General features: G+C 71.7%; 106 protein-coding genes and 7 tRNA genes (2 of these 113 only partly in view). 78 read left to right on the top strand and 35 right to left on the bottom strand.

Annotation, left to right across the window (positions count from 1 at the left end; genetic code table 11):
- A protein-coding gene (gene eat / locus ACIBL4_RS21195; RefSeq protein WP_399412239.1) for an ethanolamine permease crosses the window boundary here: on the bottom strand, window positions 1-1,260 show its 5' portion. It extends 186 nt beyond the left edge of the window; only the first 1,260 of its 1,446 coding nucleotides appear in the window; the start codon lies at window positions 1,258-1,260; its stop codon lies off the left edge, out of view.
- 147 nt (window positions 1,261-1,407) lie between these two features.
- Entirely contained in the window at window positions 1,408-2,142 is a 735-nt protein-coding gene (locus tag ACIBL4_RS21190) for a FadR/GntR family transcriptional regulator (RefSeq protein ID WP_399412237.1), read from the bottom strand.
- A gap of 82 nt (window positions 2,143-2,224) precedes the next feature.
- Between ACIBL4_RS21190 and ACIBL4_RS21185 the strand changes: the two genes are divergently transcribed.
- The 4 genes from ACIBL4_RS21185 to ACIBL4_RS21170 are packed head-to-tail and all read left to right on the top strand — an operon-like array spanning window position 2,225 to window position 6,701.
- Complete coding sequence (locus ACIBL4_RS21185) at window positions 2,225-3,589, top strand: glutamine synthetase family protein (RefSeq protein WP_399412235.1); 1,365 nt, start codon at window positions 2,225-2,227, stop codon at window positions 3,587-3,589.
- 8 nt (window positions 3,590-3,597) lie between these two features.
- On the top strand, window positions 3,598-4,971 hold the full coding sequence (locus ACIBL4_RS21180; protein ID WP_399412233.1) for an aldehyde dehydrogenase family protein: 1,374 nt from the start codon (window positions 3,598-3,600) through the stop codon (window positions 4,969-4,971).
- Complete coding sequence (locus ACIBL4_RS21175; RefSeq protein ID WP_399412231.1) at window positions 4,968-5,753, top strand: 3-oxoacyl-ACP reductase; 786 nt, start codon at window positions 4,968-4,970, stop codon at window positions 5,751-5,753. The genes ACIBL4_RS21180 and ACIBL4_RS21175 overlap by 4 nt, the downstream gene beginning before the upstream one ends.
- 48 nt (window positions 5,754-5,801) lie before the next feature.
- Entirely contained in the window at window positions 5,802-6,701 is a 900-nt protein-coding gene (locus ACIBL4_RS21170; RefSeq protein ID WP_399412600.1) for a DUF2510 domain-containing protein, read from the top strand.
- Between the two features lie 13 nt (window positions 6,702-6,714).
- Here ACIBL4_RS21170 and ACIBL4_RS21165 read toward each other — a convergent pair whose 3' ends face one another.
- Window positions 6,715-7,917: an amino acid deaminase/aldolase gene (locus ACIBL4_RS21165; RefSeq protein WP_399412228.1), complete on the bottom strand. Its 1,203-nt coding sequence runs from the start codon at window positions 7,915-7,917 to the stop codon at window positions 6,715-6,717.
- Window positions 7,918-9,029: 1,112 nt separating this feature from the next.
- Between ACIBL4_RS21165 and ACIBL4_RS21160 the strand changes: the two genes are divergently transcribed.
- The 3 genes from ACIBL4_RS21160 (at window position 9,030) to ACIBL4_RS21150 (ending at window position 11,859) form a co-directional block, all read left to right on the top strand.
- Window positions 9,030-9,842, top strand: coding sequence for a hypothetical protein (locus ACIBL4_RS21160; RefSeq protein ID WP_399412598.1), 813 nt, complete (start codon window positions 9,030-9,032; stop codon window positions 9,840-9,842).
- Complete coding sequence (gene mycP, locus ACIBL4_RS21155) at window positions 9,839-11,017, top strand: type VII secretion-associated serine protease mycosin (protein ID WP_399412226.1); 1,179 nt, start codon at window positions 9,839-9,841, stop codon at window positions 11,015-11,017. The genes ACIBL4_RS21160 and mycP overlap by 4 nt, the downstream gene beginning before the upstream one ends.
- 113 nt (window positions 11,018-11,130) lie before the next feature.
- Window positions 11,131-11,859 (top strand): SseB family protein, encoded by a 729-nt coding sequence (locus tag ACIBL4_RS21150; protein WP_399412224.1) that lies wholly within the window; start codon window positions 11,131-11,133, stop codon window positions 11,857-11,859.
- Between the two features lie 25 nt (window positions 11,860-11,884).
- On the opposite strand, the gene ACIBL4_RS21145 is transcribed toward ACIBL4_RS21150, so the two are convergent.
- Window positions 11,885-12,241, bottom strand: a complete 357-nt coding sequence (locus tag ACIBL4_RS21145) for a DUF1844 domain-containing protein (RefSeq protein WP_399412222.1) — start codon at window positions 12,239-12,241, stop codon at window positions 11,885-11,887.
- A 395-nt stretch (window positions 12,242-12,636) separates the two neighbouring features.
- Here ACIBL4_RS21145 and infC point away from each other — a divergent pair, with 395 nt between their 5' ends.
- The 10 genes from infC to ACIBL4_RS21095 all read left to right on the top strand — a co-directional run bounded on the left by infC (window position 12,637) and on the right by ACIBL4_RS21095 (window position 23,524).
- Window positions 12,637-13,296, top strand: coding sequence for a translation initiation factor IF-3 (gene infC / locus ACIBL4_RS21140; protein WP_356925647.1), 660 nt, complete (start codon window positions 12,637-12,639; stop codon window positions 13,294-13,296).
- Window positions 13,297-13,405: 109 nt separating this feature from the next.
- Window positions 13,406-13,600 (top strand): 50S ribosomal protein L35, encoded by a 195-nt coding sequence (gene rpmI, locus ACIBL4_RS21135; RefSeq protein ID WP_059419477.1) that lies wholly within the window; start codon window positions 13,406-13,408, stop codon window positions 13,598-13,600.
- Window positions 13,601-13,695: 95 nt separating this feature from the next.
- Window positions 13,696-14,079, top strand: a complete 384-nt coding sequence (gene rplT / locus ACIBL4_RS21130) for a 50S ribosomal protein L20 (protein WP_010045263.1) — start codon at window positions 13,696-13,698, stop codon at window positions 14,077-14,079.
- A 90-nt stretch (window positions 14,080-14,169) separates the two neighbouring features.
- The gene (locus ACIBL4_RS21125; protein ID WP_399412219.1) at window positions 14,170-15,030 is read left to right on the top strand and encodes a TrmH family RNA methyltransferase; all 861 of its coding nucleotides are present in this window, start codon (window positions 14,170-14,172) and stop codon (window positions 15,028-15,030) included.
- 53 nt (window positions 15,031-15,083) lie between these two features.
- Window positions 15,084-16,226: an ATP-binding protein gene (locus ACIBL4_RS21120; protein WP_399412217.1), complete on the top strand. Its 1,143-nt coding sequence runs from the start codon at window positions 15,084-15,086 to the stop codon at window positions 16,224-16,226.
- Window positions 16,227-16,398: 172 nt separating this feature from the next.
- Window positions 16,399-17,526: a phenylalanine--tRNA ligase subunit alpha gene (pheS, locus tag ACIBL4_RS21115; protein WP_399412215.1), complete on the top strand. Its 1,128-nt coding sequence runs from the start codon at window positions 16,399-16,401 to the stop codon at window positions 17,524-17,526.
- Entirely contained in the window at window positions 17,526-20,039 is a 2,514-nt protein-coding gene (gene pheT, locus ACIBL4_RS21110; RefSeq protein WP_399412213.1) for a phenylalanine--tRNA ligase subunit beta, read from the top strand. The genes pheS and pheT overlap by 1 nt, the downstream gene beginning before the upstream one ends.
- A gap of 210 nt (window positions 20,040-20,249) precedes the next feature.
- Entirely contained in the window at window positions 20,250-21,281 is a 1,032-nt protein-coding gene (locus tag ACIBL4_RS21105) for a PP2C family protein-serine/threonine phosphatase (protein ID WP_399412211.1), read from the top strand.
- Between the two features lie 249 nt (window positions 21,282-21,530).
- Window positions 21,531-22,871: a transcriptional regulator gene (locus ACIBL4_RS21100; RefSeq protein WP_399412209.1), complete on the top strand. Its 1,341-nt coding sequence runs from the start codon at window positions 21,531-21,533 to the stop codon at window positions 22,869-22,871.
- Window positions 22,872-22,978: 107 nt separating this feature from the next.
- Window positions 22,979-23,524 carry an NUDIX hydrolase gene (locus tag ACIBL4_RS21095; protein WP_399412207.1) on the top strand — a complete coding sequence of 182 codons (546 nt, stop codon included), beginning with the start codon at window positions 22,979-22,981 and terminating at the stop codon, window positions 23,522-23,524.
- 1 nt (window position 23,525) lies between these two features.
- Here ACIBL4_RS21095 and ACIBL4_RS21090 read toward each other — a convergent pair whose 3' ends face one another.
- Window positions 23,526-23,783 carry a hypothetical protein gene (locus tag ACIBL4_RS21090; RefSeq protein WP_010045250.1) on the bottom strand — a complete coding sequence of 86 codons (258 nt, stop codon included), beginning with the start codon at window positions 23,781-23,783 and terminating at the stop codon, window positions 23,526-23,528.
- A 217-nt stretch (window positions 23,784-24,000) separates the two neighbouring features.
- Here ACIBL4_RS21090 and ACIBL4_RS21085 point away from each other — a divergent pair, with 217 nt between their 5' ends.
- Entirely contained in the window at window positions 24,001-24,231 is a 231-nt protein-coding gene (locus tag ACIBL4_RS21085; protein WP_399412205.1) for a hypothetical protein, read from the top strand.
- A gap of 22 nt (window positions 24,232-24,253) precedes the next feature.
- Here ACIBL4_RS21085 and ACIBL4_RS21080 read toward each other — a convergent pair whose 3' ends face one another.
- On the bottom strand, window positions 24,254-25,129 hold the full coding sequence (locus tag ACIBL4_RS21080) for a 3-hydroxybutyryl-CoA dehydrogenase (RefSeq protein WP_399412203.1): 876 nt from the start codon (window positions 25,127-25,129) through the stop codon (window positions 24,254-24,256).
- Window positions 25,130-25,309: 180 nt separating this feature from the next.
- Here ACIBL4_RS21080 and ACIBL4_RS21075 point away from each other — a divergent pair, with 180 nt between their 5' ends.
- The gene (locus ACIBL4_RS21075; protein WP_399412201.1) at window positions 25,310-26,548 is read left to right on the top strand and encodes a glycoside hydrolase family 10 protein; all 1,239 of its coding nucleotides are present in this window, start codon (window positions 25,310-25,312) and stop codon (window positions 26,546-26,548) included.
- Between the two features lies 1 nt (window position 26,549).
- Here ACIBL4_RS21075 and ACIBL4_RS21070 read toward each other — a convergent pair whose 3' ends face one another.
- Together ACIBL4_RS21070 and ACIBL4_RS21065 are read right to left on the bottom strand one after the other, a co-directional pair.
- Window positions 26,550-26,750: a DUF1918 domain-containing protein gene (locus tag ACIBL4_RS21070; RefSeq protein WP_010045242.1), complete on the bottom strand. Its 201-nt coding sequence runs from the start codon at window positions 26,748-26,750 to the stop codon at window positions 26,550-26,552.
- Between the two features lie 92 nt (window positions 26,751-26,842).
- Complete coding sequence (locus ACIBL4_RS21065) at window positions 26,843-27,763, bottom strand: DMT family transporter (protein ID WP_399412199.1); 921 nt, start codon at window positions 27,761-27,763, stop codon at window positions 26,843-26,845.
- On the opposite strand from ACIBL4_RS21065, the gene ACIBL4_RS21060 reads away from it, so the two are divergent.
- The 3 genes from ACIBL4_RS21060 to ACIBL4_RS21050 all read left to right on the top strand — a co-directional run bounded on the left by ACIBL4_RS21060 (window position 27,762) and on the right by ACIBL4_RS21050 (window position 30,345).
- Window positions 27,762-29,198, top strand: a complete 1,437-nt coding sequence (locus tag ACIBL4_RS21060; protein ID WP_399412197.1) for a PLP-dependent aminotransferase family protein — start codon at window positions 27,762-27,764, stop codon at window positions 29,196-29,198. The genes ACIBL4_RS21065 and ACIBL4_RS21060 overlap by 2 nt on opposite strands.
- Window positions 29,199-29,237: 39 nt before the next feature.
- Window positions 29,238-29,678: a GNAT family N-acetyltransferase gene (locus tag ACIBL4_RS21055; protein WP_399412195.1), complete on the top strand. Its 441-nt coding sequence runs from the start codon at window positions 29,238-29,240 to the stop codon at window positions 29,676-29,678.
- Window positions 29,679-29,751: 73 nt separating this feature from the next.
- Window positions 29,752-30,345, top strand: coding sequence for a histidine phosphatase family protein (locus ACIBL4_RS21050; protein WP_399412193.1), 594 nt, complete (start codon window positions 29,752-29,754; stop codon window positions 30,343-30,345).
- Here the strand turns inward: ACIBL4_RS21050 and ACIBL4_RS21045 are convergent.
- Window positions 30,327-30,767, bottom strand: a complete 441-nt coding sequence (locus tag ACIBL4_RS21045) for a DUF6314 family protein (RefSeq protein WP_399412596.1) — start codon at window positions 30,765-30,767, stop codon at window positions 30,327-30,329. The two genes, ACIBL4_RS21050 and ACIBL4_RS21045, sit on opposite strands and share 19 nt — an antisense overlap.
- 137 nt (window positions 30,768-30,904) lie before the next feature.
- On the opposite strand from ACIBL4_RS21045, the gene ACIBL4_RS21040 reads away from it, so the two are divergent.
- On the top strand, window positions 30,905-33,388 hold the full coding sequence (locus ACIBL4_RS21040; protein ID WP_399412191.1) for an alpha-L-arabinofuranosidase C-terminal domain-containing protein: 2,484 nt from the start codon (window positions 30,905-30,907) through the stop codon (window positions 33,386-33,388).
- A gap of 75 nt (window positions 33,389-33,463) precedes the next feature.
- Here the strand turns inward: ACIBL4_RS21040 and ACIBL4_RS21035 are convergent, their stop codons facing one another.
- The gene (locus tag ACIBL4_RS21035) at window positions 33,464-34,207 is read right to left on the bottom strand and encodes a VOC family protein (protein ID WP_399412189.1); all 744 of its coding nucleotides are present in this window, start codon (window positions 34,205-34,207) and stop codon (window positions 33,464-33,466) included.
- A 111-nt stretch (window positions 34,208-34,318) separates the two neighbouring features.
- Here ACIBL4_RS21035 and ACIBL4_RS21030 point away from each other — a divergent pair, with 111 nt between their 5' ends.
- The 8 genes from ACIBL4_RS21030 to ACIBL4_RS20995 all read left to right on the top strand — a co-directional run bounded on the left by ACIBL4_RS21030 (window position 34,319) and on the right by ACIBL4_RS20995 (window position 41,712).
- On the top strand, window positions 34,319-35,005 hold the full coding sequence (locus tag ACIBL4_RS21030; RefSeq protein WP_399412187.1) for a VanZ family protein: 687 nt from the start codon (window positions 34,319-34,321) through the stop codon (window positions 35,003-35,005).
- A gap of 9 nt (window positions 35,006-35,014) precedes the next feature.
- On the top strand, window positions 35,015-35,692 hold the full coding sequence (locus ACIBL4_RS21025; RefSeq protein WP_399412185.1) for a response regulator transcription factor: 678 nt from the start codon (window positions 35,015-35,017) through the stop codon (window positions 35,690-35,692).
- The gene (locus tag ACIBL4_RS21020) at window positions 35,685-36,764 is read left to right on the top strand and encodes a sensor histidine kinase (protein ID WP_399412182.1); all 1,080 of its coding nucleotides are present in this window, start codon (window positions 35,685-35,687) and stop codon (window positions 36,762-36,764) included. The genes ACIBL4_RS21025 and ACIBL4_RS21020 overlap by 8 nt, the downstream gene beginning before the upstream one ends.
- Before the next feature lie 81 nt (window positions 36,765-36,845).
- On the top strand, window positions 36,846-37,874 hold the full coding sequence (gene argC / locus ACIBL4_RS21015) for an N-acetyl-gamma-glutamyl-phosphate reductase (RefSeq protein ID WP_399412180.1): 1,029 nt from the start codon (window positions 36,846-36,848) through the stop codon (window positions 37,872-37,874).
- The gene (gene argJ / locus ACIBL4_RS21010; RefSeq protein WP_399412178.1) at window positions 37,871-39,022 is read left to right on the top strand and encodes a bifunctional glutamate N-acetyltransferase/amino-acid acetyltransferase ArgJ; all 1,152 of its coding nucleotides are present in this window, start codon (window positions 37,871-37,873) and stop codon (window positions 39,020-39,022) included. Before argC ends, argJ begins: the two co-directional genes overlap by 4 nt.
- Window positions 39,019-39,948 carry an acetylglutamate kinase gene (argB, locus tag ACIBL4_RS21005; RefSeq protein WP_399412176.1) on the top strand — a complete coding sequence of 310 codons (930 nt, stop codon included), beginning with the start codon at window positions 39,019-39,021 and terminating at the stop codon, window positions 39,946-39,948. Before argJ ends, argB begins: the two co-directional genes overlap by 4 nt.
- A gap of 8 nt (window positions 39,949-39,956) precedes the next feature.
- Window positions 39,957-41,159, top strand: a complete 1,203-nt coding sequence (locus ACIBL4_RS21000) for an acetylornithine transaminase (RefSeq protein ID WP_399412594.1) — start codon at window positions 39,957-39,959, stop codon at window positions 41,157-41,159.
- A gap of 7 nt (window positions 41,160-41,166) precedes the next feature.
- Window positions 41,167-41,712, top strand: coding sequence for an arginine repressor (locus tag ACIBL4_RS20995; protein WP_399412174.1), 546 nt, complete (start codon window positions 41,167-41,169; stop codon window positions 41,710-41,712).
- Window positions 41,713-41,868: 156 nt separating this feature from the next.
- On the opposite strand, the gene ACIBL4_RS20990 is transcribed toward ACIBL4_RS20995, so the two are convergent.
- From ACIBL4_RS20990 to ACIBL4_RS20965, 6 genes are all read right to left on the bottom strand, one after another.
- Window positions 41,869-42,672 carry an FAD:protein FMN transferase gene (locus ACIBL4_RS20990; RefSeq protein WP_399412171.1) on the bottom strand — a complete coding sequence of 268 codons (804 nt, stop codon included), beginning with the start codon at window positions 42,670-42,672 and terminating at the stop codon, window positions 41,869-41,871.
- A complete protein-coding gene (locus ACIBL4_RS20985; protein WP_399412169.1) occupies window positions 42,665-43,753 on the bottom strand; it encodes an FMN-binding protein in 1,089 nt (362 codons plus the stop codon). Before ACIBL4_RS20985 ends, ACIBL4_RS20990 begins: the two co-directional genes overlap by 8 nt.
- Before the next feature lie 40 nt (window positions 43,754-43,793).
- A complete protein-coding gene (locus ACIBL4_RS20980; RefSeq protein WP_399412167.1) occupies window positions 43,794-45,176 on the bottom strand; it encodes a ferric reductase-like transmembrane domain-containing protein in 1,383 nt (460 codons plus the stop codon).
- Between the two features lie 136 nt (window positions 45,177-45,312).
- Complete coding sequence (locus ACIBL4_RS20975; protein WP_399412165.1) at window positions 45,313-46,011, bottom strand: L,D-transpeptidase; 699 nt, start codon at window positions 46,009-46,011, stop codon at window positions 45,313-45,315.
- 3 nt (window positions 46,012-46,014) lie between these two features.
- Window positions 46,015-46,602, bottom strand: a complete 588-nt coding sequence (locus tag ACIBL4_RS20970; RefSeq protein ID WP_020272320.1) for a pyridoxamine 5'-phosphate oxidase family protein — start codon at window positions 46,600-46,602, stop codon at window positions 46,015-46,017.
- A gap of 117 nt (window positions 46,603-46,719) precedes the next feature.
- Entirely contained in the window at window positions 46,720-47,661 is a 942-nt protein-coding gene (locus ACIBL4_RS20965) for a hypothetical protein (protein WP_399412163.1), read from the bottom strand.
- A gap of 232 nt (window positions 47,662-47,893) precedes the next feature.
- Here ACIBL4_RS20965 and ACIBL4_RS20960 point away from each other — a divergent pair, with 232 nt between their 5' ends.
- The 5 genes from ACIBL4_RS20960 (at window position 47,894) to ACIBL4_RS20940 (ending at window position 53,897) form a co-directional block, all read left to right on the top strand.
- Entirely contained in the window at window positions 47,894-49,090 is a 1,197-nt protein-coding gene (locus ACIBL4_RS20960; protein WP_399412161.1) for an argininosuccinate synthase, read from the top strand.
- A 69-nt stretch (window positions 49,091-49,159) separates the two neighbouring features.
- On the top strand, window positions 49,160-50,593 hold the full coding sequence (gene argH / locus ACIBL4_RS20955) for an argininosuccinate lyase (RefSeq protein WP_399412159.1): 1,434 nt from the start codon (window positions 49,160-49,162) through the stop codon (window positions 50,591-50,593).
- Between the two features lie 176 nt (window positions 50,594-50,769).
- Window positions 50,770-51,741: an aldo/keto reductase gene (locus ACIBL4_RS20950; protein WP_399412157.1), complete on the top strand. Its 972-nt coding sequence runs from the start codon at window positions 50,770-50,772 to the stop codon at window positions 51,739-51,741.
- Between the two features lie 84 nt (window positions 51,742-51,825).
- Window positions 51,826-52,377, top strand: coding sequence for a TetR/AcrR family transcriptional regulator (locus ACIBL4_RS20945; protein WP_399412155.1), 552 nt, complete (start codon window positions 51,826-51,828; stop codon window positions 52,375-52,377).
- Complete coding sequence (locus ACIBL4_RS20940; protein WP_399412153.1) at window positions 52,374-53,897, top strand: MFS transporter; 1,524 nt, start codon at window positions 52,374-52,376, stop codon at window positions 53,895-53,897. Before ACIBL4_RS20945 ends, ACIBL4_RS20940 begins: the two co-directional genes overlap by 4 nt.
- 35 nt (window positions 53,898-53,932) lie before the next feature.
- On the opposite strand, the gene ACIBL4_RS20935 is transcribed toward ACIBL4_RS20940, so the two are convergent.
- Complete coding sequence (locus ACIBL4_RS20935) at window positions 53,933-54,607, bottom strand: lysophospholipid acyltransferase family protein (RefSeq protein ID WP_399412151.1); 675 nt, start codon at window positions 54,605-54,607, stop codon at window positions 53,933-53,935.
- A 414-nt stretch (window positions 54,608-55,021) separates the two neighbouring features.
- Between ACIBL4_RS20935 and ACIBL4_RS20930 the strand changes: the two genes are divergently transcribed.
- The 3 genes from ACIBL4_RS20930 to ACIBL4_RS20920 all read left to right on the top strand — a co-directional run bounded on the left by ACIBL4_RS20930 (window position 55,022) and on the right by ACIBL4_RS20920 (window position 57,341).
- The gene (locus ACIBL4_RS20930; RefSeq protein ID WP_399412149.1) at window positions 55,022-56,203 is read left to right on the top strand and encodes a glycerophosphodiester phosphodiesterase; all 1,182 of its coding nucleotides are present in this window, start codon (window positions 55,022-55,024) and stop codon (window positions 56,201-56,203) included.
- 88 nt (window positions 56,204-56,291) lie between these two features.
- Window positions 56,292-56,786: an RNA polymerase sigma factor gene (locus ACIBL4_RS20925; RefSeq protein WP_399412147.1), complete on the top strand. Its 495-nt coding sequence runs from the start codon at window positions 56,292-56,294 to the stop codon at window positions 56,784-56,786.
- 57 nt (window positions 56,787-56,843) lie between these two features.
- On the top strand, window positions 56,844-57,341 hold the full coding sequence (locus ACIBL4_RS20920; protein ID WP_399412592.1) for a GNAT family N-acetyltransferase: 498 nt from the start codon (window positions 56,844-56,846) through the stop codon (window positions 57,339-57,341).
- Between the two features lie 61 nt (window positions 57,342-57,402).
- On the opposite strand, the gene ACIBL4_RS20915 is transcribed toward ACIBL4_RS20920, so the two are convergent.
- On the bottom strand, window positions 57,403-57,834 hold the full coding sequence (locus ACIBL4_RS20915) for a hypothetical protein (protein WP_399412144.1): 432 nt from the start codon (window positions 57,832-57,834) through the stop codon (window positions 57,403-57,405).
- Window positions 57,815-58,174, bottom strand: a complete 360-nt coding sequence (locus tag ACIBL4_RS20910) for a hypothetical protein (RefSeq protein ID WP_356925610.1) — start codon at window positions 58,172-58,174, stop codon at window positions 57,815-57,817. Before ACIBL4_RS20910 ends, ACIBL4_RS20915 begins: the two co-directional genes overlap by 20 nt.
- Before the next feature lie 69 nt (window positions 58,175-58,243).
- Here ACIBL4_RS20910 and ACIBL4_RS20905 point away from each other — a divergent pair, with 69 nt between their 5' ends.
- The 10 genes from ACIBL4_RS20905 (at window position 58,244) to ACIBL4_RS20860 (ending at window position 71,145) form a co-directional block, all read left to right on the top strand.
- Entirely contained in the window at window positions 58,244-58,894 is a 651-nt protein-coding gene (locus ACIBL4_RS20905; RefSeq protein WP_399412142.1) for an HAD family hydrolase, read from the top strand.
- A gap of 386 nt (window positions 58,895-59,280) precedes the next feature.
- The gene (locus ACIBL4_RS20900; RefSeq protein ID WP_399412140.1) at window positions 59,281-60,315 is read left to right on the top strand and encodes a methionine ABC transporter ATP-binding protein; all 1,035 of its coding nucleotides are present in this window, start codon (window positions 59,281-59,283) and stop codon (window positions 60,313-60,315) included.
- Window positions 60,312-61,019: a methionine ABC transporter permease gene (locus tag ACIBL4_RS20895; RefSeq protein ID WP_399412138.1), complete on the top strand. Its 708-nt coding sequence runs from the start codon at window positions 60,312-60,314 to the stop codon at window positions 61,017-61,019. The genes ACIBL4_RS20900 and ACIBL4_RS20895 overlap by 4 nt, the downstream gene beginning before the upstream one ends.
- Before the next feature lie 61 nt (window positions 61,020-61,080).
- Entirely contained in the window at window positions 61,081-61,908 is an 828-nt protein-coding gene (locus tag ACIBL4_RS20890) for a MetQ/NlpA family ABC transporter substrate-binding protein (RefSeq protein ID WP_399412136.1), read from the top strand.
- Between the two features lie 141 nt (window positions 61,909-62,049).
- Entirely contained in the window at window positions 62,050-62,682 is a 633-nt protein-coding gene (locus ACIBL4_RS20885; protein WP_399412134.1) for a GNAT family N-acetyltransferase, read from the top strand.
- A gap of 178 nt (window positions 62,683-62,860) precedes the next feature.
- Window positions 62,861-64,081 carry a precorrin-6y C5,15-methyltransferase (decarboxylating) subunit CbiE gene (gene cbiE, locus ACIBL4_RS20880; protein ID WP_399412132.1) on the top strand — a complete coding sequence of 407 codons (1,221 nt, stop codon included), beginning with the start codon at window positions 62,861-62,863 and terminating at the stop codon, window positions 64,079-64,081.
- A gap of 366 nt (window positions 64,082-64,447) precedes the next feature.
- Window positions 64,448-68,485, top strand: a complete 4,038-nt coding sequence (gene cobT, locus ACIBL4_RS20875) for a nicotinate-nucleotide--dimethylbenzimidazole phosphoribosyltransferase (RefSeq protein ID WP_399412130.1) — start codon at window positions 64,448-64,450, stop codon at window positions 68,483-68,485.
- Window positions 68,486-68,617: 132 nt separating this feature from the next.
- Window positions 68,618-69,859 carry a uroporphyrinogen-III C-methyltransferase gene (gene cobA, locus ACIBL4_RS20870; RefSeq protein ID WP_399412128.1) on the top strand — a complete coding sequence of 414 codons (1,242 nt, stop codon included), beginning with the start codon at window positions 68,618-68,620 and terminating at the stop codon, window positions 69,857-69,859.
- A gap of 64 nt (window positions 69,860-69,923) precedes the next feature.
- On the top strand, window positions 69,924-70,742 hold the full coding sequence (locus ACIBL4_RS20865) for a TrmH family RNA methyltransferase (protein WP_399412127.1): 819 nt from the start codon (window positions 69,924-69,926) through the stop codon (window positions 70,740-70,742).
- 10 nt (window positions 70,743-70,752) lie between these two features.
- Entirely contained in the window at window positions 70,753-71,145 is a 393-nt protein-coding gene (locus ACIBL4_RS20860) for an NUDIX domain-containing protein (protein ID WP_399412125.1), read from the top strand.
- A gap of 39 nt (window positions 71,146-71,184) precedes the next feature.
- Here ACIBL4_RS20860 and ACIBL4_RS20855 read toward each other — a convergent pair whose 3' ends face one another.
- On the bottom strand, window positions 71,185-72,648 hold the full coding sequence (locus ACIBL4_RS20855; protein WP_399412123.1) for a serine/threonine-protein kinase: 1,464 nt from the start codon (window positions 72,646-72,648) through the stop codon (window positions 71,185-71,187).
- Between the two features lie 195 nt (window positions 72,649-72,843).
- Here ACIBL4_RS20855 and ACIBL4_RS20850 point away from each other — a divergent pair, with 195 nt between their 5' ends.
- From ACIBL4_RS20850 to ACIBL4_RS20835, 4 genes are all read left to right on the top strand, one after another.
- Complete coding sequence (locus ACIBL4_RS20850) at window positions 72,844-73,083, top strand: hypothetical protein (RefSeq protein ID WP_184981801.1); 240 nt, start codon at window positions 72,844-72,846, stop codon at window positions 73,081-73,083.
- 234 nt (window positions 73,084-73,317) lie between these two features.
- Window positions 73,318-73,527, top strand: a complete 210-nt coding sequence (locus ACIBL4_RS20845; RefSeq protein WP_399412119.1) for a hypothetical protein — start codon at window positions 73,318-73,320, stop codon at window positions 73,525-73,527.
- Between the two features lie 349 nt (window positions 73,528-73,876).
- Window positions 73,877-74,824: a phosphotransferase family protein gene (locus ACIBL4_RS20840; protein ID WP_399412117.1), complete on the top strand. Its 948-nt coding sequence runs from the start codon at window positions 73,877-73,879 to the stop codon at window positions 74,822-74,824.
- Between the two features lie 79 nt (window positions 74,825-74,903).
- Window positions 74,904-75,194 (top strand): zf-TFIIB domain-containing protein, encoded by a 291-nt coding sequence (locus ACIBL4_RS20835; RefSeq protein ID WP_399412115.1) that lies wholly within the window; start codon window positions 74,904-74,906, stop codon window positions 75,192-75,194.
- A gap of 64 nt (window positions 75,195-75,258) precedes the next feature.
- Here the strand turns inward: ACIBL4_RS20835 and ACIBL4_RS20830 are convergent.
- The 5 genes from ACIBL4_RS20830 to ACIBL4_RS20810 all read right to left on the bottom strand — a co-directional run bounded on the left by ACIBL4_RS20830 (window position 75,259) and on the right by ACIBL4_RS20810 (window position 75,728).
- A tRNA-Val gene (locus tag ACIBL4_RS20830) sits at window positions 75,259-75,330 on the bottom strand.
- A gap of 44 nt (window positions 75,331-75,374) precedes the next feature.
- A tRNA-Val gene (locus ACIBL4_RS20825) sits at window positions 75,375-75,446 on the bottom strand.
- Between the two features lie 25 nt (window positions 75,447-75,471).
- A tRNA-Val gene (locus tag ACIBL4_RS20820) sits at window positions 75,472-75,543 on the bottom strand.
- A 1-nt stretch (window position 75,544) separates the two neighbouring features.
- Window positions 75,545-75,618: transfer RNA gene (locus tag ACIBL4_RS20815), tRNA-Cys, on the bottom strand.
- Window positions 75,619-75,655: 37 nt separating this feature from the next.
- Window positions 75,656-75,728 (bottom strand) — tRNA-Gly (locus tag ACIBL4_RS20810).
- Between the two features lie 177 nt (window positions 75,729-75,905).
- On the opposite strand from ACIBL4_RS20810, the gene ACIBL4_RS20805 reads away from it, so the two are divergent.
- Genes ACIBL4_RS20805 through ACIBL4_RS20795 form a run of 3 tightly spaced genes read left to right on the top strand, consistent with a single transcriptional unit; the run spans window position 75,906 to window position 78,646 of the window.
- Window positions 75,906-76,949, top strand: coding sequence for a chorismate-binding protein (locus tag ACIBL4_RS20805; protein ID WP_399412113.1), 1,044 nt, complete (start codon window positions 75,906-75,908; stop codon window positions 76,947-76,949).
- Complete coding sequence (locus ACIBL4_RS20800; protein WP_399412111.1) at window positions 76,946-77,767, top strand: aminotransferase class IV; 822 nt, start codon at window positions 76,946-76,948, stop codon at window positions 77,765-77,767. The genes ACIBL4_RS20805 and ACIBL4_RS20800 overlap by 4 nt, the downstream gene beginning before the upstream one ends.
- Before the next feature lie 54 nt (window positions 77,768-77,821).
- Window positions 77,822-78,646 carry a GNAT family N-acetyltransferase gene (locus tag ACIBL4_RS20795; RefSeq protein WP_399412109.1) on the top strand — a complete coding sequence of 275 codons (825 nt, stop codon included), beginning with the start codon at window positions 77,822-77,824 and terminating at the stop codon, window positions 78,644-78,646.
- A gap of 234 nt (window positions 78,647-78,880) precedes the next feature.
- Here the strand turns inward: ACIBL4_RS20795 and ACIBL4_RS20790 are convergent, their stop codons facing one another.
- Window positions 78,881-79,417 carry a DsbA family protein gene (locus ACIBL4_RS20790; protein WP_399412107.1) on the bottom strand — a complete coding sequence of 179 codons (537 nt, stop codon included), beginning with the start codon at window positions 79,415-79,417 and terminating at the stop codon, window positions 78,881-78,883.
- Window positions 79,418-79,580: 163 nt separating this feature from the next.
- Between ACIBL4_RS20790 and ACIBL4_RS20785 the strand changes: the two genes are divergently transcribed.
- Entirely contained in the window at window positions 79,581-80,018 is a 438-nt protein-coding gene (locus ACIBL4_RS20785) for a hypothetical protein (protein ID WP_399412105.1), read from the top strand.
- A gap of 152 nt (window positions 80,019-80,170) precedes the next feature.
- Entirely contained in the window at window positions 80,171-80,347 is a 177-nt protein-coding gene (locus tag ACIBL4_RS20780; RefSeq protein WP_399412103.1) for a hypothetical protein, read from the top strand.
- Between the two features lie 82 nt (window positions 80,348-80,429).
- Here the strand turns inward: ACIBL4_RS20780 and ACIBL4_RS20775 are convergent, their stop codons facing one another.
- On the bottom strand, window positions 80,430-80,990 hold the full coding sequence (locus tag ACIBL4_RS20775) for a CGNR zinc finger domain-containing protein (protein ID WP_399412100.1): 561 nt from the start codon (window positions 80,988-80,990) through the stop codon (window positions 80,430-80,432).
- Between the two features lie 310 nt (window positions 80,991-81,300).
- Window positions 81,301-81,714, bottom strand: coding sequence for an SsgA family sporulation/cell division regulator (locus ACIBL4_RS20770; RefSeq protein ID WP_004002642.1), 414 nt, complete (start codon window positions 81,712-81,714; stop codon window positions 81,301-81,303).
- A 191-nt stretch (window positions 81,715-81,905) separates the two neighbouring features.
- Here ACIBL4_RS20770 and ACIBL4_RS20765 point away from each other — a divergent pair, with 191 nt between their 5' ends.
- The 7 genes from ACIBL4_RS20765 (at window position 81,906) to ACIBL4_RS20735 (ending at window position 89,613) form a co-directional block, all read left to right on the top strand.
- Window positions 81,906-82,364 (top strand): TIGR02611 family protein, encoded by a 459-nt coding sequence (locus ACIBL4_RS20765; protein WP_399412098.1) that lies wholly within the window; start codon window positions 81,906-81,908, stop codon window positions 82,362-82,364.
- A gap of 79 nt (window positions 82,365-82,443) precedes the next feature.
- Window positions 82,444-82,515: transfer RNA gene (locus ACIBL4_RS20760), tRNA-Val, on the top strand.
- A gap of 469 nt (window positions 82,516-82,984) precedes the next feature.
- On the top strand, window positions 82,985-84,274 hold the full coding sequence (locus ACIBL4_RS20755; RefSeq protein WP_399412096.1) for an ABC transporter substrate-binding protein: 1,290 nt from the start codon (window positions 82,985-82,987) through the stop codon (window positions 84,272-84,274).
- Complete coding sequence (locus ACIBL4_RS20750) at window positions 84,274-85,275, top strand: carbohydrate ABC transporter permease (RefSeq protein WP_399412094.1); 1,002 nt, start codon at window positions 84,274-84,276, stop codon at window positions 85,273-85,275. The genes ACIBL4_RS20755 and ACIBL4_RS20750 overlap by 1 nt, the downstream gene beginning before the upstream one ends.
- Window positions 85,272-86,165, top strand: a complete 894-nt coding sequence (locus ACIBL4_RS20745) for a carbohydrate ABC transporter permease (RefSeq protein ID WP_399412092.1) — start codon at window positions 85,272-85,274, stop codon at window positions 86,163-86,165. Before ACIBL4_RS20750 ends, ACIBL4_RS20745 begins: the two co-directional genes overlap by 4 nt.
- Window positions 86,166-86,172: 7 nt before the next feature.
- On the top strand, window positions 86,173-86,763 hold the full coding sequence (locus ACIBL4_RS20740) for a hypothetical protein (RefSeq protein ID WP_399412089.1): 591 nt from the start codon (window positions 86,173-86,175) through the stop codon (window positions 86,761-86,763).
- Between the two features lie 114 nt (window positions 86,764-86,877).
- Entirely contained in the window at window positions 86,878-89,613 is a 2,736-nt protein-coding gene (locus ACIBL4_RS20735; protein ID WP_399412087.1) for a Tat pathway signal sequence domain protein, read from the top strand.
- Window positions 89,614-89,667: 54 nt separating this feature from the next.
- Here the strand turns inward: ACIBL4_RS20735 and ACIBL4_RS20730 are convergent, their stop codons facing one another.
- From ACIBL4_RS20730 to ACIBL4_RS20715, 4 genes are all read right to left on the bottom strand, one after another.
- Window positions 89,668-89,874, bottom strand: coding sequence for a hypothetical protein (locus ACIBL4_RS20730; RefSeq protein ID WP_399412085.1), 207 nt, complete (start codon window positions 89,872-89,874; stop codon window positions 89,668-89,670).
- Window positions 89,875-89,885: 11 nt separating this feature from the next.
- Window positions 89,886-91,253, bottom strand: a complete 1,368-nt coding sequence (locus tag ACIBL4_RS20725) for a diaminopimelate decarboxylase (RefSeq protein WP_399412083.1) — start codon at window positions 91,251-91,253, stop codon at window positions 89,886-89,888.
- 246 nt (window positions 91,254-91,499) lie between these two features.
- Window positions 91,500-93,161, bottom strand: a complete 1,662-nt coding sequence (locus tag ACIBL4_RS20720) for a helix-turn-helix domain-containing protein (protein WP_399412081.1) — start codon at window positions 93,159-93,161, stop codon at window positions 91,500-91,502.
- A 135-nt stretch (window positions 93,162-93,296) separates the two neighbouring features.
- Window positions 93,297-95,699: an SCO7613 C-terminal domain-containing membrane protein gene (locus ACIBL4_RS20715; RefSeq protein ID WP_399412079.1), complete on the bottom strand. Its 2,403-nt coding sequence runs from the start codon at window positions 95,697-95,699 to the stop codon at window positions 93,297-93,299.
- Window positions 95,700-95,797: 98 nt separating this feature from the next.
- Here ACIBL4_RS20715 and ACIBL4_RS20710 point away from each other — a divergent pair, with 98 nt between their 5' ends.
- Both ACIBL4_RS20710 and ACIBL4_RS20705 read left to right on the top strand, forming a co-directional pair.
- Window positions 95,798-96,244 (top strand): SRPBCC family protein, encoded by a 447-nt coding sequence (locus tag ACIBL4_RS20710; RefSeq protein WP_399412077.1) that lies wholly within the window; start codon window positions 95,798-95,800, stop codon window positions 96,242-96,244.
- A gap of 39 nt (window positions 96,245-96,283) precedes the next feature.
- Window positions 96,284-96,355: transfer RNA gene (locus tag ACIBL4_RS20705), tRNA-Val, on the top strand.
- Between the two features lie 70 nt (window positions 96,356-96,425).
- Here the strand turns inward: ACIBL4_RS20705 and ACIBL4_RS20700 are convergent.
- Window positions 96,426-97,154 (bottom strand): 3'-5' exonuclease, encoded by a 729-nt coding sequence (locus tag ACIBL4_RS20700; protein ID WP_307174106.1) that lies wholly within the window; start codon window positions 97,152-97,154, stop codon window positions 96,426-96,428.
- Between the two features lie 169 nt (window positions 97,155-97,323).
- Between ACIBL4_RS20700 and ACIBL4_RS20695 the strand changes: the two genes are divergently transcribed.
- From ACIBL4_RS20695 to ACIBL4_RS20680, 4 genes are all read left to right on the top strand, one after another.
- Window positions 97,324-97,890, top strand: coding sequence for a DUF4365 domain-containing protein (locus ACIBL4_RS20695; protein ID WP_086561752.1), 567 nt, complete (start codon window positions 97,324-97,326; stop codon window positions 97,888-97,890).
- The gene (locus ACIBL4_RS20690; protein WP_399412075.1) at window positions 97,887-99,122 is read left to right on the top strand and encodes a hypothetical protein; all 1,236 of its coding nucleotides are present in this window, start codon (window positions 97,887-97,889) and stop codon (window positions 99,120-99,122) included. Before ACIBL4_RS20695 ends, ACIBL4_RS20690 begins: the two co-directional genes overlap by 4 nt.
- Before the next feature lie 93 nt (window positions 99,123-99,215).
- A complete protein-coding gene (gene thrS / locus ACIBL4_RS20685) occupies window positions 99,216-101,192 on the top strand; it encodes a threonine--tRNA ligase (RefSeq protein ID WP_399412073.1) in 1,977 nt (658 codons plus the stop codon).
- An 89-nt stretch (window positions 101,193-101,281) separates the two neighbouring features.
- Window positions 101,282-101,839: an HIT family protein gene (locus ACIBL4_RS20680; protein WP_399412071.1), complete on the top strand. Its 558-nt coding sequence runs from the start codon at window positions 101,282-101,284 to the stop codon at window positions 101,837-101,839.
- A gap of 140 nt (window positions 101,840-101,979) precedes the next feature.
- Here the strand turns inward: ACIBL4_RS20680 and ACIBL4_RS20675 are convergent, their stop codons facing one another.
- Window positions 101,980-103,647 carry a hypothetical protein gene (locus ACIBL4_RS20675; RefSeq protein ID WP_399412069.1) on the bottom strand — a complete coding sequence of 556 codons (1,668 nt, stop codon included), beginning with the start codon at window positions 103,645-103,647 and terminating at the stop codon, window positions 101,980-101,982.
- Window positions 103,648-103,819: 172 nt separating this feature from the next.
- Window positions 103,820-106,018, bottom strand: a complete 2,199-nt coding sequence (locus ACIBL4_RS20670) for an elongation factor G-like protein EF-G2 (protein ID WP_399412067.1) — start codon at window positions 106,016-106,018, stop codon at window positions 103,820-103,822.
- A gap of 215 nt (window positions 106,019-106,233) precedes the next feature.
- On the opposite strand from ACIBL4_RS20670, the gene pgsA reads away from it, so the two are divergent.
- From pgsA to ACIBL4_RS20635, 7 genes are all read left to right on the top strand, one after another.
- Window positions 106,234-106,998, top strand: coding sequence for a phosphatidylinositol phosphate synthase (gene pgsA, locus ACIBL4_RS20665; RefSeq protein WP_399412589.1), 765 nt, complete (start codon window positions 106,234-106,236; stop codon window positions 106,996-106,998).
- Entirely contained in the window at window positions 106,995-107,903 is a 909-nt protein-coding gene (locus tag ACIBL4_RS20660) for a phosphatidylinositol mannoside acyltransferase (protein WP_399412065.1), read from the top strand. Before pgsA ends, ACIBL4_RS20660 begins: the two co-directional genes overlap by 4 nt.
- The gene (locus ACIBL4_RS20655; RefSeq protein ID WP_399412063.1) at window positions 107,900-109,063 is read left to right on the top strand and encodes a glycosyltransferase family 4 protein; all 1,164 of its coding nucleotides are present in this window, start codon (window positions 107,900-107,902) and stop codon (window positions 109,061-109,063) included. Before ACIBL4_RS20660 ends, ACIBL4_RS20655 begins: the two co-directional genes overlap by 4 nt.
- 44 nt (window positions 109,064-109,107) lie before the next feature.
- Window positions 109,108-109,650, top strand: a complete 543-nt coding sequence (locus ACIBL4_RS20650) for a hypothetical protein (RefSeq protein WP_306968626.1) — start codon at window positions 109,108-109,110, stop codon at window positions 109,648-109,650.
- 133 nt (window positions 109,651-109,783) lie between these two features.
- Window positions 109,784-110,695, top strand: a complete 912-nt coding sequence (gene pdxS, locus ACIBL4_RS20645; protein WP_399412061.1) for a pyridoxal 5'-phosphate synthase lyase subunit PdxS — start codon at window positions 109,784-109,786, stop codon at window positions 110,693-110,695.
- A 5-nt stretch (window positions 110,696-110,700) separates the two neighbouring features.
- Entirely contained in the window at window positions 110,701-111,306 is a 606-nt protein-coding gene (gene pdxT / locus ACIBL4_RS20640; RefSeq protein WP_399412059.1) for a pyridoxal 5'-phosphate synthase glutaminase subunit PdxT, read from the top strand.
- Between the two features lie 48 nt (window positions 111,307-111,354).
- Window positions 111,355-111,609, top strand: the 5' end (the start) of a protein-coding gene (locus ACIBL4_RS20635) for a YebC/PmpR family DNA-binding transcriptional regulator (protein ID WP_086600414.1). Its footprint extends 498 nt past the window's final position; the window shows 255 of its 753 coding nt (coding positions 1-255); its start codon is at window positions 111,355-111,357; the stop codon falls past the right edge of the window.

Raw genomic sequence — 111,609 nt, 5'->3', positions numbered from 1 at the left:
CACAAGGGCGACGGAGGAGGTCAGCACCCCGCCCGGCGTGCGGTACGGCCGCGGCAGCTCCGGCTCGCGGCGGCGCAGCACGATGTGCGACAGCGACATCAGCGCGTAGGAGATGGTCGCGCCGAAGACCGCGATGTTCAGCATCCGGGCGCCGTTCCCGGACACCGCCGCCAGCAGGAAGCCGATCGTGCCGGGCACCAGCAGGCCCAGGTACGGCGCCTTGCGGCGGCTGGTGAGGGACAGGAAGCGGGGCAGATAGCCCGCGCGGGACAGGGCGAACAGCTGGCGCGAGCCCGCGTAGATCAGGGAGAAGAACGACGCCACCAGGCCGGCCAGGCCCGCGTAGTTCACGATCCGGCTCAGGGTCGTCGCCTTGCCGTCCGGCTGGAGCGCCTCGACGAGCGGGTTGCCCGCCTCCTGGATCGCGGCCGAGCCGCGTGCTCCCGCCGCCGCGACGAAGGTCACCACCGCCAGGACCACCAGGATGCCCATCGACCAGCGGATCGCCTTCGGCAGCGTACGGGCCGGGTCCCTGGTCTCCTCGGCGGCCAGCGGCACGCCCTCGACGCCCAGGAAGAACCACATGCCGAACGGGAACGCCGCCCAGATGCCGAGCAGGCCGAACGGGAGCCAGGAGTTCGACCCCGCGGCGGAGGAGTCGACCGGGATGTCGTCCAGCGCGGCGACCGAGAAGTCGGGCAGGGCCGCCAGTGCGAACACGACCAGGGCGACCACCGCGATGCCCGTGACGACGAAGCTGAAGCGCAGCGCCTCGCCCACGCCCCACAGGTGGATGCCGAGGAAGATCGCGAAGCAGACCAGGTACACCGGCCAGCCGGACTCCAGGCCGAACAGGCCCAGCGACTCGACGTAGTCGCCGATGAAGATGACGATGGCGGCGGGCGCGAGGACGTACTCGATGAGGATCGCCGTACCGGTCAGGAAGCCGCCCCACGGGCCGAGCGCCCGCCGGGCGAAGCCGTAGCCGCCGCCGGCCGTCGGCAGGATCGAGGACAGCTCCGCGAGGGCGAAGACCATGCACGCGTACATGGCGCCCATGAGCACCATGGCGATCGCGAGGCCGCCGAAGCCGCCCTCGGCCAGGCCGAAGTTCCAGCCCGAATAGTCACCGGAGACGACATAGGCGACGCCGAGTCCGGTCAGCAGCACCCAGCCGGCGCTGCCGCGGCGCAGCGCCCTGCGTTCCAGATAGTCGTCCGCCTGCGCGGCGGCGGGTGGGCTGGTGGATTCCTGGGACATGGGCAGACTCCCCACGGGAGGCGGACACGGGGTCGAGAGGGTTCGACTCAATGGAATGGATCCATACCTTTGCCGTGCCGCCACAGGAAGGCAATACCCCTGCGTTAATCGCCGGTAAATCCTCGCAACGCCGGGACCCGTCCCGGCTCAGCCGAGGAAGCCGCGCAGCAGCGCCGCCGTCCCCGCGCAGTGCTCGCGCGTGATCTCCCGCGCCTGGTCGGCATCGCCCTCGATCACGGCCTCCACCAGGGCCGTGTGCTGCCGCTGCGAGTGTTCGAGGTTGCGCACGAGCAGAGGGATACAGTCGAGCAGGTCGTTCACCGTGGCCCGTACCGCCGCGTACTGCGCGGTCAGCGTCGGGGAGCCGCACAGCTCGGCCAGCGTGAGGTGCAGCAGCGTGTCCAGGCGGCGGTAGTCGGCGAGCGGGGCGTCGTGCGTGCGCGCCAGGGCCTCCCGCAGCCGCCGCGCCTGCTCGTCGTCCAGCCCGTGCACCGCGCACAGCCCGGCCGCGCCCACCTCCAGCACCTCCCGGAACCGCAGCACGTCCTCGATGTCGACCTCGGCGATCCGGCGCCGCAGCTCGTCCTCGCCGCCGGCGTCCGTACGGGGCAGCACGAACGTGCCGCCGTACCGGCCCCGCCGCGACTCCACCAGCCCCTGGTCCTGGAGCACCTTCAGCACCTCGCGCAGCGTCACCCGGCTGATCCCCAGCCGCTCCGCCAGCTCCCGCTCGGCCGGCAGCCGCTCGCCCCCCGGCACCAGGCCCAGCCGTACGACCTGGAGGATCTGCTCCAGCGCCTCCTCGAAGCCGTTGCCCGCGCGCACCGGCCGCAGCACCGGCGTCAGCCCGTCCCGCGTCTCGCCGCCAGCTTCGTCCGGCATGTGGCCGTACCCCCTTCCCAAGCAATGGTTCTCAGGAATACCTTATGGCTTCCGGCGGAACCAGAGCCAAGGAGGCCCTCCCGTGGCAGACCGCACACCCCCGCTGAGCGTCGAGGAACTGCACGCCCTCGTCGCGGGCGGTGAGATCGACACTGTCGTCCTGGCCTTCCCCGACATGCAAGGGCGGCTCCAGGGCAAGAGGTTCGCCGCGCGCTTCTTCCTCGACGAGGTCCTCCAGCACGGTACGGAGGGCTGCAACTACCTGCTCGCCGTCGACACCGAGATGAACACCGTCGACGGCTACGCGATGTCCTCCTGGGACCGCGGCTACGGCGACTTCGCCATGCACCCGGACCTGAGCACCCTGCGCCGCGTCCCCTGGAACGAGGGCACGGCCATGCTCCACGCCGACCTCGCCTGGAACGACGGCTCGCCCGTGGTCGCCGCACCCCGCCAGATCCTGCGCCGCCAGCTGGAGCGCCTCGCCGAACTCGGCTACACCGCCCAGGTCGGCACCGAGCTGGAGTTCATCGTCTTCAAGGACACCTACGAACAGGCCTGGGACGCGAACTACAGAGGCCTGACCCCGGCCAACCAGTACAACATCGACTACTCGGTCCTCGGCACCGGCCGCATCGAGCCCCTGCTGCGCCGCATCCGCAACGAGATGGCGGGCGCGGGCCTCACCGTCGAGTCCGCCAAAGGCGAGTGCAACCCCGGCCAGCACGAGATCGCCTTCCGCTACGACGAGGCCCTGGTCACCTGCGACCAGCACGCCGTCTACAAGACCGGCGCCAAGGAGATCGCCGCCCAGGAGGGCATGTCGATCACCTTCATGGCCAAGTACAACGAGCGCGAGGGCAACTCCTGCCACATCCACCTCTCGCTCGCGGACGCGGACGGCACCAACGCCATGGCAGGCGACGGCGAGGACGGCATGTCGGACGTCATGCGCCACTTCCTCGCCGGCCAGCTCGCCGCGCTGCGCGACTTCTCCCTCCTTTACGCGCCCAACATCAACTCCTACAAGCGGTTCCAGCCGGGCTCCTTCGCCCCGACCGCCGTCGCCTGGGGCTACGACAACCGCACCTGCGCGCTGCGCGTGGTCGGCCACGGCCGCTCGATGCGCTTCGAGAACCGGCTGCCCGGCGGCGACGTCAACCCCTACCTCGCGGTGGCCGGGCTGGTCGCGGCCGGACTGCACGGCGTCGAGCAGAAGCTGGAACTGCCCGAGCCCTGCCCCGGCAACGCCTACGCCGCCGACTTCGCCCACGTCCCCACCACTCTGCGCGAGGCCGCCGAGCTCTGGGAGAACAGCCCCATCGCCCGGGCCGCCTTCGGGGACGAGGTCGTCGCGCACTACCACAACATGGCGCGCGTCGAACTGGACGCCTTCGACGCCGCGGTGACCGACTGGGAGCTGCGCCGCTCCTTCGAACGTCTGTGAGGCCCCTCTTGTCCTCCGAGCACCTTCTTGAAGTACTGAACCCCGCGACCGAGGAGGTCGTCGCCGCCATCGCCGGGGCGAGTCCGGCGGACATCGACGCGGCCGTCACCCACGCCGCCAGGGCACAGCGGATCTGGGCCGCCCTCACCCCCGGCGACCGCGCCCGGCTGCTGCGCCGCTTCGCGGCCACCGTCGACGAGCACCTGGAGGAACTGGCCCGCCTGGAGGTCCGAGAGGCCGGCCACACCATCGGCAACGCCCGCTGGGAGGCGGGCAACGTCCGGGACCTGCTGGACTACGCGGCCGGGGGAGTGGAGCGGCTCACCGGCCGGCAGATCCCGGTGCCCGGCGGCCTGGACGTCACGATCCTCGAACCGCTCGGCGTCGTCGGCGTGATCGCGCCCTGGAACTTTCCCATGCCGATCGCCGCCTGGGGCACCGCCCCCGCCCTCGCGGCCGGGAACGCGGTCCTCCTCAAGCCCGCCGAGACCACCCCGCTCACCGCGCTGCGCCTCGCCGAACTCGCCCTGGAGGCCGGGCTCCCGGAGCACCTCTTCCAGGTCCTGCCCGGACACGGCGGCATCACCGGCGACGCGCTGGTACGCCACCCCGGCGTCGCCAAGATCGTCTTCACCGGCTCCACCAGGACCGGCCGGCGCGTCGCGGCGCTCGGCGCCGAGCAGGTCAAGCCGGTGACCCTCGAACTCGGCGGCAAGAGCCCGAACATCGTCTTCGCCGACTCCGACCTGAAGGCCGCCGTCGACCCCTTCTCCTTCCTGGACAACGCCGGCCAGGACTGCTGCGCCCGCACCCGCATCCTGGTCCAGGAGACGGTGTACGACGAGGTCCGCGAGCTGCTCGCCGAGGCGCTGGCCGCCGTGGTGGTGGGTGACCCGGCCGACGAGAAGACCCAGATGGGCCCGCTGATCTCCCGGCAGCAGCTCGACCGCGTCAAGGAGTTCGTGTCCGAGGACGCCCCGGCCCTGCGCGGCAGCGCACCCGAGGGGCCCGGCTTCTGGTTCCCGCCGACCGTGCTCACCGGGGAGCGGCCCGACTCGGCGGCTGCCTGCGAGGAGATCTTCGGCCCGGTCGCCGTCCTGCTGCCCTTCACCGACGAGGCCGACGCGATCCGCCTCGCCAACGACACCCCGTACGGCCTTTCCGGCTCCATCTGGACCCGGGACGTCGGCCGTGCCCTGCGCGTGTCCCAGGCCGTCCGCGCCGGCAATCTGTCCGTCAACTCCCATGCCAGCGTCCGCTACTGGACCCCGTTTGGCGGCTACAAGCAGTCGGGCGTCGGCCGCGAGCTCGGCCCCGAGGCCCTGGCCGCCTTCACCGAAACCAAGAACGTCTTCATCAGTACGGAGGGCCCCGCACAGTGACCGCTCAGGAAAGCATCTGCCGCCGGCTGGTCGGCCGCACCGCCGTCGTCACCGGAGCCGGCAGCGGCATCGGCCTCGCCGCCGCCCGCCGCCTCGCCTCCGAAGGCGCGCACGTCGTCTGCGGCGACGTCGACGAGATCCGCGGCAAGGCGGCCGCCGAGGAGACCGGCGGCATCTTCGTGAAGGTGGACGTCACCGACCCCGAGCAGGTCGAGGCCCTGTTCAAGACCGCCTACGACACCTACGGCAGCGTCGACATCGCCTTCAACAACGCCGGCATCTCCCCGCCCGACGACGACTCCATCCTGGAGACCGGCCTGGAGGCCTGGAAGCGCGTCCAGGAGGTCAACCTCACCTCCGTCTACCTCTGCTGCAAGGCCGCCATCCCGTACATGCGGCGCCAGGGCAAGGGCTCGATCATCAACACGGCGTCCTTCGTGGCCAGGATGGGCGCCGCCACCAGCCAGATCTCGTACACGGCCTCCAAGGGCGGCGTCCTCGCCATGTCCCGTGAGCTGGGCGTGCAGTTCGCCCGGGAGGGCATCCGGGTCAACGCCCTGTGCCCCGGCCCGGTCAACACCCCGCTCCTCCAGGAGCTGTTCGCCAAGGACCCGGAGCGCGCCGCGCGCCGCCTGGTGCACATCCCGCTGGGCCGGTTCGCCGAGGCCGAGGAGATCGCCGCCGCCGTGGCCTTCCTCGCCAGCGACGACTCCTCCTTCGTGAACGCCACCGACTTCCTGGTCGACGGCGGGATCGCCGGGGCGTACGTCACACCCCTGTAAGCCCGTGCCCGGCCGGCCCGGGCCGCGCCCTACAGTGCCGGGATGAGCATGACGCCACCGCCCGGCTGGTATCCCGACCCGCACGGCCCCCATCTGGAACGCTGGTGGGACGGCACGGCCTGGACCGAGCACCGCCGCGCGCCCGAGGCCCCCGCCGCCCCGCCGCCGGGTGGCGGCACCGGCCGCACCAAGGTGGTGGCCCTGACCGCCACGGGCGTCGTCCTGGTCGCGGCGATCGTCACCGGAGCCGTCGCCCTCGGCGGGGGCGACGGCGGCGGCACGGAGACCAGGACGGCCCCCACCGCCACCGTCGAGCCCACCTCCGACTCGCCGGAGCCGACCCCCGAGGCGTCCACCTCCGAGCCGTCAGCCGACGACCCCGCGATCGTCGAGGACCAGCTCAACGGCGTCACCTTCCCGCTCCTCGACGGCTGGGTCCGCCCCCAGTACGTCGCCCAGGACGACGTCGTCATGACGACCGACGGCACCTACGACTGCCCCGGCGGCGTGGGCCTGTGCCGCCACGGCATGGTCTTCTCCCGCACGGTGACCGAGAACGACGAGAAGTCCCCCGAGGCCCTCGCCAAGGCGGACATCAAGGACGCGGCCGACGAGGCCTACGACCGCGACGAGCTCGGCCGTGAGCTGTACGGGGGCATGACGTCCCACCAAGTCCTGAAATCCGGGCCGGTCGCGGTGGCGGGCCGCGCCGGGTACCTCGTGCGCTGGCGTGTCGAGACCGCCAAGGGGCCGGGCGGCTACGTCCAGTCGCTCGTCTTCCCGTCCAGCGTCGGCACCGAGTCGCCCGTCCTCGTCCGCTACGTCTTCGACGCGGGCGAGGACGGACCGCCGCTCGCCGACATGGACCGCATCACCAAGGGCATCCGGCCGTTCGGCGACGCGGACACGGGCGGTGGCGTCGGCAGCAGCATCGGCCCGGCGGGCTGACGACGCACAGGCCCTACAGAAACGTGTGGCCCTCGCCGCGGTAGGTCGGCACCGTCGCCGTCACCGCGTCCCCTTCGACCAGGTGCAGCGCGTCGAACCGCTCGCACAGCTCCCCGGCCTTCGCGTGCCGGAACCACACCTTGTCACCGATCAGCAGGTCGTCGGCGGGCGAGCCGAGCAGCGGCGTCTGCACCTCGCCGGCTCCCTCCTGAGGGTCGTAGCGCAGCCCTTCCGGCAGATACGGCACGGGCAGCCGGTCGGGCCCGGCCGCGCCGGAGGCGGGATACCCGCCACCGAGGACCGTCACCACTCCCACCCCCGGCCGTCGTACGACGGGCTGGGCGAAGAGGGCCGCCGGACGGCCGCTGAACGATGTGTAGTTGTCGAACAGCCGCGGCACGTACAGCCCCGACCCGGCGGCGATCTCGGTGACGGCGTCCTCGGCCGCCGTGTGCTGCACGGAGCCGGTGCCGCCGCCGTTGACGAACTCCAGTGCCGGCACCACGGCCCGCACCGCGCGCACCACCTCCGCGCGCCGCTCGGCGAGTTCACGCCTGGCGGCGGCCTGCATCAGCCGGACGGCACGGGACCGCAGCGGACGCCCGGCCACGGCGTCCCCGACGCCGGCGACATGCCCCTCGTACGCCATGATCCCCACGACCTCGAAGCCCGGCCGGCGGGCCACGGCCCGGGCCACGTCGGCGACCTCGGCGGGGGAGTGCAGCGGCGAACGCCGTGCCCCGATCCGCACCCGTCCGCCGAGCAGCTTCAGAGAGGTGTCCAACTCCAGGCAGACACGCACGACTTCACGCCCACCGCCCCGCGAGGCGTCGATCAGGTCGAGCTGGGCGACGTCGTCGACCATCACGGTCACGGCCGCTGCGAGCTTGGGATCACCGGCGAGTTCGGCGTACGCGGCCCGGTCGGCGGACGGGTAGGCGAGCAGTACGTCGTCGAACCCCGAGCGCACCAGCCACAGCGACTCGGCGAGGGTGAACGACATGAGCCCCGCGAAACCGTCCCGGGCCAGGACGCGTTCCAGCAGCGCCCGGCACCGCACGGACTTGCTCGCGACCCGGACGGGCTTGCCCCCGGCGCGACGGACCAGGTCGGCGGCGTTGGCGTCGAAGGCGTCCAGGTCCACGATCGCGAGGGGGGCGTCGAGATGGGCGGTGGCCCGGTCGTAACGGGCCCGGTCGGAGGCGCGCGCAGTCATGAACGCAGCCTGCCAGACAGGATTACCGCAGGGTAGGGGGACGTTCCGGGCAGATGCCCCGGGCTCGTGGACTGGTTCCCGTTCACGCAGGAACAAGCCGTAGAGTGACGCGCACGTACGGCGGAGCGACGCCGGCCGGACTTCCGCGCTGGGATGACGCTCCATCCGTACGGGTATGTGTGCCTGGGACGACTCAGTGCCGGGCCTCGGGCAGGACGACACGGCCCGCGCAGTACGCAGCGGCCCGGGTACGAGGAAACGGGGGGTGCATGAGCACGGAAGCGCAGCGTGCCTCTTTCCCTCCCCGCCCCAGCACCCCACCCCGCCCCTCGCACTCCCCGACCTCGCCCGAGGACGCCCGGACGGCACCTTCCGAGGCGACATCGGGTGACGCCCCGTCGGTTTCGGACGAGCGGGGGCGTTCCGGCGTGGGTGGGCCGAGTGCGGGTGCCCGGCGCCCGTCGCCGGAGCGGGACACGGACTCGTCAGGGTCTGCCGACGCCGGGCAGGAAAGGGCTGTTCGTGGCGGTGGTGCGGCTTCCGCTCGGGCCGACGGCTCGAACGACGGCCCCCGTTTTCCCAGTTTCGGCGCCACCACACCCCGGCGGGCCGAGCCCGCTTCCCCGCCCCCGCCCCGCGCCTCCGACCGCTTCCCGGACATGCAGCCCGGCGTCGGCCGTGTGACGCGACCCGAGTCGAGCAGGCCGTCCACCCCACCCGACGCCCCTCCGCGACCACGTCACCTCCCCACTCCGGGCTCGTCCGGACGTCCGGGGTACACCCCCACGTCACGCCGTACCGGCGCACCCTCCGGAAATTCCTCGGAGACGACCGCACGCCTGCGGCCGGTCCCAGCCGACCCGTCACCCTCCGAGCGTGCCGAGCGCCCGTCCTCCGAGCCTGCTGAACCCTTCGGCCACCCCCGTCCCGCGCGGCCCGGTGTTCCGCCGCGCCCCTCGCGGGCGCCTCAGATCGGCGCCGACACCGACACCGGTGCCACTGCCGGGCGTGGCATGCGCATGCCCCCCGCGCCCGCCCACCGGCCCACCGGCGTCTCTCCCGACCCGTCCCTCTCCTGGAACGCCCCCGCGACCTCCGGCGCACGCCCCGTCGTGTCCTTCGGGGAGCCCGAGGGGTACGACGGCGACGCGCGGCCCCGGCCGCTCGGGCGGCGCGGGGCGTCCCAGGCCGCCGCTGCCGCCGTCTGTCTCGTGCTCGGACTGGGGCTCATCTCGGGCGCCGTCACCGGGAGCTGGCTCGTGGGGGACTCAGGGGCGGAGGGCTCGCCCTCCACCTTCGCCGCGGCCGGCAGCCTCTGGCACAGCGTGCCCGTCGACCAGCTGTTCCCGCCCACCGTGCAGGGGCAGGGCGCCGGCCCCGGCGGAGCCGACCGCACCTGGACCCGGATCGCCGTCGCCCCGGACAGCGGCTGCAAGGACGCCTTCGACCCCCTGCTGCGCAAGGCCCTCGCCCCCGTCGGCTGCGAGCGGCTCCTGCGCGCCACCTACACCGACGCCACCGAGAGCTACGTGACCACCGTCGGCCTGCTCTTCACCACGGCCGACGCCCCGGGCATGACCTCCCTCGCGAACCGTTTCCGCAAGGAGCGCCTGGACCGCCGCAGCGACCTGATGCCCCTGCCGTACGCCGCGAAGGACACGCCCGCCGCCCGCTTCGGCCCGCAGCAGCGCGCCGCCTGGACCGTCTCCGTGCTGACCGAGGCCCCGGTCGTCGTCTACGCCGTCTCCGGCTGGGCCGACGGCCGTACCGTCGACGACCCCCAGCCCGCCGGGGACGCCATGGAGCCCGGCGCCACCACCGCCCCCGCGCAGGCCGGCCTCGGCAACGAGGCACAGGGCCTCGCCGACCGCGTCGAACGCGACCTGCGCAAGAACGTCCGCTCGGCCACGGAGCAGCCGTCGTGAAAGCCGTCGTGTCCCGCGCGGGCGGGTTCCTGAGTGTTCTCCTCGCCGCCGGCCTCGTCCTGGTCCCCGCCGCCACCGCCCACGCCGACGGCATCCGAGCCCAGCAGTGGGCCCTGGAAGCCATGCACACCCAGGAGGCCTGGCGGACCACCAAAGGGGAGGGCGTCACCGTCGCCGTCCTGGACACCGGTGTCGAGGCCGACCACCCCGACCTGATCGGCAACGTCCTCACCGGCAAGGACCTGATCCGCTTCGGAGCCGAACCCGGCGACCGCGCCTGGGCCCGGCACGGCACCGCCATGGCCGGCATCATCGCCGGGCACGGACACGGCCCCGGCGACGCCGACGGCGTCCTCGGCATCGCCCCCGAGGCGAAGATCCTCCCCGTCCGCGTGATCCTGGAGGACGGCGACCCCTCCCGCGCCAAGGCCCGCAGCACCCGCGGCAACGCCCTCGCCGAGGGCATCCGCTGGGCCGCCGACCACGGCGCCGACGTCATCAACCTCTCCCTCGGCGACGACTCCGCCTCCGCGCATCCGGAACCCGCCGAGGACCAGGCCATCCAGTACGCCCTGAAGAAGGGCGTGATCGTCGTCGCCTCCGCCGGCAACGGCGGCGAGAAGGGCGACCGCATCTCCTACCCCGCCGCCTACCCGGGCGTCATCGCCGCCACCGCCGTCGACCGCGCCGGCACCCGCGCCCCCTTCTCCACCCGCCGCTGGTACGCCACCGTCAGCGCCCCCGGCGTCGACGTCGTCATCGCCGACCCCGACCACAAGTACTACGAGGGCTGGGGCACCAGCGCCGCCGCCGCCTTCGTCTCCGGCGCCGCGGCCCTGGTCAAGGCCGCCCACCCCGATCTGACCCCGGCCCAGGTCAAGTCGCTCCTGGAGGACACCGCCCGCAACGCCCCGTCCGGAGGCCGCGACGACTCCCGCGGCTTCGGCTTCGTCGACCCGGCCGCCGCCATCAAGGCCGCCGACCGGCTGAAGCCGCAGGGCCTCCACTCGGCGGCGTACGGCGCGAAGTACTTCGGCAGCGGCCCGGACGCCACCGGCTCCGAGGACCACACCGCCGACTGGGCCGCCCCCCTCGCGGGCAGCGCCGGCGGCGTCCTGCTGGTCGCGGCCGTGGTCCTGTGGCGCGGCCGCCGTGCGAGCCGCGACGAGTTCTGACGGACGACGGCGGGCACCCCCGCGCTCACCGGCCAGCACCGCCGCGCTCACCGGCGCGGGCCGGCAGGACCGCCCGCCGAAGCGGCGGCACCCGGCCGATAGGCTCGACGACCGTGGCGAACAAGAACATCCCCGACCCCGGATTCTCTGACGACGACGGCTCCGCCGACCCCCGGCTGAGCGCGGCACTCGCCGCCTGGTCGGAGGACCGCGGTGCCGTGGCCCCGGTCCTCGACGCCCTCAAGGGCGCCCGGCTGCTCGTCCCCGTCGTGGCCGTGCTCGGCGAGGTCGAGGAGGACGAGCGGGGACTGCGCCGCGAGAAGACCAGCGACATGGCCGTACCGACCCTGAAGGCCGGGAACCGAACCGCGCTGCCCGCCTTCACCTCCACCGACTCCCTCGCCCGCTGGGACCCGGCGGCCCGCCCCGTCGCCGTACCCCTGCACCAGGCCCTGCAGGCCGCCGCGTACGAGAAGGCGGACACGGTGGTGCTCGACCTGGCCGGGCCGGTGCCCTTCGAACTGACCGGCCCCGCCCTGCTGGCCCTCGCGGAGGGCCGTACGACCACCGACCCGCTCGCCGACCCGGCCGTCGTCGGGGCCGTACGCGACGCCGTGGCCGCCGAGCCCGCCGTTCTGCGCGCCCACCTCGGGCCGGGCCGGGCCGACGGCACCCTCGCCCTGGTCCTCGACCCGGCCGCGGCCCCCGCCGAAACCGCCCAGGCGGTCGCCCGGCGGCTCGCCGCCGACGAGACACTGAGGGCCCGCCTGGTGCGCGGCCTCGACCTGGCACTGCTGCCGGCCGGGGCGACGCCACCGGGCGAGCCCTTGTACGAACGCTGAGGAAGCCTGCGCGGGCCCGGCCGTACTAGCCGTAGACCGGGCCCGTGTACTTCTCGCCCGGGCCCTTGCCCGGCTCGTCCGGGACGAGCGACGCCTCGCGGAACGCCAGCTGGAGCGACTTCAGGCCGTCGCGCAGGGGCGATGCGTGGAACGAGCTGATCTCGGTCGTGGACGCGTCCAGTAGGCCGGCCAGCGCGTGCACCAGCTTGCGGGCCTCGTCCAGGTCCTTGTGCGTGTCGCCCTCCTCGGTCAGACCGAGCTTCACCGCGGCGGCGCTCATCAGGTTGACGGCGACCGTCACGATCACCTCGACCGCCGGGACCTCGGCGATGTCGCGGGCCATGGCGTCGAAGTCGGGGGACTCAGGAGGGGTCTCACTCATGCCCCACACGATAGGCGCAGGCCGGGGGTGCGCCGTACCGGGCCCCGGGGCGCCACGATTAGCCGTTCCTGGCCAAGACTGGTAATCTCGTGTAACGACCGGTCGGACCCGTATGCCCCATGGCCCGCGAGCCCGACCCACAAGTGGAGGCTTTCGAACTCCCACCTGACCGCCCCCAGGGCGGCGGGTCACCGGTCAGGCGGTCCCGTCCCAGCGGCGGCGATCCGTCCGAAATCGCGCCCCGCGGCTCCCCGCGGCGGTGCTCCGGTAGTTCGAGGAGCCCCGCCTGGGAATCGTCCGGGGCATTTTTGTGCTTCGGCGCGGTTAGGTCTATCGAACAGAGACGTTACGCGGCCGTCCGCCAGACCGTCGCGTGGTGCTACCGAGGAGGATCCATCAGCGCCGAGCCCCGCATCAACGACCGGATTCGCGTTCCCGAGGTGCGACTTGTCGGTCCCAGTGGCGAGCAGGTGGGCATCGTCCCCCTGGCCAAGGCACTGGAGCTTGCGCAGGAGTACGACCTGGACCTGGTCGAGGTCGCGGCGAACGCCCGTCCGCCCGTGTGCAAGCTCATGGACTACGGGAAGTTCAAGTACGAGTCGGCCATGAAGGCCCGTGAGGCGCGCAAGAACCAGGCGCACACGGTCATCAAGGAGATGAAGCTCCGGCCGAAGATCGACCCGCACGACTATGACACCAAGAAGGGTCACGTCGTTCGGTTCCTCAAGCAGGGCGACAAGGTCAAGATCACGATCATGTTCCGTGGTCGCGAGCAGTCCCGGCCCGAGCTGGGCTACCGACTGCTCCAGCGGCTCGCGGAGGACGTCGCAGACCTCGGTTTCGTCGAGTCGAACCCGAAGCAGGACGGCCGAAACATGATCATGGTTCTCGGTCCGCACAAGAAGAAGACCGAGGCGATGGCCGAGGCTCGCCAGGCGCAGGAGGCCCGCAAGGCCGAGGCGAAGGCCAACCCCGGCAAGTCGCAGAACGCCGCCGAGGCCGAGCTCGCCGAGGACTCCGCCGAGGCTCCGGCCGAGGCTTCCGCCGACGCGTGATCCCGGGGGACGCGAGTCCCCAGGAAGCAACCGAAACAAGACGACGCTCCACCGTGCCCGGTTTCACGACCGGGCACCGGAGCGCCACCGACGAGGAGAGAACGGCGCTATGCCGAAGAACAAGTCGCACAGCGGGTCCAGCAAGCGCTTCAAGATCACCGGCTCCGGCAAGGTGCTCCGCGAGCGTGCCGGCAAGCGCCACCTGCTCGAGCACAAGTCGTCCCGTGTGACGCGTCGCCTCACCGGCAACGCCGAGATGGCCCCGGGCGACGCCAAGAAGATCAAGAAGCTTCTCGGCAAGTGACGCTCCGGCGCCTGAGCGCCGTACGTCAGGACCGGGACCCAATCGATTTCGGGCCGTGTGCGGACCACCGCGGCCCCGCTACAAGGAGTTAAAAAGTGGCACGCGTCAAGCGGGCAGTGAACGCCCACAAGAAGCGCCGGGCGATCCTCGAGCAGGCCTCCGGCTACCGCGGTCAGCGTTCGCGCCTGTACCGCAAGGCCAAGGAGCAGGTCACCCACTCGCTGGTCTACAACTACAACGACCGCAAGAAGCGCAAGGGTGACTTCCGTCAGCTGTGGATCCAGCGCATCAACGCCGCTGCCCGCGCCAACGGCATGACCTACAACCGCTTCATCCAGGGTCTGAAGGCCGCGAACATCGAGGTCGACCGCAAGATCCTGGCCGAGCTGGCCGTCAACGACGCCGGTGCGTTCGCCGCGCTCGTCGAGGTCGCCCAGAAGGCGCTGCCGAGCGACGTCAACGCCCCGAAGGCGGCCTGACGCCGGCTCCGAGCCGATGTGACTCAAGGACCCGCAGGCCACTGGCCTGCGGGTCCTGCTGTGCAGCCAGCTACTGAGAAAGCGAACGCGATGCCCCCCGCCACTCCCGAGCTCATCTCCCCCCGTTCCCCCCGCGTCCTGGCCGCGCGGCGGCTGGCGAAGCGGAACTTCCGGGGGAAGGAGCGGCTGTTCCTCGCGGAGGGGCCGCAGGCGGTGCGTGAGGCGGCCGGGCACCGGACCGGGGGCGCGGCCACGCTCGTGGAGCTGTTCGCCACGCTGGAGGCCGCCGAGCGGTACGCCGACATCGTGGGGGCGGCCCGGGACGCCGGCGCCCGGGTGCACCTCGCCGCCGAGCAGGTCATCGCCGACATCTCCACCACCGTCACCCCGCAGGGCCTCGTCGGCGTCTGCCGGTTCCTGGACACGCCCTTCGAGCAGGTCCTCGCCGCGCGCCCCCGGCTCGTCGCCCTCCTCGCCAACGTCCGCGACCCCGGCAACGCCGGGACCGTGCTGCGCTGCGCCGACGCCGCCGGTGCCGAGGCCGTCGTCCTGACCGACGCCTCCGTCGACGTGTACAACCCCAAGGCCGTGCGCGCCTCCGTCGGCTCCCTGTTCCACCTGCCCGTCGCCGTCGGCGTCCCCGTGGAGCAGGCCGTCGAAGGGCTGCGGGCCGCCGGTGTCCGGGTCCTCGCCGCCGACGGGGCGGGCGATCGCGACCTCGACGACGAGCTCGACAAGGGCACCATGGGCGGGCCGACCGCCTGGGTCTTCGGCAACGAGGCCTGGGGCCTGCCGGAGGAGACCCGCGCCCTCACCGACGCCGTCGTCCGCGTCCCGATCCACGGGAAGGCCGAGAGCCTGAACCTCGCCACCGCCGCCGCCGTATGTCTCTATGCGTCGGCGCGTGCACAGCGCGCCGCCGGAGGGTGCCGCTCCGTCACCGGGAACTAGTAGGGTGACCAGCTCAGGGACCCCTCTGCGGAGCCTTGGAGGTGGGGTACGGGATGAGCGTCGGCACGAGCAGCGCACCAGGGGCCCAGGACGCCGGGAGCCCGCCCGCCGCGTCCCGGCCACCCGGTGATCTCGCCGACATCGGCATCGACCCCGACATGCTGCCCGACGGACTCGTCGTCGCCGATGAAGAGGGCCGGGTCGTCTGCTTCAACGCCGCCGCCGAGCGCATCACCGCCGTCCGCGCCCGGGACGCCCTCGGACAGCCGCTGGAAAAGGCCCTGCCATTAGAGGATCTGGAGGGGCGCCGCTGGTGGCAGCTGACCGACCCGTACGGCGGTCTCGCCATCCGCGTCGGACAGCCCGAGCGCAACCTCCTCCTCCCCGGCGGCCGTGAGGTGCTGGTCTCCGCGCGCTACGTCCGCACCCGGCCCACCGGCCCCCTCCGCCGCTTGGTCGTCACCCTGCGCGACACCGAGGCCCGCCGCCGCACCGAGCGCAGCCACGCCGAGCTGATCGCCACCGTCGCCCACGAACTGCGCTCCCCGCTCACCTCCGTCAAGGGCTTCACCGCCACCCTGCTCGCCAAGTGGGAACGCTTCACCGACGACCAGAAGCGGCTGATGCTGGAGACCGTCGACGCCGACGCCGACCGCGTCACCCGGCTCATCGCCGAACTGCTCGACATCTCGAGGATCGACTCCGGCCGCCTGGAGATACGGCGCCAGCCCGTCGACATCGGCGCCGCCGTCGGACGGCACATCCAGGCCTACGTCGCCGCCGGGCAGCCCGCCGACCGGTTCCTGCTGCGCGTCCAGCAGCCGCTGCCCGACCTGTGGGCCGACCCCGACAAGATCGACCAGGTGCTCAGCAACCTCCTGGAAAATGCCGTGCGGCACGGTGAGGGAACTGTCACGATCGACGTCACGGCCACGGCGTCCCCCCGCGAGGGCGAGGACATCGGCACGTCGGTCACGGTGAGCGACGAGGGGCCCGGCATCCCGGAGGAGTCCATGAACCGCGTCTTCACCCGCTTCTGGCGGGGCAGCAAGCGCGGCGGCACGGGCCTCGGGCTCTACATCGTCAAGGGCATCGTCGAAGCCCACGGTGGCACCATCACGGTCGGCCGCGCACCCGGCGCCGGCGCCGAGTTCCGATTTACGTTGCCCGTGAGCGCTCCGGCCTATCTCGCCTGAGCAGCCCGCGGGCGCATTCGTACACCTGAGGGCCCCTCTAGGACCGGGCGCCCGGTCCTAGAGGGGCCCTCCACCCCGTTAGACTCGGCCCTTGGCACCTTTGTGTCCCGCAGACGGCCGTCGGAGTCGGTGACGGGGACCTCCAGCCAGCCAATCGGAAGCACGGGAAGAGATGTCGGCACCGAATAAGTCGTACGACCCTGTAGAGGTCGAGGCGTTGAAACCGGAAGAGATCGAGCGCATGCGGGACGAGGCGCTCGCCGCCTTCGCCGCCGCGGACTCCCTCGACGCGCTCCACGAGGCCAAGGTCGCCCACACCGGCCCCGCCTCCCCGCTGGCCCTCGCCAACCGCGAGATCGGCGCCCTGCCTCCGCACGCCAAGGCCGACGCCGGCAAGCGCGTCGGGCAGGCCCGTGGCGCCGTCAACAAGGGCCTCGCCGCCCGTCAGGCGGAACTGGAGGCCGAGCGGGACGCCCGTGTGCTGGTCGAGGAGGCGGTGGACGTCACCCTGCCCTACGACCGCGTACCGGCCGGCGCCCGGCACCCGCTCACCACGATGATGGAGCGGGTCGCGGACGTCTTCGTGGCCATGGGCTACGAGGTCGCCGAGGGGCCGGAGGCCGAGGCGGAGTGGTTCAACTTCGACGCCCTGAACTTCCTGCCCGACCACCCGGCCCGGCAGATGCAGGACACCTTCTTCGTGCAGGGCCCCAAGGGCACCGAGGAGTCCGGGTCCGGCGTCGTGCTGCGCACCCACACCTCACCGGTGCAGGCCCGTGCGCTGCTCGACCGTGAGCTGCCGGTCTACATCGTCTGCCCCGGCCGGGTGTTCCGTACCGACGAGCTGGACGCCACGCACACGCCCGTCTTCCACCAGATCGAGCTGCTCGCGGTGGACGAGGGCCTGACGATGGCGGACCTCAAGGGCACGATGGACCACATGGTCCAGGCCCTGTTCGGCGCGGACATGGAGACCCGGCTGCGGCCCGCCTACTTCCCGTTCACCGAGCCGAGCGCCGAGATGGACATGCTCTGCTACGTGTGCAAGGGCGAGTCCGCCGGTAACCCCGACCGGCCCTGCCGCACCTGCTCCTCCGAGGGCTGGATCGAGCTCGGCGGCTGCGGCATGGTCAACCCGCGGGTGCTCACCGCCTGCGGCGTCGACCCCGAGAGGTACAGCGGCTTCGCCTTCGGGTTCGGCATCGAGCGGATGCTGATGTTCCGCCACAACGTCGAGGACATGCGAGACATGGTCGAGGGTGACGTCCGGTTCACCCGGCCGTTCGGGATGGAGATCTGATGCGGGTCCCGCTTTCTTGGCTGCGGGAGTACGTCGACCTGCCGGCCACCGAGACCGGCCGCGACGTCCAGGCCAAGCTCATTTCGGCCGGTCTGGAGGTCGAGACCGTCGAGCAGCTCGGCGCCGACCTCAAGGGGCCCCTGGTGGTCGGCCAGGTCGCGACCATCGAGGAGCTGACGGAGTTCAAGAAGCCGATCCGCTTCTGCACCGTCAATGTGGGTCAGGCCAACGGCACCGGCGAGCCCCAGGAGATCGTCTGCGGCGCCCGCAACTTCGCCGTCGGCGACAAGGTCGTCGTGGCGCTCCCGGGTGCCGTCCTGCCCGGTGACTTCCAGATCGCCGAGCGCAAGACCTACGGCAAGATGTCCCGCGGCATGATCTGCTCCAGCGACGAGCTGAACATGGGCGACGACGGCACCAAGGGCATCATCGTGCTGCCCCCGGAGACCGAGGTCGGCAAGGACGCGATCGAGCTGCTGGAGCTGGTCGACGAGGTCCTCGACATCGCCGTCACGCCCGACCGCGGCTACTGCCTGTCGATGCGCGGCATCGCCCGCGAGACCGCCATCGCCTACGGCCTGCCGCTGCGCGACCCGGCCCTGCTGGACGTGCCCGCCCCGAACGCGTACGGCTACCCGGTGCGGATCTCCGACCCCACCGGCTGCGACCGCTTCACGGCCCGCACGGTCACCGGCCTGAGCGCCGAGGCCCGCTCGCCGATCTGGCTCCAGCGCCGGCTCCAGAAGGTCGGCATGCGCCCGATCTCGCTCGCCGTCGACGTCACCAACTACGTGATGATGGAGCTCGGCCAGCCGTTGCACGCCTACGACCGCGGCCTGGTCCAGGGCACGATCGGTGTGCGCAGGGCCGAGCCGGGCGAGAAGCTCACCACCCTCGACGGTGTCGAGCGCACGCTGGACGCCGAGGACCTGGTGATCACCGACGACCGCGGCCCCATCGGCCTCGCCGGTGTCATGGGCGGCGCCAACACGGAGATCGCCGACCACGACGACACCGAGAACGCCACGGCCGACATCGTCATCGAGGCCGCCCACTTCAACGCGGTGTCGATCGCGCGCACGGCCCGCCGCCACAAGCTGTCCTCCGAGGCGTCCCGGCGCTTCGAGCGCGGTGTCGACCCGCAGGCCGCCGCTGCCGCCGCGCAGCGCACGGTGGACCTGCTGGTCCTGCTCGCGGGCGGTACCGCCGAGGCCGGCGTCACCGAGGTCCTCGCCCCGACCGCGCCCCGCACCATCACGATCCCGGCGGACCACCCGGACAAGGTCGCTGGTGTCGCGTACGGCCGGGAGACCGTCGTACGGCGGCTCCAGGAGATCGGCTGCGACGTGTACGGGCAGGACGAGCTGATCGTCACTGTGCCGTCCTGGCGCCCCGACCTCACCGACCCGAACGACCTGGCCGAAGAGGTCATCCGCCTGGAGGGCTACGAGAACCTGCCCTCCACGCTGCCCAAGCCGCCGGCCGGTCTCGGCCTGACCGATCGGCAGCGGCTGCACCGCCGCGTCGGCCGTGCCCTGGCCGGTGCCGGGTACGTCGAGGCGCTGAACTACCCGTTCATCGGCGAGCAGGTCTTCGACCAGCTCGGCCTCGAAGCGGACGACCCGGCCCGCCGCGTCGTCAAGCTCAGCAACCCGCTGAGCGACGAGGAGCCGGCGCTGCGCACCACGCTGCTGCCGGGCCTGCTCACCGCGCTGCGGCGCAACGACGGCCGGGGTTCGCACGACCTCGCGCTGTTCGAGACCGGCCTGGTCTTCCGGCCGCGCGCGGAGCAGCGGATCGCCGCGGTGCTGCCCGTCGACCGCCGCCCGACCGACGAGGAGCTCGCCGAGCTGGACGCGGCGCTGCCCGAGCAGCCGCGGCACGCCGCCGTCGTCCTCGCCGGAGCACGGGAGCAGGCCGGCTGGTGGGGCAAGGGCCGTCCGGCCGACTGGGCCGACGCGGTGGAGGCGGCGCGTTCCGTCGCCCGTGAGGCCGGCGCCGAGCTGATCATCCGCAAGGGGCAGTACGGGCCGTGGCACCCCGGGCGGTGTGCCGAACTCGCGATCACCGTGGACGGTGCCGAGCGCGTCGTGGGCCACGCGGGGGAGTTGCACCCGCGCGTGGTGAAGGCGCTGGGCCTTCCGGAGCGCACCTGCGCGATGGAGATCGACCTGGACGCGGTCGAGTCGGCGGGTGACGCCACGGCGCGGGCGCCGCGGATCTCCACGTTCCCCGTCGCCACGCAGGATGTCGCCCTGGTCGTCGACGCGGTCGTTCCGGCTGCGGAGGTCGAGGAGGCCCTGCGCGAGGGCGCCGGGGAGCTGCTGGAGTCGATCCGCCTGTTCGACGTGTACGAGAACGCCGAGCAGTTGGGGGAGGGGCGCAAGTCCCTGGCGTACGCGTTGCGGTTCCGGGCGGCCGACCGGACGCTGACCGTGGATGAGGCTTCCGCGGCCCGCGATGCGGCGGTGGCCCTTGCCGGTGAGCGCGTGGGCGCCGAGTTGCGGAGTTAGCGGCTTGGGGGCTGTGCGGTGGTGTCGGCTGCGGGTTCGTTGCGGCTGGTCGCGCAGTTCCCCGCGCCCCTTGAGGCGGGTCACCTCACTCGTTTGAGTGGTAAAGGTAGGTAAGCCTGCCCTTCCGGGTGTGCTGTCGACAGAATCGGACCGGCCTCATGTGGGCCGGTCCGATTCTGTGTGTCAGGGGCCTATTGGGGGGCCATCGGCATGATCCGCATCAGAGGTCGGGTGCGAAGTCTCGGTCTGCCGACGGTGTGGGGCGCCGCGGCCGTCACGTACAAGCTGGCCTGTCCGCTCGCCCAGGAGACTGGCCTCGAAGCGCGGATCGTCACCAGTGCCGTGTTCTTCGCGGTCGGTACCGGGCTGATCCTCCATGTGCGGCAGACGCTGGCGCGCGAGCTGCGGCAATTGCGCCGCGTCGCGGGCGCCGCCCAGCGCGCGCTGCTGAGGCCGCTGCCCCCGTGTGTCGACGGACTGGACATCGCCGCCGCGCAGTTGCCCTCGGAGCGTGGGGCGGCCATCGGCGGTGACCTGTACGAGGTCGTCGCCACCGAGTACGGCGTACGGGCCGTGATGGGAGACGTCCGAGGGCACGGCATCGGGACGTTCGGGACCGTCGCCGCCGTGCTCGGCTGTTTCCGTGAGGCCGCGCACGACGAGAAGGACCTCGGCAGTGTGCTGCACCGGCTGGAACGCGCACTGGCCCGGCATCTGCGTCAGGAGCAACCGGCGGGCGCCGCCGAGGAGTTCGTGACCCTGCTGCTTGTGGAGATCCGTGCCGACGGGGAGATGACCGCCCTGAACTGCGGGCACCCGTGGCCGTACCGGCTCAGCGGCACGGACGTCGACCGGCTCGCCCCGGCCGATCCGTACCCGCCCCTGGGCCTGTTCCCGCTCCCGGCCGACCTGCCCACCGTGGGGCTGGGGTACCTGGACCACGGTGACGCCCTGTTCCTCTTCACGGACGGCGCCGAGGACGCGAGGGATGCCCGTGGCCGGTTCTTCCCCCTGCCGAGTGTGGTGAAGAGCGTCGTGCGGGGAGAGCCCCTGTCGTCGCAGAGCGTGCTGCGCGGGATTCTCACCGCCCTCCGGCATCACACCCGGGGCGCACCGCCGGACGACATCGCCCTGATGGTTCTCACCAACGGCCGGCGCACGTCCCTCAGGGGCGCGGGGAACTGCGCGACCGGCCACAGCGCGCCCGCAGCCGACGACGTATCCCTGCCCCACCGGCGATGACGCACCCGGCGGAGCCGTCCGCCCCGCCACGGAGTGTCGGGCAGGCAGCCGGGCGGACGGCGGAAGCGGGCCGCCGCACTGTACGAGGGGGAGCCGGCGGCCCGCCCGGCCTCTTTCGAGGCATTTCAGTCAACCGGCTGACGACTCTCCGCGACAGTGCGCACACAGCGCGGATTCGAGCACTCCGTTCACACCCCGTGTGAAGGCGGAGCCACTAATCTGGCCGCACCGAGCCACCGGGGGGCCCACATGCAGCCCAACACTCTGCTCGACGCGATCCTGGACGAGGCCGGGATCTCGCACGCGGGGCTGGCCGCACACGTCAACCAGGCGGGACGGGCGCGTGGTCTGTCCCTGCGGTACGAACACACCGCCGTCGCCCGGTGGTTGAAGGGGCAGCGCCCCCGGGGCCAGGTGCCCGACCTGATCTGCGAGGTGCTCGCCGCCCGGCTGCAGCGGCAGGTGACCCTGGACGACATCGGCCTGGGCGTGCCCGGGGAGCCGTCCGCCGCGCACACCGGCTCGCTGTCCGGCTTCGTCGAGCGGGCCACCGCCCTGTGGCGCTCCGACCAGCAGCAGCGCCCGCACATCCTGGGCGCCCCCGCGCTCACCGGCACGCCCGCCGTCATGCCCGTGTGGGAGTGGGAGAACCCGCCCGAGGACGTGGACGTCTCGCGCGGCGGCAGACACCGGGTCACCCCGGGCGACCTCGACATGCTGCGGGCCGCCCGCACGCACTACGAGCAGCTGTACCGCAAGGCCGGGGGCATCGCGACGCGGGCCCGCATCGTCGGCTTCCTCAACTCCGAGGCCGCGCCGCTGCTGCGCGGCAGCTACACCGACGAGACGGGCCGTCAACTCCACCGCGCCACGGGTGGACTGGTGGCCGTCGCCGGGATCTGCGCCTACGACTCCGACGCGCACGGCCTCGCGCAGCGCTACTTCCACCAGGCCCTGCGGCTCGCCAAGGCCAGCGGGGACCGCGGGCTCGGCGCCTACGTCATCGCACTGCTGGTCAACCAGTCGCTGTTCATGCGGGAGTACCGGCAGGCCGTGGCCTTCGCGGAGGCCGCGCTGCGGGCCGCCGGCAAGCACATCACCCCGGCGCTCGCCTCCGACCTGTACGCGATGCAGGCCAAGGCGTACGCGCATCTCGGGGACGGCACGAGCGCCCTGTCCTGCATCCGGCGGGCCGAGCAGGCCGCGGCCCGCATCCGGCGCGGCTACGAGCCCGACGAGACCGGGTACGTCCAGCCGGGGCTGGTCAACGTCCAGGTGGCGGAGGCGCTGCTGAGCCTCGGGGAGATCGCGGCCGCCGGGGAGCACGCCGCGGCCGCGGTCGACAACCCGGCGCACGACCGCGGCCGGGTGCACCGGCTGGCCATGCTCAGCACGATCGAACTGCGGCAGGGCAACGCGGACAAGGCCGTGGCCATCGCCGTGCAGATGGCCGAGCAGGCCCGCGGCATGGAGTCCCAGCGGCTGCGCGACCGTTTGCGCGCGGTGCGGGAGCACCTGGTGCGCAGTGGCTGCTCGGGCACCGCCGAGGCCGCCGAACTCATCGACGGAGCCCTGCGCGTACCGTTGTAGGCCCCGGGCGCAGCCGCCCGTGTCATCCCGAGCGACGTCCTGTGCGCCTGCTGTCCTTACGTCCCTACTGCGATATTGCCACTTACTCGACGGAAGGTGGCAGAACCGTGCAGTGGACGAAACGCAACGAACAAGCTGTGTACTCAAACCGCTGGTTCAGCGTCAATCTCGCGGATGTCGAACTGCCGGACGGCCGGCACCTCGACCACTTCCTCATACGGCTGCGGCCCGTTGCCGTGGCCACGGTCGTGAACGCGGCCAACGAGGTCCTGCTGCTCTGGCGGCACCGCTTCATCACCGACAGCTGGGGCTGGGAACTCGCGGCGGGCGTCGTCGAGGACGGCGAGGACATCGCCCGCGCGGCCGCCAGGGAACTGGAGGAGGAGACCGGCTGGCGGCCGGGACCCCTGCACCACCTCATGAGCGTGGAGCCGTCCAACGGACTCACCGACGCCCGGCACCACGTGTACTGGGCCGACGAGGGCGAGTACGTCGGGCACCCCGTGGACGACTTCGAGTCGGACCGCCGGGAATGGGTTCCCCTCAAGCTCGTCCCCGACATGGTCGCCCGCGGGGAGGTCCCGGCCGCCAACATGGCGGCCGCGTTACTGCTGCTGCACCATCTCAGGCTCGGGCGGGACGCGTTGCCCTGAGCTAGCGTCCCAGTGCCTGCCAGATCGCCACGACGAGGGCACCCACGGCGGTGAGGGCGGCGACCGCGGGCAGCGGCCAGCGCGCGTGTTCCAGTGAGTTGATCCGGGTGTTGAGCTCGTCGAGTTCCTTGGCGGTCTCCTCGGTACGGTGGCTGAGCAGAGCCAGCCCGCCCTCGACACGGGCGTACGCCACGTCGAGGCGGCGTCGTAACTCTGCGAGTTCTCCATGGACGACCGGATGCTCGGGATCGACGGTCACGAGTCCGCTCCTTTCCGTAGTCGTTGCACATCCCTTGCATGCGCACTGGGAGTCAACTCGCCTGGTGGACGCCTGGGGAGAGTGTGCGACGGGCATATGCGAGCCCGGGGCGCACACGGTGTGTGAATGCAGCGGGCCCGGCACCAATTGCGGTGCCGGGCCCGTGGGTTGGCCGGATTCTGACCGTCAGTAATCAGCCTCGGGGGTACCGGGGCGCATGACGAAGTGGCAGAAGAACGCGGCGTACGCGCTGGCGATCTACGCGCTGTCGGTCGTGGTGCTCCGGTTCTCCTCCGGCGGGCAGGGGTGGGGCACGGCGCTGCTGCTCGCTCTCGTGACCACTCCGCTCGCCCTCTGGATGGGCTGGCTGCGCAGCCGCCTCAACGAGCAGGCGGCCGAATGGGGACGCCGCCGGTTCCGGCCGTGGCCGCAGGAGCGGCGGCGCTGAGATGCCGGCGTCAGCCCGGCGGTCAGTCGTACGTGTAGAAGCCCGACCCCGTCTTACGGCCCAGCCGGCCCGCGTCGACCATGCGCTGCAGGAGCGGGGGAGCGGCGTACAGGGGCTCCTTGTACTCCTCGTACATCGACTGGGCCACCGAGGCGACCGTGTCCAGGCCGATGAGGTCGGAGAGCTTCAGCGGGCCCATCGGGTGGGCGCAGCCCATCTCCATGCCGTTGTCGATGTCCTCGCGGCTGGCGATGCCCGTCTCGAACATCCGGATCGCGGAGAGCAGGTACGGGATCAGCAGCGCGTTGACCACGAAGCCGGAGCGGTCCTGGGCGCGGATCGCGTGCTTGCCCAGCACCTTCTCGGTGAACAGCTGGGCGCGGCTCAGCGTGCCCTCGGACGTGGTGAGGGCCGGGATCAGCTCGACGAGCTTCTGCACCGGGGCCGGGTTGAAGAAGTGGATGCCGATGACCTGGTCGGGCCGCGAGGTCGCCACCGCCAGCTTCACCAGGGGGATGGAGGAGGTGTTGGAGGCCAGGATGGCGTCGGGCCGGGTCACGACCTGGTCGAGCACCTGGAAGATCTCGGTCTTGACCTGCTCGTTCTCGACGACGGCCTCGATCACCAGGTCGCGGTCGGCGAACTCGCCGAGGTCCGTGGTGAAGCTCAGACGGGCCTGCGTGTCCTCCAGCTCCTCCTCGGTGATCTTGCCGCGCTCGGCTGCCTTGGCCAGGGAGTTGAACAGCCGGGTCCGGCCGATCTCCAAGGCCTCGCCGGTGGTCTCGGCGACCATGACGTCCAGACCGGACCGGGCGCACACCTCGGCGATCCCCGCGCCCATCTGACCGCAGCCCACGACTCCGACGCGTGCAATGTCTCCCGCTGGGGTGTCCGTCACATCGTCCCTTTCGCTGCTGATCCACTTCCGGGCAGGTGCTCCGGGTCCCGGTGCCTGCTCCGTTCGTGCACGTTACTCCCAAGTATCGATGATCGATCGCGGGGGTCGCGTCCGCTTCGGGCATGCTGGGCGCGGAGCGATCCGCGACCGGGCGGATCCGCGGCTTTTTGGGGCATGCGGATGGGACGAGTGTCACGCAGGGCGTTCGCGCTGGCGGCGCTGTCGGCTTTCACGATGACGCCTCCGGCGTCGGCCGCGCCCAAGCCGGCCGGTGGGGGTGACGGCAGGGTGGCCTGCGAGATGCGGGGCGTGTGGCTGGCCACCATGGCCAACCGGGACTGGCCGTCGAAGCCGGGCCTGACCGCCACACAGCAGCGGGCCGAGCTGATCACCCACCTCGACAGAGCGGTCCGCAACCGGCTCAACACGGTGATCTTCCAGGTCCGGCCCACGGCGGACGCCCTGTGGCCCTCGCCGTACGAGCCGTGGTCGCAGTACCTCACCGGCACCCAGGGCAAGGACCCCGGCTGGGACCCGCTGGGCACGGCCGTGGAAGAGGCCCATGCCCGCGGCCTGAAGCTGCACGCCTGGTTCAACCCGTACCGGGTCGCCGCCCACGCCGAGCCGGCCCGGCTCGCCGCCGGCCACCCCGCCCGCAGGAACCCGGACTGGGTGGTGACGTACGGCGGGAAGCTCTACTACAACCCCGGGCTGCCCGAGGTGCGGGGCTTCGTGCAGGACGCGATGCTCGACGCGGTGGAGAAGTACCCCGTGGACGGCGTCCACTTCGACGACTACTTCTACCCGTACCCGGTGGCCGGCCAGAGCTTCGACGACGACGAGGCCTACGAGGAGTACGGCGGCGGCTTCCCGGACCGGGCGGCGTGGCGGCGGGACAACATCGACAAGCTGGTGCGCGAGACGGCGGAGCGCGTCAAGCAGGTCCGGCCCGGCACCCCCTTCGGCGTCAGCCCCTTCGGCGTGTGGCGCAACGCCGCCACCGACCCGCTCGGCTCGGACAGCCGGGCGGGCGTGCAGACCTACGACGACCTGCACGCGGACACCCGCAAGTGGGTGCGCGAGAGCTGGATCGACTACATCGTCCCGCAGCTGTACTGGAACATCGGCTTCGCCGCCGCCGACTACGCGAAACTGCTGCCCTGGTGGGCGGAGGTCGCGCGCGGCAGCTCGACGCAGCTGTACGTGGGGGAGGCGCTGTACAAGGCCGGTGACCCGGCGCAGCCCGCGGCCTGGCAGGACCCGGCCGAGCTGTCCCGGCACCTGACGCTGGCCAGGGAGTACGCGCAGGTGCGCGGGCACGTCTTCTTCGCCGCCAGGGACGTGGCGGCCGATCGGATCGGGGGGATGGCGAGGGTGGTCGCCGACCACTACGGGCAGCCGGCGACGCCGCCGCGCTGAATCACGGCCCGGTGGTGGTCTCCCGGTGCCGGATCTCGGTGTCGGGTCCCGGCGAGCACACGCCCTCGTGCCCGTCCTCGAACCGGACGCGGTACGGGGGATTGCCCTCCTGGCCCAGCACTTCGACGATCTCGCCGACCTTGTCGTGCTGACCGACCACCCTGCCGTGCTGGACAAGCTGGTCGCCCACGGTTGCGCGCATCTGGGGCCTCCTCACGAGGTGTGGAGCAGCGGTCCGTGGCTTTTGAGTCTACGGCCGGGGACGCGACTCGGCAGGGGCCGCGCGGGCCCCGCTCAGCCGCGCGCCCGTTGTGTGACGGCGATGCAGACCAGCACCGCCACGGCTGTCAGCGGGGCGGCCACCGGCAGGTGCTCGCCCAGCAGCAGCACCGACCACACCAGTGTGAGCAGGGGCTGGGCGAGCTGCAACTGGCTGGCCTTCGGGATGCCGACAGCCGCCATGCCCCGGTACCAGACGACCAGTCCGAGGAACTGCGAGCCCGCCGCGACCCACAGCAGTCCGGCGACGCTGTGCGCGTTCAGGTGCACGGGCTCCTGCGCCAGGGCGAACGCGGCGACGGGCACGGTCAGCGGCAGGCACAGCACCAGCGCCCAGCCGATGACGTGCCAGCCCGGCATGACCCGGGCCAGCCGGCCGCCCTCGGTGTAGCCGGCCGCACACACCAGCAGCGCCGCGAAGAGGTACAGGTCGGCCCTGCTCAGGGCGCCGCCGCTCTGCTGCACGGTGAAGGCCAGCACCGCCGCCGCGCCGGCGAGAGCCGCCGCCCAGAACGTCCGCGAGGGCCGGGTGCCGACGCGCAGGGCGGACAGCAGCGCGGTGGTCAGGGGGAGCAGTCCGACCACGACGGCGGCGTGCGCGGTGGTCGAGGTCTCCAGCGCGAGCGTGGTCAGCAGCGGGAAACCGAGCACGACACCGGCCGCGACGACCGCGAGGCCGAACCAGTGGCGCCGGGCGGGCAGCGGGACACGAAGGACGAGCAGAGCACCGCCCGCGATCACCGCGGCCAGGACGCTGCGGACGGCGACCAGCGACCAGGGACCGAAGCCCTCCAGACCCCAGGCAGTGGCGGGGAAGGTGAGGGAGAAGGCGATGACTCCCAGGGCGGCCTGGAGGGTGCCGAGGCCGGGCCGCTGCTCCCGCTCCGCGGTGACTGCTATCCGGGAAGTGGTAGTAGCGCTACTCTGTACTCTCATGCAAGAGCGTAGCAGCGTTGGTGAACTGGCGGAACAGCTGAGGCGGGAGCTCGACCGCTACTCGCCGGGTGGAAAGCTGCCGTCGAGCCGGGCCCTGGTGGAGCGGTTCCGGGTGAGCCCCGTGACTGTGTCGCGGGCGCTGGCGCAGCTCGCCGCCGAGGGACTGGTCGTCACCCGGCCCGGCGCGGGCGCGTTCCGCGCGCGGGCCCGGACGGCACCGGCCCCCGCCGGGGACACCTCCTGGCAGGAGGTCGCGCTCAGCGCGGACGGTGCCGCCGACCTCGTGCCGCGCTCGGTGGACGCCTCCGGGGTCCTCGTCACGCTGGCCGCCCCGCCACCCGGCGTGATCGAGTTCAACGGCGGCTATCTGCACCCCTCGTTGCAGCCGGAGCGCGCGATGGCCGCCGCCCTGTCGCGCGCCGGACGCCGCCCGGGCGCCTGGGGACGCCCGCCCGTGGAGGGGCTGCCGGAGCTGCGCGAGTGGTTCGCGCGCGGCATCGGCGGATCCTTCACGGCCGCCGAGGTGCTGGTCACCGCGGGCGGACAGTCCGCCCTCACCACTGCCCTGCGCGCCCTCGCCCCGCCCGGCGCCCCCGTCCTCGTCGAATCCCCGACGTACCCCGGCATGCTCGCCATCGCCCGTGCCGCGGGCCTGCGCCCGGTGCCCGTCCCGGTGGACGTGGACGGCGTGAAACCGGCGCTCCTCGCCGACGCGTTCCGGGCCACCGGCGCCCCGGCCTTCGTCTGCCAGCCGCTCTTCCAGAACCCCACCGGTGCCGTGCTCGCGCCCGAGCGGCGCGGCGAGGTGCTGCGCATCGCCCGCGCGGCGGGCGCGTTCGTCGTCGAGGACGACTTCGTGCGCCGGCTCGTGCACGAGGACACGGGACCGTTGCCGCGCCCCCTGGCCGCCGACGACCCCGACGGTGTCGTCGTCCACGTCTGCTCGCTGACAAAGGCGACCTCGCCGAGCTTCCGGGTGAGCGCCCTGGCCGCGCGCGGCCCGGTCCTGGAGCGGCTGCGCGCGATCCAGGTCGTCGACACCTTCTTCGTGCCCCGGCCCCTTCAGGAGGCGGCACTGGAACTCGTCGGTTCGCCCGCCTGGCCGCGCCATCTGCGGGCGGTGTCCGCCGAGTTGAAGGCGCGCCGGGACGTGATGACCGCCGCGCTCGCGCAGCACCTGCCGGAACTGGTCCTGCCGCACGTGCCGTCCGGCGGCTACCACCTGTGGCCGCGCCTGCCGGACGGGACGGACGAGCCGGCCCTCGTGGCGGCCGCCCTGCGCGCGGGCGTCGCGATCACCCCCGGCCGCCCCTACTTCAGCGCCGAGCCGCCGGCCGCGCACATCCGGCTGAGCTTCGCGGCGGTCGCCGGAACCGGGGAGATCGCGGAGGGCGTACGACGGCTGCGCGCGGCCTGCGACGAGGTGCTGGGATAAGAGGTCGACGCCCGGCCGCTCACCTGCCAGCATCCCGTCATGACCGATACGCCGAGCCTGCCCGAGGGCTACGAGATCTCCACCGACCCCACCCGCATCGACGCCGAGCGGGTCCACCACTGGCTGTCCACCGACGCGTACTGGGCGCTGGGCCGCCCCCGCGAGAAGCAGGACCGGGCGATCGAGGGGTCGCTCAACTTCGGCGTGTACGACACGGTGTCGGGGAAGCAGGTGGCGTACGCCCGGGTGATCACCGACCGGGCGACCTTCGGGTGGCTGTGCGACGTGTACGTCGACCCGTCGGTGCGCGGCAAGGGTGTCGGCACCGCGCTCGTGGCGGCCGTACGGGACGAGCTGCGGCAGTACGGGGTGCGCCGGGTCCTGCTCGCCACGCACGACGCGCACGGCGTCTACGCGAAGCTCGGGTTCGCGGCGCTGGAGCGGCCCGAGCACTGGATGGCTCTCGTCTTCGACCAGTGAGGGTCGGTGCACCCTGGGTAACTCCCAGGTAACACCTCTTGACCTGCGCACTTGCGGCGCTCACCATCACCGCATGCCACTTCGGGTCACGTTCGTCGCCGCCGCGCGCTGCTCCCCGCTGCTCGCCGAGCGCTTCGAGGACGACCGGCCGCTGGACCAGGCCGGCTGGGGTGAGGTGGAGCGCGTAGCACACGAGCTGCTGCCGCTCGCCGCGGCCGAGCTGCGCTACTGCTCGCCGACTCCGCGCAGCCGTGCGACGGGGGACGGGCTCGGGTACGCGCCGCTGGTGCAACTGGGCCTGCGGGACTGTGACATGGGCCGGTGGCGTGGGCTGACCCTGGGCGAGGCGATGGCCCGGGAGCCGGAGGCGGTGGACGCCTGGCTCGCCGACCCGCGCGCCACACCGCACGGCGGTGAGTCGCTGGTGGACTTCATCACCCGCGTCGGCGGCTGGCTGGACACCCGGCCCGTCGAGGACGGCTGCCGGGTGGTGGCCGTCGCCGAGCCGTCCGTGATCCGCGCCGCCCTGGTGTACGCACTGAAGGCACCGCCCTCGACATACTGGAACATCGACGTCCGCCCGCTGTCCACGACCGCCGTGACGGGCCGGGCGGGACGCTGGAACCTGCGGTTCGACGGGGTGCCGGCTCAGACGTCGCGCGCGTAGTCGGTGCGCAGGACGAGGTCTTTGGCCGGGCCGCGTACGTGCCACACCGTCCGCCAGTGGTCCGCGTCCCGGACGGTGAACTCGCCCCGGTAGACGTCCGCCGCGCAGGGGTGGTCGGCGACGTGCCGCCCTGAGGTCAGGTCCAGGTCGTGGAACGGCCGCCCGTCCGCGAACCGCACGTCCGCCGTGCCGCCCGGGCCCGGCAGGAACCGCAGCGTCCGTTCGGCGGGCCGGGCGACGCCCTGCCAGACGAACGTGCCGGACTCGTGGTGCAGCAGCCCTCCGTCATCCTCCGGGGCGAACACGGTGGTTCCGGAGAACTGCCCCTGCTCGCCGCTCGCGAGATCCCGTACCGACCGTGCCACGCGCCAGCGCCCCGCCAGGTACGCCAGTACATCCGGCACTGGCCAGAACTCGCCCATCCCGTACCGCTCTCCGTCCCAGCCGTTGCTGCGCGACCCATTGACGCGCATCCGCCCCCTCCCTATCTTGCCGTTCGAAGTGCTGATCAATGTCTGATATTTCGAACACTCCTCTACCAGAGAGCCGCGGAGTATCCATGCCACGCACCGCCCGCACGCGATGGAGAGTCGGTCTCACGGCCACGGCCCTCCTGACTGCAGCAGCCCTCGTACCGGCCCCCGCGCACGCCGAGGACGTCACCGACTACGCGATCACCGTCGACCCGTCCGCCAAGGGCGCGGCGATCGACGACACGATGTACGGCGTCTTCTTCGAGGACATCAACCGGGCCGCCGACGGCGGTCTGTACGCCGAGCTCGTGCAGAACCGCTCCTTCGAGTACTCCACCGCCGACAACGGCTCCTACACGCCCCTGACCTCGTGGACGGTCGGCGGCACGGCCGAGGTCGTGAACGACTCGGGCCGCCTCAACGAGCGCAACCGCAACTACCTCTCCCTGGGCGCCGGTTCCTCCGTGACGAACGCCGGCTACAACACCGGCATCCGGGTCGAGCAGGGCAAGAAGTACGACTTCTCCGTGTGGGCCCGAGCGGAGAGCGGCAGCACGCTGACCGTCTCCCTCAAGGACGCGGCGGGCACGCTGGCCACCGCCCGGCAGGTGGCCGTCAAGGGCGGCTGGGCCAAGTACAAGGCCACCTTCACCGCGAGCCGCACCAGCAACCGCGGCCGCCTCGCCGTGGCCTCGTCGAACGCCGCCGCGCTCGACGAGATATCGCTCTTCCCGCGCGACACCTACAAGAACCAGCCGAACGGCCTGCGCAAGGACCTCGCCGAGAAGATCGCCGCCCTCAAGCCCGGCTTCGTGCGCTTCCCCGGCGGCTGCCTGGTCAACACCGGCTCCATGGAAGACTTCAGCGAGGCCTCCAACTGGCAGCGCAAGCGCAGCTACCAGTGGAAGGACACCATCGGGCCCGTAGAGCAGCGCGCGACCAACTCCAACTTCTGGGGATACAACCAGAGTTACGGCCTCGGTTACTACGAGCACTTCCGCTTCTCCGAGGACATCGGCGCCATGCCGCTGCCCGTCGTCCCCGCCCTGGTGACCGGCTGCGGCCAGAACAAGGCCACCGACGACGACGCCCTGCTCAAGCGGCACATCCAGGACACCCTGGACCTCATCGAGTTCGCCAACGGCCCGGCGACCTCCAAGTGGGGCAAGGTCCGCGCGCAGATGGGCCACCCCAAGCCCTTCCACCTCACCCACCTCGGGGTCGGCAACGAGGAGAACCTCCCCAAGGAGTTCTTCGCCCGCTTCGAGCAGTTCCGGGCTGCGATCAAGGCCAAGTACCCGGACATCACCGTCATCTCGAACTCGGGCCCGGACGACGCCGGCACGACCTTCGACACCGCCTGGCAGCTCAACCGCGAGCACAAGGTCGACATGGTCGACGAGCACTACTACAACAGCCCGAACTGGTTCCTCCAGAACAACGACCGCTACGACTCCTACGACCGCAAGGGTCCCAAGGTCTTCCTCGGCGAGTACGCCTCCCAGGGCAACGCCTGGAAGAACGGCCTGTCCGAGGCCGCCTTCATGACCGGCCTGGAGCGCAACGCGGACATCGTCAAGCTCGCCTCGTACGCCCCGCTGCTCGCCAACGAGGACTACGTGCAGTGGCGGCCGGACATGATCTGGTTCAACAACCACGCCTCCTGGAACTCGGCCAACTACGAGGTCCAGAAGCTGTTCATGACCAACGTCGGCGACCGCGTCGTCCCGTCGAAGGCAACGACCACGCCGAACGTCAGCGGCCCGATCACCGGTGCCGTCGGCCTGTCCACGTGGGCTACCAGCGCCGCGTACGACGACGTGAAGGTCACCTCGGCGGACGGCTCGACGCTGCTCAGCGACGACTTCTCCGGTGACGCCTCGAAGTGGAAGCACAGCGGCGCCGGCAGCTGGAGCATCCAGGACGGGCAGTACGTCCAGACCGACGCGGCCGCCGAGAACACCATGGTCACGGCGGGCGACCCGGCCTGGAAGGACTACGACCTGCATGTGAAGGCCACCAAGAAGTCCGGCAAGGAGGGCTTCCTCGTCGCCTTCGGCGTCAAGGACACCGGCAACTACTACTGGTGGAACCTGGGTGGCTGGAACAACACCCAGTCCGCGATCGAGCAGGCCGTCGACGGCGGCAAGGGCACGCTGATGACGAAGCCCGGGTCGATCGAGACGGGCCGCGCCTACGACATCGACATCAAGGTGCGCGGCCGTCAGGTCACCCTGTTCCTGGACGGCAAGGAGTGGGGCACCTTCAAGGACGACAAGCCGGCCGAGCCGTTCCGCCAGGTCGTCACCAAGGACGCCAGGACCGGTGACCTGATCGTCAAGGTCGTCAACGCCCAGACCGCCGAGGCCCGTACGGCCGTCGACCTGGGTGGCGCGAAGGTCGCCTCCACGGCCCGCGTGACCACGCTGGCCGCCGACGAGGACGCGGTGAACACCGAGACGGACACGCCGGTGACGCCGGTGACGTCCACGTTCCGGGGGGTGGACCGGAAGTTCACCTACACCTTCCCGGCGAACTCCGTCACGTTCCTGCGGATCAAGCAGAGGTAGCAAGCACCTCGCGTGGGCCGCTGCCCCCTGGGGTGGCGGCCCACGCCCGTGCCCGGGTGTCGTCGGGGATCCGCGTCAGCGCGGGCCGAGGACGCAGAACTCATGGCCCTCCGGGTCCGACAGGCACGTCCACGGGACGTCGCCCTGGCCGAGGTCGAGGTCGGTGGCGCCGAGGGTCTTCAGCCGGGCCACCTCCGCCGCCTTGTCGTCACCGGTGTACGGCAGCAGGTCGACATGGACGCGGTCCGGCACGGTCTTCGCCTCGGACGAGCGGCGGAACTCCAGGTACGGGCCGACTCCCTGGGCGGAGCGCAGCACCGCGTGCTCGTCCGTCACCTCGTGCAGCGTCCAGTCCGTCGCCTCGCCCCAGAACCGGGCCATGGCCCGCGGATCGACGCAGTCGACCACCACCCGGGCGATCGGCCCGGTGTCCCGGTAGATCTCCCGGGGCTCCAGCACACAGAACTCGTTGCCCTCCGGGTCGGCGAGGACCGTCCACGGCACGTCGCCCTGGCCCACGTCGGCGGGCGTCGCACCGAGAGCCTTCAGCCGCGCGACCCACTCCGCCTGATGGGCCGCGGAGGTGGTGGCGAGATCGAGGTGCACACGGTTCTTCGTCGCTGTCTTGGGTTCCGGGACGGTGACGACGTCGATGCAGACGGCGACCGGGTCCGGCCAGACGAAGCCGTCGCCGGGTTCCACGTTGGTCACGCCGGGCTCCTCGCTGGAGACACCCCAGCCGAGCGCCTCCGCCCAGAACCGGCCCACCGCCGCGTCGTCGAGGGCCTTGATGTTCACCTGAACAGGTCGCAGTGCCATGCCGGTGATCTTATGTACTCGCCCGGCAACGGCATCAGGATTTTCACCTGTCGCGGGCGTATCGAAAATCGCATACGCCGTCGCAACGGCCCTTCGCTTCCCATGAAGGGCATGAACTCCCACACATCCCTGTCGGCACCGTCCCGCCGCACGCGCGGGATCGTGCTCCTCGCTCTGGCCGTCCTCGGCCTGGCGTGCGCCGTGTTCGTCGTGCGGCGGCCGCTCATGATGTCCGCTCCGGTGTGCATGGCCGGGCGGTGGCACGGCTGCTTCGACACGTTCAACGGCGTGGTGCTCATGACCTTGGTCGCGCTGCCGCTCGCCGCGCTGGTGGTGTGGGCCCTGGCGCGCCGTCGGCGTGCCGCAGGCGTCACGCCGGCATGGCGGATGTCGCTGGCCGAGGTGGGCATGGTCCACGGGACGGTGCCGTTCCTGTGGCTGACCATGATGCCGGGCGCCGGTGCCGGCGTCGTCCCCGGCCGGCTGAGCCTGGTGCCGCTGCGGGACCTGGTCACGATGGGGCCGCTCGGGATCGTCGGGAACCTGCTGGTCTTCGCGTCGCTGGGCGCATTCGCCCCGATGCGGTTCGCGGCGCTTGCTTCTCTGCCGCGAGTCCTGGCGCTCGCGGCAGGCTGCTCGGTCCTGGTCGAGACCGCGCAGTACGTACTGCGGCTGGACCGAGTGTCCTCCGTCGACGACGTCCTGGTCAACACCACCGGCGCCGTGCTGGCCGCGCTGGCGTCTCGCCGCTGGTGGCACACGTCGTCGCATACGTCCGCGATATGCCGTGCTGCCTAGGCTTCCCTCATGCGCGTACTGATCGTGGAGGACGAGCCCTACCTGGCCGAAGCCGTCCGTGACGGTCTGCGGCTGGAGGCGATCGCCGCCGACATCGCCGGCGACGGCGAAACCGCCCTGGAACTGCTCGGCGTCCACTCCTACGACCTCGCGGTCCTCGACCGCGACATCCCCGGCCCCTCCGGCGACGAGGTCGCCCGGCGCATCGTCGCCTCCGGCAGCGGCATCCCGATCCTCATGCTCACCGCCGCCGACCGGATCGACGACAAAGCTTCCGGGTTCGAGCTCGGTGCCGATGACTACCTCACCAAACCGTTCGAGCTGCGGGAGCTCGTCCTGCGGCTGAGGGCACTCGACCGCCGACGCGCCCACGCCCGGCCCCCGGTCCGCGAGATCGCGGGCCTGCGGCTGGACCCCTTCCGCCGGGAGGTCTTCCGCGACGGACGCTACGTCCCGCTCACCCGCAAGCAGTTCGCCGTGCTGGAAGTCCTCGTCGCCGCCGAGGGCGGTGTCGTCAGCGCCGAAGAGCTGCTGGAACGGGCCTGGGACGAGAACGCCGACCCCCTCACCAACGCCGTGCGCATCACCGTCTCCGCACTGCGCAAACGGCTCGGTGAGCCAGGGATCATCGCCACGGTGCCCGGTGTCGGCTACCGCATCGACGCCGGGCACCGTGGCGATGAATAGACGCCCAGGGCTCAGCGCCCGCCTGAAACTCACCCTCAGCTATGCCGGACTCGTCCTCGTCACCGGCGCTGTCCTGCTGGCCGTGGTGTGGGTGTTCCTGCTGCGCTACGTACCCGACAACTCCCAGGGTCTGCTCGGCATCTCACCCAACCGGTACCTCCTCTCGCGCATCTTCGGTCGCGCCGCGGCCGTGGCACTGGCCTTGCTGCTCGTGTTCGGCCTCGTCGGAGGGTGGATCCTCGCCGGCCGGATGCTCGCACCGCTCACACAGATCACGGCCGCGGCGCGGCTGGCCGGGACCGGATCGCTGTCCCACCGCGTCCGCATGGAGGGCCGCCGGGACGAATTCCGCGAACTCGCCGACACCTTCGACACCATGCTCGAACAACTCGAGTCGCACGTCGCCGAGCAGCAGAGGTTCGCCGCGAACGCCTCCCACGAACTGCGCACCCCGCTGGCGATCTCGCAGACGCTGCTCGACGTCGCCCGCAAGGACCCCACGCGGGACCGAGGCGAACTCATCGAACGCCTGCACGCTGTCAACACGCGCGCGATCGGCCTCACCGAGGCCCTCCTGCTGCTCAGTCGCAGCGACCGCGGCACCTTCACCCGCGAGAGCGTCGACCTCTCCCTCATCGCCGAAGAGGCCGCCGAAACCCTGCTCCCCCTCGCCGAACAGCGCGGGATCACACTCGACGTCACCGGCGGGGCGGCCCGGGCCGTCGGCTCCGCGGAACTCCTGCTGCGGATGGTGACGAACCTCGTCCAGAACGCCCTCGTCCACAACCTCCCCGCCGGCGGCACCGTGACGGTCCACACCGAGGCGCGCGGCGGCACGAGCGTGCTGCGGGTCGAGAACACGGGCCGCCGGCTCCCGCCGGACCTGGTACCGACCCTCACCGAGCCCTTCCAGCGCGGAAGGGAACGCGCACGCACCGACGAGCACGCCGGCGTCGGCCTCGGCTTGGCCATCGTGGACAGCGTCGTCCGCGCCCACGACGGCACCCTCGACCTCGCCGCCCGGCCCGCCGGCGGCCTCCTCGTCACGGTCCGGCTTCCCGGCACGCCGTAGCCAGCCGGGCCCGAGCAGAGTGACGCGATTGCATAAAACTGCAGAGAAACGTATAGTCATGCCCTCTAAGGAGGAGGTTCCATGGCGGTACGTGCGGCAGTGGCCGGAGCGAGTGGATACGCGGGCGGGGAACTGCTGCGTCTGCTCCTGGCGCACCCCGAGGTCGAGATCGGCGCCCTGACCGGCAACTCCAACGCGGGGCAGACGCTCGGTGCGCTCCAGCCGCACCTGCTGCCCCTGGCCGGCCGAGTGCTCCAGGAGACCACGCCGGAGGTGCTCGACGGCCATGACGTCGTGTTCCTCGCGCTGCCCCACGGGCAGTCCGCATCCGTCGCCGAGAAGCTCGGGCCGGACGTGCTGGTGATCGACATGGGCGCCGACTTCCGGCTCACGGACGCCGCCGCCTGGGAGAAGTTCTACGGCTCGCCGCACGCCGGAACCTGGCCCTACGGCCTTCCCGAACTGCCGGGCGCCCGCGCCGCGCTGGAGGGGTCCAAGCGCGTCGCGGTGCCCGGCTGCTACCCCACGGCCGTGTCGCTGGCGCTCTTCCCGGCGTACGCCGCCGGGCTCGCCGAGGCCGAGGCCGTGATCGTCGCCGCGTCCGGCACCTCCGGCGCGGGCAAGGCGCCCAAACCGCACCTGCTGGGCAGCGAGGTCATGGGCTCGATGTCCCCGTACGGCGTCGGCGGCGGGCACCGGCACACCCCCGAGATCACCCAGAACCTCAGCGCGGCCGCCGGCGAGCCGGTCTCCGTCTCCTTCACACCGACCCTCGCGCCGATGCCCCGCGGCATCCTCGCCACGTGCAGCGCGAAGGCGAAGGACGGGGTCACCGCGGAGTCCCTGCGCGCCGCCTACGAGAAGGCGTTCGCCGACGAGCCCTTCGTGCACCTGCTGCCGGAGGGCCAGTGGCCCGCCACGGCGTCCGTCTACGGTTCGAACGCCGTTCAGGTGCAGGTCGCACACGACACGGCCGCCGGACGGATCATCGTGATCAGCGCCATCGACAACCTCACCAAGGGCACCGCCGGCGGTGCCGTCCAGAGCATGAACATCGCCCTGGGGCTCGACGAGACCACCGGACTGACGACGATCGGAGTTGCGCCGTGAGTGTGACGGCAGCGAAGGGATTCACGGCGGCGGGCATCGCCGCCGGGATCAAGGAGAACGGCAACCCCGACCTGGCCCTCGTGGTCAACACCGGGCCCCGCCGCGCCGCCGCCGGCGTCTTCACCTCCAACCGCGTGAAGGCCGCCCCGGTGCTGTGGTCCGAGCAGGTCATGAAGAGCGGCCAGGTGTCCGCCGTCGTCCTCAACTCCGGCGGCGCCAACGCCTGCACGGGCCCTAAGGGCTTCCAGGACGCGCACGCCACGGCCGAGAAGGTCGCCGACGTCCTCGGACGGGGCGCCATCGAGGTCGCCGTCTGCTCGACCGGCCTGATCGGCATCCTCCTGCCGATGGACAAGCTGCTCCCGGGCGTGGAGAAGGCAGCCGAGTCGCTGAGCGAGCACGGCGGTGAGAAGGCCGCCATCGCCATCAAGACCACCGACACCGTCCACAAGACGTCCGTCGTCACCAAGGACGGCTGGACCGTCGGCGGCATGGCCAAGGGCGCGGGCATGCTCGCCCCCGGCCTCGCCACCATGCTCGTCGTCCTCACCACGGACGCGGCCCTGGACAACGACGTACTCGACAAGGCGCTGCGGGCGGCGACCCGGACGACCTTCGACCGGGTCGACTCCGACGGCTGCATGTCCACCAACGACACCGTGCTGCTGCTCGCCTCAGGCGCGGCCGAAGTCACCCCGGAGTACGAGGAGTTCGCCGAGGCCGTCCGGCAGGTCTGCGACGACCTCGGGCAGCAGCTCATCCGGGACGCCGAGGGCGCCAGCAAGGACATCAAGGTCGAGGTGATCAACGCCGCGACCGAGGACGACGCCGTCGAGGTGGGCCGCTCCATCGCCCGCAACAACCTCCTCAAGTGCGCGATCCACGGTGAGGACCCCAACTGGGGCCGGGTGCTGTCGGCGATCGGCACGACGAGCGCCGCCTTCGAGCCCGACCGGCTCAACGTCGCCATCAACGGCGTCTGGGTGTGCAAGAACGGCGGTGTCGGCGAGGACCGCGACAAGGTCGACATGCGCTACCGCGAGGTGCACATCGTCGCCGACCTCGCCGCCGGGTCCGAAACCGCGACCATCTGGACCAACGACCTCACCGCGGACTACGTCCACGAGAACAGCGCGTACTCGTCATGAGCAGTGGATCGACGCGTAAGCACACCGCGCTGCCCAAGGCCCAGATCCTCATCGAGGCGCTGCCGTGGCTGGTCCGGCACAACGGCAAGACGGTCGTCATCAAGTTCGGCGGCAACGCCATGATCGACGAGGACCTGAAGGCCGCCTTCGCCCAGGACGTCGTCTTCCTCCACCACGCCGGCCTCAAGCCCGTCGTCGTGCACGGCGGCGGCCCGCAGATCAGCGCCGCCCTCGACCAGCACGGCATCGTCAGCGAGTTCAAGGCGGGCCTGAGGGTGACCACCGAGGACGCCATGGACGTCGTACGGATGGTGCTGGCCGGGCAGGTGCAGCGCGAGCTGGTCGGGCTGCTCAACCAGCACGGCCCGCTCGCCGTCGGCCTGACGGGCGAGGACGCGCACACCATCACCGCCACCAAGCACCAGCCCGAGATCGACGGCGAACTGGTCGACATCGGCCGGGTCGGCGAGATCACCGCGATCGACACCGGCGCGATCGAGGCCCTGCTCGCCGACGGCCGCATCCCGGTCGTCTCCTCGATCGCCCGCTCCCAGGACGACGGACATGTCTACAACGTCAATGCTGATACGGCGGCTGCGGCACTCGCTGCTGCACTGGGCGCCGAAACCCTCATGGTCCTCACGGACGTCGAGGGACTCTACGAGGACTGGCCGAACAGCGACGAGGTGATCAGCCGCCTCACCGCCTCCGAGCTGGAGCGGCTGCTGCCGGACCTCTCCTCCGGCATGGTGCCGAAGATGGAGGGCTGCCTGCACGCCGTACGGGGCGGCGTCACCACCGCCCGGGTCATCGACGGCCGGGTCCAGCACTCGATCCTGCTGGAGATCTTCACCGACGAGGGGATCGGCACGATGGTCGTGGCCGACGAGAAGCCCGAGGGACCGGGCGAACAGGGGGAGTCGTGAACAACGTCGTGGGCAATCAGGAACTGACCGCGCGGTGGCAGAACGCGCTCATGAACAACTACGGCACCCCGAGGCTCCCGCTCGTCCGCGGTGAGGGAACCAAGCTGTGGGACGCCGACGGCAAGCAGTACCTGGACTTCGTCGGCGGCATCGCGGTCAACGCGCTCGGCCACGCCCACCCGGCCGTCGTCGAGGCCGTGAGCCGGCAGATCGCCTCCCTCGGACATGTCTCCAACCTGTTCGTCGCCGAGCCGCCGGTCGCGCTCGCCGAACGGCTGCTCCAGCTCTTCGGCCGCGACGGCAAGGTCTACTTCTGCAACTCCGGCGCCGAGGCCAACGAGGGCGCCTTCAAGATCGGCCGGCTCACCGGGCGGACCCACATGGTCGCGACCCAGGGCGGCTTCCACGGCCGCACCATGGGCGCCCTCGCGCTCACCGGCCAGCCCGGCAAGCGGGAGCCCTTCCTGCCGCTGCCCGGCGACGTCGCGCACGTCCCGTACGGCGACGCGCAGGCGCTGGCCGCCGCGGTGACGGACGAGACGGCCCTGGTCATCATCGAGCCGGTCCAGGGCGAGAACGGGGTCGTGGTCCCGCCCGCCGGCTACCTCAAGGCCGCCCGGGCCATCACCGCCTCCACCGGCGCGCTGCTCGTCCTCGACGAGGTGCAGACCGGCGTCGGCCGGACCGGGCACTGGTTCGAGTACCAGGCCCACGAGGGCGTGCTGCCCGACATCGTCACCCTCGCCAAGGGCCTCGGCGGCGGACTGCCGCTCGGCGCGACGGTCGCCTTCGGACGCGCCGCCGAGCTGCTCCAGCCCGGCCACCACGGCACGACCTTCGGCGGCAACCCCGTCGCCTGCGCCGCCGGGCTCGCCGTCCTCGACACCATCGAGAACGAGGGGTTGCTGCAGAACGTCAAGCGGCAGAGCGAGAAGTTGCGGGACGGGATCGAGGGCCTCGGTCACGAGTTGATCGATTTCGTCCGGGGCGCGGGTCTCCTCCTGGGTATCGTGCTCACCGAGCCGCTCGCGCCCCAGGTGCAGCAGGCGGCTCAGGACGCCGGCCTCCTGGTGAACGCGCCCGCCCCCGATGTCGTACGGCTCATGCCGCCGCTGAACATCGGCGACGACGAGGTGGACGCCTTCCTCCGGGCACTGCCCGGCGTCCTCGACGCAAGCGCAGCCGACGGGGACGGACGATCCGGGGAATGAGACGACGATGAGCCAGGCGCAGGACCACGAGCAGCCGGGGGCGAACGGGCCCTCCGTGCCGCAGACCCGCACCGCACGCCACCGCCGGATCGTGGACATCCTCAACCGGCAGCCCGTGCGGTCGCAGAGCCAGCTCGCGAAGCTGCTCGCCGACGACGGGCTGAGCGTCACGCAGGCGACGCTCTCCCGGGACCTGGACGAGCTGAACGCGGTGAAGATCCGCAACGCCGACGGCGACCTGATCTACGCGGTGCCGAGCGAGGGCGGTTTCCGCACGCCGCGCGCTCCGCTGGGCGGGTCGGCGAAGGAGGAGCGGATGCGGCGGCTGTCGCAGGAGCTGCTGATCTCCGCGGAGGCCTCGGCGAACCTCGTGGTCCTGCGGACCCCTCCGGGGGCCGCGCAGTTCCTGGCCTCGGCCATTGACCAGGCCGAGCTGCACGACATTCTGGGGACGATCGCCGGTGACGACACGTTGCTGCTGATCAGCCGGAATCCTGACGGGGGGCAGGCGCTGGCCGACCATTTGCTGAGGCTGGCACAGAACGGGCATTGAGCGCCGTTGCCGTGCGCGGGTGAGCTGTGGCTGGTCGCACAGTTCCCCGCGCCCCTGCATAGCTGCGGGCAGTCGTGCCGCTGGGGCGGCACCCGTCCCAAAGAAGCGGCACCCCGCCAGCGCGGGTTCAGCGAACGCCCCGTCCCCAGCCCCGACTCACCCCAGCCGCGCCGCCAACCCCCCAGTACAGCGCACCTCATCGCCGGCGGTAATCAACAGCGCCTCAACCCCGGGCAGCGACTCCAGCCAAGCCAACCCCTCCCGCGACCCCATCGCGAACGCCGCCGTGGCCCAGCAGTCCGCCCACGTCAGCCGAGGCCCCACCACCGTCACGGCGACCAGGTCGGTCACAGCCGAACGCCCGGTCCGCGGGTCGACGATGTGCGCCCCCCGCTCCGCGGTCCCGGACGTGGCCACGGCCAGTTCGTCCACCCCCGCCGCGGAGATCACCGCCGCGAGGCCCCCCGGCCGCAGGGGATCCGAGACCCCGACCCGCCACGGCCGCTGCGCCCCCGGCACCCCGAGCAACTGCACATCACCGCCGCCGTTGACGCTCACCCCGCTCACCCCGGGCACCGACGCCAGCCGCCGCGCCGCCCGCTCGACCGCCCAGCCCTTGACGATGCCGGTCGGATCGAGGCGGCCCCCGTACGAGGTGCTGAACCAGCCGTCGCTCAGCCGCTCCGCCTCGGCCGCCAGCTCCAGGACCTCGGCGACCTCGGGATCACACTCCTCGACCGTCAGCCGGCCGCGTTGCAGCCGGGAGACCTGGCTGTCCTCGCGGTAGGTGCTGAACACCTCGTCGACCCGGTGCAGCCCGGCGACGGCCTCGTCCACCGCCGCGCGCACGACGCCGGGTTCCCCGCCGCGGACGTCGAAGGAGAAGACGGTCCCCATCGTCTCCTCCGCATGACGTACCGCGGCGGGAGCCTGTGCGGAGTCGGCCACCGTGTCAGCCACCGGCCTGGTCCAGCGCCGACTGGAGGGACTGCTTGTAGCCGGCGCTGGTGTAGGTGGCTCCGGAGACGGCGTCGATCTGCGCGTTCCCGGCCGCGACGGCCGCCTGGTTGAGGCGGGGGACGGAGGAGGAGGTGATCTGGTCGCTGCGGCCGCCCTTGGGGGCCTGGACGGCTTCGGCCTTGGTGATCTTGCCACCGGCGACGGTGATCCGGACCTGGACCGGGCCGTACTGCGTCTGCGCCACGCTGCCGGTGAGGGTCTGCGTCTGGGCCTGACCGCCCCCGGAGCCGCCGCCCTGGGAGGAGCCGCCCCCGGAGCCGGCGGCCTGAGAGGAGCCGCCCCCTGCCGGAGCCTTGTCCAGGGCGGACTGGAGGGACTTCTTGTAGCCCGCGCTGGTGTAGGTGGCGCCCGAAACCGCGTCGATCTCCGCGCTCCCCGTCGCGACGGCCGCCTGGTTGAGACGGGGGACGGAGCTGGCGGTGATCTGGTCGCTGCGTCCGCCCTTGGGGGCCTGGACGGCTTCGGCCTTGGTGATCTTCCCGCCGGCGACGGTGATGCGGACCTGGACCGGGCCGTACTGCGTCTGCGCCACATCGCCCGTCAGCGTCTGGGCGTTGCCCGAACCCTGCGCGCCGCCGGCCGAGGCCTTGGCCTTGTCCAGGGCCGACTGGAGGGACTTCTTGTAGCCGGCGCTGGTGTACGTCGCCCCGGACACGGCGTCGATGTCCGCGCTCTGGGCGGCGACCGCAGCCTGGTTGAGACGGGGCACGGAGCTGGCGGTGATCTGGTCGCTGCGGCCGCCCTTGGGGGCCTGCACGGCCTCGGCCTGGGTGATCTTGCCGCCGTTCATGGTCAGGCGTACCTGGACCGGGCCGTACTGCGTCTGCACCGCGTCACCGGTGACCGCGCCGTTCACGCCGCCCTGCGGGGCCTGCCCGGCGGCCGCGGGCGGCAGCTGACCGCCCGCGGCCTGGGCGGAACCCGGGTCGGAGGCCGGCTTCAGAGACAGCAGCAGCACGATCCCGGAGACGGTGGCTGCGCCGGCGAGCACGGCACGCCGGACGGGGTGAGACTTCCTCATCGTTTCTCAAGCTCCTGAAGGGCCGTTGATGTCCCGTCGCTCACATCTCGAACGACTCGTGATGGATACGGCGTGCGGGGACTCCCGCGCCGCGCAGTGCCTCGTACACCGACTGCGCGAAGCCGGGCGGCCCGCACATGAAGACGTCGTGGTCGCCGATGTCCGGGATCTTCCGCTGGAGTGACTCAGCGGAGATGTCGGGGCGTTCCCCGTCGGGGCTGTTGACCGCGTACATCAGCCGCGCCCCGCGCTCGTCGGCGATCTTGGCGAGCTCGCCCCACAGGGCCAGGTCCTGGGTGCTGTTGGCCCGGTAGAGCAGCGTGATGTCCCCGGACGCGCCCGGCAGGGTCTCGAACAGGGCCCGCATCGGGGTGATGCCGACACCGCCCGCGACCAGCAGCACCTTGCCGCGGCTGCGGCGCTGCGCGGTCATCGCGCCGTACGGGCCCTCCGCCCACACCTTGGTGCCGGGCTGGAGCTCGCGCAGCCGGGAGGTGTGGTCACCGATCGCCTTGACGGTGATCCGCAGCATGTCCGGGCGGGGCGCCGCCGACAGCGAGTACGGGTGCGAACTGAAGCGCATGCCGGGCGCCTTGAACCGCCAGCGGAAGAACTGGCCCGCCTCCGCGCCCATCCGGTGCAGCTTGCGCCCGCCGATCAGCACGGACACGATGCCCGGCGTCTCCTCGATGACCGCCTCGACGCGCATGCGGTGCCGCAGGTTCAACCGGATGGGGGTGAGGATCCGGAACCAGAGGACGAGCGCCGTCACCGCGCCGTACAGCCCGTACCAGAAGGTCTTCGCGGCGGGCTCGACGGCGAACTCGTTGCCGGTCGTGATCTGGTGCCAGAACGTCAGGTAGACGGCCGCGTAGGTGAGCAGGTGCACGTGGTACCAGGTGTCGTACCCGATCAGACGGCGGACGCCGCCGATCGAGAGGATCCCGATGACGAACAGCAGGCCCGTGCCGATGGCGGCCTTGCCCATGTCCGGCAGCTGGTTGACGGAGTCGATCGTCTGCTGGACGACGGCGCCGAGCCCCTTGCCCGCCTGGAGGGCGTAGCCCCACATGGTGAGGAAGACGTGCGCCAGGACCAGGCAGAGCGTGTACCGGCCGGTCATGGCGTGCCAGCGGGCGACCCGGTCGGTGCCCACCCGCCGCTCCAGCGCCGGCACCCGGGCCATCTGCAGCACCACCAGCGCCATGAGGTAGCCGGCGAGCAGGCCGGTGATCCGGCCCGCGGCCAAGATCTTGGCCGAGGTGTCCGCGAGGGACGGTGTGTTGTCCCACCACAGCCACAGCACGGCCGCCGCACCGGCCCACAGGGCGATCAGCAGCGGTACGGCCGGGGAGCGGCGCGGGCGGATGCGGCGCATCGTCTGGCGGCGGGCGGCACGGCCGCCTGCGAGCGTGGTGGTCACGGTTCCTCCGTGGGGACTTGACCCTTGGCCCACAGATACGTGCCGGGACACGGGAGTGTTCAGCCGTGCACCGAGTCGTGTGCTTTCGGGAGTGACCGGCCGTAACCCGAACAGGCTCCGGAGCGGCCCCGCGAGGCTAGTAGCGGGTGACGGCGGTGGTCCCGTTCGCCGTCCCGACGGCGATGTGGGGGCGCTTCGCCGGGTCGGCCCAGCGCAGGATCGTCCGCATGGCGCGCTTCGGCACGGACACGCAACCGGCCGTCGCCCCGCGCCCGTTGACATGGAGGAAGATGCCCGCGCCGCGTCCCCGCACGGGACGCCCGTAGTTGAAGCCGATGACGAGCGCGTGCGCGTACCGCTCGCCGTAGGTGATCAGGTGCTCGGACTCTGCGGCCCGGCAGTCGGCCGCGCGGGGCTCGGTCCAGCGGTTGTAGGAGCGGGAGTCGTTGTCCTGGCACCACCAGGAGTCCCGGTGCACCCGGCGGTAGGTGTACGGCGTCCCGCGCGGCGCCGCCTCGATGCCGAAGGCGTACGGCAGGCCGTACAGCCCCGTGGGTGTCGTGTTCGTGCCCTGTGTGCGGGAGGCGCCCTCCACCAGCCCGTTCGCTCCGAAGCGCGCGGGCGCCGAACCCGCCCGCACCCACCGCCCGTCCTCGCGGTCCCACCAGGTGACCGTGCCCGTCGTCGAGGCCGTCCGCGGGGCCACCGCGGTGATCAGCTGGGTGCCGCCGCCCGTGTCGGCCATCCGGGCCGGCAGCGGGGGCGAGGGGGCGGGCGGCCCGGCGCCGAGCGCGACGAGACAGGAGACGGAGAGGGCGACGGCACCGGGGCGCATGCCTCAGACGGTAGAGGGCGGCAGCGGCAACGGCAGCCCGGGCAGTCCGTCCAGGCTGGTCGCGATGTGCTCCTTCTTGGTGAAGTAGGCGCTGAGCGAGGCGTCGTCCTCACGGGCGAAACGCTTGCCGTGCAGGTCGCGCTCCGCCTCGTACGCCATGAAGGGCACGGCGTAGCCGCAGGTGTCGCGGACGAGTTCGGCCGTGACGACGATGATCGCGCGCAGCCCGTGCTGGGCCGGGTCGATGTCGGGGAAGTGGCCGAGGAGCTCCCCGAAACGCGGGTCGTCCCGGAAGACCGGCTCCCCGCGGCCGTGCACCCGGACGATGTTCGGCGGACCCTGGAAGGCGCACCACATCAGGGTGATCCGCCCGTTCTCCCGCAGATGGGCGATGGTCTCGGCGTTGGAGCCGGCGAAGTCGAGGTAGGCGACGGTGTGGTCGTCGAGCACCACGAAGGAGCCCTTGAGGCCCTTGGGGGAGAGATTGACCGTGCCGTCGGCGGACAGGGGAGCGGTGGCGGTGAAGAAGACCGGCTGCGCCTCGATGAACGAGCGGAGCCGGCCTTCTATGCGCTCATGTGTTTTTCCCATGCCGCCGATTATGGCGCAGGTCTTTCGACTGCCTAAAGGGTGGCGTGCCCAAGGAATCGCGGGACCCGTGGCCGCCCCGGCCGGCGCTCGCGCGGGGCGGCCACAGCGCCTGTCACCTCACTTGTTGAGTGTGCAGGCGGCCAGGGAGTCCAGACCGGCCGGCTTCTCGGCCGTGCGGCCGATGGCCGTGGCGATGCGGTTGACGGTGGAGATCCGCTTGTCCTCCAGCGGGCCGAGGATGGCGTTCTGGACGAAGTTCGGTCCGCCCTGGCCGACGGTGTCGACGAGGCGCTTGTTGGCCTCCGCGATCTGCGTGTCCAGCAGCGCCAGGTTGCGGTCGACCTCGGCCTTCGCGGAGGCCGGGACCGCCGGCAGCTGGGAGGCGACGTCCGGGCAGCTGATCGTGCCGGCACCGGCGTTGCCCGCCTCGCCCGCACCCGCGTCGTCGCCGGCACCCGCGTCCTCGCCCGCGCCCGCCTCGGCACCGGCGCCCGCACCGGCCTCCTCGCCCGCGCCCGCCTCGGCACCGGCTCCTGCCTCGGCACCCGCACCGGCCTCAGCACCGGCGCCTGCCTCCTCGCCGCCCGCCGCCTCGCCCGCCCCGGCGCCGCCGTCGGCGTTGAGCTGGCAGGCTGCGAAGGCCTCCAGCCCCTCCGGCTTCTCGGCGGCACGCCCGATCGCGGTCTCGATACGGTTCAGGGCGGCGACGCGCTTGTCCTCCAGCGGACCGAGGATGGCGTTCTGGACGAAGTTGGGCCCGCCCTGGCCGACGGTGTCGACGAGACGCTTGTTGGCCTCCTCGATCTGGGTGTTCAGCTGGGCGAGGTTGCGGTCGACCTCCGCCTTCGCCGAGGCGGGGACGGCTGGCAGCTGGCCGGTGACGTCCGGGCACGTGATGGTGCCGGGACCCGCCAGCGTCCGGGCGTTCGTCGCGCCGCTGTCCGGCGTCTCCCCGGCGAGGGCGAAGCCGGCGATCACCGTGCCGGACAGTGCCACCGCGGCGGCGCCGCCGATGAAGCCGACGCGACGCTTGTTGTACTTCGGAAGAGCCCTGGACATGCGGATGCCTCACTAGGGGTCGGGGGTGTCGTCGGTGTCAAACGCGGCGCCTGCGTTCGGCGAGAGGTACGGGTAAGCGGTTTCGCGCGTTCAAAGGATCTTCAAACTCATCTCGGCATGGCCGGAATCAGGCCCTCGAGCCCAGACGCATTGACGAATCATGCGGAGCTCTGCATAATCATGCAGGTCGATGATCGCAGTATGAGTGATCGCAGTATGAGGGGAAGAACCCGTGACCGAGCGCGTCGTACTCGCCTACTCCGGTGGTCTGGACACCTCCGTCGCCATCGGCTGGATCGCCGAGGAGACGGGCGCCGAGGTCATCGCGGTCGCGGTGGACGTCGGCCAGGGCGGCGAGGACCTCGACGTCATCCGCAAGCGCGCCCTCGCGTGCGGCGCGGTGGAGGCCGAAGTGGCCGACGCCCGGGACGAGTTCGCCGAGCAGTACTGCCTCCCGGCGATCAAGGCCAACGCCCTCTACATGGACCGCTACCCGCTGGTCTCCGCCTTGTCCCGGCCGGTGATCGTCCAGCACCTCGTCGCCGCCGCCCGCAAGCACGGCGCCACCGCCGTCGCCCACGGCTGCACCGGCAAGGGCAACGACCAGGTCCGCTTCGAGGCGGGCATCGCCGCCCTCGCCCCCGACCTGAAGTGCGTCGCCCCGGTCCGCGACTACGCCATGACCCGCGACAAGGCCATCGCCTTCTGCGAGGCCAAGGGCCTGCCGATCGCGACCACCAAGAAGTCGCCGTACTCCATCGACCAGAACGTTTTCGGCCGCGCCATCGAAACCGGCTTCCTCGAGGACATCTGGAACGCGCCGATCGAGGACATCTACGAGTACACGCAGAACCCGGCCGTCGCCCGTGAGCCCGACGAGGTGATCATCTCCTTCGAGGAGGGCGCCCCCGTCGCCGTCGACGGCAGGCCCGTCACCGTGCTCCAGGCCGTCCAGCAGCTCAACGAGCGCGCCGGAGCCCAGGGCATCGGCCGGATCGACATGGTCGAGGACCGCCTCGTCGGCATCAAGTCGCGCGAGGTGTACGAGGCTCCGGGCGCGATCACCCTGATCACCGCCCACCAGGAGCTGGAGAACGTCACCGTCGAGCGCGAACTCGCCCGCTACAAGCGGGGCGTCGAGCAGCGCTGGAGCGAGCTGGTCTACGACGGCCTGTGGTTCTCCCCGCTCAAGCGGGCTCTCGACGGCTTCGTCAACGAGGCGAACCAGTACGTCACCGGCGACATCCGGATGACCCTCCACGGCGGCCGCGCGGTCGTCACCGGCCGGCGCTCCGAGCAGTCGCTGTACGACTTCGACCTCGCCACCTACGACACGGGCGACACCTTCGACCAGTCCGCCGCCAAGGGCTTCATCGACATCTACAGCCTGTCGTCGAAGATCGCGGCGCAGCGTCAGCTGCGGGCGTAGCCCGACGGGCACCCGGCGCGGGCATATAAAGGTCTGCGTCACATCCACACCTCTCTAGGAGCAACGCAAGTGAGCAGCAACAGCGGTGACGTACGGCTCTGGGGCGGCCGTTTCGCCGACGGTCCCGCCGAGGCCCTGGCCAAGCTGTCCGCGTCCGTCCACTTCGACTGGCGGCTCGCGCCGTACGACATCGCCGGTTCGCGTGCGCACGCGCGCGTGCTCCACAAGGCGGGGCTGCTCACCGAGGACGAGCTGACCCGGATGATCGCCGGGCTGGACCAGCTGGAGGCGGACGTCGCCGACGGCTCCTTCGTGGGCACCATCGCCGACGAGGACGTGCACACCGCCCTGGAGCGCGGCCTGCTGGAGCGGCTCGGCCCAGACCTCGGCGGCAAGCTGCGCGCGGGCCGCTCCCGCAACGACCAGGTCGCGACCCTCTTCCGGATGTACCTGCGCGACCACGCCCGGGTCGTCGGCGGCCTGATCGCCGAGCTCCAGGACGCGCTGATCGGCCTGGCCGAGGCCCACCCGGACGTGGCGATGCCCGGCCGCACGCACCTCCAGCACGCCCAGCCGGTGCTCTTCGCGCACCACGTCCTCGCCCACGTCCAGTCGCTGTCCCGGGACGCGGAACGGCTGCGCCAATGGGACGCGCGCACGGCCGTGTCGCCCTACGGCTCGGGCGCGCTGGCGGGCTCCTCCCTGGGCCTGGACCCGGAGGCGGTCGCGAAGGACCTCGGCTTCGAGCACGGCAGCTCCGGCAACTCCATCGACGGCACGGCGTCGCGGGACTTCGTCGCCGAGTTCGCGTTCATCACGGCGATGATCGGCGTCAACCTCTCCCGGATCGCCGAGGAGGTCATCCTCTGGAACACGAAGGAGTTCTCCTTCGTGACCCTGCACGACGCGTTCTCGACGGGCTCGTCGATCATGCCGCAGAAGAAGAACCCGGACATCGCCGAGCTGGCCCGCGGCAAGTCCGGCCGCCTGATCGGCAACCTGACGGGCCTGCTGGCCACGCTCAAGGCCCTCCCGCTCGCGTACAACCGCGACCTCCAGGAGGACAAGGAGCCGGTATTTGACTCCATCGACCAGCTGGAGATCCTGCTCCCGGCCTTCACCGGCATGATGGCCACGCTCACGGTCCACCGCGAGCGCATGGAGGAACTGGCCCCGGCCGGCTTCTCCCTCGCCACGGACATCGCCGAGTGGCTGGTCAAGCAGGGCGTCCCCTTCCGCGTCGCCCACGAGGTGGCGGGCGAGTGCGTGAAGGTCGCCGAGGCGGAGGGCAAGGAACTGAACGACCTGACGGACGAGCAGTTCGCCAAGATCTCCTCCCACCTCACCCCCGAGGTCCGCTCGGTCCTCAACGTCCCGGGCGCCCTGGCCTCCCGCAACGGCAGGGGCGGCACGGCTCCGAGCGCGGTCGCGATCCAGCTGGCAGAGGTGAAGGCGGACGTGGCCGCCCAGCACGAGTGGGCCCTGGCCAAGAAGAAGGGCTGAGAGGAACGGGCCCAAGGGGCGCGGGGCTGTATCGATTTGCGGCTCCGCCGCGTGGGCGCGACAAGCCACAGACTCCCCGCACCCGCCGGAAAACAGCAAGCCCCGAGCTCAGAGGCGAAGGTCATCCCGAGGGTTACGTTGGTCGAAAGCCACAGCCGACCGAACGGAGCCCCCGGATGCCCTTCGCCCGCCTGGCCCATGCGACAACCCCCACCTGCCACATCGGCCTCGGCCTCGCCGCCGTCGGACGCCCCGGCTACATCAACCTCGGCCGAGACGAAGACCTCGGAGACGACCGCAGCGTCGAGACGCTGCGCACCCGCACACACGAACTCCTGGACGCCGCCTACGCCCAGGGCGTCCGCTACTTCGACGCCGCCCGCTCCTACGGCCGCTCGGAAGAGTTCCTCGCCGACTGGCTGAACACAAGGCCCGGCCTCGACGACATCGTCGTCGGCAGCAAGTGGGGCTACACCTACACCGCCGACTGGTCCACCGACGCAGAAACGCACGAGGTCAAGGACCACACCCTCGCCACCTACGAACGGCAGCGCGCCGAGACCGACGCCCTGCTCGGCGACCGGCTCGACCTCTACCAGATCCACTCGGTGACCCCGGACAGCCCGGCCCTCACCGACAAGGAACTGCACGCGAAGCTCGCGGAAGCCGCCGCCCAGGGACTCACCATCGGCTTCTCCACCAGCGGCCCCGCCCAGGCGGAGGCGATCCGTGCCGCCCTCGCCGTGACGGTCGACGGCGCACCCCTCTTCCGTACCGTCCAGTCGACATACAACGTGCTGGAGACCTCCGCCGCGCCCGCCCTCGCCGAAGCCCACGACGCCGGGCTCACCGTGATCGTCAAGGAGGGCATGGCCAACGGACGGCTCGCCGGGCCGCACGCGCCGGACGTGCTCAAGCAGATCGCCGAGGAGACCGGGCTGGGCTGCGACGCCGTCGCCCTGGCGGTGGTCCTGCGGCAGCCCTGGGCCGGAGTGGTCCTCTCCGGCGCGGCCACCACCAACCAGCTCGCCTCCAACCTGCACGCGGCGGTCGTCGACCTCGACGACGACCAGCTGACCCGCCTGACCACGCTGGCCGAGACGCCGCAGGCGTACTGGGAGCGACGCGGGCAGCTGCCCTGGCACTGATCACCACCTCTCCGTGACCGACAGTCGTGAGTCACACATGCCCAGCGTGAGACATCAATGTCTCATATGGAGTATGGTTGTCTCATGGCTGTCGATCCTGATCACGTGCTGCGCACCGCCGCGGCCCTGCTGACCCGCAAATCCACCGCGACCATGGACGAGGTCGCCAAGGCCGCCGGGATCAGCCGCGCCACGCTGCACCGCCACTTCGCCGGGCGGGACGCCCTCGTCCGCGCGCTGGAGTCGCTGGGCATCGCCGAATGCGAGGCCGCGCTGGACGCCGCCCGGCTCGACGAGGGCACGGCGGGCGAAGCCGTGCGCCGGCTGGTCGGGGCCATCGAGCCCGCCGCCGGACTGCTCGGGTTCCTCTACACCGAGAACCAGCTCTTCGAGGGCGAGGAGCAGAACGCCGGCTGGACCCTGATCGACGACCGGATCTCCGCCTTGTTCCGTCGCGGCCAGCTCAGCGGCGAGTTCCGCATCGACCTCACGCCGGCCTGGCTCACCGAGGCGCTCTACGGCCTGCTGGCCTCCGGCGCCTGGATGGTGCAGAGCGGCAAGGGCGCCCCCAAGGACTTCCAGCACATGATCGTCGAGCTGTTGCTCGGCGGCGCACTCCGGAGAGAGGAATCATGACCAGCACCCTGCAGCCGGCCGGGACGCCCGAGGCGGTGAAGCGCCCGGGCCGCTGGCTCGCGCTCGGCGTACTCGTCCTCGCCGTGCTGCTGGTGGCCGTCGACGCGACCGTCCTCGGTCTCGCGACCCCCTACATCAGCGAGGACCTGAAGCCCTCCGGCACGCAGCTGCTGTGGATCGGCGACGTGTACTCGTTCGTCATCGCCGGTCTGCTCGTCTCCATGGGCAGCCTCGGCGACCGCATCGGCCGCAAGCGGATCCTGCTGGTCGGTGCGACGGCGTTCGGCGCGATATCCGTGTTCAACGCCTACGCGACGACACCGGAGACGCTGATCGCGGCGCGGGCGCTGCTCGGCGTCGCCGGCGCGACCCTGATGCCGGCCACGCTCGCCCTGATCCGCAACCTCTTCCACGACCCGCGCGAACGCAGTCTCGCCGTCGGCATCTGGGGCGCCACCGCCTCCGCCGGTACGGCCGTCGGGCCGATCGTCGGCGGGTTCCTGCTGGAGCACTTCTGGTGGGGCTCGGTCTTCCTGATCAACCTGCCCGTGATGGTCGTCCTGGTCCTCGTCGGCATCAAGCTGCTGCCCGAGTCGCGCACGGCGAACCCCGGTCCCTGGGACCTGGTCAGTGTCGTGCTGTCGCTGGTCGGCATGGTCGGTGTGGTGTACGCGGTCAAGGAGGCCGCCACGCACGGCTTCGCGTGGGGCACCCTGGCCGCGGGCCTGCTGGGCGCCGCCGCCCTCTACGGCTTCGTACGCCGCCAGCTCACGCTTCCGGCCCCGCTGCTGGACATGCGGCTGTTCCGTCACCGCGGCTTCAGCGGTGCGGTGCTGGCCGACCTGCTGACCATCCTGGGCCTGTCCGGGCTGGTGTTCTTCCTCTCCCAGTACCTGCAACTCGTCCAGGGCAGGCGCCCGTTCGAGGCGGGCCTGGCGGAGCTGCCCGCCGCGATCGGCGCGGTGGTCGCCGGTCTGCTCGCGGGACGAGCGGCCCGGCGCTTGTCGGTGCGGGCCGTCGTCTCCGGAGGGCTCGCCGCGATCGGCCTCGCCCTGGCCGCTCTCACGGTGATCGACCGGTCCACCGGCTACCCGCTGCTCGGGGCCGCGCTGCTGGTGGTCGGTGTCGGAGCCGGCTTCTCGTTCACCGTGACCGCCGACGTGATCCTCTCCAGCGTGCCCAAGGAGCAGGCCGGTTCGGCCTCAGCCGTGTCCGAGACGGCGTACGAACTCGGCGCGGCCCTCGGCATCGCCGTGCTCGGCTCGATCGTGACCGGCGTCTACAGCGAGTTCACCGGCCCGGCGGGTACACCGGCCGCGGCCCACGAGTCACTGGGGGGCGCCGTCGAGGCGGCCGGGAGCATGCCCGCCCACACCTCCGCCGTGATGCTGGACGCGGCCCGCACGTCCTTCGTGGACGGCTTGGCGCTGGCGGCGGGGGTGGGCGCGGCGGTGCTGCTCGCCGCGGCCGTGGCGGCATGGTTCATGCTGCGCGGCCAACGGCTCGACAGCCGGCCTTGAGGGGCGCGGCGCTGCACCTGAGAAGCCGAACGGCCCTACGCGGCCTCTTTGGCCTTGCTCGCGTACATGTCCACGTACTCCTGCCCGGACAACCGCATGACCTCGCTCATCACCGAGTCGGTCACAGCCCGCAGCACGTACCGGTCCCGGTCCATCCCCTCGTAGCGGGAGAACTCCATCGCCTCACCGAACCGGACCGTGACCTTCCCCGGCCGCGGCAGCCCCGCCCCGCCCGGCTGGAGCCTGTCCGTACCGATCATCGCGAAGGGCACCACCGGCGCCCCGGTCATCAGCGTGAGCCGGGCGATCCCGGTACGCCCCCGGTACAGCCGGCCGTCGGGCGAGCGCGTGCCCTCCGGGTAGATGCCGAAGACCTTGCCATCCTCCAGCACCCGGCGCCCGGTCATCAGCGCGGCGACCCCGCCCCGGCCACCGTCACGGTCCACGGGGATCATGCCGACGCCGGTGAAGAACCAGGCCATCAGCCGGCCCTTGAAGCCCTTCCCGGTCACGTACTCGTCCTTGCCGATGAAGAAGACCTGACGGTCGCAGACCAGCGGCAGGATCATCGAGTCGATGAACGTCAGGTGGTTGCCGGCCAGGATGACCGGACCGTCGCCGGGAATGTGCTCCGCACCTTCCACCTGAGGGCGGAACATCAGGCGCATGATCGGACCGAGCACTGCCTTGATGAGCGCGAAGCGGGACAACGGACCCTCCGGTGTCAAGGATTCTGTATGAGTCTGTGCAGGTGAGGACGATACTCGCGGCGCGGGGCATCGCGCACATCGGGCACGGCGACTTAACCGAGGCCTTACGTCCTGTTGACGCGTGTTTACCTGCGGTGACGCGCTGGGGACGGTGCGTGACCCGGCCGTCCCGTGTGACGGACATCGCTCCGCGGGCGTATCGGACGCGTTCCCAGAACCGCCGCACCGAATCGCCGGGACGCGACGAACCCGACGTGCCGCCCGCATGCCGCCGACGAGCCGTCAGTTCCCCGCCCCCACCAGCCACTACGACATCCGTCGTCACCCGCGTGTTCCGCCCGGCGTCTCCCACTCGTCATGTACGCGCCCGTACGATCGGCCCGCACGGACGAGCTCACGGCAGGGAGGGCGCTCATGGGAACGCAGAGGCCGAACGAGGAAGCGAGCGGGACCGGACGGCGGGCCTTGCTCGGCGCGGCGGTCCTCGGCGCCGGGGGAGCGGTCCTCGGCATGACCGGCACGGCGAGAGCCGACAGCATCCGGGCCGGCGGCGGACAGGGCGGGAACGGCGGGCTGAAGAGCCTGCCCAAGCCGACGATCGTCGGCCACCGCGGGGCCAGCGGCTACCGCCCGGAGCACACCTTCGGCTCGTACCAGCTCGCCCTCGACCTGGGCGCCGACATCGTCGAGGCGGGCGACCTGGTGCCGACGAAGGACGGTCACCTCGTCTGCCGTCACGAGCCGGAGATCGGTGGCACCACGGACGTCGCCGACCACCCGGAGTTCGCCGACCGCAAGAAGACCAAGGTCCTCGACGGCGTGTCCACCACCGGCTGGTTCACCGAGGACTTCACGCTCGCCGAGCTGAAGACCCTGCGGGCGATCGAGCGCATCCCGGCCAACCGCCCGCACAACACCCTCTACAACGGCCGCTGGGAGATCCCCACCTTCGAAGAGGTCCTGAAGTGGCAGGACGAGCAGACCCGCGCACGCGGCAAGCAGGTGTGGATCTACCCCGAGCTCAAGCACCCCACCTACTTCCGCAAGCAGGGCCTGCCCCTGGAGGAGCGGGTCGCCAAGCTGCTGCGCAAGCACCGCAAGGACCGGCGCACCTCCCCGGTCATCATCCAGTCCTTCGAGCCGACGAGCATCGAGCGCCTCAACAAGCTCGTCGACAACCCCCTGGTCGTCCTGCTGTCCTCGGCGGACGGCCGCCCCTGGGACTTCGTCGAGACGGGCGACCCGCGCACCGTCGCCGACCTGGTCAAGCCGGCCGGCCTGCGGGAGATCGCCTCCTACGCGCAGGGCATCGGCCCGACCCTGGACCTGGTCATCCCGCGCGACGCCAAGGGCAACCTCACCCAGCCGACGACACTCGTCCGGGACGCCCACAAGGTGGGTCTGATCCTGCACCCCTGGACCATGCGCAACGAGAACCCCTTCCTGCCCGCGAACTTCCGCAAGGGCACGGACGCGGACGCCTACGGTGACGTCTTCGGTGCGTACAAGGCGTACTTCGCGACCGGTATCGACGGCGTCTTCACCGACCAGCCCGACACGGGCGTGCTGGCCCGCGAGGACTTCGTCGGCGACTGAGCGTCAACCTCCGATTTCACACCCCTCGGTCGGGTGAGCTTCGGCCGCCGGGGCAACCCATGGCCCGGGCGGCCGCGTCGCTCCGCATATGACGCCCGACCTGGTCACCGCCCTGCGCCCGCTGCTCACCGCCGAGGCCTCCGCGGAGGCATATGCCGCCGGAGTCGACGCGGGCGACCTGGAGCAGGCGGTCTGGCTCCGTCTGCTGGAGCGCCTCGACGCCGAGGGTCCGCCGCTCGACCCGCAGGACTGGCTCCGCCGAGCCGTCCGCTCGGAAGCGCGCCGCACCCGCCGTACGAGCGGCCTCGAACGGCCGTACGCCGTCGAACCGGTCGACGACGGCGACGACGGACCCGAACAGCTCGCCCTCGCCGCCGCCCGCGGCCGTGCCCTGCGCGCGGCCGTACGCCGCCTCCCGGGCCGCTGCCCCCGCTTGATGGAGGCCCTGCTCTCTCCCGAAGACCTGACATACCGGGAAATCGCAGGGGAGTTGGGTATCTCACAGGGGAGTCTTGGCCCGGAACGTTCCAGATGTCTGGGATGTCTGCGGAGATTACTCACACCGGAGGTTGCGGCCCGCTGAGGACGGGGATAGGAGTGAGGAACGACCGGTGATCAAATGAGCGGGAGGCGTGCGCACATGGGCATGAGCGTGACCATCTCTGCGGCGACCGAGCAGGACGCGGAGCAGATCTTCAGGCTGCAGTACCTGTGTTTCCAGTCGGAGGCGGCGCTGTACGGGAACTACCGCATCGACCCGCTCGTCCAAACCCTCGACTCGGTCCGCGAGGAGGTCGCCCGCGACTGCGTCTTCGTGGCCCGGCTCGGCGACGAGGTCGTCGGCTCGGTGCGCGGCTCGGTCACCGAGGACGGCGCCGCCGCGATCGGCAAGCTCTGCGTCCACCCCCGCCTCCAGGGGCACGGCATCGGCGCCCGCCTGCTCCGAGCGGCCGAGGCGGCCCTCGCCGACCAGCACGGCGCCACCCGCTTCCGCCTCCACACCGGCCACCGCAGCGAGGGCAACCTCCGCCTCTACCGCAAGGTGGGCTACGAAACGGTGGGCACGTCCCAGGGCGCGGACGGCGTACCGATGATCGTCCTGGAGAAGCCGGCCAGTACCTACGCAGCGACGGCTTGATTCTCAGGGGCGCGGGGAACTGCGCGAACAACCCCACACCACCCGCACTCGCCGACGCCCCTCAGCCGGCATCCTCCTGCCGCGCACGCGACTTCCGCAGCCAGTAGATCGCCGATACCGGCAACAGAACCGGGATGAACACATACCCCATCCCGAAGTCCGACCACACGGTCGCGTCGGGAAACGCCGACGGCTCGACCAGCGTCCACGTCCCCACCGTCAGCACACCCACCAACTCCGCGACACAACACACAAGCGCAACCCGCCGGGCCGTCTCCCCACCCCGCACCAGCGAGTACGTGATGAACCCGTACACCACACCGGCCACCGCCGACAGCGAGTACGCGAGCGGCGCCCGGTCGAACTCCGTCGCGATCTGATACGCGGACCGCGACACCGCGCCCACGACCATCACGCCGTACAGCCACACCAGCAGCGTGCCGGGCCCACTGGTCAGCCGCCGCCGGTTCACCTCAGCCTCCCCAGATGTCATAGAGCCGCACCTCCAGCACAGCCAGCACCACACCGCCGGCGGCGACCGTCACCGAACCCCACCGGGTGCGCTCGGCCAGCGACATGAACCCCGCCGCCGGGACACACGCGAACGCCCCGAGCAGATAGGCCACGAAGATCGTCGTGCCCTGCTCCGGCTTCTCGCCCTGCGCCAGCAGCACGATCCCCACCACCAGCTGGACCAGCGTCAGCAGGGTGACCACGGCCATCCCGATGAAGTGCCAGTCCTTCGTCGGCTGGTCACGGTAGGCGGCCCAGCCGCACCAGGCGGCGAGCAGCAGCGCGGCGACGCCGGTCACCAGCGTCAGGGCATCAAGCATGCTGCGACCCTATTACGGCCGAAAAGGCCCGGTGCCTGCGGCCCTGGCCCGCACCGTAGGGTCGAGGGCATGAAGATCCACGCGCACGCCCTGCTGTTCGACAACGACGGAACCCTGGTCTCCTCCCTCGCCTCGGTGGACCGCTGCTGGACGCGGTGGGCCACGGAGTACGGGATCACGGCCGAGGAGTTCGCCCGGGTCGAGCTGCACGGCCGGCCGGCCGCCGAGATAGCCACCGACTTGCTGCCCGCCGACGTGGTGCCGCAGGCCGTCGCGCGGATCGAGGACCTGGAGGTGGAGGACGTGCCAGGCGGCGGTGTGCATCTGCTGCCGGGGACCCGCGCCTTCCTCGACGCCCTGCCCGCCGAGCGCTGGGCCGTCGTCACCTCCGCCACCCGGCGGCTGGCCGAGGCCCGGCTCGACGCCGTCGGCATCCTGCCCAAGACGCTCGTCGCCGCCGACGACGTCACCCACGGCAAGCCCGACCCCGAGCCCTATCTGCTCGCCGCCCGCACCCTCGGCGTCGACCCCGCCCGGTGTGTCGTCTTCGAGGACGCCCCCGCGGGCCTGACGGCGGGCCGCGCCGCCGGCATGACCACCGTGGCGTTGACCACAACCCACCAGGCCCACGAGCTCCAGGCCGATCTGGTGATCGAGAACCTCTCCGCCCTGTCCGCACTGGTCACCGAGCAGGGTGTCGAGATCTCCCTGCGCGGCTGACGGAAGACGGCGGATCCCGGCCCCTGTCCACCGCTGTCCAGCATCCGGACAGAGGCGGCCGGTCAGGACCGTACGCATGTTTTACTGACGGCATGACCACGACGAGCGACCGCATCCCCGCGACCGAGGCGACCATGACGCCCGGTGCTCGTTGTATGTGTCGAATGTGCGCCTTCTAGAGGGCCCCCGCACCACCCCCCGAGCTCGCGCCCCGAAGCGAGACCGCGGCATGTCCGCACGCCCTGAGCAGTGCGTGACACCAAGCCGCCCGCGCACATGTTCTCCCCGGTTCCCCGCCCCAGCGAGAACCGTGTCGCGTCCCTGAACGAATGCCTCTGTGCCCGGGCACACCCACGCCCGCGCACTCGACAGTGACGGAAACCCACGTGATCACCACAACGGACCTGACCAAGGTCTACCGTTCGCGCGGCCGCGAGGTCACCGCCCTGGACGGCGTCGACCTGCACGTCCGCGAAGGCGAGGTGTACGGCGTCATCGGCCAGTCCGGCGCCGGCAAGTCCTCGCTCATCCGCTGCGTCAACCTCCTGGAGCGGCCCACCTCCGGCACCGTGACGGTCGCCGGGCAGGACCTCACCGCCCTGGCCGGCCGCGGCCCGCGCGCCGGAAGGGAACTGCGGCAGGCGCGCAGCCGGATCGGCATGGTCTTCCAGCATTTCAACCTGCTGTCCTCCCGGACCGTCCAGGACAACGTCGAACTGCCGCTGGAGATCCTCGGGAAGTCCGGGCAGGAACGCTCCCGCAAGGCGCTGGAACTGCTCGACCTGGTCGGCCTCGCCGACAAGGCGAAGGCCTACCCGGCGCAGCTCTCCGGCGGCCAGAAGCAGCGCGTCGGCATCGCCCGCGCCCTGGCCGGCGACCCGAAGGTGCTGCTGTCCGACGAGGCCACCAGCGCCCTCGACCCGGAGACCACACGCTCGATCCTGGCGCTGCTGCGCGACCTGAACCGGCAGCTCGGCCTGACCGTCCTGCTCATCACGCACGAGATGGACGTCGTGAAGTCGGTCTGCGACTCCGCCGCGCTCATGGAGAACGGCCGCATCGTCGAGTCCGGCACGGTCAGCGAGCTCCTGGCCACCCCCGGCTCCGAACTGGCCGCCGCGCTGTTCCCGCTCGACGGCGAGGCCTCCGGCGAGGACCGCACCGTCCTCGACGTCACCTTCCAGGGCGAGAGTGCGACCCAGCCCGTCATCTCGCAGCTCGCCCGCACCTACAACATCGACATATCGATTCTCGGCGCCGCCATCGACACCGTCGGCGGCCTCCAGGTCGGCCGGATGCGCATCGAACTGCCCGGCCGCTACGAGGACAACGTCGTACCGATCGGCTTCCTGCGCGAAAAGGGCCTCCAGATCGACGTCCCGGGCCGCGAGTCCGTACTGGTGAAGGAGGGTGCCAAGTGACCTGGTCCGAGATGCAGCCCCTGCTGGAGCAGGCGTGTTGGGACACGCTCTACATGGTCGGCTGGTCCACGCTCATCGCCGTCGTCGGCGGACTGCCGCTCGGGATCCTGCTGGTTCTGACCGACCGCGGCGGCCTGCTCCAGAACGTCGTCGCCAACAAGGTCATCGGGCAGATCGTGAACATCGCTCGCTCGCTGCCGTTCATCATCCTGATGGTCGCGCTGATGACCTTCACCCGCTGGATCACCGGCACGACCATCGGCCGCGAGGCCGCGATCGTGCCGCTCGCGGTCGGTGCCATCCCGTTCTTCGCGCGCCTGGTCGAGACGGCCGTCCGCGAAGTGGACCACGGGCTCGTCGAGGCCGTGCAGGCCATGGGCGGCAACACCTGGACCGTCGTCCGCAAGGTCCTCGTCCCCGAGTCCCTGCCGTCACTGATCTCCAGCACCACCACCACGATCGTCGCCCTCATCGGCTACTCGGCGATGGCGGGCACCGTCGGCGCAGGCGGCCTCGGCGACATCGCCATCCGCTACGGCTACCAGCGCTTCGAGACCCAGCTGATGTGGATCACCGTCGCGATCCTCGCCGTCGTCATCTCGGTCATCCAGTTCGCCGGCGACTACGCGGCCCGCTCCCTGCACCGCCGCGGCGCCCACTCGGGCCCCGCCCCCAAACTGCGGCTGCTCAAAGCCGCCTCCTGACCCCCCGTACACCCACAACGGGGTCGCACCACCCGCAAGGTCATAAGGAAAGGCACTTTTCGTGCGTAACACCGCCAAGATCACCACCGCCGTCCTCGCCGCCGGAGCCCTCACCCTCGGGCTCAGCGCCTGCGGCGCGGGCAAGGACGCCTCCGACACCTCCGGCCCGCTGGTCGTCGCCGCGAGCCCTGTCCCGCACGGCGAGATCCTCAACTTCGTCAAGGACAACCTGGCGAAGAAGGAGGGCCTCGACCTGGAGGTCAAGGAGTTCACGGACTACACGTCGCAGAACCCCGCGACGCAGGACGGCTCCGTCGACGCCAACTACTTCCAGAACAAGCCGTACCTCGACGACTACAACAAGAAGAACGGCACCGACATCGTGCCCGTCGTCACGGTCCACCTGGAGCCCCTCGGCCTCTACTCCCACAAGGCCGAGAAGGCCGGCGACCTGAAGAGCGGTGCGACCGTCGCCGTCCCCAACGACACGGTCAACGAGGCCCGCGCGCTCAAGCTCCTCGCCGCCCACGGGCTCATCACCCTCAAGGACGGCGTCGGCAACGAGGCGACCCCGTCCGACATCACCAAGAACCCCAAGAACCTCAAGTTCAAGGAGCTGGAGGCGGCCCAGACGCCGCGCTCCCTCGACGACGTGGACGCCGCCGTCGTCAACGGCAACTACGCCATCGAGTCCGACCTCAAGCCGTCGAAGGACGCCCTCGTCCTGGAGTCCCCCAAGAACAACCCGTACGGCAACTTCCTCGCCGTCAAAAAGGGCCAGGAGGACGACCCGCGGGTGAAGAAGCTCGCGAAGCTCCTCACCTCGCCCGAGGTGAAGAAGTTCATCGAGGACAAGTACGCCGACGGCTCCGTGCTCGCCTCCTTCTGAGCCCACGCCCGGCACCCGCCCCGCACGGGGTCCTCCCTCATCCGGTGGGGGAGGACCCCGTGGTGCGGATCAGTGCTTTCATGCTGCATGCTGGGCAGTTCAGCAGGCCCTGAAGGTTCACCGAAGGTTACGGAGCGGCGCATGACGAGCACCTTTCCCAACGTCTCCATCAGCACGGAGCGGTTGGTCCTGCGCCCCTTCGAGGAGCCGGACATCCAGTCGTTCGCCGACATGATGAACGACGAGCTCGTCACCGCCTGGACCACCGTCCCGCACCCCTACACCGAGGCCCACGCGCGCTCCTGGATCACCGAACAGGCCCCCGCCGAACGGGCCGAGGGCCGCGGCATCGTCTTCGCCGTCACCGAGTTCCTCACACAGCGCCTCGTCGGCATCGTCCACCTGAGGAACACCGACTGGCGGATCCGCTCCAGCGAGATCTCCTACGTCATCGCCCCCTGGGCCCGCGGCGAGGGCTACGCCTCCGAGGCGGCGCTCATCACCGCGCAGTGGCTCTTCAACGACCAGAAGTTCGAGCGCCTGGAACTGCGCACCCCGGCCGACAACACCGCCTCCCAGCAGGTGGCCCAGAAGATCGGCTGCATCAGCGAGGGAGTGCTGCGCGGCGCCTGGATAGCCCGGGCACGGAGGGACGACGGCGCGTGGACCGAGGTACGCACCGACCTGATCGTCTGGAGCCTGCTCCCCGAGGACCTCGACGGCGTGGGAGATCAGCTGCCCGGCGGTTTCACGTCCTTCGGCGACTGGAACTGACGCCGGCGACCGGAAACCGACCGGAACCGACCGGGACGGACACCGCGCGCGACGGCACCGCCGCCCCCTCCACCGGCTTCACCGGGTACTCTCACGGAGCCCGCCCGCGGGCAGCTCATCACACGGCACAGCCGACCTGACACTTACGACCTGCGCAAACCTCTGGAGACTGACGACGATGGCCGACCGGGTCACGGTGATCGGCTGGGACGGTTCGCCGCTGACCGCCGCGGCACGCGCCGCCCTCGGTGCCGCCACGCTCGTTGCGGGCGCCGCCCACCACCTGGCGCTCCCCGAGGTACCCGCCCGCGCCGAGCGCATCCGCCTCGGCAGCGTCGCACTCGCCGCCCGCCGCATCGCCGCCCACCGCGGCACGGCCGTCGTGCTCGCCGACGGCGACCCCGGCTTCTTCGGCGTCGTCCGCACCCTGCGCGCCCCCGAGTTCGGCCTCGAAGTGGAGGTCGTCCCCGCCGTCTCCTCGGTCGCCGCCGCCTTCGCCCGCGCCGGCATGCCCTGGGACGACGCACAGGTGGTCGTCGCCCACCGACGCACCCTGCGCCGTGCGGTGAACGTGTGCCGCGCCCACACCAAGGTGGCGGTTCTCACCTCACCCGGCGCCGGACCCGCCGAACTCGGCCTGCTCCTCGAAGGAGTCCACCGCTCCTTCGTCATCTGCGAGGAACTCGGCACCGCCCACGAGCGGGTCAGCGTCGTCACCTCCGAAAAAGCCGCCGACTTCACCTGGCGCGACCCCAATGTCGTCATCGTCCTCGGCGGCCCGGTCGGACCCGGCACCACGGGGGAGAGCGGCGGCTGGATCGCCGGCCGCGACCCGTCCGCCGGACCGCGCGGCTGGTCCCTGCCCGCCGAGGCGTACGGCGGTGACCTCGGCGAGGGCGAGACCCAGCTGCTGCGCGCCTCCCAACTCGCCCGTCTCGGACCGCGTGTCGGCGACCTCGTGTGGGACATCGGCTGCGGCAGCGGCGCCTTCGCGGTCGAGGCCGCGCGCGCCGGCGCCGCCGTCCTCGCCGTCGACAGCGACCGGGCGGCCTGCGCCCGCACCGACGCGGCCGCCCGCCGCCTCGGCGTCCAGCTCCAGATCGTGCACGGCACCGCCCCGCACGTCCTGGAGAACCTCCCCGAACCCGACGTCGTCCGCGTCGGCGGCGGGGGGGCGGCCGTCGTCTCGGCCGTCGCCGACCGCCGCCCGCAGCGTATCGTCACGCACGCCGCCACCCGGGACGCCGCCGAACTCATCGGCCGGGACCTGACGGAGCACGGCTACGGCGTCGAGTGCGCCCTGCTCCAGTCCGTCGAACTCGACACCCGGGCCTGGACGGAGAAGGAACGGAGCGTCGCGTTCCTGCTCAGCGGGGTGCTGCCCCGCCGCAGCGGCTGACTCCGCCGCCGTCCCCGTGATCGGGTTGTCGTACTGCGCGCGGTAGGCTGGCCGATCGCTGCACCGCACGCGGACGTCCGGCAGTTCGTCGGCCAATGTCCGGAAAACCCGCCCGTTTTGGGGGGAGTGTGGTACGGCAGAACCGGAGGACGCGCAACGTGGCGCAGTCCACAGCGGAACCGTCGCGGATCGAGGTGCCGTGACGGTGCTTCGGCCGCAACAATGCCAGTGAGTGGCTTTGTCGCCTTTTCCGGCGGGCCGTTCGTGCCGCTGTGGACGCACGCTCGTTCTTCACTGTGGGGCGGTCGGTGCGCCGTTCCGGGTGAGCTGGTCGTAGGAGCACTAACCGATGGGCGAGGGGTACGCATGACCGACACCGGCCAGGTCCCGGGCGAGGGACTGCCGGAGAACGCAGGCATGGTGGAACAGCCGGGCGCCTCCGCGCACGGTGCGTACGCCTACCTCTCCGAAGACACCGCCGAGGACGAAGACCTGCTGCTGCCGGGCTCCCATGGCGCCTGGGGCAACGAGGTCGCCCCGCCCGCGCCGGAACCGGTCGTCGAGGCCGTGCATCAGCCGGGCCCGCACGAGATCTCCGGCCGCGACAGCGGCTCGGTCGACCTCGGCGGGGTCCGCCTGCCCGACCCGCCGCCGATCCCGCCCATCACCCCGCGCCGGCCGCTGCACCTCGGCCCGCCGCTGCCCGACAGCTCCGCCAGTCCGGTCCGCTCGCTCGCCGACCGCGGCCCGGCGGAAGCGCCGGCACGACAGCCCGCGGGCGCGGCGCCCGGACCCGAGTACCTCGACGTCCCGCGCGCCCCTGAGGCGCCCGCGCCGGCTGCCGCGCCCTGGGGCGCGCAGGTTCCGGCCCAGGCCCCGGTGAGTGCCGGGGCGGCGCCTGCGGAAACGGTTGTTCCGGCAGCGGAGCAGGCGGGCACGGCCCAGGCCGTCGCCACCCACGTCGCCCCGGAGCCGGCGCCTGCGGCAGCGACGGCCCCGGCCGCTTACGCGGAGCAGCCTGTGCAGGGTGCCTACGCCGAGCAGCCCGCGCAGGGTGCGACGGCGCAGGGTGAGGCAGCCGGTGCGCCGGTGGATGCGGGCGAGCCTGAGCAGGCCGGCACCGGTGCCTCCGGGGAACAGATGGTCGCCGCTGAGCCCGGGGGTGCTGGTGAGCCCGCTGGTGTGAGCGGTGGCCCGGATGGTGAGCCGGTGGCCGTGACCGCGCAGGGAGCGGTGGTTGAGGCCGAGCCGGCTGGTGCGGGCGACGGTCCGATGGGTGAGCCGGTGGTCGCGGCGGAGTCGGAGCAGGGCGAACCCGAGCAGGGCGCGGGCGTGGCGGGTGATCCCACCGACGCGGGCGTCGCACCGGATGTCGGCCAGGAGGCCGCCGTGGCCGTGGCCGCATCGCAGCCGGTTGCGGAGGATGCGCCGGCGCCGGTCGTGGACGGTTCCGGCCAGGACGGCGAACCGGCGCTCGCCGAGGGTGCTCCCGGCGTACCCGCCGACGGTGTTGAGCAGGCCTCGGCGTCCGCCCCTGCCCCTGCTCCGGAGGCTGCACCGGTGCCCGAGGCCGTCCCGGCCCCGGAGGCCGCTGCCGCGCCCGAGCCTGCTGTCGTAGCTCCGCCCGAGGCGGATGCGGCGGAGACCGCCGCTGCGCAGGCGCCGGACGCTGGGGTAGCCCCCGAGGCCGCCGCGCAGGAGCCGGAGGCCAGGGATGACGAGGCCGCCGCGCAAGCTACTGAGCCGATCGCACCGCAAGCTGCCCCCCAGGCCCCCCAGGCAACTGACGCCGAGGCAGCCGCGCAGGAACCCGAGATGACGGCACCGCAGACCGCAGCTGCCGCCCCGGAAGCCCCTGCCCCGGAAGCGCCTGCCCCGGCGACTGAAGCGCCTGCCTCGGAAGCCGGATCTCCGGCTGCCGAGGCCCCCGCGCCCGCCGACGTACCCACCGCGGACGCACCCGCCGCCGCACCGGAGACCACCGAACCGACCCAGCCCGCTGCCGCAACGGCGCCTCCTCAGCCCACCGAGACGGCCACCCCGGACTCCGGAGCAGAGGCCGCCGCGACCGCCGAGGCAGCGGCAGCGCTACCGGCTCAGGCCCCCGAAGCGATCGCGCCCGACCCCACAGCCGAGGCGGAGGTGCCGGCACCCGAGCCGGTAGCCCCCACACCCGAGCCGATGGTCACCACACCCGAGCCGACGCCCGCCGGGTCCGAGCCAACGCCCGCCGCGCCCGAGCCGGCAGTCGCCGCGCCCGAGCCCGAGCCCGAGCCCGCCGAAGCCACCCCGGCCCCCACAGCACCGGGAGCCTCCGAAGCCCCCCAGCCCTTGCAGCCCCCCCAAACCCCCCAAAACCCACCTGAGCCCCCGCAAACCCCCCCGGCATCCGCCGAGGACGTCACCGTCGTACTCCCCGGCCCGGCCCCGGACGAGCAGGCCGGACAGTATGTCCAGGGCCCGCAGCAGTCCCAGGCCGCCGTCCCCCAGCCGGCCCAGCCCGAGGCGGAACCCGTGGTCATCGTCCCCACACCCCGCGAAGGCGACGCCGAACTCGCCCAGAACGCCGACGACCTGGACACCCGGGGCGCCGAACAAGAAGACCTGGCGGACCAGGAACGCCACGAAGCAGAGAGTGCGGCCGCAGTGGGAGAAGCACGGCAGTCCACCGGTCCCGCCGCCCCCGGCTACGACCCCGCCGAGCGCGAGGCCGTGCTGAAGGTCATGCGCGAACGCCGCGACATCCGCAACGGCTTCCGCGGCGATCCCATCCCGCACGAGGTGCTGCTCCGAGTCCTGGAGGCCGCCCACCACGCGCCCTCCGTCGGCCACTCGCAGCCCTGGGACTTCGTCGTCATCCGCTCCGCCGACACCCGGCGCGCGATGCACGAACTGGCCATGCGCCAGCGCGACGCCTACGCGAAGTCCCTCCCCAAGGGCCGGGCCAAGCAGTTCAAGGAACTGAAGATCGAGGCCATCCTCGACACGCCGGTGAACATCGTCGTCACCGCCGACCCGACCCGCGGCGGCCGCCACACCCTCGGCCGCCACACCCAACCCCAGATGGCCCCGTACTCGGCCGCCCTGGCCGTGGAGAACCTCTGGCTCGCCGCCCGCGCCGAAGGCCTCGGCGTCGGCTGGGTCAGCTTCTTCGACGAGCGCGAGATGGTCCGCGCCCTCGGCCTGCCCGAGCACCTCGAGATCATCGCCTACCTGTGCGTCGGTTACGTCGACGAGTTCCCGGACGAGCCCGAGCTGCTGCAGGCGGGCTGGTCCAAGCGCCGCCCGCTGTCGTGGGTCGTGCACGAGGAGACGTACGGCCGGCGCGCACTGCCCGGAGAGGAACCGCACGACCTGCTCGCCGAGACCGTCGCGCAGATCCGCCCGCTCGACGCCAAGGCGCTCGGCGAGGCGTGGGAGCGCCAGAAGCGTATGACCAAGCCGGCCGGTGCGCTGGGCATGCTGGAGATCATCTCCGCGCAGCTGTCCGGCCTGTCCCGCCAGTGCCCGCCGCCCATCCCGGAGCCCGCCGCGGTCGCGATCTTCGCCGGTGACCACGGCGTGCACGCGCAGGGGGTCACCCCCTGGCCGCAGGAGGTCACGGCCCAGATGGTGGCCAACTTCCTCGGCGGCGGAGCCGTCTGCAACGCCTTCGCCACCCAGGTGGGCGCCGAGGTCTGCATCATCGACGTGGGCGTCGCCGCCGACCTCCCGGCCACGCCGGGCCTGCTGCCCCGCAAGGTCCGGGCCGGCACGTCCGACATGACCACCGGCCCCGCGATGACCCGCGAGGAGGCCAAGCAGGCCATCGAGGTGGGCATCGACACCGCCCGCGACCTGGTCGCCGCCGGCAACAAGGCACTCCTCACCGGCGAGATGGGCATCGCGAACACGACCGCGTCCGCCGCCCTGATCTCCGTCTTCACGGGGGTGGACCCGGCCGAGGTGACGGGCCGGGGCACCGGTATCAACGACGAGACCCTCGCCCGCAAGACCGAGGTCGTCCGCCGTGCCCTCGAACTCCACCAGCCGGACCCGGCCGACCCGATCGGCGTGCTCGCCGCGATCGGCGGCTTCGAACACGCCGCCATCGTCGGCCTCCTCCTCGGCGGCGCGTCGCTGCGCACGCCGGTGATCCTGGACGGCGTCAGCGCGGGCGCCGCCGCCCTGGTGGCGCGCGCCATCGCCCCGGAGGTCCTGGCGGCCTGCATCGCAGGCCACCGCAGTGCCGAGCCCGGCCATGTGGCCGCCCTGAACAAGCTCGGCCTGCGCCCCCTGGTCGACCTCGACCTCCGCCTCGGCGAGGGCACGGGCGCCCTCCTGGCCCTCCCCCTGGTCCAGAGCACGGCCAGGGCGATGCACGAGGTGGCGACGTTCGATTCGGCTGGAGTGACCGAGAAGTAAGGCACCTGTGGCTCCGGTGGTCCGTGTCCGGCAAGGACGCCCAGCCACCGGACACGTGTGCCCCCACAGCGACTCGCACCTTAAAATCCGCACGTCAGGGCATTGAACCCGCCGCAACAGGAGCCGCACCCCATGGCCGAACACCCCGCCTACCCCGTAGGCCTCCGCCTCACCGGCCGCCGCGTGGTCGTCCTCGGCGGCGGCCAGGTCGCCCAGCGCCGCCTCCCGGCGCTCATCGCCGCGGGCGCGGACATCCTCCTGGTGTCCCCCGAGGTCACCCCCTCCGTCGAAGCCATGGCGGACGCCGGCGAAATCACCTGGCACCGGCGCCCCTACGAGGAGGGCGACCTCGCGGACGCCTGGTACGCCCTGATCGCCACCGGCGACACGGAAGCGAACGCGAGGGCCTCCGAGGAGGCGGAACGCCGCCGCGTCTGGTGCGTCCGCTCCGACGACGCCGACGAGGCGACGGCCTGGACCCCGGCCACCGGCCACAGCGAGGGCGTCACGATCGCCGTGCTGACCACGGACGCCCGCGGCCGCGATCCCCGCCACACCGCCGCCATCCGCGACGCGGTCGTCGAGGGCCTGCGCGACGGCACGCTCGTCGCCCCCCACCACCGCACCCGCACACCCGGAGTCGCCCTGGTCGGCGGCGGCCCCGGCGACCCGGACCTGATCACCGTGCGCGGCCGCCGCCTCCTTGCCGAGGCGGACGTCGTCATCGCGGATCGCCTCGGCCCGCGCGACCTCCTCGCCGAACTCCCGCCCCACGTCGAGGTGATCGACGCGGCGAAGATCCCTTACGGTCGCTTCATGGCCCAGGAGGCCATCAACAACGCGCTGATCGAGCACGCGAAGCAGGGCAAGTCGGTGGTCCGCCTGAAGGGCGGCGACCCGTACGTCTTCGGCCGCGGCATGGAGGAACTCCAGGCGCTCGCCGAGGCCGGCATCACCTGCACGGTCGTCCCCGGGATCTCCAGCTCGATCTCGGTCCCGAGCGCGGCCGGTATCCCGGTCACCCACCGCGGCGTTGCCCACGAGTTCACCGTGGTCAGCGGCCATGTCGCGCCGGACGACGAGCGCTCCCTGGTCGACTGGCCGTCCCTGGCCCGGCTGACCGGCACGCTGGTGATCCTCATGGGAGTCGACAAGATCGGAAAGATCGCGGAGACGCTCGTCGCGCACGGAAAGCCCGCCGACACCCCCGTCGCCCTCGTCCAGGAGGGCACGACGGCGGCTCAGCGCCGAGTCGACGCGACCCTCGCGACCGTCGCGGAGACGGTCCGCGCCGAGGACGTGAAGCCCCCGGCGGTCATCGTCATCGGCGAGGTCGTGAAGGTCGGCCCCACGGCCGCCGCGCCCCACGAGTAACCCGGGGTAACACAACCGTTCCCAAGCCGTTGGCACCGCACCCAGGACAAGGCAGTATCACCCTGTGGCCGATCTCATCACCGTCGAGGATCCCGACGACCCGCGCCTGCGCGACTACACCGGCCTGACCGACGTGGAGCTGCGCCGCAAGCGCGAACCCGCCGAGGGCCTGTTCATCGCGGAGGGCGAGAAGGTCATCCGCAGGGCCAAGGAAGCGGGCTACGAGATGCGGTCCATGCTGCTCTCGGCCAAGTGGGTCGACGTCATGCGCGACGTCATCGACGAACTCCCCGCCCCGGTCTACGCGGTCAGCCCGGAGCTCGCCGAGCAGGTCACCGGCTACCACGTGCACCGCGGCGCGCTCGCCTCCATGCAGCGCAAGCCCCTGCCCACGGCCGCCGACCTCCTCCAGACCGCCCGCCGCGTGGTGATCATGGAGTCGGTCAACGACCACACAAACATCGGCGCGATCTTCCGCTCCGCCGCGGCCCTCGGCATGGACGCGGTCCTGCTCTCCCCGGACTGCGCCGACCCCCTGTACCGCCGCAGCGTGAAGGTCTCCATGGGCGCGGTCTTCTCCGTGCCGTACGCCCGTCTGGAGACCTGGCCCAAGGGCCTGGAATCGGTCCGTGAGGCCGGCTTCACGTTGCTCGCCCTCACCCCCGACGAGAAGGCCCGGCCCCTCGACGAGGCCGCCCCGCACACCATGGACCGCGTCGCCCTCATGCTCGGCGCCGAGGGCGACGGCCTCTCCACCCAGGCCCTGGTCGCCGCCGACGAGTGGGTGCGCATCCCCATGTCCCACGGCGTCGACTCCCTCAACGTGGGCGCGGCGGCGGCCGTCGCCTTCTACGCCGTGGCCACCGGCCGCCCGCAGTCCTAGGGGGCCGTACGTGGAACAGCGCCAGGCGATCGTCGCCGTACTGCGGCGCGGGGACCGCGTCCTCGCGATCCGGCGCGGCCCGCGGGTCGCCCGTCCCGGCTACTGGCAGCCGCTGAGCGGCAAGCTCGAACCGGGCGAGACCCAGGAGCAGGCGGTCGTGCGGGAGGTCCGCGAGGAGGTCGGCCTCACCGTCGTGCCGCTGGCGAAGGTGTGGGAGTCGGAGACCGACGACCGCCTCTTCCGCCTCCACTGGTGGACCGCCCGCGCGGACACGGGGGAGGTCGTCCCCGACCCCGGCGAGGTCGCCGAGACCCGCTGGGTCACACCGCAGGAGTTCCTGACCCTGGACCCGGTCTTCGACGGCGACCGCGAGTTCTTCGAACGGATCCTGCCGGAACTGTGACGGCGGACCTCAAGTGAACAAGCCCTACGGCTCGAACCCCTACGGCTCGAACCCCTGCGGTTCATAGCCCCGCTGGACATGCTCCTGCCGGGCCCCGCCCCCGTCGTCGCCGAGTCCCCGCGCCGAGCCCTGGCAGCCCTGCACCAGGGCGATGCCGACCGCCACCAGCAGCGTGACCACGACGAACACGAACAGCCGCTGCCGCAGCAGCCGGGGATTGGCGGGCCGCAGACCGGTCCCCGTGTTCCTGGACGCCGGACGTCCGGTACCGCTGTGGGGCGTGGGGCGGCTGCCGCTGCCCGACGGGGTCCCGTTGCGCCCGGTGGGCGTCGGCCGTGCCCCCGACCGCGACGGAGTGCTGCCGCGCGAGGCGCCGGAGCCGCGCACCGGAGTCCTGCCGCGGCTCCCGCCACCCGTCGACCGGTTCCCGCCGCCCGCCGCCCGGGCTCCGCCCCGCGCGCCGGCTCCGCTCTGTGAAGCCGGGCCGTCCGGCGACGGAACGCCGTCCCCGGGCCCAGGGGAGCGCCGCGGCGGGGGAGTACCCCGGCCCCGCTGCGCCCCGGCAGTCCCCGCGCCCTGCTGTCCCTGCGGACGACGGCCGCGCTCGGGGTAGGTGTCGGTGGGGCGGTCCGTCTCGGCACCGCGCGGCGCGGGCGGCCGTACGCCGGCCAGGTCCTGAGACTCCCGGGCCGCGATCTCCTTGAGCCGCATGGACAGTTGGAGCGTGCTGGGCCGCTCCTCGGGGTCCTTCGCCAGGCACGCCCGGACGAGCGGAGCCAAGGCGTCGGGTACGCCGTGCAGCTGCGGTTCCTCGTGCACGACGCGGTACAGCATCACCTCGGAACTGCCGTGCCCGAAGGGCGAGTCGCCCATCGAGGCGTACGCGAGCGTGGCACCGAGGGAGAACACGTCCGTGGCCGGTGTGACGGCGGCCCCGCGCACCTGCTCCGGTGCGAGGAAGCCCGGCGAGCCGACCGCCGTCCCCACGTGGGTGAGCGTCGAGGCGCCGGTGGCCCAGGCGATGCCGAAGTCGATGATCCGCGGCCCCTTCGGGGACAGCAGGATGTTGGACGGCTTCAGATCCCGGTGTACGACCCCGGCCTCGTGCACGGCGACCAGGCCCTCCGAGAGGGCGGCACCGACGGCGGCGACGTCGGCAGCGCCGAGCGGTCCCTCGGCGGCGACTTTGTCGTGCAGGGAGGGGCCGGGTACGTACTGCGTGGCGAACCACGGCCGGTCCGCGTCGAGGTCGGCGGCCACGAGCCGTGCCGTGCACCCGCCGCGGATTCGTCTGGCCGCCGAGACCTCACGGGCGAACCGCGAGCGGAACTCCTGGTCCTCCGCCAGATCAGGCCGGATGACCTTGAGCGCGACCCGCTGCCCCTTTTTGTCGGAGCCCAGGTAGACCACGCCCATCCCGCCCGCGCCGAGCCGTCTGTGAAGCCTGAACGAGCCGACGACGCGCGGGTCCTCGCGCCTCAGGCGCATCATCGCCATGTTCATCCCCGCTGCCCGGTCCTGTGACGAGCCACAGCTTACGTTTCCACGGCCGCCCGCGCGCAGAGGCCGCGCCCTCTCGCGGCGATGGATTGTCAGTGGTGGGTGGGAGACTTGAAGGGTGGTCAGGGGGCGCGCGGACAGGCCGTGTTCGCGCGGGGGACGACCCCAACCGCCTGGCCCGGAAGGGGGATTGGGCCCGTGAAGGGTGACCGTGTGGAGATAGTCGTGGACGCCGGCGACACGACGCGCACGTACGAGGTGGTGGCGAGCAGGGCGGGCCGCAGGGTGGAGACGGCGGTACGCCGAGGTGTCGTGGAAGTGAGCGAAGTCACCAGGAGCGGCACCGTCGTGCGTACGGCCCGTTTCATGGCGAACCGGGTGCTGGCCCTGGTCGAACAGCCGATTCCGAGGGAGGAAAGCTCGGACAAAGCGGGGTGAGCCGGGCGTCCTTTCGGGGAAGACCCTGAGACCCCGGTCCCCGTCTCCACCCAGGGGAGTACATCGCAGGTGACGGCTCATCCTCCGGGAGGCCCGGCAATCGGTACGAGGGCATGACGCCCGGGACGGGCCGGACACCTAGATTTGAGGTCAAGCGGCGGGTGCAGCACTCGTCCCCCGAGGTCAGACACCCGCCGCTGCCAACGACAACTGAGAACGGTCAGGAGAGGGACCATGGCCCAAACGGCACCGCGGGCACTGATCCGCGAGGAGGGACGCAAGGTGTACGCCGCAGCGTTCCGTTCCCGCCGTCAGGGCCGTCGCCACCCCTTGGTGGCGACGCTGATGGCCCTTCCCTTGGCGGTCCTGCTCCTCCTCGTCTTCGACGGGTGGGAGACAGTGGCCACACAGGCGTCGTCCGTGGGAGAGATGCTGGGGCGCTGAGCGGCGACCCCAGGCCCGGAAGAGCGGTCCGGGCGGGGACATCCCACCCATGAAACCCCGTGGGGACGGGGGTGCGGCGGACGGCACAAGTGCCGGCGCAGCTGGGGAGCTGCGCCGGCATTACCCTTGCCGCCGGCCGCCGCTGCGGGCAGTCGTGCCTCCCCCAGTGCCTTAAGGGCCTGGGAGGTACCCCCAGGCGTCACGGGTGGGCGCAGCGGCACCTCGCCGCGCCGGGCTGCGCACCCACCCGGCGCTGGCACCGACGCCGAGTACCTGCAGCCAACAGCGCCTTACAGCCCAGCCCCACCTACGCGTACTCTCGCCCCCGACACACACCCCCGGGAGCTCAGTGAACCCCGCCCCCGCCCTGCTCATACAACAGCTCACCGCCAAGGCCCGAGCCACAGCTCACGCACGCTCCTCGGCCTGCCCCTGCCCCTGCGCCGCAGCCACCCTCGCGGACCGCCCCGACGGCATCGTCGTACGACACGCGGACACCGTCGCGAAGGCCCACCCCGAGGACACCGACCCGGCCGAGCTGACCACCCGCCTCACCCTCGCCGCCCACCACCCCGGCATCCTCCTGCCCCCACTCACCCCGGCCCCGGCCGACCTGCACGACCGCCTCGTGACGTTCTGGCCGTACGGCACCCCGGTCGACCCGGACACCCCCGACGCCGCCCCCTGGGAAGCCGCCGCCACCCTCCTCGCCCGACTGCACCGCACCCCGGCCCCGCCGGGGACGCCCACCATGCGGGGCCCCGCCAAGGCGGCCCTGGCCATCGCCCGGCTCCGGGACGCCGGCCCGCACCCCGCCGCGCCCCCCGTCCTGCGCGCCTGGGAGACCCTCCCAGCCTGGGCCCGGGCCGAGGCCCCGATGCCGCAGCACGGCACCCTGTGCCACGGCGACCTCCACCTCGGCCAGCTCGTACGCCACCCCGCCCCCGAAGGCCCCTGGCTGCTGATCGACGTGGACGATCTCGGTGTCGGCGTCCCGGCCTGGGATCTCGCCCGCCCCGCAGCCTGGTACGCCTGCGGACTGCTCCCGCCCGGCGAATGGGCCCGGTTCCTCGCCTCCTACCGCGCCGAGGGCGGCCCCGCCGTCCCGGCCGACGGCGACCCCTGGCCCGCCCTGGACGTCCCCGCCCGCGCCCTCACCGTGCAGACCGCGGCCCGGGCCGTCACCAAGGCGGCCGTGGCAGGTCGCGCCCTGGACGAGGTGGAGCAGTCGGTCGTGGACGCCTGTGACCGAATGGCTACCGTTCCGCCGCAGTTGGCGCAGGAGCACGCGAAGTAGGGTGCAACCGACCACAGCCGGACAGAGTCTGTCCTGGCGACACCCGAAGCAGGACCGACCGGCGAGGAGTTGAACCACCATGCACTGTCCGAAGTGCCATGCCCCCATGCACACCTACAACCGCAACGGTGTCCAGATCGAGCAGTGCAGCGGCTGCCGCGGCATCTTTCTCGACTACGGCGAGCTGGAGTCGCTGACGCGTCTGGAGGCCCAATGGTCCCAGTCGGCCCCGCCGCCCCCGCCTGCTCCGCAGGCCTACCCCGCCCCACCGGCCCCCGCCTGGGGCGCACCGCACGCTGGCCACGGACACCATGGCCAGCACGGTCACCACCGGCAGAAGAGCTTCGGCCGCATGCTGTTCTCGTCCTGACGCGGCGATCACCACACGACGAAGCCCCCGGCCGATACGTACGGCCGGGGGCTCCGGTGTGATGTGGACGATACTGGGATTGAACCAGTGACCTCTTCCGTGTCAGGGAAGCGCTCTCCCGCTGAGCTAATCGTCCTCAGGGGCCATGACCACTGACTGCAGCGGATCATGGGCATTGCGTGCGCGATACTGGGATTGAACCAGTGACCTCTTCCGTGTCAGGGAAGCGCTCTCCCGCTGAGCTAATCGCGCGGGTCGGATCTTGGAGCAGATCCAGTGGACGATACTGGGATTGAACCAGTGACCTCTTCCGTGTCAGGGAAGCGCTCTCCCGCTGAGCTAATCGTCCTTGGAGGTGGAGACGGGATTTGAACCCGTGTAGACGGCTTTGCAGGCCGTTGCCTCGCCTCTCGGCCACTCCACCAGGAGTGCAAGGGGCCGGGAAGCCCCCTGTTCCTTCGAGCGGACGACGAGGCTCGAACTCGCGACCTCAACCTTGGCAAGGTTGCGCTCTACCAACTGAGCTACGTCCGCTTGTCGTTTCGGTCCGCTCTCGCGGCCCGGCGACGAGTTGAACTCTAGCGGATTCCGGGGCCAGCACAAAAACGCGTTTGTGCAGCGTGCTGCGCTTCCCCTGCTCAGGGCGGTAGCAGGGCCTCACGAAGGGACGTCCGCCGGTCACCCGCGGGACACCGCCATAGACTCGACTGCGTGCTCGACCTCCCTGCTCTCGCCCGCTTCGGCGACCGTGTCGCCACCGGGCTCCTCGATGTCACCGACGATCCCGCAGCCCTGGAGTCCAGCGGTTTCTGGGCGGTCTGCGCCGACTTCGAGGGCCGTCTGACCTGCGCACGCTTCCAGGACGTGCGGCATGCGGCCGTCCCCGCCCCCGTGCCCGGCGCGTGGCGGGGACCGGCGGCGGATGACTGGACGTCGTCGCTCGACCGCACCGCGTACACGGCGGCGGTGCGGCGGATCCGCGAGCACATCGCGGCCGGCGAGGTCTACCAGGCGAACCTGTGCCGGGTGCTGTCCGCGCCCGTCACGCCCGGCGCCGACGTGGACGCCCTGACGTCGCTGCTGGCCCTTGGCAACCCGGCACCGTATGCAGGAACGATCCGCCTGCCCGGTCACGGTGTGGAGATCGCCACCGCGTCCCCCGAACTGTTCCTGCGGCGCGAGGGACGCGTCGTCGAGTCCGGTCCGATCAAAGGCACCGGCCGCACCGAGACGGACCTGCTGGAGAAGGACTACGCCGAGAACATCATGATCGTGGACCTCGTCCGCAACGACATCGGACGGGTGTGCGCCACGGGTACGGTGACCGTGCCCGACCTGTGTGCCGTCGAGAAACACCCCGGACTGGTCCACCTCGTGTCGACGGTCCGGGGTGAGCTGGACGAGACGGCCGGCTGGGCCGAGCTGCTCGCCGCCGCCTTCCCGCCCGGCTCGGTCACCGGCGCGCCCAAGTCGAGCGCGCTGCGGATCATCGACGCGCTGGAGACCGCGCCCAGAGGACCGTACTGCGGAGGGATCGGGTGGGTCGACGCCGACCGGCGGACCGGTGAGCTGGCCGTCGGCATCCGTACCTTCTGGATCGACCGGGCCGACGGCATGCTGCGCTTCGGCACCGGCGCCGGCATCACATGGGGCTCGGATCCCGAGGGGGAGTGGCGGGAGACCGAGCTGAAGGCGGCCCGGCTGCTCGCGATAGCGTCGGGAGCGTATGAGGTGAGTGGAGAGGACCTGACGTGAAGATCTGGCTCGACGGCGGGCTGCAGGACATCGAGTCCGCCCGCGTCTCCGTCTTCGACCACGGGCTGACCGTGGGCGACGGCATCTTCGAGACGGTGAAGGCCGTGGACGGCCGGCCGTTCGCCCTCACGCGGCACCTCGACCGGCTGACCCGGTCGGCGCGCGGCCTCGGACTGCCCGACCCGGACCACGACGAGGTGCGCCGCGCCTGTGCCGTCGTCCTGGAGGCCAACCCCATGCCGCTCGGCCGCCTGCGCATCACCTACACCGGCGGCCATGGCCCGCTCGGCTCCGACCGCGGCGAGCACGGCCCGACCCTCGTCGTCGCCCTCGGCGAGACGACCCGCCGCCCCGACTCCACCGCCGTGATCACGGTCCCCTGGACCCGCAACGAGCGCGGCGCGCTCACCGGCCTGAAGACCACCTCGTACGCCGAGAACGTCGTCGCACTCGCCCGCGCCCGCGAACAGGGCGCCTCGGAGGCCCTGTTCGGCAACACCGTGGGACAGCTCTGCGAGGGCACCGGATCCAACGTCTTCGTCGTCCTCGACGGCGAGATCCACACCCCGCCGCTCGCCTCGGGCTGCCTCGCGGGCATCACGCGCGCGCTCGCGATCGAATGGACCGGCGCCGAGGAGACCGACCTGCCGCTGGACGTCCTGGAGCGGGCCGACGAGGTCTTCCTGACGTCCACCCTGCGGGACGTGCAGGCCGTGCACCGGGTCGACGACCGGGAGCTGCCCGGCGCGCCCGGCCCGGTGACCGCCAAGGCCATGCGGATCTTCGAGGAGCGGTCCGGGGACGGCCTCGACCCCTGACGGCTCCCGCTTATTCGGCTGACCAGGGCCGTGGTTGCGGGTAGAACACCCCTGATGACCACGACCCTGCGGCCGACCGAGCCGCTTCAGCAGAACGCCGACGGGACACGCTCACGCCGCTACCAGGTGTGCGTGAACAGCCGTCCCGTAGGGGCGATACACCTCGGCACGCATCCCGTGTTCGGCGACGCCGTGGCCCGGATCATGAAGCTGCGCATTGAGGAACCGGACCGCAGGCGCGGCCGGGGCACGGTGGCCGCCCTGGCCGCCGAGGAGGTGGCGCGCGGCTGGGGGTGCCGCCGCATCGAGGCGACCGTGCCCGCCGACTCCGAGGCGGCGTTCCGGCTCGCCACCGCCCTCGGCTACGTCGTCCGCAACCGCGGCATGGAGAAACGCCTCGGCGACACCCCGCCACAGCTGCCGGAGGGCAGCCGCGCCCGGCCCATGACCGAGGCGGAGTTCGGACCCTGGCTGGAGAAAGGCAAGGAGGACTACGCGCAGAGCTGGATCGAGCGGGGCGTCCCGGAGGCCGAGGCCCGCGCCAAGTCGGAGCGCGACCACGCCACTTTGCTGCCCGACGGCCTCGCCACCCCCGGCATGCTCGTCAGTGTCGTGGAACACGGGGGGACGGCGGTGGGCACGCTGTGGCTCGCCATGCGCGAGGACAGCGCCTTCGTCTTCGATGTCGAGACCCATGCCGCCCACCGCGGCAAGGGACACGGCCGCACCCTCATGCTGCTGGCCGAGGCCCAGACGATCGTCGAGGGCAGGCGCACGATCGGCCTCAACGTCTTCGCCGGCAACACCCCGGCGGAACGTCTCTACGCGTCGCTCGGCTACGAGACGAAGCTGTACGCCATGTACAAGCCACTGTTGTAACGGCCCGGCGGCCGGACAGGGACGGGGCCTGCCGGACCCCGTCGGCGGCTTCAGGGCCGGAGCCGGGCTCGCGGACCCGTCGGACGCACTCGGCCGGCCGGGGCGCTCCCCGCCGTCACCCGCCCGGCCCTGATTCTGGACCTGCCGGGCCGCGGAACTCGGTCGGTCCCGCCCTGCGGCTCCGGCCGGCCCCGAACCGGCCGCGACGGGGCCGGTGGGCCGCGGGGCGTCGGGTCAGCCCTCCTGGTCCCGCTCCGGCCCGCCCAGCAGCCGGTCCGCGATCTGCTCGATCCGCTCGCGCAGACCCTCCTGGCTCTTGCCTCCGTCGAGCCGTTCACCGCCGATGACGTACGTCGGAGTGCCGGTCACGCCGATCGCCTTGCCCTCGGCCTGGTCGGCGTCCACGATCAGGGTGTGCCGGCCGTCGATCAGGGCGGTGTCGAACTCCTCGGCGTCCAGGTCCAGTTCGCGGGCCAGCTCGACCAGGAAGTGTTCTCCCTTACGGCCCAGTTCCTCGACCCGCCCGAGGAGCGCCTCGGCGTACTCCCATCCCCGGCCCTGCTCCCAGGCCTCCTCCGCGGCCTGGGCGGCGGCGAAGGCGTGCTTGTTCTTCTCCAGGGGGAAGTGCCGCAGCCGCAGCTCCAGACGGTTGCCGTAGCGGGCGCGCAGGGCACGGAGGTCGTCCAGCGCGGTGCGGCAGTCCGGGCACTGGAGGTCGCACCAGACCTCGAGAACGGGGGCGGCGGCAGGGGCAGGGGAGGAGTCGCTCATACCGACATTCTCCCAGGCCGTACACCCGCACCGGCACCTGCGGAGGAGGCGACCCGGAGATCTCCCTGATGTCGGGCCGGGGCATGGCCGCCCGGGGTGCGGTGGGTGCAGGATGGAAGGGACGAAGTGCCCCTTCCCGACCGCGCCACGCCTGGAGGACCGGATGATTGCCGAGACCGTCTGCTCCGCCGTGTCCGCGGCAGGCCTGGGGATCGCGGCCGTGACGGCGTACCGCAAGCGTTTCCTCGCGGCGACCCGGATCGCGGCGTACTCGCTCGTGCCGATCGGCCTGGTGATGACGGGCGTCGTCGAGTGGCTGGCCGACACGGCGCTGAGCCTGACCGCCTGGGCGGGCTTCGGGGTGCTCGGTGTGGCGTGGGTGCTGTTCATGACCACGCGTGTCGTGGAGCGCCGCCGCGGCGGCACCCGAAAGGAGCGCAGGGGGGCCCGCGCGGCGGCCCGGCCGGAGGCGGTGGCTCCGGCGGCCTCGGCGCCTTCCCTGGGGCAGGGGACCGGCCCGGCCGCCCGGCCCGCCGCGTCGTCCCGGGGTGATGACGACTTCAGCGACATCGAGGCCATCCTCAGGAAGCACGGCATATGACGACCGCGTGTCGGCCGAATCGTCACAGTGCGTCCGAGGGCGCGCGGAAGTGATCACAACCTGACCCGGACCTCGCGGAATCGGCGCACACCCGCACGGAACGAGGCCGCTGATCGCGTCCGGCCGGGCGACTGCGTCATCATCGCCGCGAGATGCTGGACACGACGGAACAGAGCGACCCCGCGTCGCCGCAGGACGAGCCACGCCCCCGGCCGGACGAGCCACGTGGTTGCCTCTTCGCCCTGTCCCAGCCACCGCTCATGATCTTCCTCGCGGTGATCGGGACTCTGCTGCTCATGGCCTCGTTGCACGATCTGCTGTTGCTGTGAGCCGTACCCGCGGTACCCGGCGCCACCCGCCGGGACCGCGTCGGCATCGATGATCCGCCCGCCACTCGCCCTGCGGTGTCGGTCAGCCCGCCGCTTCCTTGCGCCGCGCCCGGTACGCGGCCACATGCAGGCGGTTCCCGCAGGTCCGGCTGTCGCAGTAGCGCCGCGAGCGGTTGCGGGACAGGTCGACGAAGGCCCGCCGGCAGTCGGGCGCCTCGCACCGCCGCAGCCGCTCCTGCTCCCCGGCGACCACGAAGAAGGCCAGGGCCATCCCGCAGTCGGCGGCCAGGTGGTCGGCGATGGAGGCGCCGGGTGCGAAGTAGTGCACATGCCAGTCGTAGCCGTCGTGGTCCGTGAGCCGGGGTGTGGTGCCCGCGGCGGCGACCAGTTCGTTGATCTGCCCGGCGGCGGCCCGGGCGTCGGGGGCGGCGAAGACGGCGGCGAACCGCCCGCGGATCTTCCGTACCGCCGAGAGGTCGAACTCCGAGAGCACTCCCACATCGCTGATCTCGTGGTTTCGTACGAAATCCGCGAGTGTCGCCACGTCCGGCAGCCCGTCCGGCGCCGTGTCGTCGTCCGGTGCGGTGTTCACCAGATCGACCACGGTGTCGAGGGCGCACCGGGTGTCGTGGGTGATCAGCACGATTCGCTCCCTGGCCTGAGGGTCGGGCGGGCGCCCGCCGATGCTGGCCGATGGTAACGGCTCCACCCCCGCCGGACCGCCCGCATGCCCGTACATGGCTTCGAATACAACGACGCCGCGCAGGCCATGGTTCCCGCCCGGCCTCCGGGCAGCGGAGGGCCCCTGCGGGCCTCCATCAGGCGGCGCACGCGAGCCGGCGCCGCACCGCGTGATCCGCGGTGCCGGCGCCGGTATATCCCGTATGCGGTTGTTGTGGCCCGAGCCGTCTCCCCGAGTCGACGGCGCCGGGCTGCTCGGTGAGCGCCTCGCCCTAGCTTTCCGCCAGGATGTGCGAGAGCTCCTGGTCGAGGTCGAAGTGCCGGTGTTCCGTGCCGGGCGGCACGGCGGCGTCGGTCCGCTTCAGGAAGGACTCCAGAGCCCGTGCCGGGGCCTCGAGCAGGGCCTCGCCCTCCGGTGAGCTCAGGGCGATGCACACGACGCCCTGACCGTGACTGCGCGACGGCCAGACGCGGACGTCGCCGGTGCCCGTAGGGCGGTGAAGTCCCTCGGCGAGGAGGTCGCGGGCGAACACCCACTCGACGGTCTCCTCGGCTCCGGTGTGGAAGGTGGCGTGCACGGCGTAGGGGTCGGCCGTGTCGTACCGCAGGCCTGCGGGGACAGGCAGGGAGGACTCGCTCGACACAACGAGGCGCAGGTGCAGCTCGCAGCTGACCGTGGTGTTCATAAGCGCCAGGGCCTTTCGCTCAGTGTGCGCTCGGGGATTCGCACGTCGGCGAAATCGACATGCCACCTACGGTGCCGTTGTAAACCCCTCTGAGTGTTTTGCGTGCCTTTACGTAACTCTTCCGGCCGAGAGATCGTTCGCGCCGTGCGTCCATTCCGGTGACTGGTTTCGCTCGGGTAGTGTTTGGCCGTATGAATACGGGGAGTGACGAGCCGGGCGAGGTGGCCGTGGCGGCGGACGAGACGGGGACGGACGAGGCGCGCAGCGAGCAGGAGCGGGCGCTCGGCTCACGGGCACCGGAATTCATCAAAGCGCGCCGGCTGCTGCATGTGAGCTGGCAGGTCGGCATCTTCGTCATCGGGCTCGCGGTCGTCGTGGCGGGCATCATCATGCTGCCCCTGCCCGGACCGGGCTGGGTCGTGATCTTCGGCGGCATGGCGATCTGGGCGACCGAATTCGTGTGGGCCCAGCTGGTGCTGCGCTGGACCAAGCGGAAGGTCACGGAGGCCGCGCAGCGCGCCCTCGATCCCAAGGTGCGGCGCCGGAACATCATCCTGACGAGCATCGGGCTGGTCATCGTGGCCGTACTGGTCGGTATCTACCTGTGGAAGTTCGGCATCGTCATGCCGTGGAAGATCAAGAACCAGTGAGCTGCGGCGGGGGTGCCGAGGCCGGCCCGGCGCTGGTCACAGGCACCTGCTGACATGGGGTAATGTTCTTCCTGCGTCCGGGCGATTAGCTCAGTGGGAGAGCGCTTCGTTCACACCGAAGAGGTCACTGGTTCGAACCCAGTATCGCCCACCCGGATCGGCGGCCCACCTGCGAGTGCGCAGGTGGGCCGCCGTCGTTCGTCGTCCGGGCCGCCTCGCGCGGGTGCCGCCCGGCCCGGGCCGTCGGGCGTCCGGCAGGCCTCCTCGGGCGCCCGGCCGGCGCCCCTTGGGCAACCGGTCGGCGTCCTCCTCAAGGACGGAAACCGGTCACCTTCCGTCCGGTCCTGCACCGCCCGCCCCGGCGTCGCCTTTCGGTCGCTCCTGGAAGCCGTGCGGGCGCCCCCGCCCCGTTCGGCCCGCCGACCGCACCGGTCCCACCAGTGACATCACTCCGGCGGACCGGGCGCACCACCGCCTCGCCCGGCCTCGCCGCCGGCCCGGTCGGTAAGAAATTCTTGTCCGAATCATTGACGCACCCTCAGCCCCTCCGTAACTTGTGCCAGCAAGCGCTTACTTGAAACGATTCATGCGAGCGGGACGATGTGCGGGGAGGGCCAACCGTGGTGAACGGCAGGAATGTTGAGAGACGTACGATTCTGAAGGCGGCCGGGGCCACGGCGGCCACGCTGGGGCTGGCCGCGACCACCGGCTGCGGTGGCGACGGAGGGACCTCCGCGGACGGGACGGTGACGATCCGTTACGCGTGGTGGGGTGCGGAGGACCGCGCCGAGCGCATCAACAAGACCATCGCGCTCTTCGAGAAGAAGTACCCGAAGATCAAGGTGAAAACGGACTTCCAGCCTTATCTCGACTTCTGGAAGAAGTTCAACACCCAGGCCTCCGGCGGAAATCCGCCGGACGTCTTCCAGAATGCCATCGGGTTCCTGCGCAAATACGACGCGAAGAACGTGCTGCTCGATCTCGGCGAGCAGGTCAAGGCCGGCAACCTCCGGATGGAGGGATTCCGCGCCGGACTGGAGAAGTTCGGCGAGATCGACGGCAAGCTCCTCGGAGTTCCGGTCGGTTCCAACTCGATGGCCCTGGTCATCGACAAGCCCGTCTTCACCCGGGCCGGTGTGAAGCCGGAGCAGGGCTGGACCTGGGACGACTTCGACGCGGCGATGAAGAAGATCCGCGACAAGACGGGCCGCGCCGGCGACAGCGGCATGTACGGCGTCATGTACCTCTACGACCCCTACCTGCGCCAGCAGGGCAAGGCGTTCTTCACCGAGGACGGACTCGGCTTCACCGAGGCCGATCTGACGGAGTGGTGGACGAAGGCCAAGAAGGGCGTAGAGGAGGGCCTCTACGCCGACCCCAAGAAGGTCGCGCAGATCAAGCCCAAGTCGGCGGTCGCCGCGGAGCTCGCCGGCGGCGAGTTCACCTGGGACAACTTCACCGTCCGCTACACCTCCGAGGGCAAGAGCGAGTACGGCCTGGCGCCCATCCCGACGACGGACGGCAAGAAGACCGGCCAGTACCTCGGCTCCCTCATGCTGAGCGCCTCCAAGCGCACCCAGCACCCCAAGGAGGTCGCCCAGTTCATCGACTTCATGGTGCACGACCCCGAGGTCGCCAAGATCATGGGCTACGACCGCGGCGTGCCCGCGACGCAGGCCCAGTTCGACGCGTACAAGCCGACCGATCCGGTCAACAAGGCCATCGCCGAGTACGAGCAGTCCCTCGTCGAGGCGGACGTCCTGGAGCCCATCACCCCGCACCCCGAGGGCGCCGACATCTGCGAGGCCGCGTTCCTGCGCATCTCCGAGGAGATGGCTCTGGGCAAGCGGTCGGTGGACGACGCCGTCAAGCAGTTCTTCACCGAGTCGAAGACGGCTCTCGGCAGCTGATGGGAACCACCGTGACACACGCCCCTGCGATGGAGGGCCTGTCCCAGGACTCCGAGCCGCGGCACGGTCCGGTGAAGCCCGTGCGCCCCGCCGCCCTCAAGCGGCGGCGGCGCCGGGAGAACCTGGCCGGCTATCTCTTCATGTCTCCCTGGATCGCCGGGTTCCTGCTGCTCACCGCGGGCCCGATGGTCGCCTCGCTCTACTTCGCGTTCACCGACTACAACCTGTTCGACGCCCCCCAGTGGATCGGCCTCGACAACTTCTCCGAGATGTTCGGCGACCCCCGCTGGCGCCACTCGGTGCAGGTGACGCTCTGGTACGTCGTCGTCGGAACGCCGCTCAAGCTGCTCGCGGCCCTCGGTGTGGCCCTGCTCCTCGCGCAGAAGCGGCGCGGACAGGCCTTCTACCGGGCCGCCTTCTACGCGCCGTCGCTGATCGGCGCGAGCGTCTCCGTAGCGATCGTCTGGAAGGCGATCTTCTCGGACGACGCGATCGTGGACCGTACGCAGAAGATGTTCGGGATCGACGTCGGCGGCTGGACCGGCGACCCGGACATGATCATCTACAGCCTGGTGGCGCTCACCGTCTGGCAGTTCGGCGCCCCCATGGTCATCTTCCTGGCCGGCCTCAAGCAGGTCCCGCGCGAGCTGTACGAGGCGGCCGAGGTCGACGGGGCCGGCAAGCTGCGGCGGTTCTGGAACATCACCCTGCCCATGATCTCCCCGGTGCTCTTCTTCAACGTCCTGCTGGAGACGATCCACTCCTTCCAGATCTTCAGCTCGGCGTACATCGTCGGCGGCGGCGCCGGAGGCAACGCCTGCGGTCCCGCGGACGGCTCCATGGTCTACACCTGCTACCTCTACGTCCAGGGCTTCGAGAACAGCCGGATGGGCCTGGCCTCCGCCATGGCCTGGATGCTGCTGGTCGCGGTCGCCCTGGTGACGGCGGTGCTGTTCTGGTCCCAGAAGCGCTGGGTGCACTACGAGGAGGGCGCCCGATGAGCGCGCAGGCCACCGACATCACTCCGGCCCCCTCGACGCGAGCGGGCGGACTGCGGCACAAACTGCCCGGATCCCTCGCCTGGCACCTCGGCTCCCTGCTGGTCCTGGCGGTGATCCTCTACCCGGTCATCTGGGTCGTCGGCGGCTCCTTCAAGAAGAGCGAGGACATCGTCGGCAGCCTGGACCTCTTCCCGGGCGACCCGATCATCTCCAACTACACCAGCCTCGCCGACGGCATCGCCGACATCTCGATCTCCACCTTCTTCTACAACTCGCTCTTCCTGGGCGTCGGTTCGGTGATCGGGATCTTGGCGTCCTGCTCGCTGACGGCGTACGCCTTCGCGAGGATCAGGTTCGCGGGCCGCAATCTGCTGTTCACGCTGATGATCGGCACCCTCCTGTTGCCGTACCACGTGCTGCTGATCCCGCAGTACGTGCTGTTCCGCAACATGGAGATGATCAACACCTACACGCCGCTGCTGCTCGGCAAGTACCTGGCCACCGAGGCGTTCTTCGTCTTCCTGATGGTGCAGTTCATGCGCAACATGCCCAAGGAACTCGACGAGGCGGCCCGGCTGGACGGCTGCGGGCACTTCCGCATCTACTGGTCGATCATGCTGCCGCTGTGCCGCCCGGCCCTGATCACCAGCGCGATCTTCACGTTCATCAACTCCTGGAACGACTTCATGGGCCCGCTGATCTACCTCAACGAGCCCGACAAGTACACGGTCTCGCTCGGCCTGAAGATGTTCGTGGACCAGGACGCCGTGGCCAACTACGGCGGCATGATCGCCATGTCGCTGGTCGCGCTGCTGCCGGTGCTCGCCTTCTTCCTGGCCTTCCAGCGCTATCTGATCGACGGCATGGCCACGTCGGGTCTGAAGGGCTGAGGTGAGCATGGCCGGGACCCGGGTGAAAGCACGGGGCGAGTCGCTGCTCGCCGAGCGGTTCGCGGTGTTCGCCGAGTGCCTGCTGACCGGTGTGTGGATCGCGGTGGCCTCGCTCGGGGTCGTCACGTATCCCGCCGCCTTCGCCGCGGGTGCGCGGCACCTGCGGCGCCGTACCGCCCACGAGGGCGGTGGCAGGCGGGAGTTCGTCGCGGACTTCCGCGCGGCCGTGCGCGGCGGGTGGCTCGCGGGGCTCGCCGGGTGGGCGGCCCTGGCCGCGGTCTGGGTGGACGTCCAGGCGGTCCGTGCGGGGATCCCCGGCGGGCCGCTGGTCGGGGCCGTCGGCGTGTGCGCGCTGATCGGCCTGGTCGTGGCCGGGCTGCGGGCGGCGGCGGTCTGGGAGCCTGGGGCCCGCTGGCGGACGCTGCTGGCGGCGGCCTGGCGCCGGACGGTGCTCGACCCGGCCGGGTCCTTCCTGATCATCGGCGGACTGGCCGTGGTGGTCGTGTCCGCCTGGTTCGCCGCGCCGCTGGCGGTCCCCGTCCTCGGGGCCGTCGCGGCGGCGGCCGTGGCCGTGGAGGAGCGGTACCGGCGCCGCTGAGCGGCTGTTCCTCCCTTGCCGGGCCGGCGCCCAGCGCGCCGCGCCTCTCTCTGTCATGCCCCTGACCAGCGCACGGATTCGCTTCCCGCACGGACGAGGAAAGGCAGCAACGCCATGTCTCCCATCCCCCGCAGGTCCCTTCTGAAGGCGGCCGCCGTCGCCGGAGCCGCCGCCCAGTTCAGCTGGGCACTGGGAGCCCGGGACGCCCAGGCCGCCCCCGGAGCGGAGGCCGCCGACGCCGACCCGGTGACCCTCGACTGGCTGGAGGACGGCGGCCTCGGCGCGGCCCCCGGCTCCACCGTCGGCGTCCCCTGGCCGAAGGGCGCCTACCAGAAGGACCAGACGTTCGCGCTGACGGACGCGGGCGGCAAGGCCGTACCCGTGCAGTCGTGGCCGATCGCCTACTGGCCCGACGGCTCCCTCAAGTGGACCGCCCACGCGGTCGGTTCGGGCGACGGCAAACTCACTCTCACGGCCGGGACGCCCGCCGCGCCGGAGAAGAAGGTCACCGTCGACAAGAGCGGCGGCGCCATCGACGTCTCCACCGGCGTCATCACCGCCAGGATCGGCAAGTCCGGCTCCACGATCGTCAAGTCGGTCAGGCGGGGCTCGACGGAGATCGCGAGGAACGGCAGGCTCGTGCTGATCCGCCAGCCCGAGATCGAGGACGAGGACCAGGGCGCGGTGAGGACCGAGCGCTTCGACGGCGCCGTCGACAAGGTCACCGTCGAGCAGGAGGGCCCGGTCCGCGCGGTCGTCCGCGTCGACGGCAAGCACCGCAAGGGCAGCCGCGGCTGGCTGCCCTTCTCCATCAGGCTCTACTTCTACGCGGGCGCCGACTCCTTCCGCATGGTGCACACCATCACGTACGACGGGAAGCAGGAGCCCGGCAAGGCGAGCGGAGACTTCATCCGCGGCCTCGGCGTCCGCTTCAGCGTGCCGATGCGCGACGAGTCCTACGACCGGCACATCCGCATCGGCGGCGAGGGCACCGGCCTGCTGCGCGAGGCCGTCAAGGGCATCACCGGCCTGCGCCGCGACCCCGGCGCGGCCGTGCAGGCGGCGCAGTACGAGGGCAGGAAGCTGCCCGACCCGGCCACCTGGGACCAGCGGGTCACCACCCGGCTGCAGTACATCCCCGAGTGGGGCGACTACACCCTCTCCCAGCTGTCCGCCGACGGCTTCACCGTGCGCAAGCGCACCAAGAAGGGCCACGGCTGGATCGCGGCGGGCGGCGGCCGGCGCGCCTCCGGCTTCGGGTACGTCGGCGGGGTGAGCGGCGGATTCTCCTTCGGCCTGCGGGACTTCTGGGAGAAGTTCCCCGCCCAGCTCGACATCCGGGACGCCCACACCGACGAGGCCGAGGTCACTCTGTGGCTGTGGTCCCCCGAGGCCCAGCCCATGGACATGCGCTTCTACCACGACGGCATGGGCCAGGACACCTTCCCCGAGCAGCTCGAAGGCCTCAACATCACCTACGAGGACTACGAGCCCGAGTTCGGCACCCCCTACGGCATCGCCCGCACCTCCGAACTGCTCTTCTGGGCCAACGACTCCACCCCGAGCGCCGAGCGGCTCGCCGAGCAGGTCGAGGCCGTCCGCGTGCTCCCGCAACTCGCCGCCCCGCCCAGGCAGCTGATCAAGGCGGGCGTCTTCGGCAAGGGCCTGTACGCCGAACCCGACCGCTCCACCCCCGCCAAGGCCAAGATCGAGGACCACCTCGACTTCCTCTTCACCTACTACAAGGACCAGGTGGAGATGCGCCGGTGGTACGGCTTCTGGGACTACGGCGACATCATGCACACCTACGACACCGTCCGGCACCAGTGGCGGTACGACGTCGGCGGCTACGCCTGGGACAACTCCGAGCTGTCGCCGGACCTGTGGCTCTGGTACGCGTACCTGAGAAGCGGCCGCTCCGACATCTTCCGCTTCGCCGAGGCCATGACCCGGCACACCGGTGAGGTCGACGTCTATCACCTGGGCAAGTGGGCCGGCCTCGGCACCCGGCACGGCGTGCAGCACTTCGCCGACAGCGCCAAGCAGCAGCGCATCGCCAACACCACGTACCGGCGCTACTACTACTTCCTCACGGCGGACGAACGCGTCGGCGACCTCATGCACGCCAACGTCGACTCCGACGAGACGTTCCTCGCCCTGGACCCGCTCCGCAAGATCCGCACCGAGCCGTACACGCCCGACCGGCACGCCCTGTCGATCGGCTTCGGCACCGACTGGAGCGGCCTGGTCTCGGCGTGGCTGACCGAGTGGGAGCGCAAGGGCCCCAAGTGGGAGAAGGCCAAGGCGCGCGTGCTGTCCACGATGGAGACGATCGCCGCCCAGCCCAACGGTTTCGTGCAGGGCAGCGGCCTGTACGACCTGGACACCGGCAAGTTCGCCGTCGCCGCCCAGCCCAAGGTGGAGGTCTCGCACCTGTCGGCCGTCTTCGGCCTCAACGAACTGTGCGCCGAGCTCATCGACCTCGTCGACGTGCCGAAGTTCAAGGAGGCGTACCTCGACTACTGCCGCTACTTCAACGCCACCAAGGCCGAGCAGGCGGCCCGCTACGGCAGCAACTTCGGCTCCCTGATCCTCTTCCAGGGCCACTCGCGCCTCGACGCCTACGCCGCCGTCCAGTCCGGCGACGAGAAGCTCGCCAAGCGCGCGTGGGACAAGTTCTACAACTCCGACGGCTACAAGGAGTCGGCCCCCTGGAAGACCGAGAAGCTCAGCGGCCCGCTCACGCTGGTGCCGGGCAGCGAGGCGCCCTGGGTGTCCACGAACGACACCTCCCTGTACGGACTCGCCGCGATCGAGAACCTGGCGCTGCTGGGGGACAAGATGCCGTAGCGGGGGGAGGGCTGGACCGGCGGATCCCGTGGCGAGCCATCGGGATCCGCTCGTCTAGTCGATGATCTGGTTGAAGAACAGGACGGCCGGGGCCACGACCCCGCCTCCGACGCTCACCGCGACCGGCCACACGTTGCCGGCCAGCGCCGCCAGAACAGTGGCACCGATGCCGGCCAGGGCTGCCAGCAGGAAGACGATCGCGGCGCGCTGACTGAGGAGCGGTCCGTCCCGGCCGGGCCCTCTACGGCCGGCCTGTGCCACCTCGGTGCTCCTTACCCGACGCTGCGGCCGACGGCACCGTGCACGGGCTCGTGCGCCCATTGCCGCAGGGGCGCGCCGCGGCCACCCGGGCCCGGCACGTCCCACGGGTCCTGCGCGGGACGCAGGAGTTCGAAGCGGAGATGGCCGTCACCGCCAGTCCGGACCCCGTGCACGGCGGGTTCGGGCAGGCTGTTGTAGTGGAACGGCGTCGAGAAGTAGTAGGCGCCGGTGTCCGGGACGGCGATGAGGTCGCCGGGCTCCAGGAGGGGCAACGCGCGGTCGCGCGCCAGCAGGTCCCCGGCGAAGCAGGCGGGGCCCGCGATGTCCTGGCGGACCGGGCCGCCCCGCTTGACCGTCCCGCTCCGGTCGTACGCCTCGATCCGCAGGGGCCAGGCGTCGGGATGGAACACGGTCCGGGTGGCCACCTGCACACCGGCGTGGGTGACCGCGATCGGCCGCCCACCCATGCTCTTCGTGTACTCGACGTACGCGGCGGTGAACCCGTTCTTGGCGAGGACCGAACGCCCGAACTCGGTGACGATCTCGTAGCCGCCGGAGAACAGCGCGGGCGCCTGGGCGCGCAGCTGCCGGACGTACGTGCCGAAGGTCGGCGTGGTCTCGTCGTCGGCGAAGTTGACGGGCAGTCCGCCGCCGATGTCGATGCCGACGACCTGGCGCCGTCCGAGCGAGGCGTTGACCTCCTCGGCGAACTCCACGGCCTGCGCGACCCCGCCGGCCATGAGGTCGAGCGGGCAGCCCTGCGAGCCGGCATGCGTGTGCACCCAGGTCAGCCACGGGTGGTCGTGGTAGGCGCGCAGCAACCGCCGCCGGCTTCCGGGGTCCACCAGGGGGATGCCGAACTTCGAGGTGCTGGTCGCCGTGCTCATCGCGGCGATGCTGCCGCCGCCGAGCTGTGAATTGACGCGCACGCCGATCCTCGACACCGGGACGCGGTCGCCCAGGGCCCGGTCGATCCTGGCCAGTTCCTGGTGGTTGTCCGCGTTGACGGCCACACCCAGGTCCAGGGCACGCCGCAGCTCGGCCTCCGTCTTGGCCGGAGAGTCGAAGACGATCCGGTCCGGCGCGAATCCGGCGGCCAGCGAGCGGGCCAGTTCCCCCGCGGTGGCCACCTCGCAGCCCATGCCGAGCCGCCGCAGCTCCGCCAGCACCGGCACCAGGCAGTTCGCCTTGGCGGCGAACGCGTGCAGCACACGGGGCGACGCGGGGAAGGCGCGGTGCAGGGAGTCGACCGTCGCGGCGACGCCGTCGAGGTCGACGAAGGCGGCCAGCTGGGACCGCTCCGCGTCCAGCAGTCCCTGCAGCACCGCTTCCTGGAGGATCCGTTCGCGCCGCTCCGCGGCGGGGGTCAGTCCGGTCATGGTGAGCCTTCCGGTGTCGTGTGCGCAGCGCCCGGGACCGCCCCGGGGTGGAGTACCAGACTGTTGTCCGCGCCGGGACGGCGTCTTCGTCGAGTCGGCAAAGACGAGGGCCTCGCCCACGGCGGCGGAACGCAACAACTCCTCGGCCACGCCGGGGGCTTGTGCGGTACGACGAAGGAGAGGCCCTTCGATGGTGGCAGCGGCCAAGCGGTGGACGGCATGCGGCCGCGCCTCGGTGCCGGTCGCTCAGGGGCGTGCGCTGTCGGCGTCTTCGCCCAGGCGCAACTGCAACTGGGCGAGCAGACGGGCGTCGGGGCTCTCCAAGTCCAGCCCCGACACCTGCGTGATCCGGCGCAACCGGTAGCGCAGGCTGTTGGAATGCACACCCAGCGCCCGCGAAGCGGCGGACACGTCACCGAAATGGTCGAGGTAGGCGCGCAGGGTCTCCACCAGGCAACTGCCGCTGTGAGCGGCGTCGAACTCCCTCAGCCGGGCCACCGAGGTCCGCGGCGGCAGCGCCACCTCACGCAGGGCGTCGACGACCTGAAGGATGCCCACCGTGTCCGCGACGTCCTCGCTCCGCGCGACGGTGCGTGGCCCGGCGGCCGCCATGAGTGCCGCGAGCGCCCGCTCGGCCGACCGGCGGGACGCGGGCGTCCGTGCCAGCCCGGGGACCACGTCCCCGAGCCCCACCTTCACCGACGAGCCGATCGTCGCCGACAGTTGTGCGGCCAGCGATTCGCCGAGACGCGTCACCTGGCCGTCGGCCCGCCGCGGGTCGCGCTCCAGCCCGCTCATCAGCACCAGGATCCTGCCCCCCGCCGGGACCACCACGACGCGGTGGCCCAGGGCCGCGCAGTGCAGGGTCAGCAGCCCGTACAGCCCGGACGGGTCGTCGTCCCCGTGGCGGCCGGACCCGGTTCCCACCGCCAGGACGGCACAGGGCTCCCGGGGCGGCAGTGAGGCCCGCTCCGCGAGCACCTCGACGGATCCGCGGTCCTCCAGCAGCGCCCGAGCCGCGTCCTCCAGCAAGCGGCCGTCCGAGCTGTGGGTACGGTGATGCAGCAGGTGGGCGGCGGCGGTCCGGGCCGCCGCGCGCAGCGTCTCAGCGGCGTTCGGGGACAGCGGGCGGCCGGCGACCGCCGCCACCCAGATGGACCCCAGCGCCTCTCCGCCCGCCCGTACGGCGCCGACCAGACGCTCCGGGTCCTGGCCGTGGGCCGGCCGGTGCAGCACGTCGCCCGCACCCCACAGCGCCTGGAAGAACCCCGCCTCCCGCATGGCCGCCACCCGCCAGGGCGGCACGCGACGACCGAGGATGGTCAGTCTGCGCATCTCGTCCACGTTCTCCTCGGTGGAGGAGTACGCCAGCACCCGGGAGTCCGTGTCCTCGATGGTCACCGAGCCTCCCACCAGGGTCGCCACCGCATCGGCCAGCGACTCGAGATCGCCCAGGCGCACGCCGCTGGTCGCGGGCATCGGGGGTACGCCCGCCGCGGCCAGACCCGCCCTGAGCACCCCCACGAGCTGTGCCCAGGTGCACCAGGCGGTGCGGAAGAGCACCGCCGTGCCGCCCTCCTCGGCGGCCGCCTGCAACGCCCGCGCGGTGGGCTCCGGGCGCCCCGGGCCGAACACCACACCGGCCGCACCGGCCTCCCCGGCCCGGCGCACCACGTCGACCGCATGGGCCGACCGCGGGTCGACGCCGACCGCGAGCAGTAACTCCCGCGGCCTGATGACGGGTTCCAGGGCGTCCAGCACATGGACGCCGGTGACGCTCGTCCGCAGTCCCTCCGGGGCCGTGTGCAACTCCACGGCTCCCGCCCCCACGACCGAGAGCAGGCGCTCCAGTGTTCCCCGGTCCTCGGGGCCCGTGCCCCACCCCGCCGATTCCTCCAGGTCCGTCATGACGCCTCCCCCGTCCCGCCCGACCGTGTCGCCTGCCGTCAGCGGCCGATCGGAAAACGTATGACATCACGGGCCTTGTCCGCAGTCGAGACGCCCGTACGGCACCCGGAGGTACCAACGGCGCGAGCACCAGGGCTAGTTCATCCTCCCCAGCACGTCCCGCACCCGCCGGACGTCCCGGATCCGCTGCTCGTACGTCGCCCCGAGTGCGAGCAGCAGGAGTCCGGCGAGGGCGGGAGGCGCCCAGCGGGGGAGTGCGCCGGTCACCTGCACGACGTACGGGGCGAGTTCGTGCAGCGTGACCAGAGCGAGCACCGAGCCGCCCAGCACCAGCGGAGCCTGGAGCTGGTGCCGGGCACCCAGCAGGGTGACCAGCAGGGCCGCCGTGCCCAGCAGCAACGGCCGCGTCCACTGCTGGTCGCCCCAGGCCGTGACGAGGCTCGGCAGGAGCGTGGCGGCGAGTCCGGGGCCGTAGGCCGTCCAGGAGGAGACCTGCGGGTCGCGGCGCCTGCGCAACGCGCCGACGAGCAGTGCCGGAACGGTCACCGGGAGCGTGTACGCCTCGGGTGTGCCGACCTCCCACGCGGCCAGGCGCACCCAGGCGGCCATCACGAACAGGGCCGTGGCCGCGTAGCCGGCGGGACGGCGGTCCGGACGCAGCGCCGTGCCCGCGGTGATGACGCCGCACAACGCCAGCGCCAGGGCGAGCAGCGGCGGATCGGTGACCGCGAGGCCCACGGCCAGCAGCCCGGCGGCGGCTCCCACCGCCTCGACCGGCACCGTCGCCCGCCACGCGGTCAGACGCGGCGCGAGCAGGGCGGCGGCCACGGGAACGGCCAGGACCAGCAGGGCGGTCCGGGCCGGCGGCCAGTCCAGGGCGGCACCCGTCGCCGAGGCGAGGGCGGCGGCGTACACCAGGGCGGCGGGAGCCGTGAAGGGGGCGATGTCCGACCGCCACGAAGCCGCGGCGAGCAGCGCCGTCAGCAGGGACAGCACCACGAGTGTCGCGGACTGGGAGGCGAGGGACACCAGGGTGAGGTCGACGGCCGTGACCAGGGCCAGGACGAGGGCGGTGATCCGCGCGCCGGACGCCGTGGTCCGGCCCAGGTACAGCGCGGCCGCCGTCATGACTCCCAGGACCACCATCCCCGCGAGGTAGGGAACCGCGAGGATCGCCGGAAGCAGCAGCGCCGCGGTCCACAGCAGACCCAGCGCACCGAGCCGGGCGCGCGGGCGCCACGGCTCCGCGCGGACCACCGAGGCGAGTACGGCCGCGACCGCCAGCAGGACGACGGGAGCCGCCACCGCGTCCGACGCCCAGGGCGCCTCGACGGCGACCGCCGCACGGGCGTCCGACGGCGCACCGCTCCACACCCGGACCAGCCAGCCGGCCGGCCCCATCACCACCAGCGCGACGACGGGCAGCGCCCACAGCAGAGCCAGCGCCTGTACGACGGCGGACGCCCAGGCGACACCGTGCCGCACCGCGTCCGGAAGCAGCCGCCCGGCCCGCATCCCCGCCAACACGGCGACGCCCAAGGCCAGATGAGCCGGCACGACCCACTGCGCCGGCACCGCGAAGCGAACCACTCCGCCGAGCGCACCCACGGTGAGCAGTCCCGAGGCCGCCGCGAGACCGAGGGCGTGCCGTACCCCCGAACCCGAGACCCGCCAGGCCGCACCCAGCGCGATCGCCGCCGCGAGCAGGAGCAGCCCCCCGGCCCGGGCGGCAGCGCCCGGGCCGCCGGCCGTCACGGAAAGCCAGCCGGCCGCCAGAACGCCCCAGCCGCCCGTGCCGTACGCACCGACGACCGCGCAGATCCGTACGGAAACGGCCGGCACCCGCAGCGCCGCCACCGTGTCGAGCCCGGCCGTCACCAGCAGCGCGGCGCTGATCGCGTACGGGTCGGCGCCTGCGGACAGGGCCCACAGCAGCAGCGGGAACTGGGCCGCCGCCAGGGCGCAGGGCCGGGGCAGCCGCAGCGCGGCCGTGGCCGGCAGCAGACCGTACGCCGACCAGACCCCCGCCAGCACCGCCGTCGCGGCGGCCGCGTATCCCGTCCCGTCGGTCCCGGCGAGAGCAGCCTCGTGCAGGGCGTAGGCGTCCAGAACGGTCAGCGCCAGGCCGAGACCCGCCACGGACTCGGCCGTCGACCGCAGCCCCCGCTTCAGCAGGAGCGCCGGCCCGGCGAGCGCGGCCAGCGTGACCGCGCCGAGCACCAGCACCCGCCCGGTGATTCCCATCTGACCCCAGCTGACCAGCGCGAACACCGCCGCTGCGAGCGTGAGCAGCACACCGCCGAGCACCAGCAGCACGTTCTGCACGCTGGGCGCGGTGGTGTCCGGGCGGGACCATGCGACGGGTGGCGGCTGCGTCCGCGCCTGAGCCCAGGCCTGCTGCGGTTGTTGCCGTGCCTGTTGCAGGGTCGCGACCAGCCATGCGCGACGGGCCAGCAACTGGCTGCGGCGCGAGTCCAGTTGCCGGAGTTCGGCATCGAGGAGCCGCAACTCCTCAGCCGGGGGTGGAAGGTGCGTCATGACCGGCAGTGTGGTCGGCGTCACCTCGTACCGGCATGAGTGCGGGTACTCAGGCGCGTACTCAGACAGTCCGCACCGCATCTGGGCAGACTGCGGTCATGGACTGGAACCACTACCGTTTCCGCACGCTGTGGACCCTGCCCGCGCCGCCCGCCCCCGTGTACGAGGCGCTGGAGCGCGCCGAGGACTACCCCCGGTGGTGGCGCCAGGTCCGGGAGGTGACCCGGCTCGACGACACCTCGGGGGTGGTCCGGATCCGCTCCGTCCTGCCGTACGACATGACTTTCACGGCGCGGGAGGTGCGACGCGACCCCGCGGCCGGCGTGCTGGAGATCGCCCTGTCCGGTGACATGGAGGGCTGGGCGCGCTGGACGCTCACCCCGGACGGGGCGGGGACTCGCGTGCGGTACGACCAGGTCGTCGACGTCCGCAAGCCGCTGCTGCGGCGCCTCGCCGTGCCCTGCCGGCCCGCCTTCCGCGCCAATCACCGCCTGATGATGCGCACGGGAGCGCGCGGACTGGCCAGGCACCTCCAAGCGGTTTGAAGGAAGCGTGCCGGGACCTGTATTGTTCACTGCGTTCCCGGGCGATTAGCTCAGTGGGAGAGCGCTTCGTTCACACCGAAGAGGTCACTGGTTCGAACCCAGTATCGCCCACCGGAAACAGCCGGTCCGTCGCAGACGGACCGGTTTTTTCATGCCCCGCGCAGGTGTGCTGCCCAGGCGCTCAGGCCGCCGCCGGCAGATCCGGACGCAGCGGCCAGGCCGGGTCGACCGATTCCTCCACGCCGCTGCGCGCGAACCAGGCCTGGAGGCCCCGGGCCTGCGCCGCGTGCCACACCGCCTGCAGCGTGTGCAGCTCACCGGGGGCCAGGCGCTCCAGCCGCGACGCGAAACGCCGGCCCACCGCCCGGGTGACCTCCAGCGCCGCCACGGCGTCGGCCGCCGCGTCGTGCGCGCCCTCCAGGGCGACGCCGTAGTGCGCGCACAGATCGGTCAGGGTGCGGCGGCCCTTGCGGTAGCGGTCCAGGTGCTTGTCCAGGACCCTCGGGTCGAGCACGCACAGCGGCGCCGACTCGAACCAGCGGCTCAGGGCCGAGGCGCGATGACGGCGCAACTCCCGGTCGAACAGGGTCAGATCGAACGGCGCGTTCATCACCACGACCGGGCGGCCGACCTGCGCCTGCTCGGCGAGCGCCTCCGCTATCTCGAACATCACCGGCGCCGGCCACCGGCCGTTGCGCTGCAGGTGTTCCTCCGTCAGCCCGTGCACCGCCGTCGCCTCGGCGGGCACCGGCACGCCCGGGTTCACCAGCCAGCGGCTGACCCGCGGGCGGATGCCCGGGGCGTCCTGGACGACGACGGCGGCCGACACGATGCGGTCGGTCTCGACGTCCACGCCCGTCGTCTCCGTGTCGAAGGCGGCCAGCGGCCCTTCATACCAGCACGTCGTCATAGCCACACAACCCCTCGTTCACCCTCGGCAGTTGACGCACCGTCCGCTGCCCGATCCGGTGATACCCGCCCTGTTTGCGCCGTACGCCGGAAGGAGACAACAGGAGTAAGGGTCCGCGCAGTTCAGCGGCCCGCAGCGGGGACTCACTTGTTCTGGAAGGCTGTTGGCCATGGCCATAGCGCAGCCCGAACGGGGCGGGCTGCTGCCGGAGCGCACGGCCCCCTCTCGCGGCACTCTCGCCACCACCGCCTGCATGGAGACACTCCAGGTCGGCTATCTGCACGCCGTCGCGGCGGCCGCCGGCTGCTCGCTCTCCCAGCCGTTCCCCGACAACGGCATCGACTGGCACGTCAGCCACAGCGCCCCCGGGCACACCGTCGACGACGAGGTGACCATCAAGGTGCAGCTCAAGGCCACGTACCAGGTGCCGCCCGACCCGCCGGGCCGCACCTTCGCCTTCACGCTCGACAACGACCACCTGGCGAAGCTCGCCCGCACCCCCGTGTCGGTGCACAAGATCCTGGTGGTGATGCTGGTGCCGCGCTCCCAGGACGACTGGCTGCGCGCCGGCCACGACCGGCTCGACCTCAGGCACTGCTGCTACTGGACCAACCTCGCCGGCCAGCCGATCACCGGCCGCCGCCGCACCACCGTGCGGATACCGACTTCACGCATCTTCGACGACCGGGCGCTGTGCGAGATCATGACGCGGGTCGGGACGGGAGGGAAACCGTGACGCACCGCCCGACCGAGGAGCCACTGAGGCCCGTGCGGCCCCACCCCGTCGACAGCGCCTTCGGCGGCGCACCGCCCGAGCCCGCGGACGTCGACCCGGCCGTGCTCGGCGCCCTGCTCCGCCGGCACGGCTGGCGGCGGCGCGGCGGCGCCCCGGGCCGCTACGGGCGCTGGACCCCGCCCGACCCCGGCGGCAACGGCACCAGCCTCCTCGTGCCCGAGAGCCGCGCCTTCCCCGACAGCGACGACCTGCTCGGCGAGGCCCTGCTCGCCCTGTCCCGCAGCGGCTCGCCCTCCGCCCGCGAGGTCCTCGTCTCCCTCGCCGTCCCCAGCGACGAGATCCGCTGGTGGCACGACGTCCCCGCCGGGCCCGCCGGCGCGGCGCCCTGGACCGTCGAGGACCGGCTACGCACCGCCGCCCGCCGGATGCTGCTCGCGGCGGCGCTCGCCACCCGCGCACGGGCCGGCTACCACGGCGCCCGGCACCGGCGCTCCGCCGCGGCCATGCTGGACCACGTCCTCGTCGGCTCCGCGACGCACGGCCGGCTCACCGCCTTCGTGCCCGTCGCGGGCGGCCGCCCCCTCGCAGTCCGCCTCCACCAGGCCCTGTACGCCGCCCGTGAGGCCATCGACTACCAGCGCGCCACCGGTGGCATGGACGCCTTCGACGCCGCGGTCGAGGCGGGGGTGAGCCACGAGCTCACCGAGGCCCTCATCGCCCTGGTCCGGGGCACGGAGGGCGCCCGGATCGCCGTCGAGTGGGCCCCCGCCGCCGGGGTGCCCGAGGGCTGCGCGCCCTCCGCCGAGCCCGTCGAGTTCTCACCCGGCGACCTGCCCGTGCTGCGCGAGGCGGGCGCCCGCTACCTGCGCGAGGAACCCGCCGTACCGGTGCGGATCACGGGAGCCGTGACACGGATGCGCAGGTCGGGGCCGCGCGGCGAGGGCACCGTACGGCTGCGGGTGCTGGCCGGGGCCGACGTGCCGAACGTCCGCGTCATTCTCGACGAGGAGGGGTACCGCATCGCCGGGCACGCCCACCTGGTCGGGCTGCCGGTGCGGGTCCAGGGCCGGCTGGAGAGCCGGGGCGGCTTCCGGCGCCTGACCGGCGCCCACGGGGTCGTACCGGTGCAGGTCGACGACGCCGAGCGCGACCGCCTGATGAAGGCGCTGCAGGAGAACGCCGGAATGGCGGCCTTCTTCGAGGAGGCCTGCGGAGGGGACTGCGGGGACTGATTTCGCGGTCGGCGGTCCGGGGTCGGTACGATCCATACTCGTGCGCGCGCTCCGGTATGGCGCCGCGACCCCACCTTCAGTCAGGAGAGACCGGTGTCAGACGTCCGTGTGATCATCCAGCGCGATTCCGAGCGGGAAGAACGCGTGGTGACGACGGGCACTACGGCCGCCGAGCTCTTCGCCGGCGAGCGCTCGATCATCGCCGCGCGCGTGGGCGGCGAGCTCAAGGACCTGTCGTACACCCTGACCGAGGGCGACGAGGTCGAGGGCGTCGAGATCTCCTCCGAGGACGGCCTGAACATCTTGCGCCACTCCACCGCGCACGTCATGGCGCAGGCCGTGCAGGAGCTCTTCCCCGACGCCAAGCTCGGCATCGGCCCGCCCGTCAAGGACGGCTTCTACTACGACTTCGACGTCGAGAAGCCGTTCACGCCCGAGGATCTCAAGGCCATCGAGAAGAAGATGCAGGAGATCCAGAAGCGGGGGCAGAAGTTCGCCCGCCGCGTGGTCACCGACGAGGCCGCCCGCGAGGAGCTGGCCGGTGAGCCGTACAAGCTGGAGCTGATCGGCCTCAAGGGCGCCGCCTCCAGCGACGACGGTGCGGACGTCGAGGTCGGCGCCGGCGAGCTGACGATCTACGACAACCTGGACGCCAAGACCGGCGAGCTGTGCTGGAAGGACCTCTGCCGCGGTCCCCACCTGCCGTCGACCCGCGCGATCCCGGCGTTCAAGCTGATGCGCAACGCGGCCGCCTACTGGCGCGGCAGCGAGAAGAACCCCATGCTCCAGCGCATCTACGGCACCGCCTGGCCCACCAAGGACGAGCTCAAGGCGCACCTGGAGTTCCTCGCCGAGGCCGAGAAGCGCGACCACCGCAAGCTGGGCAACGAGCTGGACCTGTTCTCCATCCCGGAGCAGATCGGCTCCGGCCTCGCCGTCTTCCACCCCAAGGGCGGCATCATCCGCCGGGTCATGGAGGACTACTCGCGCCGCCGCCACGAGGAGGAGGGCTACGAGTTCGTCTACACCCCGCACGCGACGAAGGGGAAGCTCTTCGAGACCTCGGGCCACCTGGACTGGTACGCCGACGGCATGTACCCGCCCATGCAGCTCGACGAGGGCGTGGACTACTACCTCAAGCCCATGAACTGCCCGATGCACAACCTGATCTTCGACGCGCGCGGGCGCTCCTACCGTGAGCTGCCGCTGCGCCTGTTCGAGTTCGGGACGGTGTACCGGTACGAGAAGTCGGGCGTCGTGCACGGCCTGACCCGCGCCCGTGGCTTCACGCAGGACGACGCGCACATCTACTGCACCCGCGAGCAGATGTCGGAGGAGCTCGACAAGACGCTCACCTTCGTCCTGAACCTGCTGCGCGACTACGGCCTCACCGACTTCTACCTGGAGCTGTCCACCAAGGACCCGGAGAAGTTCGTCGGCTCGGACGAGGCCTGGGAGGAGGCGACGGAGACCCTCCGCCAGGTCGCCGAGAAGCAGGGCCTGCCGCTGGTCCCGGACCCGGGCGGCGCCGCCTTCTACGGCCCGAAGATCTCCGTCCAGGCCAAGGACGCCATCGGCCGCACTTGGCAGATGTCGACCATCCAGCTCGACTTCAACCTGCCGGAGCGCTTCGACCTGGAGTACACGGCCGCGGACGGCTCCAAGACCCGCCCGGTCATGATCCACCGCGCCCTGTTCGGCTCGATCGAGCGCTTCTTCGCCGTGCTCCTGGAGCACTACGCGGGCGCCTTCCCGGCGTGGCTGGCCCCGGTCCAGGCGGTCGGCATCCCGATCGGGGACGCGCACGTCGAGTACCTGGAGAAGTTCGCGGCGGCGGCCAGGACGAAGGGCCTGCGCGTCGAGGTGGACTCCTCCTCGGACCGCATGCAGAAGAAGATCCGCAACGCCCAGAAGCAGAAGGTGCCCTTCATGGTCATCGCGGGCGACGAGGACATGTCCCACGGGTCCGTGTCCTTCCGCTACCGCGACGGCTCCCAGGAGAACGGCATCCCGTTCGACGAGGCCATCGCGAAGATCATGAAGGTCGTCGAGGAGCGCGCCCAGGTCTGACCGCAGGGCGCGACGACGCCCTGGCCGGACCGCGTACGGGCCCCCGGGAGATCCCGGGGGCCTTTGCCGTACCCCCAGCTCGACGCCATATGCTGCACTGCATGACGAGTGAGCCGGAGCAGCAGCTGGGAGTGGGGACGCAGGACGCGTTCCAGCGTCTGTGGACGCCCCATCGGATGGCCTACATCCAGGGTGAGAACAAGCCGAGCGGCCCGGGCGCCGGCGACGGCTGCCCCTTCTGCTCGATCCCGGCCAAGTCCGACGAGGACGGGCTCGTCGTCAAGCGCGGCGAGCAGGTCTACGCGGTGCTCAATCTGTACCCGTACAACGGCGGGCACCTGATGACCGTGCCCTACCGGCACGTCGCCGACTACACCGACCTGACGGCGGGGGAGACCGCCGAGCTCGGCGAACTCACCAAGCAGGCGATGACGGCCCTGCGCACGGCCTCCGGCGCCCACGGCTTCAACATCGGCATGAACCAGGGCTCGGTCGCCGGCGCGGGCATCGCGGCACACCTGCACCAGCACATCGTGCCGAGGTGGGGCGGCGACACGAACTTCATGCCGGTGGTGGGACATACGCGGGTGCTGCCGCAGCTGCTGGCGGACACCCGGAAGATGCTGGCGGAGGCCTGGCCCGCGTAACCGCGGGCCATCGTGCCTCCCCCAGTGCCTTAAGGGCCTGGGAGGTGCCCCCAGGCGGCACGGGTGGGCGCGGCGGCACCTCGCAGCGCCGAGTTGCGCTCCCACCCCCGCCCCAGCCGCAACGCCGGGCACCTCAACAACTAGGCGTCGTACACATCCGCCTTCTTCGGCGAAGCCTCCTGCACCGCCCCACTGAGCGCCGCCGACCTGGACCCGAACTTCTCCACGTCCACCCCGTTCTCCCGCAGCACCTTCAGCGCCGCGGTATGCACCACCCGCAGCACAGGCGTCGCAGCCCGCAGCGCATCGTCCGCCATGAACCGGTGCCGCCACGGCTGGTCCGCCCACGCGTGCCGCAGGCCGAACGGCTCCGGAAGCGTCAGGCTGCCGCCCAGCCAGTTCAGCAGCGGCGGATACCAGGTCAGCGGGGCGCGCGCGGCCAGCCGCACCACCTCGTCGGCGTCGATCAGGGGCATCTTCACGGTGCGGGTCTCCCAGAACCGGAGAGCCTTCTGGACCGTCTTCTCCTTGGCCGCCGGCTTCTCGTTGAACAGGGAGTTGACCGGCCCCAGCGCATGCCCGGTGACCTCGATGCGCAGCGTTTCGTGCAGCACCGTCACCGTGATCAGCATCGTGATGACCAGGTGGCCGTCCCACAGGGTCCACTGCACACCCAGGTAGTGCCGGTCGCCGCTGCCGAACTGCTGCTTGTTGCAGATGTCCTGTATGGCGTGCGTCCGGACCGTGTACGCGTCGACGTCCGCGCCGCTCGGGCGGGACACCTCCGTCGCCTTCTCGCCGATCGGCGTGACGATCCAGTGCGTGATGGACGGCTTGGTGAAGCCGCCGGTGTTGATGGACGTGCGCTCCAGCATGCCCAGGCCGCCCTGGATCGCCACGATGACGTCCCAACTGCGGAAGGGGTGGAAGTCCTTGCCCGGCTCGGCGGACACCAGCTCCTCGGCCAGCTGCCAGCTGCCCCACCGCGTGCCCATGCCGAGTATGCCCTTGGGCCCGGCGTAGAAGACCGAGTTGGACCGCTGCTCGGCGGCCAGACGGGCCAGCTCCTTGCGGACCTGCTCGGCCGCGTCACCGGGGTTGCCCGGCACCGCCTCGGGGATCTTGGCGCCCACACCGCCGCCCGACAGCAGGCTCGACCAGCGCTCCCGCAGATCGCGGGCCGTGCGCTCGCAGATCTGCTTGGCCCAGAACCAGCCGACGACCGGCATGACGACGGCCGCGCGCCCGTACAGGGCCCAGAATCCCTCGAACGGCATGCGGATCAGGAACAGCACGGCGAGCGCGCCCACGGCGACCAGCAGGGTCGTGGCGAGGGCGCCGGCCCGCTTGTCCTCGCGCTTGGCCATGGTGGTGCGCAGCGTGAACACCAGCAACCAGACGAGGAAGCCGGGCAGGAAGAGCAGCCCGCAGATCACCGTGACCGCCGACAGCCAGTTGTCGCGGTCGCGGCGGATGCGGTGGGCCGCCAGACAGTGCTCCACGACGACCTGGGGCTCGATGCCGAAGGACTGGATGACCGGGTTGCGCCCGGCGCCCAGCATGCGGTCGATGACGGCGCGGGAGAAGGCCTCGCCGAAGTTGGGGCGGAAGATCTTCGCCCAGGAGCGCGGTGGGGTCACCTTCGACTGGTGCCACTCGTTGTCGGCGTTCAGGATCTTGGTGACCTCGTCGTCCCGGTACGCCGCCGCGGCCAGCGCGTAGGTCGCCGCTGTCTGGCCGCTCGCACCCGCCAGAGGCACCTGGGCCCCTGGGCTGAAGTCGAATCCGTCCGTCACTGCCGCCCCCATCGCTGCCGCTTCCGCATCAAGCGGCCTTCCCGAGTTCCGCGCTCCGCACACCTGTTGATCAGGTCATCAGCGTATCCGCAGGCACCGACATCCGTCGGCGGGCGGTCCCCGGAACCGCCCGCCTGTGCGGAGGGAGCCCCCACCGGGGCCACTTGGCCCTCTCGGGCCCCAACTAGGAGGCCTTGCGCTCCTCTTCACGGATCCGGTCCGCCACCTGCTGCGGCATCGGCTCGTGCCGTGCGTACCGGCGGCTGAAGCGGGCCGTGCCGTGCGTCATCGACCGCAGGTCGATCGCGTACCGGCCGATCTCGATCTCGGGCACCTCGGCCCGGACCAGAGTGCGCCCGCCGGGCGTCTGCTCGGTGCCGAGCACCCGGCCGCGCCGCCCCGACAGGTCGCTCATCACGGCGCCCACGAAGTCGTCGCCGACCAGCACCGACACCTCGGCCACCGGCTCCAGCAGATGGATCTTCGCGTCGGCCGCGGCCTCCCGCAGCGCGAGCGCCCCGGCCGTCTGGAACGCGGCGTCGGACGAGTCCACCGAGTGCGCCTTGCCGTCCAGGAGCGTCACGCGTACGTCGATGAGCGGATATCCGGCGGCGACCCCCTTGGCGGCCTGGGCGCGTACGCCCTTCTCCACCGACGGGATGAACTGCCGGGGCACCGCGCCGCCGACGACCTTGTCCACGAACTCGATGCCAGAGCCGCCCGGCAGCGGCTCCACCTCGATCTCGCAGATGGCGAACTGCCCGTGCCCGCCGGACTGTTTGACGTGCCGGCCACGCCCGGCCGCCTTGGTCGCGAACGTCTCGCGCAACGACACCTTGTGCGGTACGACGTCGACCTGGACGCCGTAGCGGCTGCGCAGCCGCTCCAGGGCGACGTCCGCGTGCGCCTCGCCCAGGCACCACAGGACCACCTGGTGGGTGTCCTGATTCTGTTCGAGCCGCATCGTCGGGTCCTCGGCCACCAGCCGGGCCAGGCCCTGCGAGAGCTTGTCCTCGTCCGGTTTGCTGTGCGCCTGGATGGCCAGCGGCAGCAGCGGGTCGGGCATCTGCCACGGCTCCATGAGCAGCGGGTCGTCCTTGGCGGACAGGGTGTCGCCGGTCTCGGCACGGCTGAGCTTGGCCACGCACGCCAGGTCACCGGCGATCACGTGCGACACCGGGCGCTGCTGCTTGCCGAAGGGCGTGGACAGGGCGCCGATCCGCTCGTCGACGTCGTGGTCCTCGTGCCCGCGGTCGGCCAGGCCGTGCCCGGAGACGTGGACCGTCTGGTCGGCCCGCAGGGTGCCGGAGAAGACCCGGATCAGCGACAGCCGGCCGACGTACGGGTCCGAGGAGGTCTTCACGACCTCCGCGACCAGCGGCGCGTCCGGGTCGCACGGCTTGAGCTCGCGCGGCTTGCCGTCGACCGTCGTCACCCGCAGCGTCTCGTGCTCCAGCGGCGTGGGGAAACCCCGGGTGATCAGCTCCAGCAGCTCCACCGTGCCCAGCCCCTGCCGGGAGCCCTCGGTCGCGGGGGCGGCGGCCAGGACGGGGAAGAAGACCCCGCGTGCGACGGCCCGCTCCAGGTCCTCGATCAGGGTCTTGACGTCGACCGGTTCCCCGCCGAGGTAGCGGTCCATGAGGGTCTCGTCCTCGCTCTCCGAGATGATCCCCTCGATCAGCCGGTTGCGGGCCTCCTCGATCAGCGGCAGCTGGTCCTCGCCCGGCTCGGACTCCTTGCGCTCGCCGGTCGAGTAGTCGAACAGCTTCTGCGACAGCAGCCCGATCAGGCCGGTCACGGGCGCGTGCCCGTCCGGCGCCTCGGGGCCGCGCAGCGGCAGGTAGAGCGGCAGGACCGCGTCGGGGTCGTCCGCGCCGAAGGCCTCCGCGCAGATCCGGGTCATCTCCTCGAAGTCGGCGCGCGCCGCCTCCAGGTGCGTGACGACGATGGCCCGGGGCATGCCCACGGCCGCGCACTCCTCCCACACCATGCGGGTCGAGCCGTCCACGCCGTCCGAGGCCGAGACGACGAAGAGGGCCGCGTCCGCCGCGCGCAGACCGGCCCTGAGCTCACCGACGAAGTCGGCGTATCCGGGGGTGTCGAGGAGATTGACCTTGATGCCGTCCCACTCGACGGGTACCAGGGAGAGCTGCACCGAGCGCTGCTGCCGGTGCTCGATCTCGTCGTAGTCGGAGACGGTGCCGCCGTCCTCCACGCGGCCCGCCCGGTTCACTGCCCCCGCCGTGAGCGCGAGGGCCTCCACCAACGTGGTCTTGCCCGATCCGGAGTGGCCGACCAGCACCACATTCCGTACGGACTGGGGGTGGTCGGCCGCCTGTGCCCTGCCGGCGGCCCCGGGGTGTGTCTGTGCCTTGTCGCCCATGATCCTGCCTCCCGTGCACGGTGAGGTCACTGTGGGCGCGGACACGCGGGATCCGCGTGCGGTGCGGCTCCGGCGACGCCCGCGGTTATTCGACCTTCCCACTCCCGTCACGGTGCGTCCATACGAAGGACGTGATCGCGCCCCGCTCCGCGCACCGGTGCGCCGTGACACGGGCCTCGGGTCCCGCCCGTCGCCCGCACGCGCGCGTGGCTACGATGGGCCAGCCGGTGGCCAGCAGGGGCCAGACGGCGACACCGACCCTCGGGAAGGCCATGCTGAACAAGTACGCGCGTGCATTCTTCACGCGTGTTCTCACACCGTTCGCCGCGTTTCTGATCCGGAGGGGCGTCAGCCCCGACACCGTCACGCTCATCGGCACCGCCGGTGTGGTCGCGGGCGCGCTGGTCTTCTACCCCATGGGCGAGTTCTTCTGGGGCACGGTCGTGATCACGCTGTTCGTCTTCTCCGACCTGGTCGACGGCAACATGGCCCGCCAGCTCGGCCGCTCCAGCCGCTGGGGCGCCTTCCTGGACTCCACGCTCGACCGGGTCGCCGACGGCGCGATCTTCGGCGGCTTCATCCTCTGGTACGCCGGCGGGGGCGACGACCTCGTCCTGTGCGCCGTCTCGATCTTCTGCCTGGCCAGCGGCCAGGTGGTGTCGTACACCAAGGCCCGTGGCGAGTCGATCGGCCTGCCGGTCGCCGTCAACGGGCTGGTCGAGCGGGCCGAGCGACTGGTGATCTCCCTGGTCGCGGCCGGGCTCGCGGGCCTGCACGCGTTCGGTGTGCCCGGCATCCAGTACCTGCTGCCGGTCGCCCTGTGGATCGTCGCCGTGGGCAGCCTCGTCACGCTGATCCAGCGGGTCGTCACGGTCCGCCGCGAGTCCGCGGAGGCCGAGGCCGCGAGTGCGGCTGCCGCGCAGGACGACAATGGGGGCGAGCAGGAGAACGCCTCCCACGGGAGCGAGGCATCCACGTGAGCGCACAGGACCGGTTGACGGACGCGCTGTACGGACTGGGCTGGAGCACCGTCAAGAAGCTCCCCGAGCCGGTCGCCGTACGCCTCGGGAACACCATCGCCGACCTCGCCTGGAAACAGCGCGGCAAGGGCGTGCAGCGGCTGGAGAGCAACTACGCGCGCGTGGTGCCGGGCGCGAGCACCGAGCGCCTCGCCGAGCTCTCGCGCGCGGGCATGCGGTCGTACCTGCGCTACTGGATGGAGTCCTTCCGCCTCCCCGCCTGGAGCAAGGAGCGCATCGAGGGCGGCTTCGTCGCCAAGGACCTGCACTACCTGACCGAGGGCCTGGCCGCCGGGAAGGGCGTCATACTCGCCCTGCCGCACCTGGCCAACTGGGACCTCGCCGGCGCCTGGGTCACCACGAAGCTCGGCATCCCGTTCACGACGGTCGCCGAGCGCCTGAAGCCGGAGACGCTGTACGACCGGTTCGTCGCCTACCGCGAGGGCCTCGGCATGGAGGTCCTGCCGCACAGCGGCGGCACCGCCTTCGGCACCCTGGCCCGGCGGCTGCGCGACGGCGGCCTGGTCTGCCTTGTCGCCGACCGCGACCTGTCCGCCTCCGGCGTCGAGGTCGGCTTCTTCGGCGACACCGCCCGGATGCCGGCCGGACCGGCCCTGCTCGCCCAGCAGACGGGCGCCCTGCTGCTCCCCGTCACCCTCTGGTACGACGACTCGCCCCTGATGCGCGGCCGTGTCCACCCGCCCGTCGAGGTGCCCGAGTCGGGCACGCGCGCCGAGAAGACGTCCGTCATGACACAGGCGCTGGCCGACGCCTTCGCCTCCGGGATCGCCGACCACCCGGAGGACTGGCACATGCTGCAGCGCCTGTGGCTCGCGGACCTCGACCCTTCGAAGGGGCCATCGTGAGGATCGGCATCGTCTGCCCGTACTCCTGGGACGTACCGGGCGGCGTCCAGTTCCACATCCGGGACCTGGCCGAGTACTTCATCCGTCTCGGGCACGAGGTGTCCGTCCTCGCCCCGGCCGACGACGACACCCCCCTGCCGCCGTACGTCGTCTCGGCCGGCCGTGCGGTGCCGGTGCCGTACAACGGCTCGGTGGCCCGGCTGAACTTCGGCTTCCTGAGCGCCGCCCGGGTGCGCCGCTGGCTGCGCGAGGGCGCGTTCGACGTCATCCACATCCACGAGCCGACCTCGCCGTCGCTGGGCCTGCTGACGTGCTGGGCCGCCCAAGGGCCGATCGTCGCCACGTTCCACACGTCCAACCCGCGCTCCCGCGCGATGATCGCCGCGTACTCCATCCTCCAGGCCGCCCTGGAGAAGATCAGCGCGCGGATCGCGGTGAGCGAGTACGCCCGGCGCACCCTCGTCGAGCACCTCGGCGGAGACGCGGTGGTGATCCCGAACGGCGTCGACGTCGACTTCTTCGCCACGGCCGAGCCCAAGGCCGAGTGGCAGGGGGACACGATCGGCTTCATAGGGCGCATCGACGAGCCCCGCAAGGGCCTGCCGGTGCTGATGAGGGCCCTGCCGAAGATCCTCGCCGCCCGTCCGCAGACCCGGCTGCTGGTCGCCGGGCGCGGTGACGAGGAGGAGGCGGTGGAATCGCTCCCCGCCGAGCTGCGCTCTCGCGTCGAGTTCCTCGGCATGGTCAGCGACGAGGACAAGGCCCGCTTCCTGCGCAGCGTCGATCTGTACGTCGCGCCCAACACCGGCGGCGAGAGCTTCGGGATCATCCTGGTCGAGGCCATGTCCGCCGGAGCCCCCGTCCTCGCCTCCGACCTGGACGCCTTCGCCCAGGTCCTGGACCGGGGAGAGGCCGGTGAGCTGTTCCCCAACGAGGACGCCGACGCCTTGGCCGACGCGGCCGTACGCCTGCTGGACGACCCGGCCCGGCGCGCGGAACTGCGCGAGCGGGGCAGCGCCCACGTGCGCCGCTTCGACTGGTCCACCGTCGGCGCGGACATCCTGTCCGTCTACGAGACGGTGACGGCGGGCGCGGCGGCGGTGGCCGAGGACGAGCGGACCAGCGGGCTGTGGGGGCGGCTCGGCCTGGCCCGGGACTGACCGGGCACCCAACCGTGTGAGCAGGCACCGGTAGCCTCAGGGCCGTGACCGCAACCCTCATCTGGATCCTCGTCGCCCTCGTGGTGATCGGCCTGTACCTGAGCTGGACGGCCGGGCGGCTGGACCGGCTGCACGCGCGCATCGACGCGGCCCGCGCCGCACTCGACGCACAGCTGCTGCGCCGCGCCTCCGTCGCCCAGGAACTGGCCACCTCCGGGGTGCTCGACCCGGCCGCCTCGATCGTCCTCTACGAGGCCGCGCACGCCGCCCGTCAGGCGGAGGAGGAGCAGCGCGAGGTCGCCGAGAGCGAGCTGAGCCAGGCGTTGCGAGCCGTGTTCGGGGAGGTCCAGCAGGTGGAGGCGGTGCGGGAGGCGCCCGGCGGCGAGGAGGCCGCCGAGGAACTCGCGCAGGCGGTGCGGCGCGTCCCGATGGCCCGCCGCTTCCACAACGACGCCGTACGGGCCGCCCGCGCCCTGCGCCGGCACCGCAAGGTCCGCTGGTTCCGGCTGGCGGGCCACGCCCCGTTCCCTCTGGCCTTCGAAATGGACGACGAGCCTCCGGCGGCCCTGGCGGACCGGGCCGCCTGAGCCCCCGTCCCCGCCCGTTCCCCGGCCGTCCGCCGGAAAAGGATCCACAGCGTTCCCATTGGCCCTTGCTGTGGCCTGGTCCCCTCGCGTTTCCTCGGTGCTGCAGAATTCCCCTTCCGTAGCGAGGTCATCCGTGTCCACCACGTCCCCCAACTCCCAGGCCCCCGAGACCGGCACCGCCCGTGTGAAGCGCGGTATGGCCGAGCAGCTCAAGGGCGGCGTCATCATGGACGTCGTCACGCCGGAGCAGGCGAAGATCGCCGAGGACGCGGGCGCCGTCGCCGTCATGGCCCTGGAGCGGGTCCCGGCCGACATCCGCAAGGACGGCGGCGTGGCCCGCATGTCCGACCCGGACATGATCGAGGGCATCATCGAGGCCGTCTCGATCCCGGTGATGGCCAAGTCGCGCATCGGCCACTTCGTCGAGGCCCAGGTGCTGCAGTCCCTCGGCGTCGACTACATCGACGAGTCCGAGGTCCTCACCCCGGCCGACGAGGTCAACCACTCCGACAAGTGGGCCTTCACCACGCCGTTCGTCTGCGGCGCCACCAACCTGGGCGAGGCCCTGCGCCGCATCGCCGAGGGCGCCGCGATGATCCGCTCCAAGGGCGAGGCCGGCACCGGCAACGTCGTCGAGGCCGTCCGCCACCTGCGCCAGATCAAGAACGAGATCGCCCGGCTGCGCGGCTTCGACAACAACGAGCTGTACGCCGCCGCCAAGGAGCTGCGCGCCCCGTACGAGCTCGTGCGCGAGGTCGCCGAACTCGGCAAGCTCCCGGTCGTGCTGTTCTCCGCCGGCGGTGTCGCCACCCCGGCCGACGCCGCCCTGATGCGCCAGCTCGGCGCCGAGGGCGTCTTCGTCGGCTCCGGCATCTTCAAGTCCGGCGACCCGGCCAAGCGCGCCGCCGCCATCGTGAAGGCCACCACCTTCTACGACGACCCGAAGATCATCGCCGACGCGTCCCGCAACCTCGGCGAGGCCATGGTCGGCATCAACTGCGACACCCTCCCCGAGACCGAGCGCTACGCCAACCGCGGCTGGTAACCCCCATGAGCACTCCTGTCATAGGCGTCCTGGCCCTCCAGGGCGACGTACGGGAGCACCTCGTCGCCCTGGCCGCGGCCGATGCCGTGGCCAGGCCGGTGCGGCGCCCCGAAGAACTCGCCGAGGCGGACGGCCTCGTCATCCCCGGCGGCGAGTCCACCACCATCTCCAAGCTGGCGGTGCTGTTCGGCCTGATGGACCCGCTCCGCGCGCGCGTGCGGGACGGCATGCCCGTCTACGGCACCTGCGCCGGCATGATCATGCTCGCCGACAAGATCCTCGACCCGCGCTCGGGCCAGGAGACCGTCGGCGGCATCGACATGATCGTGCGCCGCAACGCCTTCGGCCGGCAGAACGAGTCCTTCGAGGCGGCCGTCGACGTCAAGGGCGTCGAGGGCGACCCGGTGGAGGGCGTCTTCATCCGCGCCCCCTGGGTCGAGTCCGTCGGGGCCCGGGCCGAGGTGCTCGCCGAGCACGACGGCCACATCGTCGCGGTCCGTCAGGGCAACGCTCTGGCCACGTCGTTCCACCCGGAACTGACCGGCGACCACCGTGTGCACGCCCTGTTCGTCGACATGGTGCGCGCGAAGCGGACGGCCGAGTCCTTGTAGGATTCCTGCGTTCGTTGCTGAGATGGGTTACGCGAAGGAGACAGGCAGATGTCCGGCCACTCTAAATGGGCCACGACGAAGCACAAGAAGGCCGTCATCGATGCCAAGCGCGGCAAGCTCTTCGCGAAGCTGATCAAGAACATCGAGGTGGCGGCCCGGATGGGCGGCGCCGACCCCGAAGGCAACCCGACGCTCTACGACGCCATCCAGAAGGCGAAGAAGTCGTCGGTCCCCAACAAGAACATCGACTCCGCGGTCAAGCGCGGCGCGGGCCTGGAGGCCGGCGGCGCCGACTACGAGACG

It is taken from the genome of Streptomyces sp. NPDC050416 (assembly GCF_044458845.1).
Classification (GTDB): Bacteria; Actinomycetota; Actinomycetes; order Streptomycetales; family Streptomycetaceae; genus Streptomyces.
This window is presented reverse-complemented; position numbering and strand designations above follow the sequence as displayed.

Excerpts from the sequence above, each read along its gene's own strand:
- ACIBL4_RS21145 (WP_399412222.1), bottom strand. The coding sequence starts at position 12,241 with ATGAGTGAGACCCCTCCTGAGTCCCCCGACTTCGACGCCATGGCCCGC.
- ACIBL4_RS20700 (WP_307174106.1), bottom strand. The coding sequence starts at position 97,154 with ATGACGACGTGCTGGTATGAAGGGCCGCTGGCCGCCTTCGACACGGAG.
- ACIBL4_RS20795 (WP_399412109.1), top strand. The coding sequence starts at position 77,822 with ATGACCACGACCCTGCGGCCGACCGAGCCGCTTCAGCAGAACGCCGAC.
- ACIBL4_RS21055 (WP_399412195.1), top strand. The coding sequence starts at position 29,238 with ATGACCGATACGCCGAGCCTGCCCGAGGGCTACGAGATCTCCACCGAC.
- ACIBL4_RS20670 (WP_399412067.1), bottom strand. The coding sequence starts at position 106,018 with ATGGGCGACAAGGCACAGACACACCCCGGGGCCGCCGGCAGGGCACAG.
- ACIBL4_RS20740 (WP_399412089.1), top strand. The coding sequence starts at position 86,173 with ATGGCCGGGACCCGGGTGAAAGCACGGGGCGAGTCGCTGCTCGCCGAG.
- ACIBL4_RS20785 (WP_399412105.1), top strand. The coding sequence starts at position 79,581 with ATGATTGCCGAGACCGTCTGCTCCGCCGTGTCCGCGGCAGGCCTGGGG.
- ACIBL4_RS20985 (WP_399412169.1), bottom strand. The coding sequence starts at position 43,753 with ATGAGGAAGTCTCACCCCGTCCGGCGTGCCGTGCTCGCCGGCGCAGCC.
- ACIBL4_RS20715 (WP_399412079.1), bottom strand. The coding sequence starts at position 95,699 with ATGACGCACCTTCCACCCCCGGCTGAGGAGTTGCGGCTCCTCGATGCC.
- ACIBL4_RS20735 (WP_399412087.1), top strand. The coding sequence starts at position 86,878 with ATGTCTCCCATCCCCCGCAGGTCCCTTCTGAAGGCGGCCGCCGTCGCC.
- ACIBL4_RS20920 (WP_399412592.1), top strand. The coding sequence starts at position 56,844 with ATGGGCATGAGCGTGACCATCTCTGCGGCGACCGAGCAGGACGCGGAG.
- ACIBL4_RS20855 (WP_399412123.1), bottom strand. The coding sequence starts at position 72,648 with ATGAACATGGCGATGATGCGCCTGAGGCGCGAGGACCCGCGCGTCGTC.
- ACIBL4_RS20695 (WP_086561752.1), top strand. The coding sequence starts at position 97,324 with ATGGCCATAGCGCAGCCCGAACGGGGCGGGCTGCTGCCGGAGCGCACG.
- ACIBL4_RS21120 (WP_399412217.1), top strand. The coding sequence starts at position 15,084 with ATGAGCGTCGGCACGAGCAGCGCACCAGGGGCCCAGGACGCCGGGAGC.
- argB (WP_399412176.1), top strand. The coding sequence starts at position 39,019 with ATGAGCAGTGGATCGACGCGTAAGCACACCGCGCTGCCCAAGGCCCAG.
- ACIBL4_RS20710 (WP_399412077.1), top strand. The coding sequence starts at position 95,798 with ATGGACTGGAACCACTACCGTTTCCGCACGCTGTGGACCCTGCCCGCG.
- ACIBL4_RS21065 (WP_399412199.1), bottom strand. The coding sequence starts at position 27,763 with ATGAGAGTACAGAGTAGCGCTACTACCACTTCCCGGATAGCAGTCACC.
- ACIBL4_RS20915 (WP_399412144.1), bottom strand. The coding sequence starts at position 57,834 with ATGACATCTGGGGAGGCTGAGGTGAACCGGCGGCGGCTGACCAGTGGG.
- rpmI (WP_059419477.1), top strand. The coding sequence starts at position 13,406 with ATGCCGAAGAACAAGTCGCACAGCGGGTCCAGCAAGCGCTTCAAGATC.
- ACIBL4_RS20940 (WP_399412153.1), top strand. The coding sequence starts at position 52,374 with ATGACCAGCACCCTGCAGCCGGCCGGGACGCCCGAGGCGGTGAAGCGC.
- ACIBL4_RS20745 (WP_399412092.1), top strand. The coding sequence starts at position 85,272 with ATGAGCGCGCAGGCCACCGACATCACTCCGGCCCCCTCGACGCGAGCG.
- ACIBL4_RS20910 (WP_356925610.1), bottom strand. The coding sequence starts at position 58,174 with ATGCTTGATGCCCTGACGCTGGTGACCGGCGTCGCCGCGCTGCTGCTC.
- ACIBL4_RS20970 (WP_020272320.1), bottom strand. The coding sequence starts at position 46,602 with ATGGGAAAAACACATGAGCGCATAGAAGGCCGGCTCCGCTCGTTCATC.
- pheT (WP_399412213.1), top strand. The coding sequence starts at position 17,526 with ATGCGGGTCCCGCTTTCTTGGCTGCGGGAGTACGTCGACCTGCCGGCC.
- ACIBL4_RS20845 (WP_399412119.1), top strand. The coding sequence starts at position 73,318 with ATGGCCCAAACGGCACCGCGGGCACTGATCCGCGAGGAGGGACGCAAG.
- argC (WP_399412180.1), top strand. The coding sequence starts at position 36,846 with ATGGCGGTACGTGCGGCAGTGGCCGGAGCGAGTGGATACGCGGGCGGG.
- ACIBL4_RS20770 (WP_004002642.1), bottom strand. The coding sequence starts at position 81,714 with ATGAACACCACGGTCAGCTGCGAGCTGCACCTGCGCCTCGTTGTGTCG.
- cobT (WP_399412130.1), top strand. The coding sequence starts at position 64,448 with ATGACCGACACCGGCCAGGTCCCGGGCGAGGGACTGCCGGAGAACGCA.
- ACIBL4_RS21190 (WP_399412237.1), bottom strand. The coding sequence starts at position 2,142 with ATGCCGGACGAAGCTGGCGGCGAGACGCGGGACGGGCTGACGCCGGTG.
- ACIBL4_RS20905 (WP_399412142.1), top strand. The coding sequence starts at position 58,244 with ATGAAGATCCACGCGCACGCCCTGCTGTTCGACAACGACGGAACCCTG.
- ACIBL4_RS20835 (WP_399412115.1), top strand. The coding sequence starts at position 74,904 with ATGCACTGTCCGAAGTGCCATGCCCCCATGCACACCTACAACCGCAAC.
- ACIBL4_RS20930 (WP_399412149.1), top strand. The coding sequence starts at position 55,022 with ATGGGAACGCAGAGGCCGAACGAGGAAGCGAGCGGGACCGGACGGCGG.
- ACIBL4_RS20885 (WP_399412134.1), top strand. The coding sequence starts at position 62,050 with ATGACGAGCACCTTTCCCAACGTCTCCATCAGCACGGAGCGGTTGGTC.
- cbiE (WP_399412132.1), top strand. The coding sequence starts at position 62,861 with ATGGCCGACCGGGTCACGGTGATCGGCTGGGACGGTTCGCCGCTGACC.
- ACIBL4_RS21070 (WP_010045242.1), bottom strand. The coding sequence starts at position 26,750 with ATGCGCGCAACCGTGGGCGACCAGCTTGTCCAGCACGGCAGGGTGGTC.
- ACIBL4_RS20945 (WP_399412155.1), top strand. The coding sequence starts at position 51,826 with ATGGCTGTCGATCCTGATCACGTGCTGCGCACCGCCGCGGCCCTGCTG.
- pheS (WP_399412215.1), top strand. The coding sequence starts at position 16,399 with ATGTCGGCACCGAATAAGTCGTACGACCCTGTAGAGGTCGAGGCGTTG.
- pgsA (WP_399412589.1), top strand. The coding sequence starts at position 106,234 with ATGGGCCAGCCGGTGGCCAGCAGGGGCCAGACGGCGACACCGACCCTC.
- ACIBL4_RS21105 (WP_399412211.1), top strand. The coding sequence starts at position 20,250 with ATGATCCGCATCAGAGGTCGGGTGCGAAGTCTCGGTCTGCCGACGGTG.
- ACIBL4_RS21165 (WP_399412228.1), bottom strand. The coding sequence starts at position 7,917 with ATGACTGCGCGCGCCTCCGACCGGGCCCGTTACGACCGGGCCACCGCC.
- ACIBL4_RS20790 (WP_399412107.1), bottom strand. The coding sequence starts at position 79,417 with ATGAGCGACTCCTCCCCTGCCCCTGCCGCCGCCCCCGTTCTCGAGGTC.
- ACIBL4_RS20750 (WP_399412094.1), top strand. The coding sequence starts at position 84,274 with ATGGGAACCACCGTGACACACGCCCCTGCGATGGAGGGCCTGTCCCAG.
- ACIBL4_RS20975 (WP_399412165.1), bottom strand. The coding sequence starts at position 46,011 with ATGCGCCCCGGTGCCGTCGCCCTCTCCGTCTCCTGTCTCGTCGCGCTC.
- ACIBL4_RS21060 (WP_399412197.1), top strand. The coding sequence starts at position 27,762 with ATGCAAGAGCGTAGCAGCGTTGGTGAACTGGCGGAACAGCTGAGGCGG.
- ACIBL4_RS21040 (WP_399412191.1), top strand. The coding sequence starts at position 30,905 with ATGCCACGCACCGCCCGCACGCGATGGAGAGTCGGTCTCACGGCCACG.
- ACIBL4_RS21170 (WP_399412600.1), top strand. The coding sequence starts at position 5,802 with ATGACGCCACCGCCCGGCTGGTATCCCGACCCGCACGGCCCCCATCTG.
- ACIBL4_RS20965 (WP_399412163.1), bottom strand. The coding sequence starts at position 47,661 with ATGTCCAGGGCTCTTCCGAAGTACAACAAGCGTCGCGTCGGCTTCATC.
- ACIBL4_RS21100 (WP_399412209.1), top strand. The coding sequence starts at position 21,531 with ATGCAGCCCAACACTCTGCTCGACGCGATCCTGGACGAGGCCGGGATC.
- ACIBL4_RS20680 (WP_399412071.1), top strand. The coding sequence starts at position 101,282 with ATGCTGCACTGCATGACGAGTGAGCCGGAGCAGCAGCTGGGAGTGGGG.
- ACIBL4_RS20950 (WP_399412157.1), top strand. The coding sequence starts at position 50,770 with ATGCCCTTCGCCCGCCTGGCCCATGCGACAACCCCCACCTGCCACATC.
- ACIBL4_RS21075 (WP_399412201.1), top strand. The coding sequence starts at position 25,310 with ATGGGACGAGTGTCACGCAGGGCGTTCGCGCTGGCGGCGCTGTCGGCT.
- ACIBL4_RS20995 (WP_399412174.1), top strand. The coding sequence starts at position 41,167 with ATGAGCCAGGCGCAGGACCACGAGCAGCCGGGGGCGAACGGGCCCTCC.
- ACIBL4_RS20925 (WP_399412147.1), top strand. The coding sequence starts at position 56,292 with ATGACGCCCGACCTGGTCACCGCCCTGCGCCCGCTGCTCACCGCCGAG.
- pdxT (WP_399412059.1), top strand. The coding sequence starts at position 110,701 with ATGAGCACTCCTGTCATAGGCGTCCTGGCCCTCCAGGGCGACGTACGG.
- ACIBL4_RS20725 (WP_399412083.1), bottom strand. The coding sequence starts at position 91,253 with ATGACCGGACTGACCCCCGCCGCGGAGCGGCGCGAACGGATCCTCCAG.
- cobA (WP_399412128.1), top strand. The coding sequence starts at position 68,618 with ATGGCCGAACACCCCGCCTACCCCGTAGGCCTCCGCCTCACCGGCCGC.
- ACIBL4_RS21125 (WP_399412219.1), top strand. The coding sequence starts at position 14,170 with ATGCCCCCCGCCACTCCCGAGCTCATCTCCCCCCGTTCCCCCCGCGTC.
- ACIBL4_RS20765 (WP_399412098.1), top strand. The coding sequence starts at position 81,906 with ATGAATACGGGGAGTGACGAGCCGGGCGAGGTGGCCGTGGCGGCGGAC.
- ACIBL4_RS21030 (WP_399412187.1), top strand. The coding sequence starts at position 34,319 with ATGAACTCCCACACATCCCTGTCGGCACCGTCCCGCCGCACGCGCGGG.
- ACIBL4_RS21020 (WP_399412182.1), top strand. The coding sequence starts at position 35,685 with ATGAATAGACGCCCAGGGCTCAGCGCCCGCCTGAAACTCACCCTCAGC.
- ACIBL4_RS21025 (WP_399412185.1), top strand. The coding sequence starts at position 35,015 with ATGCGCGTACTGATCGTGGAGGACGAGCCCTACCTGGCCGAAGCCGTC.
- ACIBL4_RS20675 (WP_399412069.1), bottom strand. The coding sequence starts at position 103,647 with ATGGGGGCGGCAGTGACGGACGGATTCGACTTCAGCCCAGGGGCCCAG.
- ACIBL4_RS21035 (WP_399412189.1), bottom strand. The coding sequence starts at position 34,207 with ATGGCACTGCGACCTGTTCAGGTGAACATCAAGGCCCTCGACGACGCG.
- ACIBL4_RS20720 (WP_399412081.1), bottom strand. The coding sequence starts at position 93,161 with ATGACGGACCTGGAGGAATCGGCGGGGTGGGGCACGGGCCCCGAGGAC.
- ACIBL4_RS20780 (WP_399412103.1), top strand. The coding sequence starts at position 80,171 with ATGCTGGACACGACGGAACAGAGCGACCCCGCGTCGCCGCAGGACGAG.
- ACIBL4_RS21050 (WP_399412193.1), top strand. The coding sequence starts at position 29,752 with ATGCCACTTCGGGTCACGTTCGTCGCCGCCGCGCGCTGCTCCCCGCTG.
- ACIBL4_RS21085 (WP_399412205.1), top strand. The coding sequence starts at position 24,001 with ATGACGAAGTGGCAGAAGAACGCGGCGTACGCGCTGGCGATCTACGCG.
- ACIBL4_RS21045 (WP_399412596.1), bottom strand. The coding sequence starts at position 30,767 with ATGGGCGAGTTCTGGCCAGTGCCGGATGTACTGGCGTACCTGGCGGGG.